This window comes from Serratia sp. SCBI (genome assembly GCF_000747565.1).
Classification (GTDB): domain Bacteria; phylum Pseudomonadota; class Gammaproteobacteria; order Enterobacterales; family Enterobacteriaceae; genus Serratia; species Serratia ureilytica.
Window position 1 is genome coordinate 570,025 of record NZ_CP003424.1, and the last position, 112,255, is coordinate 682,279.

At 62.4% G+C, this 112,255-nt stretch carries 106 protein-coding genes, 3 tRNA genes and 6 pseudogenes (2 of these 115 running past the window's edge); 70 read left to right on the forward strand and 45 right to left on the reverse strand.

Annotation, left to right across the window (positions count from 1 at the left end; all coding sequences use genetic code 11):
• From yjiA to SERRSCBI_RS02560, 3 genes are all read right to left on the reverse strand, one after another.
• Positions 1-210, reverse strand: partial view of a GTPase gene (yjiA, locus tag SERRSCBI_RS02550; RefSeq protein WP_042783602.1) — the 5' portion only. 744 nt of this gene lie to the left of the window's left edge; only the first 210 of its 954 coding nucleotides appear in the window; the start codon lies at positions 208-210; its stop codon lies beyond the left edge, outside the window.
• Between the two features lie 21 nt (positions 211-231).
• Positions 232-435 carry a YbdD/YjiX family protein gene (locus SERRSCBI_RS02555; RefSeq protein ID WP_004953088.1) on the reverse strand — a complete coding sequence of 68 codons (204 nt, stop codon included), beginning with the start codon at positions 433-435 and terminating at the stop codon, positions 232-234.
• 218 nt (positions 436-653) lie between these two features.
• Positions 654-2,834 carry a carbon starvation CstA family protein gene (locus SERRSCBI_RS02560; protein ID WP_042783603.1) on the reverse strand — a complete coding sequence of 727 codons (2,181 nt, stop codon included), beginning with the start codon at positions 2,832-2,834 and terminating at the stop codon, positions 654-656.
• Between the two features lie 435 nt (positions 2,835-3,269).
• Here SERRSCBI_RS02560 and sfnG point away from each other — a divergent pair, with 435 nt between their 5' ends.
• A complete protein-coding gene (gene sfnG / locus SERRSCBI_RS02565) occupies positions 3,270-4,364 on the forward strand; it encodes a dimethylsulfone monooxygenase SfnG (RefSeq protein ID WP_025305137.1) in 1,095 nt (364 codons plus the stop codon).
• A gap of 4 nt (positions 4,365-4,368) precedes the next feature.
• Here sfnG and SERRSCBI_RS25315 read toward each other — a convergent pair.
• The 9 genes and pseudogenes from SERRSCBI_RS25315 to SERRSCBI_RS02615 all read right to left on the reverse strand — a co-directional run bounded on the left by SERRSCBI_RS25315 (position 4,369) and on the right by SERRSCBI_RS02615 (position 14,087).
• Positions 4,369-5,252 (reverse strand): annotated as a pseudogene (locus SERRSCBI_RS25315) (LysR family transcriptional regulator).
• A 27-nt stretch (positions 5,253-5,279) separates the two neighbouring features.
• A complete protein-coding gene (locus SERRSCBI_RS02580; RefSeq protein ID WP_019453282.1) occupies positions 5,280-5,972 on the reverse strand; it encodes an MgtC/SapB family protein in 693 nt (230 codons plus the stop codon).
• A 111-nt stretch (positions 5,973-6,083) separates the two neighbouring features.
• Complete coding sequence (locus SERRSCBI_RS02585; protein WP_042783607.1) at positions 6,084-6,863, reverse strand: ABC transporter ATP-binding protein; 780 nt, start codon at positions 6,861-6,863, stop codon at positions 6,084-6,086.
• A gap of 585 nt (positions 6,864-7,448) precedes the next feature.
• Positions 7,449-8,529 (reverse strand): annotated as a pseudogene (locus SERRSCBI_RS02590) (porin).
• 31 nt (positions 8,530-8,560) lie between these two features.
• A complete protein-coding gene (locus SERRSCBI_RS02595) occupies positions 8,561-9,352 on the reverse strand; it encodes an ABC transporter ATP-binding protein (RefSeq protein ID WP_042783608.1) in 792 nt (263 codons plus the stop codon).
• Between the two features lie 15 nt (positions 9,353-9,367).
• Complete coding sequence (locus SERRSCBI_RS02600; protein ID WP_033641724.1) at positions 9,368-11,089, reverse strand: ABC transporter permease subunit; 1,722 nt, start codon at positions 11,087-11,089, stop codon at positions 9,368-9,370.
• Positions 11,090-11,571: 482 nt separating this feature from the next.
• Positions 11,572-12,261: a trehalose-6-phosphate synthase gene (locus SERRSCBI_RS02605; RefSeq protein WP_033651401.1), complete on the reverse strand. Its 690-nt coding sequence runs from the start codon at positions 12,259-12,261 to the stop codon at positions 11,572-11,574.
• A gap of 12 nt (positions 12,262-12,273) precedes the next feature.
• Positions 12,274-12,684: a GNAT family N-acetyltransferase gene (locus SERRSCBI_RS02610; RefSeq protein WP_042783609.1), complete on the reverse strand. Its 411-nt coding sequence runs from the start codon at positions 12,682-12,684 to the stop codon at positions 12,274-12,276.
• A 32-nt stretch (positions 12,685-12,716) separates the two neighbouring features.
• On the reverse strand, positions 12,717-14,087 hold the full coding sequence (locus SERRSCBI_RS02615) for a glutamine synthetase family protein (protein ID WP_033641727.1): 1,371 nt from the start codon (positions 14,085-14,087) through the stop codon (positions 12,717-12,719).
• Positions 14,088-14,323: 236 nt separating this feature from the next.
• Between SERRSCBI_RS02615 and SERRSCBI_RS02620 the strand changes: the two genes are divergently transcribed.
• Entirely contained in the window at positions 14,324-14,626 is a 303-nt protein-coding gene (locus tag SERRSCBI_RS02620) for a hypothetical protein (protein WP_042783610.1), read from the forward strand.
• Between the two features lie 11 nt (positions 14,627-14,637).
• On the opposite strand, the gene SERRSCBI_RS02625 is transcribed toward SERRSCBI_RS02620, so the two are convergent.
• The 3 genes from SERRSCBI_RS02625 to SERRSCBI_RS02630 are packed head-to-tail and all read right to left on the reverse strand — an operon-like array spanning position 14,638 to position 16,125.
• On the reverse strand, positions 14,638-15,039 hold the full coding sequence (locus SERRSCBI_RS02625) for a putative T6SS immunity periplasmic lipoprotein (RefSeq protein WP_033651398.1): 402 nt from the start codon (positions 15,037-15,039) through the stop codon (positions 14,638-14,640).
• Positions 15,036-15,236: a hypothetical protein gene (locus SERRSCBI_RS24880; protein WP_182073993.1), complete on the reverse strand. Its 201-nt coding sequence runs from the start codon at positions 15,234-15,236 to the stop codon at positions 15,036-15,038. Before SERRSCBI_RS24880 ends, SERRSCBI_RS02625 begins: the two co-directional genes overlap by 4 nt.
• Positions 15,208-16,125 (reverse strand): LysR family transcriptional regulator, encoded by a 918-nt coding sequence (locus SERRSCBI_RS02630; protein WP_042783612.1) that lies wholly within the window; start codon positions 16,123-16,125, stop codon positions 15,208-15,210. The genes SERRSCBI_RS24880 and SERRSCBI_RS02630 overlap by 29 nt, the downstream gene beginning before the upstream one ends.
• A gap of 169 nt (positions 16,126-16,294) precedes the next feature.
• Here SERRSCBI_RS02630 and SERRSCBI_RS02635 point away from each other — a divergent pair.
• From SERRSCBI_RS02635 to SERRSCBI_RS02665, 7 genes and pseudogenes are all read left to right on the forward strand, one after another.
• Positions 16,295-16,992, forward strand: a pseudogene (locus tag SERRSCBI_RS02635) (CoA transferase subunit A).
• An 11-nt stretch (positions 16,993-17,003) separates the two neighbouring features.
• Positions 17,004-17,657 carry a CoA transferase subunit B gene (locus SERRSCBI_RS02640; RefSeq protein WP_025305151.1) on the forward strand — a complete coding sequence of 218 codons (654 nt, stop codon included), beginning with the start codon at positions 17,004-17,006 and terminating at the stop codon, positions 17,655-17,657.
• Positions 17,658-17,671: 14 nt separating this feature from the next.
• Positions 17,672-18,856: an acetyl-CoA C-acetyltransferase gene (locus SERRSCBI_RS02645; protein ID WP_042785637.1), complete on the forward strand. Its 1,185-nt coding sequence runs from the start codon at positions 17,672-17,674 to the stop codon at positions 18,854-18,856.
• Positions 18,857-18,874: 18 nt separating this feature from the next.
• Positions 18,875-19,798: a 3-hydroxyacyl-CoA dehydrogenase family protein gene (locus SERRSCBI_RS02650; RefSeq protein WP_042783613.1), complete on the forward strand. Its 924-nt coding sequence runs from the start codon at positions 18,875-18,877 to the stop codon at positions 19,796-19,798.
• A 42-nt stretch (positions 19,799-19,840) separates the two neighbouring features.
• Positions 19,841-21,235: a GntP family permease gene (locus SERRSCBI_RS02655; RefSeq protein ID WP_198036339.1), complete on the forward strand. Its 1,395-nt coding sequence runs from the start codon at positions 19,841-19,843 to the stop codon at positions 21,233-21,235.
• Between the two features lie 12 nt (positions 21,236-21,247).
• Positions 21,248-22,018: a 3-hydroxybutyrate dehydrogenase gene (locus SERRSCBI_RS02660; RefSeq protein WP_042783615.1), complete on the forward strand. Its 771-nt coding sequence runs from the start codon at positions 21,248-21,250 to the stop codon at positions 22,016-22,018.
• Between the two features lie 371 nt (positions 22,019-22,389).
• A complete protein-coding gene (locus tag SERRSCBI_RS02665) occupies positions 22,390-23,526 on the forward strand; it encodes a porin (RefSeq protein WP_033636938.1) in 1,137 nt (378 codons plus the stop codon).
• A gap of 38 nt (positions 23,527-23,564) precedes the next feature.
• Here SERRSCBI_RS02665 and SERRSCBI_RS02670 read toward each other — a convergent pair whose 3' ends face one another.
• Positions 23,565-24,386, reverse strand: coding sequence for a helix-turn-helix transcriptional regulator (locus tag SERRSCBI_RS02670; protein ID WP_019453262.1), 822 nt, complete (start codon positions 24,384-24,386; stop codon positions 23,565-23,567).
• A 120-nt stretch (positions 24,387-24,506) separates the two neighbouring features.
• On the opposite strand from SERRSCBI_RS02670, the gene SERRSCBI_RS02675 reads away from it, so the two are divergent.
• The 3 genes and pseudogenes from SERRSCBI_RS02675 to SERRSCBI_RS02685 all read left to right on the forward strand — a co-directional run.
• On the forward strand, positions 24,507-24,884 hold the full coding sequence (locus SERRSCBI_RS02675) for a hypothetical protein (protein WP_042783616.1): 378 nt from the start codon (positions 24,507-24,509) through the stop codon (positions 24,882-24,884).
• Between the two features lie 10 nt (positions 24,885-24,894).
• Positions 24,895-25,770: a helix-turn-helix domain-containing protein gene (locus SERRSCBI_RS02680; protein ID WP_033641740.1), complete on the forward strand. Its 876-nt coding sequence runs from the start codon at positions 24,895-24,897 to the stop codon at positions 25,768-25,770.
• A gap of 232 nt (positions 25,771-26,002) precedes the next feature.
• Positions 26,003-26,920 (forward strand): annotated as a pseudogene (locus SERRSCBI_RS02685) (L,D-transpeptidase family protein); the annotation flags it as partial.
• Between the two features lie 174 nt (positions 26,921-27,094).
• Here SERRSCBI_RS02685 and SERRSCBI_RS02690 read toward each other — a convergent pair.
• On the reverse strand, positions 27,095-27,397 hold the full coding sequence (locus SERRSCBI_RS02690; protein ID WP_033651388.1) for a hypothetical protein: 303 nt from the start codon (positions 27,395-27,397) through the stop codon (positions 27,095-27,097).
• Between the two features lie 492 nt (positions 27,398-27,889).
• Between SERRSCBI_RS02690 and SERRSCBI_RS02695 the strand changes: the two genes are divergently transcribed.
• The 5 genes and pseudogenes from SERRSCBI_RS02695 (at position 27,890) to SERRSCBI_RS02715 (ending at position 33,263) form a co-directional block, all read left to right on the forward strand.
• Positions 27,890-28,297 carry a biopolymer transporter ExbD gene (locus SERRSCBI_RS02695; protein ID WP_021504179.1) on the forward strand — a complete coding sequence of 136 codons (408 nt, stop codon included), beginning with the start codon at positions 27,890-27,892 and terminating at the stop codon, positions 28,295-28,297.
• A 1-nt stretch (position 28,298) separates the two neighbouring features.
• Entirely contained in the window at positions 28,299-29,039 is a 741-nt protein-coding gene (locus SERRSCBI_RS02700; protein ID WP_042783618.1) for an energy transducer TonB, read from the forward strand.
• 39 nt (positions 29,040-29,078) lie between these two features.
• Positions 29,079-31,322, forward strand: a complete 2,244-nt coding sequence (locus SERRSCBI_RS02705; protein WP_033651386.1) for a TonB-dependent receptor — start codon at positions 29,079-29,081, stop codon at positions 31,320-31,322.
• Between the two features lie 46 nt (positions 31,323-31,368).
• Positions 31,369-32,019, forward strand: a complete 651-nt coding sequence (locus SERRSCBI_RS02710; protein ID WP_016929215.1) for a MotA/TolQ/ExbB proton channel family protein — start codon at positions 31,369-31,371, stop codon at positions 32,017-32,019.
• Positions 32,012-33,263: pseudogene (locus SERRSCBI_RS02715) on the forward strand (phospholipase D-like domain-containing protein). The gene SERRSCBI_RS02710 and the pseudogene SERRSCBI_RS02715 overlap by 8 nt, the downstream one beginning before the upstream one ends.
• 34 nt (positions 33,264-33,297) lie before the next feature.
• Here SERRSCBI_RS02715 and SERRSCBI_RS02720 read toward each other — a convergent pair.
• The 4 genes from SERRSCBI_RS02720 to SERRSCBI_RS02735 all read right to left on the reverse strand — a co-directional run bounded on the left by SERRSCBI_RS02720 (position 33,298) and on the right by SERRSCBI_RS02735 (position 38,771).
• Positions 33,298-34,407, reverse strand: a complete 1,110-nt coding sequence (locus tag SERRSCBI_RS02720) for a P1 family peptidase (RefSeq protein WP_042783619.1) — start codon at positions 34,405-34,407, stop codon at positions 33,298-33,300.
• Positions 34,408-34,409: 2 nt separating this feature from the next.
• Entirely contained in the window at positions 34,410-35,786 is a 1,377-nt protein-coding gene (locus SERRSCBI_RS02725) for an APC family permease (RefSeq protein ID WP_033641746.1), read from the reverse strand.
• 125 nt (positions 35,787-35,911) lie between these two features.
• Positions 35,912-37,420: a CoA-acylating methylmalonate-semialdehyde dehydrogenase gene (locus tag SERRSCBI_RS02730; RefSeq protein WP_042783620.1), complete on the reverse strand. Its 1,509-nt coding sequence runs from the start codon at positions 37,418-37,420 to the stop codon at positions 35,912-35,914.
• Between the two features lie 10 nt (positions 37,421-37,430).
• Positions 37,431-38,771, reverse strand: a complete 1,341-nt coding sequence (locus SERRSCBI_RS02735; protein WP_042783621.1) for an aspartate aminotransferase family protein — start codon at positions 38,769-38,771, stop codon at positions 37,431-37,433.
• A 178-nt stretch (positions 38,772-38,949) separates the two neighbouring features.
• Between SERRSCBI_RS02735 and SERRSCBI_RS02740 the strand changes: the two genes are divergently transcribed.
• Complete coding sequence (locus SERRSCBI_RS02740) at positions 38,950-39,837, forward strand: LysR family transcriptional regulator (protein ID WP_071883529.1); 888 nt, start codon at positions 38,950-38,952, stop codon at positions 39,835-39,837.
• A 135-nt stretch (positions 39,838-39,972) separates the two neighbouring features.
• On the opposite strand, the gene SERRSCBI_RS02745 is transcribed toward SERRSCBI_RS02740, so the two are convergent.
• Positions 39,973-41,100 carry an iron-containing alcohol dehydrogenase gene (locus SERRSCBI_RS02745; protein ID WP_042783623.1) on the reverse strand — a complete coding sequence of 376 codons (1,128 nt, stop codon included), beginning with the start codon at positions 41,098-41,100 and terminating at the stop codon, positions 39,973-39,975.
• Between the two features lie 229 nt (positions 41,101-41,329).
• Between SERRSCBI_RS02745 and SERRSCBI_RS02750 the strand changes: the two genes are divergently transcribed.
• The 3 genes from SERRSCBI_RS02750 (at position 41,330) to SERRSCBI_RS02760 (ending at position 43,875) form a co-directional block, all read left to right on the forward strand.
• Positions 41,330-42,088 carry a helix-turn-helix transcriptional regulator gene (locus SERRSCBI_RS02750; protein WP_042783624.1) on the forward strand — a complete coding sequence of 253 codons (759 nt, stop codon included), beginning with the start codon at positions 41,330-41,332 and terminating at the stop codon, positions 42,086-42,088.
• 101 nt (positions 42,089-42,189) lie between these two features.
• A complete protein-coding gene (locus tag SERRSCBI_RS02755; protein WP_033636959.1) occupies positions 42,190-43,491 on the forward strand; it encodes an FAD-binding oxidoreductase in 1,302 nt (433 codons plus the stop codon).
• Between the two features lie 18 nt (positions 43,492-43,509).
• Entirely contained in the window at positions 43,510-43,875 is a 366-nt protein-coding gene (locus SERRSCBI_RS02760; RefSeq protein WP_042783625.1) for a cupin domain-containing protein, read from the forward strand.
• Positions 43,876-43,913: 38 nt separating this feature from the next.
• Here SERRSCBI_RS02760 and SERRSCBI_RS02765 read toward each other — a convergent pair whose 3' ends face one another.
• From SERRSCBI_RS02765 to SERRSCBI_RS24630, 5 genes are all read right to left on the reverse strand, one after another.
• Positions 43,914-44,720, reverse strand: coding sequence for an alpha/beta hydrolase (locus SERRSCBI_RS02765; protein ID WP_042783626.1), 807 nt, complete (start codon positions 44,718-44,720; stop codon positions 43,914-43,916).
• A 95-nt stretch (positions 44,721-44,815) separates the two neighbouring features.
• Positions 44,816-45,928: a class II histone deacetylase gene (locus tag SERRSCBI_RS02770; protein WP_042783628.1), complete on the reverse strand. Its 1,113-nt coding sequence runs from the start codon at positions 45,926-45,928 to the stop codon at positions 44,816-44,818.
• The gene (locus tag SERRSCBI_RS02775; protein ID WP_042783629.1) at positions 45,925-47,112 is read right to left on the reverse strand and encodes an MFS transporter; all 1,188 of its coding nucleotides are present in this window, start codon (positions 47,110-47,112) and stop codon (positions 45,925-45,927) included. Before SERRSCBI_RS02775 ends, SERRSCBI_RS02770 begins: the two co-directional genes overlap by 4 nt.
• A gap of 139 nt (positions 47,113-47,251) precedes the next feature.
• Positions 47,252-47,899, reverse strand: coding sequence for a LuxR family transcriptional regulator (locus tag SERRSCBI_RS02780; protein WP_042783630.1), 648 nt, complete (start codon positions 47,897-47,899; stop codon positions 47,252-47,254).
• Between the two features lie 361 nt (positions 47,900-48,260).
• Positions 48,261-48,425 (reverse strand): hypothetical protein, encoded by a 165-nt coding sequence (locus tag SERRSCBI_RS24630; protein ID WP_156965085.1) that lies wholly within the window; start codon positions 48,423-48,425, stop codon positions 48,261-48,263.
• Between the two features lie 96 nt (positions 48,426-48,521).
• Here SERRSCBI_RS24630 and SERRSCBI_RS02785 point away from each other — a divergent pair, with 96 nt between their 5' ends.
• Genes SERRSCBI_RS02785 through SERRSCBI_RS02805 form a run of 5 tightly spaced genes read left to right on the forward strand, consistent with a single transcriptional unit; the run spans position 48,522 to position 52,959 of the window.
• Positions 48,522-50,015: an APC family permease gene (locus tag SERRSCBI_RS02785; RefSeq protein WP_042783631.1), complete on the forward strand. Its 1,494-nt coding sequence runs from the start codon at positions 48,522-48,524 to the stop codon at positions 50,013-50,015.
• The gene (locus SERRSCBI_RS02790; RefSeq protein WP_042783632.1) at positions 49,990-50,580 is read left to right on the forward strand and encodes a DUF3156 family protein; all 591 of its coding nucleotides are present in this window, start codon (positions 49,990-49,992) and stop codon (positions 50,578-50,580) included. Before SERRSCBI_RS02785 ends, SERRSCBI_RS02790 begins: the two co-directional genes overlap by 26 nt.
• Complete coding sequence (locus SERRSCBI_RS02795) at positions 50,573-51,355, forward strand: SDR family NAD(P)-dependent oxidoreductase (protein WP_033641761.1); 783 nt, start codon at positions 50,573-50,575, stop codon at positions 51,353-51,355. Before SERRSCBI_RS02790 ends, SERRSCBI_RS02795 begins: the two co-directional genes overlap by 8 nt.
• A 10-nt stretch (positions 51,356-51,365) precedes the next feature.
• Positions 51,366-52,163 carry a MoaF C-terminal domain-containing protein gene (locus tag SERRSCBI_RS02800; protein ID WP_042783635.1) on the forward strand — a complete coding sequence of 266 codons (798 nt, stop codon included), beginning with the start codon at positions 51,366-51,368 and terminating at the stop codon, positions 52,161-52,163.
• 4 nt (positions 52,164-52,167) lie between these two features.
• Positions 52,168-52,959, forward strand: a complete 792-nt coding sequence (locus SERRSCBI_RS02805) for an SDR family oxidoreductase (protein WP_042783636.1) — start codon at positions 52,168-52,170, stop codon at positions 52,957-52,959.
• 104 nt (positions 52,960-53,063) lie between these two features.
• Here the strand turns inward: SERRSCBI_RS02805 and hpaR are convergent, their stop codons facing one another.
• Positions 53,064-53,516, reverse strand: a complete 453-nt coding sequence (gene hpaR / locus SERRSCBI_RS02810) for a homoprotocatechuate degradation operon regulator HpaR (protein WP_042783637.1) — start codon at positions 53,514-53,516, stop codon at positions 53,064-53,066.
• Positions 53,517-53,845: 329 nt separating this feature from the next.
• Here hpaR and SERRSCBI_RS02815 point away from each other — a divergent pair, with 329 nt between their 5' ends.
• The 11 genes from SERRSCBI_RS02815 to hpaC all read left to right on the forward strand — a co-directional run bounded on the left by SERRSCBI_RS02815 (position 53,846) and on the right by hpaC (position 64,261).
• Entirely contained in the window at positions 53,846-54,478 is a 633-nt protein-coding gene (locus SERRSCBI_RS02815; protein ID WP_042783638.1) for a fumarylacetoacetate hydrolase family protein, read from the forward strand.
• Positions 54,475-55,239, forward strand: a complete 765-nt coding sequence (locus SERRSCBI_RS02820) for a fumarylacetoacetate hydrolase family protein (protein ID WP_016929192.1) — start codon at positions 54,475-54,477, stop codon at positions 55,237-55,239. The genes SERRSCBI_RS02815 and SERRSCBI_RS02820 overlap by 4 nt, the downstream gene beginning before the upstream one ends.
• Positions 55,236-56,690, forward strand: coding sequence for a 5-carboxymethyl-2-hydroxymuconate semialdehyde dehydrogenase (hpaE, locus tag SERRSCBI_RS02825; protein WP_033651367.1), 1,455 nt, complete (start codon positions 55,236-55,238; stop codon positions 56,688-56,690). Before SERRSCBI_RS02820 ends, hpaE begins: the two co-directional genes overlap by 4 nt.
• 50 nt (positions 56,691-56,740) lie before the next feature.
• A complete protein-coding gene (gene hpaD / locus SERRSCBI_RS02830) occupies positions 56,741-57,598 on the forward strand; it encodes a 3,4-dihydroxyphenylacetate 2,3-dioxygenase (protein ID WP_042783641.1) in 858 nt (285 codons plus the stop codon).
• Positions 57,599-57,607: 9 nt separating this feature from the next.
• A complete protein-coding gene (locus SERRSCBI_RS02835) occupies positions 57,608-57,994 on the forward strand; it encodes a 5-carboxymethyl-2-hydroxymuconate Delta-isomerase (RefSeq protein ID WP_004933172.1) in 387 nt (128 codons plus the stop codon).
• A 14-nt stretch (positions 57,995-58,008) separates the two neighbouring features.
• The gene (hpaH, locus tag SERRSCBI_RS02840) at positions 58,009-58,812 is read left to right on the forward strand and encodes a 2-oxo-hept-4-ene-1,7-dioate hydratase (protein WP_042783642.1); all 804 of its coding nucleotides are present in this window, start codon (positions 58,009-58,011) and stop codon (positions 58,810-58,812) included.
• A gap of 76 nt (positions 58,813-58,888) precedes the next feature.
• Complete coding sequence (hpaI, locus tag SERRSCBI_RS02845) at positions 58,889-59,683, forward strand: 4-hydroxy-2-oxoheptanedioate aldolase (RefSeq protein WP_033641769.1); 795 nt, start codon at positions 58,889-58,891, stop codon at positions 59,681-59,683.
• Between the two features lie 3 nt (positions 59,684-59,686).
• Complete coding sequence (hpaX, locus tag SERRSCBI_RS02850) at positions 59,687-61,057, forward strand: 4-hydroxyphenylacetate permease (RefSeq protein WP_021505400.1); 1,371 nt, start codon at positions 59,687-59,689, stop codon at positions 61,055-61,057.
• 34 nt (positions 61,058-61,091) lie between these two features.
• Positions 61,092-61,988, forward strand: coding sequence for a 4-hydroxyphenylacetate catabolism regulatory protein HpaA (gene hpaA / locus SERRSCBI_RS02855; RefSeq protein ID WP_004933161.1), 897 nt, complete (start codon positions 61,092-61,094; stop codon positions 61,986-61,988).
• A 178-nt stretch (positions 61,989-62,166) separates the two neighbouring features.
• Positions 62,167-63,729: a 4-hydroxyphenylacetate 3-monooxygenase, oxygenase component gene (gene hpaB / locus SERRSCBI_RS02860; protein ID WP_004933158.1), complete on the forward strand. Its 1,563-nt coding sequence runs from the start codon at positions 62,167-62,169 to the stop codon at positions 63,727-63,729.
• A gap of 16 nt (positions 63,730-63,745) precedes the next feature.
• Complete coding sequence (hpaC, locus tag SERRSCBI_RS02865; protein ID WP_016929186.1) at positions 63,746-64,261, forward strand: 4-hydroxyphenylacetate 3-monooxygenase, reductase component; 516 nt, start codon at positions 63,746-63,748, stop codon at positions 64,259-64,261.
• A gap of 36 nt (positions 64,262-64,297) precedes the next feature.
• Here the strand turns inward: hpaC and ampH are convergent, their stop codons facing one another.
• A complete protein-coding gene (gene ampH / locus SERRSCBI_RS02870) occupies positions 64,298-65,440 on the reverse strand; it encodes a D-alanyl-D-alanine-carboxypeptidase/endopeptidase AmpH (RefSeq protein WP_042783643.1) in 1,143 nt (380 codons plus the stop codon).
• A 125-nt stretch (positions 65,441-65,565) separates the two neighbouring features.
• Positions 65,566-66,324, reverse strand: coding sequence for a FadR/GntR family transcriptional regulator (locus SERRSCBI_RS02875; protein ID WP_033641770.1), 759 nt, complete (start codon positions 66,322-66,324; stop codon positions 65,566-65,568).
• A gap of 236 nt (positions 66,325-66,560) precedes the next feature.
• Here SERRSCBI_RS02875 and SERRSCBI_RS02880 point away from each other — a divergent pair, with 236 nt between their 5' ends.
• From SERRSCBI_RS02880 to fucP, 7 genes are read left to right on the forward strand one after another with little or no spacing between them, the layout of a single operon-like run.
• Entirely contained in the window at positions 66,561-67,301 is a 741-nt protein-coding gene (locus tag SERRSCBI_RS02880) for an SDR family oxidoreductase (protein WP_042783644.1), read from the forward strand.
• A 25-nt stretch (positions 67,302-67,326) separates the two neighbouring features.
• Positions 67,327-68,172, forward strand: a complete 846-nt coding sequence (locus SERRSCBI_RS02885) for a fumarylacetoacetate hydrolase family protein (RefSeq protein WP_042783645.1) — start codon at positions 67,327-67,329, stop codon at positions 68,170-68,172.
• Positions 68,173-68,186: 14 nt separating this feature from the next.
• A complete protein-coding gene (locus SERRSCBI_RS02890; protein WP_042783646.1) occupies positions 68,187-69,464 on the forward strand; it encodes an L-fuconate dehydratase in 1,278 nt (425 codons plus the stop codon).
• Positions 69,465-69,478: 14 nt separating this feature from the next.
• Entirely contained in the window at positions 69,479-70,342 is an 864-nt protein-coding gene (locus tag SERRSCBI_RS02895; RefSeq protein ID WP_042783647.1) for an amidohydrolase, read from the forward strand.
• Positions 70,320-71,096: an SDR family oxidoreductase gene (locus SERRSCBI_RS02900; protein ID WP_042783648.1), complete on the forward strand. Its 777-nt coding sequence runs from the start codon at positions 70,320-70,322 to the stop codon at positions 71,094-71,096. Before SERRSCBI_RS02895 ends, SERRSCBI_RS02900 begins: the two co-directional genes overlap by 23 nt.
• Entirely contained in the window at positions 71,093-71,452 is a 360-nt protein-coding gene (locus SERRSCBI_RS02905) for an L-rhamnose mutarotase (RefSeq protein ID WP_015376547.1), read from the forward strand. The genes SERRSCBI_RS02900 and SERRSCBI_RS02905 overlap by 4 nt, the downstream gene beginning before the upstream one ends.
• Before the next feature lie 40 nt (positions 71,453-71,492).
• A complete protein-coding gene (fucP, locus tag SERRSCBI_RS02910) occupies positions 71,493-72,722 on the forward strand; it encodes an L-fucose:H+ symporter permease (protein ID WP_042783649.1) in 1,230 nt (409 codons plus the stop codon).
• A 1-nt stretch (position 72,723) separates the two neighbouring features.
• Here the strand turns inward: fucP and SERRSCBI_RS02915 are convergent, their stop codons facing one another.
• On the reverse strand, positions 72,724-73,926 hold the full coding sequence (locus tag SERRSCBI_RS02915; RefSeq protein ID WP_042783650.1) for an MFS transporter: 1,203 nt from the start codon (positions 73,924-73,926) through the stop codon (positions 72,724-72,726).
• 108 nt (positions 73,927-74,034) lie between these two features.
• On the opposite strand from SERRSCBI_RS02915, the gene SERRSCBI_RS02920 reads away from it, so the two are divergent.
• On the forward strand, positions 74,035-74,946 hold the full coding sequence (locus SERRSCBI_RS02920) for a LysR family transcriptional regulator (RefSeq protein WP_033651358.1): 912 nt from the start codon (positions 74,035-74,037) through the stop codon (positions 74,944-74,946).
• 10 nt (positions 74,947-74,956) lie between these two features.
• Here SERRSCBI_RS02920 and SERRSCBI_RS02925 read toward each other — a convergent pair whose 3' ends face one another.
• On the reverse strand, positions 74,957-76,153 hold the full coding sequence (locus SERRSCBI_RS02925) for an MFS transporter (RefSeq protein ID WP_033651357.1): 1,197 nt from the start codon (positions 76,151-76,153) through the stop codon (positions 74,957-74,959).
• 136 nt (positions 76,154-76,289) lie between these two features.
• Between SERRSCBI_RS02925 and SERRSCBI_RS02930 the strand changes: the two genes are divergently transcribed.
• Entirely contained in the window at positions 76,290-76,886 is a 597-nt protein-coding gene (locus SERRSCBI_RS02930) for a TetR/AcrR family transcriptional regulator (protein ID WP_033641781.1), read from the forward strand.
• Positions 76,887-76,931: 45 nt separating this feature from the next.
• On the opposite strand, the gene SERRSCBI_RS02935 is transcribed toward SERRSCBI_RS02930, so the two are convergent.
• Positions 76,932-78,011: a GGDEF domain-containing protein gene (locus SERRSCBI_RS02935; protein WP_042783651.1), complete on the reverse strand. Its 1,080-nt coding sequence runs from the start codon at positions 78,009-78,011 to the stop codon at positions 76,932-76,934.
• Between the two features lie 260 nt (positions 78,012-78,271).
• Between SERRSCBI_RS02935 and SERRSCBI_RS02940 the strand changes: the two genes are divergently transcribed.
• Positions 78,272-78,556 (forward strand): DUF1435 domain-containing protein, encoded by a 285-nt coding sequence (locus SERRSCBI_RS02940; RefSeq protein ID WP_033641783.1) that lies wholly within the window; start codon positions 78,272-78,274, stop codon positions 78,554-78,556.
• 89 nt (positions 78,557-78,645) lie between these two features.
• On the opposite strand, the gene SERRSCBI_RS02945 is transcribed toward SERRSCBI_RS02940, so the two are convergent.
• The 4 genes from SERRSCBI_RS02945 to SERRSCBI_RS02960 form a co-directional block, all read right to left on the reverse strand.
• Positions 78,646-78,732, reverse strand: a tRNA-Leu gene (locus SERRSCBI_RS02945).
• Positions 78,733-78,774: 42 nt separating this feature from the next.
• A tRNA-Leu gene (locus SERRSCBI_RS02950) sits at positions 78,775-78,861 on the reverse strand.
• Between the two features lie 36 nt (positions 78,862-78,897).
• Positions 78,898-78,984: transfer RNA gene (locus SERRSCBI_RS02955), tRNA-Leu, on the reverse strand.
• Between the two features lie 72 nt (positions 78,985-79,056).
• Entirely contained in the window at positions 79,057-80,001 is a 945-nt protein-coding gene (locus SERRSCBI_RS02960; RefSeq protein ID WP_042783652.1) for a LysR family transcriptional regulator, read from the reverse strand.
• Between the two features lie 118 nt (positions 80,002-80,119).
• Between SERRSCBI_RS02960 and SERRSCBI_RS02965 the strand changes: the two genes are divergently transcribed.
• Entirely contained in the window at positions 80,120-81,112 is a 993-nt protein-coding gene (locus SERRSCBI_RS02965) for an aldo/keto reductase (RefSeq protein ID WP_042783653.1), read from the forward strand.
• A gap of 51 nt (positions 81,113-81,163) precedes the next feature.
• On the opposite strand, the gene rsmC is transcribed toward SERRSCBI_RS02965, so the two are convergent.
• Positions 81,164-82,204 carry a 16S rRNA (guanine(1207)-N(2))-methyltransferase RsmC gene (rsmC, locus tag SERRSCBI_RS02970; RefSeq protein WP_042783654.1) on the reverse strand — a complete coding sequence of 347 codons (1,041 nt, stop codon included), beginning with the start codon at positions 82,202-82,204 and terminating at the stop codon, positions 81,164-81,166.
• A 146-nt stretch (positions 82,205-82,350) separates the two neighbouring features.
• Between rsmC and SERRSCBI_RS02975 the strand changes: the two genes are divergently transcribed.
• The 13 genes from SERRSCBI_RS02975 (at position 82,351) to deoD (ending at position 94,850) form a co-directional block, all read left to right on the forward strand.
• Positions 82,351-82,788 (forward strand): DNA polymerase III subunit psi, encoded by a 438-nt coding sequence (locus tag SERRSCBI_RS02975; RefSeq protein WP_033641787.1) that lies wholly within the window; start codon positions 82,351-82,353, stop codon positions 82,786-82,788.
• Positions 82,733-83,176 carry a ribosomal protein S18-alanine N-acetyltransferase gene (gene rimI, locus SERRSCBI_RS02980; protein ID WP_033641788.1) on the forward strand — a complete coding sequence of 148 codons (444 nt, stop codon included), beginning with the start codon at positions 82,733-82,735 and terminating at the stop codon, positions 83,174-83,176. The genes SERRSCBI_RS02975 and rimI overlap by 56 nt, the downstream gene beginning before the upstream one ends.
• A 151-nt stretch (positions 83,177-83,327) precedes the next feature.
• Positions 83,328-84,917 (forward strand): peptide chain release factor 3, encoded by a 1,590-nt coding sequence (gene prfC / locus SERRSCBI_RS02985; RefSeq protein ID WP_033641789.1) that lies wholly within the window; start codon positions 83,328-83,330, stop codon positions 84,915-84,917.
• Positions 84,918-85,433: 516 nt separating this feature from the next.
• Positions 85,434-86,048 carry a molecular chaperone OsmY gene (gene osmY / locus SERRSCBI_RS02990; RefSeq protein WP_033641790.1) on the forward strand — a complete coding sequence of 205 codons (615 nt, stop codon included), beginning with the start codon at positions 85,434-85,436 and terminating at the stop codon, positions 86,046-86,048.
• Positions 86,049-86,209: 161 nt separating this feature from the next.
• Positions 86,210-86,371, forward strand: coding sequence for a DUF1328 domain-containing protein (locus SERRSCBI_RS23930; RefSeq protein ID WP_004933089.1), 162 nt, complete (start codon positions 86,210-86,212; stop codon positions 86,369-86,371).
• A 68-nt stretch (positions 86,372-86,439) separates the two neighbouring features.
• Positions 86,440-86,625, forward strand: coding sequence for a hypothetical protein (locus SERRSCBI_RS02995; RefSeq protein WP_004933086.1), 186 nt, complete (start codon positions 86,440-86,442; stop codon positions 86,623-86,625).
• A gap of 10 nt (positions 86,626-86,635) precedes the next feature.
• Positions 86,636-87,754 (forward strand): patatin family protein, encoded by a 1,119-nt coding sequence (locus tag SERRSCBI_RS03000; protein WP_033651706.1) that lies wholly within the window; start codon positions 86,636-86,638, stop codon positions 87,752-87,754.
• On the forward strand, positions 87,751-88,533 hold the full coding sequence (locus SERRSCBI_RS03005) for a TatD family hydrolase (protein ID WP_042783655.1): 783 nt from the start codon (positions 87,751-87,753) through the stop codon (positions 88,531-88,533). The genes SERRSCBI_RS03000 and SERRSCBI_RS03005 overlap by 4 nt, the downstream gene beginning before the upstream one ends.
• A gap of 183 nt (positions 88,534-88,716) precedes the next feature.
• A complete protein-coding gene (locus SERRSCBI_RS03010; RefSeq protein WP_004933076.1) occupies positions 88,717-89,994 on the forward strand; it encodes a NupC/NupG family nucleoside CNT transporter in 1,278 nt (425 codons plus the stop codon).
• Between the two features lie 370 nt (positions 89,995-90,364).
• Positions 90,365-91,144, forward strand: a complete 780-nt coding sequence (gene deoC / locus SERRSCBI_RS03015) for a deoxyribose-phosphate aldolase (RefSeq protein ID WP_042783656.1) — start codon at positions 90,365-90,367, stop codon at positions 91,142-91,144.
• A gap of 66 nt (positions 91,145-91,210) precedes the next feature.
• On the forward strand, positions 91,211-92,536 hold the full coding sequence (gene deoA / locus SERRSCBI_RS03020) for a thymidine phosphorylase (RefSeq protein WP_033641794.1): 1,326 nt from the start codon (positions 91,211-91,213) through the stop codon (positions 92,534-92,536).
• Positions 92,537-92,728: 192 nt separating this feature from the next.
• On the forward strand, positions 92,729-93,952 hold the full coding sequence (deoB, locus tag SERRSCBI_RS03025; RefSeq protein ID WP_042783657.1) for a phosphopentomutase: 1,224 nt from the start codon (positions 92,729-92,731) through the stop codon (positions 93,950-93,952).
• A 166-nt stretch (positions 93,953-94,118) separates the two neighbouring features.
• Complete coding sequence (deoD, locus tag SERRSCBI_RS03030; RefSeq protein WP_004933059.1) at positions 94,119-94,850, forward strand: purine-nucleoside phosphorylase; 732 nt, start codon at positions 94,119-94,121, stop codon at positions 94,848-94,850.
• 169 nt (positions 94,851-95,019) lie between these two features.
• Here deoD and SERRSCBI_RS03035 read toward each other — a convergent pair whose 3' ends face one another.
• Positions 95,020-95,703 (reverse strand): YtjB family periplasmic protein, encoded by a 684-nt coding sequence (locus SERRSCBI_RS03035; protein WP_033641796.1) that lies wholly within the window; start codon positions 95,701-95,703, stop codon positions 95,020-95,022.
• Between the two features lie 110 nt (positions 95,704-95,813).
• Between SERRSCBI_RS03035 and serB the strand changes: the two genes are divergently transcribed.
• From serB to SERRSCBI_RS03055, 4 genes and pseudogenes are all read left to right on the forward strand, one after another.
• Positions 95,814-96,791, forward strand: a complete 978-nt coding sequence (serB, locus tag SERRSCBI_RS03040; RefSeq protein WP_042783658.1) for a phosphoserine phosphatase — start codon at positions 95,814-95,816, stop codon at positions 96,789-96,791.
• Between the two features lie 19 nt (positions 96,792-96,810).
• Positions 96,811-98,196 carry a DNA repair protein RadA gene (gene radA, locus SERRSCBI_RS03045; protein WP_015376595.1) on the forward strand — a complete coding sequence of 462 codons (1,386 nt, stop codon included), beginning with the start codon at positions 96,811-96,813 and terminating at the stop codon, positions 98,194-98,196.
• Between the two features lie 58 nt (positions 98,197-98,254).
• Positions 98,255-99,530: pseudogene (nadR, locus tag SERRSCBI_RS03050) on the forward strand (multifunctional transcriptional regulator/nicotinamide-nucleotide adenylyltransferase/ribosylnicotinamide kinase NadR).
• Between the two features lie 133 nt (positions 99,531-99,663).
• Positions 99,664-101,097 (forward strand): glycosyltransferase family 39 protein, encoded by a 1,434-nt coding sequence (locus SERRSCBI_RS03055; protein WP_042783659.1) that lies wholly within the window; start codon positions 99,664-99,666, stop codon positions 101,095-101,097.
• A gap of 31 nt (positions 101,098-101,128) precedes the next feature.
• Here the strand turns inward: SERRSCBI_RS03055 and SERRSCBI_RS03060 are convergent, their stop codons facing one another.
• The gene (locus SERRSCBI_RS03060) at positions 101,129-102,130 is read right to left on the reverse strand and encodes a zinc-binding alcohol dehydrogenase family protein (protein ID WP_033641800.1); all 1,002 of its coding nucleotides are present in this window, start codon (positions 102,128-102,130) and stop codon (positions 101,129-101,131) included.
• Positions 102,131-102,227: 97 nt separating this feature from the next.
• Between SERRSCBI_RS03060 and SERRSCBI_RS03065 the strand changes: the two genes are divergently transcribed.
• On the forward strand, positions 102,228-103,139 hold the full coding sequence (locus tag SERRSCBI_RS03065) for a LysR family transcriptional regulator (RefSeq protein ID WP_033641801.1): 912 nt from the start codon (positions 102,228-102,230) through the stop codon (positions 103,137-103,139).
• Between the two features lie 106 nt (positions 103,140-103,245).
• Positions 103,246-104,151 carry an AraC family transcriptional regulator gene (locus tag SERRSCBI_RS03070; protein WP_042783660.1) on the forward strand — a complete coding sequence of 302 codons (906 nt, stop codon included), beginning with the start codon at positions 103,246-103,248 and terminating at the stop codon, positions 104,149-104,151.
• A 30-nt stretch (positions 104,152-104,181) separates the two neighbouring features.
• Here SERRSCBI_RS03070 and ettA read toward each other — a convergent pair whose 3' ends face one another.
• From ettA to SERRSCBI_RS03090, 4 genes are all read right to left on the reverse strand, one after another.
• The gene (gene ettA / locus SERRSCBI_RS03075; RefSeq protein ID WP_025159620.1) at positions 104,182-105,849 is read right to left on the reverse strand and encodes an energy-dependent translational throttle protein EttA; all 1,668 of its coding nucleotides are present in this window, start codon (positions 105,847-105,849) and stop codon (positions 104,182-104,184) included.
• A 142-nt stretch (positions 105,850-105,991) separates the two neighbouring features.
• Positions 105,992-106,489: an OmpA family protein gene (locus tag SERRSCBI_RS03080; protein WP_033641803.1), complete on the reverse strand. Its 498-nt coding sequence runs from the start codon at positions 106,487-106,489 to the stop codon at positions 105,992-105,994.
• A 38-nt stretch (positions 106,490-106,527) separates the two neighbouring features.
• Positions 106,528-107,775 (reverse strand): diguanylate cyclase domain-containing protein, encoded by a 1,248-nt coding sequence (locus SERRSCBI_RS03085; RefSeq protein ID WP_033641804.1) that lies wholly within the window; start codon positions 107,773-107,775, stop codon positions 106,528-106,530.
• On the reverse strand, positions 107,772-108,383 hold the full coding sequence (locus SERRSCBI_RS03090) for a YfiR family protein (RefSeq protein WP_033651698.1): 612 nt from the start codon (positions 108,381-108,383) through the stop codon (positions 107,772-107,774). Before SERRSCBI_RS03090 ends, SERRSCBI_RS03085 begins: the two co-directional genes overlap by 4 nt.
• 632 nt (positions 108,384-109,015) lie before the next feature.
• Here SERRSCBI_RS03090 and sltY point away from each other — a divergent pair.
• Both sltY and trpR read left to right on the forward strand, forming a co-directional pair.
• Positions 109,016-110,944, forward strand: a complete 1,929-nt coding sequence (sltY, locus tag SERRSCBI_RS03095; protein ID WP_042783661.1) for a murein transglycosylase — start codon at positions 109,016-109,018, stop codon at positions 110,942-110,944.
• Between the two features lie 54 nt (positions 110,945-110,998).
• Complete coding sequence (gene trpR, locus SERRSCBI_RS03100) at positions 110,999-111,328, forward strand: trp operon repressor (RefSeq protein ID WP_016929152.1); 330 nt, start codon at positions 110,999-111,001, stop codon at positions 111,326-111,328.
• 11 nt (positions 111,329-111,339) lie between these two features.
• On the opposite strand, the gene yjjX is transcribed toward trpR, so the two are convergent.
• On the reverse strand, positions 111,340-111,858 hold the full coding sequence (yjjX, locus tag SERRSCBI_RS03105) for an inosine/xanthosine triphosphatase (protein WP_033641807.1): 519 nt from the start codon (positions 111,856-111,858) through the stop codon (positions 111,340-111,342).
• Between the two features lie 101 nt (positions 111,859-111,959).
• Between yjjX and gpmB the strand changes: the two genes are divergently transcribed.
• Positions 111,960-112,255: the beginning of a 2,3-diphosphoglycerate-dependent phosphoglycerate mutase GpmB gene (gene gpmB, locus SERRSCBI_RS03110; RefSeq protein WP_025305227.1), read on the forward strand. 352 nt of this gene lie beyond the right edge of the window; only the first 296 of its 648 coding nucleotides appear in the window; it begins with the start codon at positions 111,960-111,962; its stop codon lies off the right edge, out of view.

Here is a 112,255-nt window from a genome sequence, read left to right on the forward strand (position 1 = left end):
GGACTTGCTGCAGCAGATGCAGCCGTTGCTCAGAGTGGTGATGCGGCTGGCGCGATCGCCGATCAGCGCGTCGTCGATCGGCACTTCGCCGAACTCATTCTCGATGACCGCGATTTTATAGCCGTGTTCGGCGTTCAGGATGTGGCGCAGCAGGGTGGTTTTGCCGGCGCCCAAAAAGCCGGTCAGGATGGTGACTGCGATGGGTTTCATACGGGTCCTTGTGACTGCGGGTTAACAGCAGCGCATGCCGCCTTTGCCGTCGCCGCCGTAGCGCGCTTGCTGGCGCTCGCGGAAAAATTCTTTATAGGTCATCACCGGCTTGTCCGGGTGGTTGTCTTTCATGTGCTGGACGTAGGTATCGTAGTCAGGCACGCCCACCAACATGCGCGCCGCCTGCCCGAGGTACTTCCCCGCCTGGCCGAGATTTCCGAACATAAGCCTTCTCCAACTTTACCCTGCATCACTACAGCGCTTGCTTTAGCCTGATATTAGGGGAAGCCGGGGGATGGGGTTCCCGCAGGGATGCCCCACCTCCGGGTCGCCCCGGGTATCTCGATTGCATCGCGCCGCACGGCTGGCACCTTGCGATACGCAGGCCGTGCGGCTTTGGGTACTACTTAACGTTTATTATGCAGGGTATCCGTTAAATCACATCAATGCTGGGTCGAAACTTTGACCTCCCCCTCAGTTACGCCGTCGGCGGGCGCGGCCTGCGGCTCCGGCACGTAAGGCGTTTCCTGGTCGGTGCGTTTCGGGTTCTTGTGCGCCGCCATCGCGGTTTTCACCCCGTAGAAGATGATGCTGTACACCACCAGCAGGAACAGAATGCTCAGCCCGGCGTTGGTGTAGTTGTTCACCACGATGTGGTTCATGTTGGCGATCTGCTGGGCGCTCAGCTCGGCGCCGCCCTCGGCGATCTTGCGTTTGTATTCGCCGGCCAGGAAGAAGAAGCCTTCCAGCTGCGGGTTATCGCTGAACAGCTTCAGGCCCAGCGCATAGGTGGTGCAGATCAGCAGCCACACCGCCGGCAGCACGGTCACCCAGATGTATTGCGCGCGCTTCATCTTAATCAGCACCACGGTGCCCAGCACCAGCGCCACGGCGGCCAGCATCTGGTTGGAGATGCCAAACAGCGGCCACAGGCTCTTCACGCCGCCGAGCGGATCCACCACGCCCTGATACAGCAGGTAGCCCCACAGCCCGACGCAGCCGGCGGTGCCGATGATGCCGGCCACCAGCGAGTCGGTTTTCTTCAGGAACGGCACGAAGTTGCCGAGCAGATCCTGCAGCATAAAGCGGCCGGAGCGGGTGCCGGCGTCCAGTGCGGTCAGGATGAACAGCGCCTCGAACAGAATGCCGAAGTGATACCAGAAGCCCATGTTGGCGCCCGGAATGATCTGGTGGAACACGTGGGCGATGCCCACCGCCAGCGTTGGCGCGCCGCCGGCGCGGTTCAGCACCGAAGGTTCGCCGATGTCGGTGGCGGTCTGCAGGATCTGTTCCGGGCTGATGACGAAGCCCCAGGAGCTGACCGCCGCCGCCGCGTGCACGGTCACGTCCTTCAGCGAAGCCATGATCATCGGCGCGTCTTCGGTGCCCAGGCGGTGCAGATCCGGCATGGTGATGCCCAGCGCCGCCGGCGGGGTGTTCATGGCGAAGTACAGGCCCGGCTCGATGATGGAAGCCGCCACCAGCGCCATGATGGCGACGAAGGACTCCATCAGCATCGCGCCGTAGCCGATAAAGCGCGCGTCGGTCTCATTGGCCAGCAGCTTCGGCGTGGTGCCGGAAGCGATCAGCGCGTGGAAGCCGGAGACCGCGCCGCAGGCGATGGTGATGAACAGGAACGGGAACAAGGTGCCTTTCCACACCGGGCCGGTGCCGTCGACGAACTGGGTCACCGCCGGCATTTTCAGCTCGGGGTTGAGGATCACGATGCCGATCGCCAGCCCGACGATCACGCCGATTTTCAGGAAGGTGGCCAGGTAGTCGCGCGGCGCCAGGATCAGCCACACCGGCAGCAGAGCGGAGACGAACGCGTAGCCGATCAGCGTGAAGGTGATGGTGGTGTCTTTAAAGGTCAGCGCCGGGCCCCAGTACGGGTCGTGCGCCACCACGCCGCCGAACCAGATGGCGGCCACCAGCAGCACGATGCCGATGATTGACACTTCACCCACGCGGCCGGGGCGCAGGTAGCGCATGTAGATGCCCATAAACAGCGCGATCGGCACGGTGGAGCAGACGGTGAACACGCCCCACGGGCTTTCCGCCAGCGCTTTCACCACGATCAGCGCCAGCACCGCCAGGATGATGATCATGATCAGGAAGCAGCCGAACAGCGCGATGGTGCCCGGTATCGGCCCCATCTCTTTTTTGATGATCTCACCGAGCGAGGCGCCGTTGCGGCGCGAGGAGATGAACAGCACCATAAAGTCCTGCACCGCCCCCGCCAGCACTACGCCGCCCAGCAGCCACAGCGTGCCGGGCAGGTAGCCGACCTGCGCGGCCAGCACCGGCCCCACCAGCGGCCCGGCGCCGGCGATGGCGGCGAAGTGGTGGCCGAACAGCACGTTCTTGTTGGTCGGCACGTAGTTGAGGCCGTCGTTGTTGACCACCGCCGGGGTGGCACGGCTGGCGTCCAGCTTCATCACCCTGGTGGCGATGTACAGGCTGTAGTAGCGGTAGGCCACCAGATACACCGCCACCGAAGCGACGACGATCCACAGCGCGCTGATGTGTTCGCCGCGGCGCAGCGCCACCACGCCGAGGCAGGCTGCGCCGAGTATCCCCAGCAGCATCCACGGAATGTGCTTTAAAATCCCCTCTCGTTTCATGAGGTATCCTTAATTCCAGTCTGCAAAATATGAATGAACTCATCCGCTTGTAAGAGATGTCAGAGTGGCGCGGTGAGCCGTAGCGTCTTTCCCGAGGTAAGGCGGGTTTAGGAACAGCTCATCATCGCCGGGGGTTAGGGGGAAGACAGGCGTATTTCGGTCAGCGGTCAGATCCGCCGGGTGAACGGTTGGATTGGCGGGGTGAGCGGTTTGTTGCATAACCAACAGCCGCCCGTCAGCCGCTGTTGCCAATGCAGCACCCGCCCGCACCCGTCGGCTTTAAACGCCCGGTTTTTCAGCCAGATGCCTTAACGTGGCGGTTGGCACGCATCCTGCTATCGGTTTTATAACCAAAACAAGGTTTTCAATATTTGGAAATCAATAATGGTTATATGCGCGCCGCATAACGGCGCCGACGGTCAGAGGGAGAGAAGCATGTCAGCAGCAAACCACTCGCAGCAGCCGATTCAGTTCGCCTACTGGGTGCCGAACGTTTCCGGCGGCCTGGTGATCAGCAATATCCCGCAGCGCACCGGTTGGGACATCGGTTATAACCGCAAGCTGGCGCAGATCGCCGAGCGCGCCGGTTTCGACTACGCGCTTACCCAGATCCGCTTCACCGCCGGTTACGGCGCGGAGAACCAGCACGAGTCGGTGTCGTTCTCACAGGCCCTGCTGGACGCCACCGAAAAGCTGAAAGTGATCGCCGCACTGCTGCCGGGGCCGTGGAACCCCACGCTGGCGGCCAAACAGATCGCCACCATCAGCCATCTTTCCAACGCGCGCATCGCGGTGAACATTGTCAGCGGCTGGTTCCGCGGCGAGTTCAAGGCCATCGGCGAGCCGTGGCTGGATCATGAGGAGCGCTACCTGCGCTCGGAAGAGTTTATCCGCTGCCTGCGCGGCATCTGGACTGAGCCCAGTTTCACCTTCGCCGGCGATTTCTACCGTTTCCGCGACTACTCGCTGAAGCCGAAGCCGCTGGCGCCGTTGCCGGAAATTTTCCAGGGCGGCAGCTCACGCGCGGCGCGCGACATGGCGGCGCGGGTCTCGGACTGGTATTTCACCAACGGCAACAGCGTGGAGGGCATTCGCCGGCAGGTGGAGGACATCCAGAGCAAGGCGCAGGCCAATCACCATCGGGTGAAGGTGGGGGTGAACGGTTTTGTCATCGCCCGCGAGAGCGAACAGGCGGCGCAGGCGGTGCTGCAGGAGATCATCGATCACGCCAACCCGGAGGCGGTGCAGGGCTTCGGGCACGAGGTGAAGAACGCCGGGGCGGCCTCGCCCGAGGGCGAGGGCAACTGGGCCAAGTCCACCTTCGAAGACTTGGTGCAGTATAACGACGGCTTTAAAACCAACCTGATCGGCACGCCGCAGCAGATCGCCGAGCGCATCATCGCGTTGAAAGACGCCGGGGTGGATCTGCTGTTGCTGGCGTTTCTGCACTTCCAGGAAGAGGTGGAGTACTTCGGCCGTGAAGTGATCCCGCTGGTGCGCGAACTGGAGCGCCAGCGGGCGGCGGCCTGAGCGTTCAACCCGTTTGCAGGGTTTGCAGCAGGTGGATAAAGGCGGCGCTGAGCGGCGGCGTGGCCGGCTCATGGCGGGTAAAGACATAAAAGCGCGCGCTGATGTCGATCCCCTGTGTCGGGATTTTCTGCAGGTGCAGCTGCGGGGCGTAGTGCGCGACGACCCGATCGCTCAGCAGCGCGATATAGCCCTGCTGCCTGACCAGGCACCAGGTCGCCAGAAAGGAGTCGGTCTCGACGATCTGGCCGTGCGGCGTGTAACGCTCGGCGATCTCGCGGATGGCGGCGTGCCCCACCGAGCAGGAGCGCGGTACCACCCATTTGGCTTCGGCCGGCGGCTGCCCGGCGGCGGTCAGGTCCCCCCTTGATAGAGCGAGAAGCGCTCGCTCTTCAGCGCCTGCATGGCCAGATCGGCGCCGCCCGCCGCGCCGTTCAGGCTGCTGACCGCCAAATCCAGCTCGCAGTTTCTCAGCCGGGCGAGCAGGCCTTCCGGGCCGTCTTCCACCACCGTCACCCGGGTATGCGGGTAGCGGCGGTTGAAGCCTTCGAGCACCTGGGGCAGGTAGCACAGCAGCGGATCGACGCTCATCCCCACCCGCAGGCGCTTCTCGCCGCCGGTGCTCATGCCGCGCAGCTCGTCAAACGCGCTGAGCAACTGATTGGTGGCGGCGTCTATCCGCCGGTAAAACAGCTCGCCGACCGCCGTCAGGCGCACGCCGCGGTTGCTGCGCTCCAGCAACCGCGCGCCGATGGACATTTCCAGCTCTTTGAGCACCCGGCTTAGCGTCGGTTGCGAGACGGCCAGTTTTTTCGCGGCATCGTGCAAACTTCCGCAGTGAACGATGTCTTTGAACATCGTCAGATGAGCCAGTTTTGGCATGGTTTTCATGGTGGATCTCCCTGGAAGTGAACGGCATTAGCCGGAGCCGGCGATGCGGCTGTAATAGGCCTGTTTCATCATGCTGTCGTTCAGCAGTTTATTGATGGTCTGGTCGAGCACCGGCGTGGTGACGGAGGCCGGCATCAGCGTGGCGGTGATCTCCACGTCGTCGTCGCCAAAGGGTTCGATATCCAGATGCGAGATAAAGCAGTTTTCTCCTTGCAGCACCTGTTTGAATTTGGCCAGCGCTTCACGCTGTTCATGCTCGAAGGCAATGACGCAAATCTGGTAGGTGGATTCGCCGTTAACGTCATTGAAGGGCTGTTTGTTGACCATATTGACCAGCGGGCGCAGCAGGGTGTTGGCGGCGAGCACGAACAGCGTGGCGGCCAGCGCATCGCCGTACAGGCCGCAGCCGGCGCAGGCGCCGACCGCCGCGGAGCCCCAGAGCGTGGCGGCGGTGTTCAGGCCGCGGATGTTCATCCCTTCTTTCATGATGGCCCCGGCGCCGAGAAAGCCGACGCCGGAGACCACGTAGGAGATGACGCGCACCGCGCCGCCGCTGCCGTCGATGGTCATGGCCAGGTGGACGAAGATCGCCGCGCTGGTGGCCACCAGCGTATTGGTGCGCAGCCCGGCGGTGCGCTGGCGGAATTGTCTTTCGTAGCCGATGGCGGCGCCCAGGACGGACGCGGTCAGCAGCGTCAGCAGTGTATGAATGAAATGCATGATAATAACTCGATGTATTATCCGCTTATCATGAGCCACCCGTGGCGGGGTGACTCTTGATAAACAGGTAGTTAAGTTGGCGGGATCCGTCCCGCCAGGCCAGGGCGGCGCTCAGTGCGCGGCGGCGATCTGCCGGCTGAGCGTCTCGCTGATTTTGTCCGTCAGCGGCTGCATCCCCTCGCGGGTGCGCGTCTCGCGGCGCTGCGCGATGTGATAGCAGCCGTCGAGGGTGCCGGCGCCCAGCAGGAGGATGCGATCAGACATCATCACCGCTTCCTCTACGCTGTGGGTCACCAGCACGATGGAGCGGGTTTTGATCTGGTGCGTGCTCCAGATGCGCAGCAGATCGCTGCGCAGGTGTTCGCCGGTATAGACGTCCAGCGCGGAAAACGGTTCGTCCAGCAACAGCAGCATCGGTTCTACCGCCAGCGCGCGCGCAAAGCCGACCCGCTGGCGCATGCCGCCGGAAAGCTCGCGCGGGTAGGCGTCGCGGTAGGGCGCGAGCCCGACCAGATTGAGCATTTTCAGCGTCTGGGTTTCGACCACCTGCGGCGGCAGATCCTGCGCCTGCAGCCCGAAGGCGATATTTTGGTAGACGTTCAGCCACGGGAAAATGGCGAAGGTCTGGAACACCATGTTGATCTGCGGATTCGGCCCCGAGACTTTTTTATCCCCCAGCATCACGGTGCCCAGATCCGGCGCGATCAGGCCGGAAAGTATGCGCAGCAGGGTGGATTTGCCCGAGCCGGACTGCCCCAAAATGCTGACGACCTCGTTATCGTAGAGGCGCAGGTTGATTTCATTCAGCACCAGGCGTTTTTCTTTACCGGTAGGCTGAACGCTTTTGCTGACGTTATTAACCGTCAGCAGCGTGGTTTTTTTTACCATCATGATGTTTCTCCACTCAATTAAAAATATGAGCATGGAAAAATGGCCGATAGTTATCGCCGCGCAGGGGTAAAATAAATGCGAGCGCAAATAAGCCTGAGCGTTATCGGACTGTTAATAAGCGTATGCTGGAAGGATTAGCCTGTCAGGCGCGCCGGAGCGGCGTGCGCGGAGGCCATGCGCTGAAGGGGTAAAGCGAAGGGATGTGGTAACTGACGCATATCCTGACACTTTCAGGATGCAATGGGATGACTATTGCTCCTGTGACCTCAGCGATTCCAACAATAAAATAAACAACCAACTGTCGCCGTCCATATCATTTCCCCGTTATTTTTCGTGTGGCCATAATACGCGTGATATTGCCTGTGATTCAATGTGGTTAGGCGGAATTATCGCGGCAAAATGTAATTTAATATGAATACGGGAAAGTTTTTCTTTATTTATTAAACGGAGCGTCAACGAAAATCATGAGAGTGAATATAGGCGCTATTTTATGGAAATATAAACCTGAATTAAACGAGAGAATAACAGGGCGGGCGCGAGACAAATAATGAACCGGCCGCAGCGCGCGCTGCGGCCGGTATCGGGTCAGAACTGATACATGATGCCGGTTTCGACAATGTCGTCGGCGCCGGCGCCGACGGCGTTCTGCCGTTGCAGCAGGTTGAGCTTGTACTCCACGTAGGTCGACATATTGGCGTTGAAGCTGTAGTTCAGCGCCAGATCCAGGTATTTGACCAGATCGGCGTCGCCAATGCCGGGCAGGTTACGGCCGCGCGTTTGCAGGTAGGCCACCGAGGGCGTGACGCCGGAATCGAAGTGATACTGCGCGACCGCCTCGACGGCGTCCGCGCGGGGGCGAAGCCGGCGTAGCGATCGCCGTCGACATAGGTCATGTTTTCGGTGCGCGCATAGCTGGCCGCCAGGTAGAGGTTGTCCAGATCGTATTTCAGCCCCAGCGTCCAGGCCCGGGCGCGATCGCCGTCAGCCAGGCCGAAGCGCTGCTGCGCCAGGGTGCGCGCAGAGTTGGCGTAGGCGGCGCCAAAGTTTAGCCCCGCGCCGGTGTCGTAGGTGGCGGAAAAGGCGTAGCCATCGCCGTTTTGCGTCTGAATATCCTTCGCCCGCAGAGCGTCGTCCCCCGATTCTTCCCCTGATATTGCAGGCCGAGATCCAGACCGTCCAACAGCCCGCCCAGGCTGCGGTTGTGGTAGGTCAGCAGGCCGTTGGCGCGGCCGGTCATAAAGTTGTCGGCCGCTTCGTAGCTGTCGTTGCCGAATTCGGGCAGCACGTCCGTCCAGCCGGCCACGTCATACAGCAGGCCGTAGTTGCGGCCGTAGTCCAGGCTGCCCCAGCGGCCGAACGCCAGCCCGGCGAAGCCCAGCCGGGTATAGCTATTGCCCGGCCCGGCGCTTTCCGGCTGATCGAGCCCCGCCTGATATTCCCATTGGCCATACCCTGTCAGCCCGTCGGCGATCTGCGTCTCGCCTTTGAAACCGAAACGGGTGTAGGAGCGATCGCCGTTATTGTCGGCATCGCTGCTGAAGTAATGCACCCCGTTCAGTTGACCGTACAGATCCAGTTTATTGCCGTCTTTATTGACGATTTCTGCCCCGGCGGCGGCCGCCGGCATCAGGATGACCAGCGCCATCAGTAAGCTTTTATGTTTCATTTCACTACCCTGAGTTAACGAAAATGCGGCCTTATCCGGCCGGTTGCGCCCGCGCGTTTTTTTTGTACAGGCAGCTGCGGATCCGATCGGTGAGGTGCCGCAGGCTGTCCCGGTTGCGCGCCGCGCGGGGAATATTGATGCTGAATTCGTCATCGATCCGTTTGCTGGTCGCGTCCAGGATCAGCACCCGATCGGACATCAGCACCGCCTCTTCGACGTCGTGCGTCACCATCACCATGGCGCGCGTGTGCAGCCGGTTGTCTCCCCACAGCGCCAGCAGATCGCTGCGCAGTTTTTGCGCGGTAAAGATATCGAGGGCGGAGAAGGGCTCGTCCAGCAGCAAGACATCGGGCTCTACCGCCAACGCCCGGGCGAAGCCCACCCGTTGGCGCATGCCGCCCGACAGCTCGCGCGGCCAGGCGTGCTCATAGCCGCTCAGCCCCACCAGGCGCAGCAGCGCCTCCAGCCGCTCGGCGATCGTCTGCGGCGGCAGCTTTTGCGCCAGCAGGCCGAAGGCGATGTTGTCGTACACCGTCAGCCAGGGGTAGAGCGCGTAGGATTGAAACACCATGCCGGCGTTGGCGCTCGGGCCGCAGACCGGTTTGCCCGCCAGGGTGAGCGTGCCGCTGTCCGGCGGGATCAGCCCGGCCAGCATGCGCAGCAGCGTGGACTTACCCGAACCGGATTGCCCCAGAATGGTGACGAACTCGCCGGCGTGCACGGTCAGCGACACGTCGCGCAGCACGGGGGTGGGGCGCTTGTTTTCGCCGATAAACGTCTTGTTCAATCGACGGGCGCTGATAATCACGTCTTGAGTCAGCATGTTGTTCCCCCTTGATCAGTCATATTTGAATTTGGTTTCCGCAATGCGATACAGCGGTTGCCAGACGAAGATGATGCACAGCGCCACCAGCGCGCACATCGCGGCGCAGCCCAGTGCGGACTCCGGGTTCTTGCCGGCGTCGGTGACGACGGAAATGAACGCGCCCAGCCCGGTGGCGCTGAGGGTGGTGCTGCCCCATTGGATCACTTCGGCGGCGATGGCGCTGTTCCAGGCGCCGCCGGCGGCGGAGATGATGCCGGTCACGATGTAGGGGAAGATCGCCGGCAGCATGTAGTAGCGCCACCAGCGGAAACGGCGCAGCCCGAAGGTTTCGCTGACCTCGGTGATCTGCGTCGGAATGGCGGAAACGCCGGCGATCACGTTGAACAACACGTACCACTGGGTGCCCAGCATGATCATCGGAATGGCCCACCAACCGAGATCCTGATGATAAATGGCGATGAAGGCGGCGATCAGCGGGTAGAAAATGTTGGGCGGAATGGCCGCCAGGATCTGGATGATCGGCTGGAAGATCTTCACCAGGCGCGGATTCAGGCCGATCCACACCCCCAGCGGCGTGAAGATCGCCACGCTGAGCAGCATGGCCGCGGCCACGCGCGCGGTGGTGAGCAGCATCCACTCCGGCAGCATGGCGAAGTACTGTTTGGGGAAGTATTCCCACAGCCGGTAACCGAACCAGACGCAGGCCAGCACCACGCCGAGATACCACAGGCTGCGCCACAGCCAATTGCCTTTGGCGGCGAGGCGAAACAGGCGGTGCAGGCCGAGGGCGTACCACAGCCGCGGCAGCTTGAACAGCCACAGATCAGCCAGCGCGCGCAGCGTGCGGCCGAGCGCCGCGCCGACGTGCGAAAAGGCCAGACTGTTGTAGAACCACGGATTGCCGAGCGCCCGATTGGCGGTAACGTCTTCGTATTTGAAGCGGGCGGTGTAACGCACCAGCGGGCGGAAAACCAGCTGATCGAGCAGCACGATGTTGGCGGCCAGCGCGACGATCGCATACAGGATCGCCGGCACGTTCTGCTGCGCCAGCGCTTCGGCGATATAGGAGCCGACGCCGGGCAGTTCGACCGAGCGATCGCCGACCGGAATGGCTTCGGAGGCCACCAGGGCGAACCAGGCGGCGGATTGCGACACCATGGCGTTCCACAGCAGGCCCGGCACCGAATAGATGAATTCCAGCCGCCAGAAACGTTGCCACGGGTTGTAATTGAAGCTGCGGGCGGCTTCGTCCAGCTCCTTGGGCACGATGCGCAGCGTCTGATACAGCGTCAGCATCATGTTCCAGGCCTGGCCGGTAAACACCGCGAAGATGGCGGTGCACTCCAGCCCCATCACGCTGTGTGGGTAGAGGTTGAGAAAGTACACGGTCGTGAAGGTCAGGAACCCCACCAGCGGCACCGACTCCATAAAGTTGACGAAGGGCAGGATCACCCGGCGCAGCGGCGCATAGCGCGCGGCCAGCACGGCGAACACCACAGAAAACAGCAGCGACCAGGCCATGCCGAGGAGAAAACGCATGCTGGTTCTGAGCGAATAATAAAGCAGGTTCCAGGCATCGAGACTAATGGCAGAGACGTTTTGTTCATTGAAGTCGCCGTGCATGTCGCCCCACGCGCGAATAAAAAAGGCAATGAAGAAAACGCCGATGGCGATAACGATAAAGTCATTTAAATAAGACTTTCTGAAAACAGATGTACCCCGGTTATTTTGCATAACGCAATACCTTATTTTTCCCATAAGAAATCCGTCGGCGCTCGGGTAATAGGCCCGGCGACATCAGATAAATACCGCCACAGCGGTTGAGACAAACGTTATTTTCGCAGCGAGGCGATGGGCGGGCAGGCAGAGCGGGAAAGGCCGTCAGAAGGGGAGCGGTTGCCGCATTCCGTATCTTTCAGAATGCAACGTGGATGGCATTACTGAAAGGTGCCCAATAGCATTAGCGTAAAACTAAAACTTTCATCGCCCATAGGGCCCTCCTCGGTTTAAATATGGCACGGAGAGGGTAATGTGTTTTGCTAATAAAAAGCAATTGGCGGCGCGCGGTTTTTACGGTTGATATGTAACAGGATGAATATTCATTTTTTAATCGCTATATTCAGAAAATAAAATAACCTATTTTGATGGCGGTAAATGCGGTGAAAATAAATCGCGGCGAAATAAAACGGCGCGCCTGAATACCGCGCGCCGTAACATTAATAAACCTGCCTGCCGTTGATGCCGGCGGGGAAAATGCCGGTGGCGAAAATATGCCCGTTGGCCTGGATCTGGTCGTCGGGCAGCATCTCCAGCGGAAACTCGGCCGCCAGGCAGTTGAGAAAGGCGTTGCGATCGTCGGTGGTGGTAAAGCCGATCAGATCGTAGAACAGCAGCGAAGCGATCAGCTGGCGATGTTCCGGGATGCGCCGCAGCAGCGCCGCCGACGGGAACGGCAGATGGAAAAAGAACGCGCAGTCGTTCAGCAGCCCCTGTTCCTTCAGCGCCTGGGCGCAGGGCAGCAGTTGGTAATCGTCGATGCAGACGATGTCGCCCGGGCACAGGTGTTCGCAGGCGATATCGGCGAAACGGCGATTCAGCTGCCGGTAGGCGCGGTAGTTTTCCGGCGTGAAGTGCGCCTTCTCCGGCTGGTTGTGGAACACCGGCCACAGGCCGTCGTGGTAGTAGCCCTGATAGTGGCGGCGGAACTCTTCGATCGACAGCGGGAAGGTCACCTGATCGTAACCGGCGTCTTGACGGCAGTGGATCGGGCGCTGCGCGAAATTCTGCACGTCGCCGTTCCAGCCGAGCCACAGCCCCGGTTCGGCGTCGGCCGCCAGCGTCCGGCCGGCGCAGGCCAGATCCTTGCCGTCGCACTGCTTGTTGGAAATCAGCACCAAACGAGACATGGGGTCTCCTTATCAGTGAAGGGCGCGCGGGGCGTGCGCCGCGCAGTCGGCGCGCCAGGGCGCTTGCAGCGCGGGCAGCGTGACGCGCAGGCCGCGCAACGCCGGATGCGCCAGGCAGCAGCGCGTCAGCCAGCTTCCCAGCCCGACGCCGCGGTATTCGGCGCTGACGAACAGTTCGCTCACCGAGGCGAAGGTGGCGTAATCGGTCACCATGCGGGCGAAGCCGAGCTGGTGGCGTTTGCGATACAGGCCGAAGCACAGGCCGTGGCGCGCCAGGCGCTCTGCCGCCGCCCGATCCGGCAGGCTGAGAAAACGCTGGATCGCGTCGATATCCAACAACTGCCGGTCGGTGCTGATATGAAAAACGCCTTTGCGCCAGCAGAGCAGCGGCTGTGCGGGCGCCCGTTGCGGTTGCATATTCATGATTATCCTTAAGTTAACGAATCAGTGGGCGGTTACAGCATCCAGCCGAGTTCGGCAGCGGTGACCTGTTCCTCGAAGCGGCGCAGTTCGGCGCTTTTGCAGGTGTGCCACAGGGTGCAGAACGCCGGGCCGAGCAGTTCGCGCAGCGGATCGCTGTGGCGGAACAGCGCCAGCGCCTCCTGCTGGCCGAGCGGCAAGGGCGCGGCGTTGTCGCTCTCGCAGCCGTTGGCGGCGGGCGGCAGCGGCAGCGGGTGTTCCAGCCCATGCAGCAGGCCGCCGAGCATCACCGCCAGCGCCAGATAGGGGTTGGCGTCGGCGCCGGCCAGGCGGTATTCGATGCGCTGGTTGGCGCTGTCGGCGCAGGGCAGGCGCAGCGCCACCGTGCGATTGTTGTGGCCCCAGGAGGCGCGCAGCGGCACGTGCATGCCGGGGCGGAAGCGGCGAAAGGCGTTGATGTTGGGCGCCAGGATCGCCATCGACGCCGGCATCAGCGCCAGCATGCCCGCCATCGCCTGCTGCATGTTGTCGCTCAGTTCGCCCGGCGCGCCGGTCAGCAGGTTCTCGCCGTGCTCGTTCTGCAGGCTGATGTGAAAATGCAGCCCGCTGCCGGCGGCATGGGCGCAGGGCTTGGCCATAAAGCAGGCGTGCTGGTGATGTTGCTCGGCAATCTGCCGCGTCAGGCGCTTCAGCGCCATGATCTGGTCGCAGGCTTCCAGCACGCGCCGGCTGTGATGCAGGTTCAGCTCGTACTGGCCGGAAGCGGCTTCGGCCACCACGCCGGTCAGCGGCAGGCTTTGCAGCCGCGCGTGCCGTTCGATGTCGCTCAGCAGCGCATGGTGGCGCTCGGGCGCATCCACCGCGAAGCTCTGCGTCGGGCAGGCTTCCGCCTCGGCGGGGCGCTGCGGATCCTGCAGGTAGAACTCCAGTTCGGCCGCCACCACCGGGAAGCAGTTGCGCTCGTGCAGGCGCTTCAGCACCCGTTGCAGCACCACACGCGGCTCCAGCTCGCAGGCGTCGCCGTCGGCGTTTTGCATCGTCAGCAGCAGCTGGGCGTGGCGTTCGGGATCGCGCGCGCAGGGGCGCAGCGTGCCGGGCACCGGCAGGCACAGCCGATCCGGCTCGCCCGCCCGTTGCCCCAGCCCGCTTTCTTCAATCACCCGGCCGTGCAGATCCAGGGCGTAGATCGACAGCGGGAAGTAGCAGCCTTTTTCCAGGCCAAAGGCTTCGGCGATCGGCAGGCGCTTGCCGCGCAGCTGGCCGTTCAGATCGTGCAGATAAATATCCAGCTGTTCGGTATCCGGATAGCGCTGCAGGTAGTGTTCCAGCTCTTTGCGGAAGGTGCGCGTCGGCGATGCGGGCAGCTCTGCCAGCAGAGGATTGAACCCGATAATATTAGAATGCATGGCGCGCTCCAGAACGAAGACCGGTCACGGCCAGAGGCAGGGATAAACGCATGAGACAACTCTCTTGTGAGGCCATAGCGGCGATGTGGAAAGGGTATCTGCGGCGGCAAAAACTGTCTGTAAAAACGCCGTAACGTTAACGGGGCGCGGAATAAAAATGCCGTAAAGAGCGCGGCGGGTTGGCCGGGGCGGCACGGTCTATACTGGCGAGACGGGCCGTAGAAGGAGAGATAACGATGAAGAGAATAGGGTTGCTTATCGCCGCGCTGGCCGCGTTCCACGCCACCGCGTCTTCCCCACAGGCGTGGGCCGAGAGCGAACGGGCGATGCGCGCCGCCTGCCTGAAAGCCAGCGGGCTAAAAAACGCCAGGGTGGAAGGGGAGATTATTCACTACGGTGATGACGTCGGCTATTCGGCGCTGTTTATCGGTGGGCGCTACCCGCAGCCGTTTATGAAAAACCAGCCGGGCAGGGAGCTGTGCTTATATCAGCGCGCCACGCAGAAGGCGGCGGTGCAGGCGGTGGAGGGGAATAAATAATCCCAGTCTCCTTACTGTAGCTGTATTTCTCCCTTGGGATTAATTATTAAGTTGAATTCTTTCATGTATTTACGCCTTTCCGTGTCGTTATTCATCGAGACGCCGAGCAAGACCGAGTATTCTCCCGCAGCCCAGTTTACCTGCGGATAAGTGGCGCATTGTCCCGGTTTCAGGTCGGGCAACGGAGTGACTTCTGGTGAGGCCCAGACGATATGCCATTGCTGTTGTTCCTGTCGTGAGACGATCACCCCCCGGTTTTGCAGGCTGTCACCGCTGCGAACGCTGTTGATAGGCACGGCAAAGCAAGGTTGGTTGTCTTTGAGCGAGACATCCAACGGATGGTACCAGGGCTGAGTGGATTGGCAGCCGTTCAGTAGCAGTGCGCACAGTAAAGAGAGATAAAGTTTTGTCATAGCAAGGTGTTCCGGTTCTTTGGATTGTTCAGGAAAGCTCGCAATACCCATTCATAACGTTTTTTGATGTCTGGCCCAATAATGCCGCTGTAGTTGGTGGCTACGTGGAAGCGATGGGCGGCACGCTGCGCCTGGACATTGAACTGCCGGGCGGCAAGCACGTCGGGTTTACGGTTTAAGCACAGGCTGCCCGCCACTCCCCGCCATCTCCCGTTCGATTACCGTCGCCAGCGCCTGCGCGGCGGAAGAGAGTTGGTGCTGCGCCAGGCGGATCAGGCCCACGCGCCGTTCGATGATCGGGCCGATCAGCGGCACGCAGACCGCCCCCAGCTCATCCATCTGTTGCTCGCACAGCGCCGGCACCGCGCTGGCGCCGAGGCCGTTGGCCACCATGCGCCCGACCGTCACCAACTGGTGACTCTCAAACGCCACCTCCAGCGTTCGCCCGCTGCGGGCCAGTTCCTGCTCCAGCAGCAGCCGCACCGCCGATGGCCGCTGCAGGGTGATGAAATCCAGCGTCAGCAGCTCCTTCCAGCTCACCTGAGCCTTGCGCGCCAGCGCCGAATCCTTCGGCACCACCGCCAGAAAGCGATCGCGGCACAGCGGGGTGAAGTGCAGGGTGTCGCTCGGCTCCGGCTCGAAGGCGATGCCCATCTCCACCCGGCCTTCGCGGATCATTTCAAACACCTGTTCGTTGATGACGTCGTGCACCGCCACGTTGATGCCGGCATAACGATCGCGAAACGCCTTAAGGATCGGCGGCAGCGGGTTGCCGGCGAACGACGGCATGGCGGCGATCGCCACCTTGCCCATCTGCAGGGTGAAGCGCTGACGCATCGCCTCTTCCGCGTTGTCCCAATCCGCCAGCAGCTGGCGCGCCATCGGGAAGAAGGTTTCTCCTTCCGGCGTCAGCGTCACCCGGCGGGTGGTGCGCAGCAGCAGCGGCCCGCCCAGCGCGTCTTCCAGCCCACGGATCGCCAGGCTGAGCGCCGGCTGAGAAATATTCAGCCGCTCGCTGGCCTGGGCGAAATTCAGAGTGTGAGCTACCGCTAAAAACGCGCGTAACTGTTTGATGCTCATTTTCATTTTGGTTGGCGTTAACTCTTTGTTAATTTTCGGTTAACGGGTGATTAATAAAAATTCTAAATGAATGCGGCATAAAAAACAAAATTAACAAATCATTTTTGTGACCTGAAGATGCCCTCACGTAAGCCAGGGCATTTCGCCCTGCGCCGCAACATGCAGGGGCAACGATATGGCAGGGCTCGACAAACGCGTCGGCAGCTACCAGGAAGCGCTGGCAGGCCTGACGGACAACATGACGGTGCTGGCGGGCGGCTTTGGCCTGTGCGGCATCCCGGAGAATCTGATCGAAGAGATCCGCCGGCGCGGCGTGCGCGGGTTGACGGTGGTTTCCAACAACTGCGGCATCGACGGGTTCGGCCTCGGGCGGCTGCTGGAAACCCATCAGATCCGCAAGGTGGTGGGATCTTACGTCGGCGAAAACGCGCTGTTCGAACAGCAGGCGCTCAGCGGCGAGCTGGAGGTGGATCTCACGCCGCAGGGCACGCTGGCGGAGAAGATCCGCGCCGGCGGCGCCGGCATCCCGGCATTCTTCACTGCCACCGGTTACGGCACGCCGATCGCCGAAGGCAAAGAGGTGCGCGAGTTCAACAGCCGCCCCTACATCATGGAAACCGCCATCACCGGCGATTTCGCCATCGTGAAAGGCTGGAAGGCCGATCACTTCGGCAACGTCATCTACCGCCACACCGCGCAGAACTTCAATCCGCTGATGGCGACCGCCGGGCGCATCACGGTGGTGGAAGTGGAAGAGATCGTCGCGCCGGGCGAGCTGGATCCGGCGGCGATCCACACCCCGGCATCTATGTCGATCGGCTGATCCAGGGCACCTTCGAAAAGCGTATCGAACAACGCACCCTGCGGGCATAAGGAGAATTCGCATGCTTACCCGTGAACAAATGGCGCAGCGCGTGGCGCAAGAGCTGAGGGACGGTTATTACGTCAACCTGGGCATCGGCATCCCGACGCTGGTGGCCAACTACGTGCCGGCGGGCATGGACGTGATGCTGCAGTCGGAAAACGGCCTGCTGGGGATGGGCGAGTTCCCGACCGAGCAGCAGCTGGACGCCGACATGATCAACGCCGGCAAGCAGACGGTCACCGCGCGCCTCGGCGCGTCGATCTTCGATTCGGCGCAGTCGTTCGCCATGATCCGCGGCGGCCATGTCGATCTGACCGTGCTGGGGGCGTTTGAAGTGGACGTCGAGGGCAACATCGCCTCGTGGATGATCCCCGGCAAGATGGTCAAGGGCATGGGCGGCGCGATGGATCTGGTGGCGGGGGCGGAGAACATCATCGTGGTGATGACCCACGCTGCGAAGGGCGGCGAGTCCAAACTGCTGCCGCGCTGCACGCTGCCCCTGACCGGCGCCAATTGCATCCGCAAGGTATTGACCGATCTGGCCTACCTGGAAATTGAAGACGGCGCTTTCGTGCTGCGCGAACGCGCGCCGGGCGTCAGCGTGGCGGAGATTGTCGCCAAAACCGCCGGCCGGCTGATCGTGCCGGAGCAAGTGCCGGAAATGCGTTTCTGAAACGGGAGGTGAATGTGCAACAACGTGAAGTGGTGATCGTGGCGGCGACGCGCACGCGGGTCGGCAGTTTTCACGGCGCGCTGGCGCCGCTGACGGCGGTGGAACTGGGCACGGCGGCGGTGCAGGGGCTGCTGGCGCAAAGCGGCGTGGCGCCGCAGCAGATCGATGAAGTGATCCTCGGCCAGGTGCTGACCGCCGGCTGCGGGCAGAATCCGGCGCGCCAGACCGCGCTGAACGCCGGGCTGCCGTTTACGACGCCGGCGCTGACCATCAACAAAGTGTGCGGCTCCGGGTTGAAGGCGGTGCATCTGGCGGTGCAGGCGATCCGCAGCGGTGACGCCGACGCGGTGATCGCCGGCGGCCAGGAGAGCATGAGCCGGTCGCCTTACCTGATGGCCGGCGCGCGCGCCGGTCTGCGCCTCGGTCACGCGCAGATGGTGGACAGCGTGATCCACGATGGCCTGTGGGACGCGTTCAACGACTATCACATGGGCATCACCGCCGAAAACCTGGCGGAGAAATACGCCATCAGCAGAGAAGAACAAGACAGGTTCGCGCTGCGTTCGCAGCAGAAGGCGCTGGCGGCGCAGCAGGCCGGGCGTTTCGCGCAGGAGATCACGCCGGTGACGGTGCCGCAGCCGAAGGGCGAAGCGCTGCGGGTAGAGCGCGACGAACAGCCGCGCGACACCAGCCTGGAGGCGCTGGCGCGGCTGCGCCCGGCGTTTCGCAAAGAGGGCACGGTGACCGCCGGCAACGCCTCGTCGCTCAACGACGGCGCCGCCGTGGTGCTGCTGATGAGCGCGGAAAAAGCCGCCGCGCTGCGTTTGCCGGTGCTGGCGCGCATCGCCGGTTACGCCTCGTTGGGCGTCGATCCGGCGATCATGGGCATCGGCCCGGCGCCGGCCGCGCGCCGCTGCCTGGAAAAAGCCGGTTGGCGGCTGGAGGAGGTCGATCTGATCGAAGCCAACGAAGCCTTCGCCGCGCAGGCGCTGGCGGTGGGCAAAGAACTGGGCTGGGAGGCGGAGCGGGTGAACGTCAACGGCGGAGCGATCGCGTTGGGGCATCCGATCGGCGCGTCCGGCTGCCGCATTTTGGTGTCGCTGCTGTACGAAATGCAGCGCCGCGAGGTGAACAAGGGGCTGGCGATGCTGTGCATCGGCGGCGGGCAGGGCGTGGCGCTGGCGGTAGAGCGCCCGTAAACAACCGAGGAAGGCACGATGCAGTCATCTGACTATGCGGTACTGGGCGCCGGGCTGATGGGGGTGGGCATCGCCACCCACTTTATTCGCCACGGCCATGAGGTGCTGCTGTATGAACCGGATCCGCAGCGCCGGGTGGAAGCGCCGGCGGTAGCGAGCGGCATTCTGGCTGAGCTGAGCGACGTCGGGCAGTTTGATCGCGACGAACGCGAAGCGGCGCTGGCGCGGCTGCGCGTGACCGGCGATCTGAACGCGGTAGCGCACGCCCGGCTGCTTATCGAGGCGATCCCGGAACGGCTCGAGCTGAAGCACGCGCTGTATGAGCAGTTGGAAGGGCTGATCGCTGACGACGCGGTGATTGCCAGCAACACCAGCGGCTTGCCGCCGGACGAGCTGGCGGCGCGCATGACCCATCCGCAGCGGCTGCTGATCGCCCACTTTTGGCACCCGCCGCACCTGATCCCGCTGGTGGAGATCGTGCCCGGCAGCGCCACCGAGCCGCGCCATCTGGCGGCGGTGCAGGCGCTGCTCGGCGAGATGGCGCTGGAGGCGGTGCTGCTGGAACGCGCCGCGCCGGGGTTTGTCGGCAACCGGCTGCAGTTTGCGGTGCTGCGTGAGGCGCTGCACATCGTCCACAGCGGCATCGCCAGCGCCGAGGTGGTGGATCAGGTGATGCGCGCCTCGCTGGGGCGGCGCTACGCCATGGTCGGCCCGCTGGAGGCCGCCGACATGACCGGGCTGGGGACGGTGGCGGACATCGCCCGCCACCTGTTCCCGGAACTGGCGACCGGCGACGAGATGATGGCGCTGGTGGAACAGCGGCTGCAGCGCGGCGATATCGGCCAGCGCAGCGGCCAGGGATTTTATCTTTGGGATGAAGCGCGCAGGGAACGCATTCAACGGCGACGGGTGCATCAGCTGCGCTTTGCGCTGAAACCGTAATTTCGCACGCCGTACCTGACAATAACAACGATAGCGAGGTGCCTGATGAGCGTTTTGATTGCCCTGGCAGCACTGGGATTACTGATGCTGGCCGCCTACCGCGGCTACAGCGTGATTTTGTTCGCCCCGATCGCCGCGCTGGGTGCGGTGCTGTTGACCGACCCCGGCGCGGTGGCGCCGACCTTCACCGGGCTGTTTATGGAGAAGATGGTTGGCTTCGTGAAGCTCTACTTCCCGGTGTTCCTGCTGGGGGCGGTGTTCGGCAAGCTGATCGAGCTGTCCGGCTTCTCCCGTTCGATCGTCGCGGCGGCGATCCGCATTCTCGGCCGACGCCACGCCATTCCGGTGATCGTGCTGGTGTGCGCGCTGTTGACCTACGGCGGGGTGTCGCTGTTCGTGGTGGCGTTCGCGGTTTATCCGTTCGCCGCCGAGCTGTTCCGCCAGAGCGGCATCCCCAAGCGGCTGATCCCGGCCACCGTGGCGCTCGGCGCCTTTTCCTTCACCATGGACGCCTTGCCCGGCACGCCGCAGATCCAAAACATCATCCCGACCAGCTTCTTCGGCACCAACGCCTGGGCCGCGCCTTGGCTGGGGCTGATCGGCTCGCTGTTCATCATCGCGGTCGGTTTGCTGTATCTTGAACGCCAGCGGCGCAAGGCGCAGCTGAAGGGGGAGGGTTACGGCACCGATCTGCTGAACGAGCCGGAAACCCCGGACGACATCAACCTGCCGAACCCGCTGATCGCCATCCTGCCGCTGATTTTGGTCGGGGTATTCAACCTTGGCTTCACCCATTGGATCCCGCAGTGGTACGGCGCCAGCCACGAGCTGACGCTGCCGGGGCTGGCCAAGCCGATCACCACCGATGTGGCGAAGATCACCGCCATCTGGGCGGTGGAAGCGGCGCTGGTGTCGGGGATTCTGCTGGTGGTGGCGTTCGGCTTTGGCAATATTCGCGGGCGGCTGGCGGAAGGCAGCAAGACGGCGGTCGGCGGCGCAATTCTGGCGGCGATGAACACCGCCTCCGAATACGGCTTCGGCGCGGTGATCGCCGCGCTGCCGGGCTTTTTGGTGCTGTCGCAGGCGCTGTCGGCGATCCCCAATCCGCTGCTGAACGAAGCGATCAGCGTCACCCTGCTGGCCGGCATCACCGGCTCGGCCTCCGGCGGCATGAGCATCGCGCTGGCGGCGATGGCCGATAACTTCGTGGCCGCCGCCCATGCGGCGCACATTCCGTTGGAGGTGCTGCACCGGGTGGCCTCGATGGCCAGCGGCGGCATGGACACCTTGCCGCACAACGGCGCGGTGATCACCCTGCTGGCGATCACCGGCCTTAGCCACCGGCAGGCCTATGGCGGCATCTTCGCCATCACCCTGATCAAGAGCGCCGCGGTGCTGTTCGTGATCGGCGTGTTCTACCTGACCGGCATTGTTTAAAGGAGCGATACCATGAGTGTACAAGGCAAGACCGCGCTGGTGACCGGCTCGACCAGCGGCATCGGCCTCGGGATAGCGTCCGTGCTGGCCGCCGCCGGCGTGCGTGTGATCCTCAACGGCTTTGGCGATGTGGAAGCGGCGAAGGCGCAGGTTGCCCGGCTGGGCACCGCGCCGGGGTATCACGGCGCCGATCTCGGCGATGCGGCCCAGATAGCGGACATGATGCACTATGCCGAGCGTGAGTTCGGCGGCGTGGACATTCTGGTGAACAACGCCGGCATTCAGCACGTGGCGCCGCTGGATCAGTTCCCGGTGGAGAAATGGAACGCCATTCTCGCCATCAACCTGTCGGCGGTGTTCCACACCTGCCGATTGGCGCTGCCGGGTATGCGCGAGCGCAACTGGGGGCGCATCATCAACGTGGCGTCGGTGCACGGGCTGGTGGCGTCGAAAGACAAATCGGCTTATGTGGCGGCCAAGCACGGCGTGGTGGGGCTGACCAAGACGCTGGCGCTGGAAACCGCCCGCACGCCCGTGACCTGCAACGCCATCTGCCCCGGCTGGGTGCTGACGCCGCTGGTGCAACAGCAGATCGACAAGCGCATTGCCGCCGGCATCGATCCGCAGCGGGCGCGCGATGAGCTGCTGGCGGAGAAGCAGCCGTCGCAAGCGTTCGTCACGCCGGAGCAACTCGGCGAGCTGGCGCTGTTCCTGTGCAGCGATGCGGCGGCGCAGGTGCGCGGCGCCGCCTGGAACATGGACGGCGGCTGGCTGGCGCAGTAGTGAGGGCATTTTCCCGGAGCGCGCAATGCGCTCCGTCGTTATTTCCCGCCATTAATTAATTCCCTCGCGTGACGGTTTACCTGCGGCAATAATATTTATTTGTTATTTGCTATTTTTATTCCCAGATAATCACGCCGGGTTATTTTGGGTAAAAGATGCGGATTGGTTTATTTCGTGCTGCGGTTATTACATTATTTTTCTCCGTGTTACAGGTGAACACGTTTCTGCTGAAAATAAGCCCAACCTGAAATAATGGCAGATTATGACGTGAATTTTTATATCTTGCGTGCGCTGTTGACATCGGGTAATTATTTCCGCGTGGCTTAAGACCACCGTGTTTATAACAATAATTTTTTCGGGCAGGGGTAATAATGAGAAAGAATACAACGCCAATATTCATTGGCGGCGTCTTGCTGTCGGCGTTATCCGCCGGCGCACAGGCCGAGATCACCATTCTGGATAAAAACCCGCAGAGCAATGTGTTGCTGGCGCCGCTCAGTTTAAAGGTGGGCGGCAGCATTCGCCCCGAGTGGATCTTCAATAACGGCCCGGAACCGGGCTATGACAAAAACGGTCACGACGGCGGCACGCGTTTTCGCTTCAGCGGCGACTATGCGCTGACGCAGGACACCTCGATCATCGGCTATTACGAATGGGGCGTCGATCTGGCGCACGCGCTCAGCTGGGACGGGCACTACAATGAGGACGGCAAACGCGACTATCAGCGCCAGCTGTACGCCGGTTTCAAGGACGATCGTTACGGCACCCTGACCTATGGCCACCAGTACGGCATCTATTATTCCGTGGTCGGCATCAAAAGCGACGTCTGGGATAACGACGGCCACGCGGGCGGCACCGGCATCGGTATTTCCGGCGATTATGACGGCGGCAATAAACCGAAAAACAGCATCAAATACACCAATGATTTCGGGCCGGTAACGCTGTACGCCAACTATTTATTGCCGGAAGACGATCTGCACACCGCGGATAACCTGATTTACCGCCGCAAGGGCGGTGGCGGGCTGGGCTTCGATTATAAGGTGACGAAGGATTTCACCTTCAGCGCCGCCTACAGTTATACCGACGCGAAGATCAAAGATAATCTGTACAACGAAAAGGATTATCACCAGCAGCTGTCCGGCACCGCGTTGACCTGGCAGCCAAACAACTGGTACATCGTCGGCACCGCCAGCTACTACAAAGACTATGTGCCAAGCACCCGCCAGCGCACGCTGTCGCACTTCTTCGCCGGTGACGGCTACGGGCTGGAAGGCTTCGTCGGTTACACCTTCAATATCGACAAGCCATTCCTCAAATCGATCCAGCCTTACGTGGCGGCGGACTCGCTGCGGCTGAAAGGTGACGAGGCGTATCACGCCAACCACGTTTACCTCGGCGCGGGCACCACCATCGGTTACGGACTGTCGGTGTATGTGGAGCGCACGCTGGCCAACAGCAGCGACAACGAGCCGGACTCCACCTGGATTACGGTGTTCTACGATTTCTGATTCTCATCTGCTTCAAGCCGGCGCCTGCGCCGGCTTTTTCACATGGTAATTGCGCCGCCCAGGGTCTCTCCAGAGGCGTTTCGCTCCGCCAGGTAGCGCGCCGGCGGTTTGCCTACCGCCTTTCTGAACATGGTGACGAAGCCGCTGGCGCTCTCGTAGCCCAGATCCAGCGCCACCGTCTGTACGCTCTCGCCCTGCGTCAGGCGCTGCAGCGCCAGCATCACGTGCAGCTGGCGCCGCCAGTGGCCGAAACTCATGCCCATCTGCTGTTGCAAGGTGCGGCTGAGGGAGCGCTCGCTCATGCCGATGCGCTGCGCCCACTGCCCGAGGGTGGATTTGTCCGCCGGGCTGCTCAGCATGCCTTCGGTCAACTGCCGAATGCGTGCGTCGTCGGACACCGGCAGATGCAGGTTCTCGATCGGCGCGGCCGCCAGCTGGTCCAGCAATACCGCCGTCAGGCGCCCCTCGGCGCCCTGTTCGTCGTAGAGCGGCTCGAAGGTGCTGGCCTGCAGCAGCAGCTCGCGCAGCAGCGGCGAGACCGACAGCGTGCAGCAGTTCTGCGGCAGACCGGCGGCGGCATGTTGATCGACGAACAGGCAGTAGGCCTCGGTGGAGCCGGCGCCCTGAGCGTTGTGCAACACGTTGCCCGGCATCCACAGCGCGCACTGCGGCGGCACCAGCCACAGCCCGTTTTCCACTTCGCAGCGGATCATGCCGCGTACCGTGTAGATCAGCTGCGCCTTCTGATGGCGGTGCGGCTCGACTTCCCAGTCCTGCTCAAGGGTCGAACCTTGCAGGGCAAACAGCGGGCGCGGCACCTGATCGATATCCAGACAGTGGCGGGGGATCTGTACTTTCATGAGAACAATTCTCAATTTGGCGGAATTGAAAAGTATTATGTCCTGATTGCGCAATGTGGTCTAGCGCCGGTGCCGATAAAGTAAGCGCCAGTCCTAAACCATTTCCTGAGGAAACTGATTATGTCATTGGATACCGCCGATTTTCCGCTGGTATGGATGCGCCAAAACGGGCGCGATACCCAGGCCGAACTGGCCGAATTCAGCGCGCTGCTGGCGCGCGCCGAGCCTTTCGTCCTGATGACCGATCGCAGAGTCGGCGATGAAGGTGAAGAGCACGATCGCGACGCCCGCACTCAGGTAGCGCTGTGGAAGCGCGATAACCGCGCGGCGCTGAAGCGGTGGGCGAAAGGCATGATCATGCTGGAACCGGACGACGCCAAACGCGCGGCGGCGGAAGCATTCGCCGAATACGGCGCCAAATTCTGGGGCTATCCGGTACTGGTGGCCGCCGATGAAGCCGCAGGCCGGATGTTGGCGCTGACATTACTGAGCAAATAAGGGGAACACCATGCACCAGCAACAGGTGATTGAGCAGCTGCTGGCCTGGATCGAGCAGAGCCTGGATCAGCCGCTGACGCTGGACGACATCGCCGCCAGGTCCGGCTATTCCAAGTGGCATTTGCAGCGGATGTTCAAGCAGCACACCGGCCATATCCTCGGCACTTACGCCCGCCGCAGAAGGTTGACCGCCGCCGCGCGCGAACTGCGCCTGACCGGCACCAGCGTGGCCTGTATCGCCGATACGTACCAGTTCGATTCGCAGCAGACCTTCACCCGCTGCTTCCGCAAGCAGTTTGGTCTGCCGCCGGCCAGCTATCGTCGCAGCCAGGATTGGTCGAGCTACGGTCTGCAGCCGCCGCTGCGGCTGACCGAAGCGCCGCTGCCGCAGGCCGATATCGTGACGCTGCCCGCCATGCAGCTGGTGGGCAACACGCAACGCCGCAGCTTTACGCTGGGGCAGTTGGCGGCTTCCAAATGCGAGCTGCGTCGCCATGCCTGGCGGCAACTGCTGCGGCCGCAGACGCTGCCTGAGGTGATGTATGGCCTTACCAGCCTGGAGATCGACCGGCAGCGTCGGGGCTGCCCGCGCATGGCGTATACCGCCGCTTTGCCGGACGAAGGGGCGGTGGGGGAACGGGTGACCATCGAACAGGGGGAATACGCCCGTTTCACCTATCAGGGGCAGGCGGAAGGGTTACAAAACTTTATTGTCCGGCTGTATGACACCGCCATGCCGCAGATGAACGCCATCCGCCGGCCAGGGCAGGATATTGAGCGGTTCTACCCGGCGCAGGAGGGCAGTTGCCCGCTTGGCGGCGCGGCGATCCGTTGTGAATATCTGATCCCCATTCGGCGGGCGGAGGCGCTGGCCGCCGCCAGTTAGGCGGCGGTTCTCGCAGAAAATCGCCTTCGTGGCGCGTCAGGTTACAAAAAATTGCGATATTACATCGGTAATGGTTCACACTTTGATTGATGTGCACATATAATGCGCATCCGGTCAAATCCCCCTGGTTTTTCAGGCCGCAGCGCCGTTGGCTGCCGGCTGAAATTCAACGGGGCAAAGTGGCCGTAGAAACCAATACCCATAATCGCCAGTGGCCTTGACCAACACGAAGATGAAAATGAGCATTCGCGCGTTATTAACCCTGTTTACGGCACTGGTTGCATTCAGCCAGGCTGCCTTCGCCGTCGTCTACCCGCTGCCGCCAAAAGACAGCCGTTTGGTGGGCGAAAATATCCAAATCACCGTACCGGAAGACAGCAAACTGCCGCTGGAGAGCTTCGCCGCCCAGTATCAGATGGGGCTGAGCAACATGCTGGAGGCCAACCCGGGCGTGGATCCGTTCCTGCCGAAGGCCGGCAGCACCCTGACCATCCCGCAACAGCTGATCCTGCCGGACGCGCCGCGTGAAGGCATCATCATCAACAGCGCCGAAATGCGTCTGTACTACTACCCGAAAGGTTCCAACACCGTCGTGGTGTTGCCGATCGGCATCGGCCAGCTGGGTAAAGACACCCCGCTGAACTGGACCACCACCGTGCAGCGCAAGAAAGACGGCCCAACCTGGACGCCGACCGCCAAAATGCGCGCCGAATACGCGGCTGACGGCGAGATCCTGCCTGCGGTGTTCCCGGCCGGCCCGGATAACCCGATGGGGCTGTATGCGCTGTATGTTGGCCGCCTGTATGCCATTCACGGCACCAACGCCAACTTCGGCATCGGCCTGCGCGTGAGCCACGGCTGCGTGCGTCTGCGCGCCGACGACATCAAGTACCTGTTCCAGAACGTGCCGGTCGGCACCCGCGTGCAGTTCATCAACGAACCGATGAAGGCCACCGTCGAACCGGACGGCTCGCGCTACGTGGAAGTGCACAACCCGCTGTCGGCCAACGAAGAGCAGCTGCAATCCAAGGATCCGGTGCCGCTGACCATTTCCGCGCCGGTCGGCAAAGTGCTGATGGACGCCGGCGTCAACCAGAGCGAAGTGGACGCGGCGATCAAGGCCCGTTCCGGTATGCCGGTGAAAGTGAACTGATCGCCTCGGGCTTCAGTGACAATACCAAGAAGACGCCTGTGGGCGTCTTTTTTTATGAACCGAAGTGCTGTCAGGATATTTGCGCCGGCGCGTCTCCGGGATTAACGGTTTTTTTATTCCCCGCGCGTCAAAAATAAAATAGCCGCCGCGCCGGCGGCCATTTTATTTCTATTACAGGCTGCCGCCGACCGAGGTCGAGGTGGAGCCGATCGTCTCGCGGAAATGTTTCGCGTAGTCGGCCACTTCCTGCTGCGTATGCGTCAGGCCATAAAGACCCAGCCCCACACCGCCTGCAACGCCGCCGATGAGGGTGCCGACCAATTGGCCGACCGCACCGGCAATAAAGCCGCCTGCGCCTGCGGATTTGCCTGCAATCAGCGCGCCGGTCATGGCGCCGTCCAACAGCCCATCCCAGGCCGCGTTCAGATCGCCACCGCTAACGTACTGTTCTTCATATTGACTAAGTACTTTCATATACAATCCTTATAAATAAAAGGGTGACTTAGTGGGTTTAATTAAATTCTAAAATAACGCCGTAGCGCTATTTCACTTTAAAAATATAACAGCTGATATTTGATTGGCAATATTCTATTCAATGAAGGGTATTATTTGGTTAAATATAGGCGCATTCATTTTTGGCGAGTGTTTTAAAGAGGGGGATTGGGAATGTTCTTGGGAAAAATAGCAGATATCGCTGGAAGGTGAGAGGCAAAACCGCTGCCGCTTGGCGCAGCTTGTCACTATTTTCACATTTATTGTCTCGTCATCCGCGCGGCGTTAGGTCCACATTGCAATTATTCCGATAAAAACTATCGCTAATTAATGGGTTATATAGCCCTTGCCGTCGTCAGTCATTGAAAAAATTCTCGCAAAAAATTCGCACTGTGAAAATAAGATCACACAAGCGTAACAAAAGGTAAACAAACCCCTCCTATATTGGCTGCTTCGCTTTTGTGAGGGAGTGTCATGCGTAACTGGAACGAACCGAAAAAGAACAAAGCGCACATCGAACTGATCCCGATGATCGACGTGATGATGTTTTTATTGGTGTTTTTCGTCTTGATCAGCCTGAACGTCATTCCGGCGCTCGGGTTGAAAACGCAGCTGCCGTCCGCCGGCAGCGCGCAACAGCTGAAACCGCAGAAGAAAGCGATTATCACGCTGGGGGCCGACGAACAGCTGCAGCTGGATGGCCAGCCGATCGCGCTCGACGCGTTGGTCACGACGCTCAAGCAACAGCAGCAGGCCAACCAGACCACCACCATCATCGTCAACAGCGACAAAGGCGTGGCGGTCGAGCGGCTGGTGGCGGTCATGGATAACCTGCGCCAGGGCGGTTTCTTCTCCGTCTCCATCGCGACACGGAAGCTGTGACATGTATCTGCTCTATCGCTCACGTCATCTTTTCAGCTGGTTGCCGGCGCTGATTGTCGCCGGCTGCCTGCTGTTCGCCAGCCAGCAGGCGGCGCTGAAGATCCAGCCGCGCTACGACGAAACCGCCATCGAACTGGCGCTGGTGGAGCCTGAACCGGCACCTGAACCTCAACCGCAAACGCCGCCGGACCCCCAGCCCGAACCGCCGCCGCCCGAGCCGGAGCCGATCCCCGAACCGGTGGTGCCGGCGCCGGAACCGATCGTGGAAGCCAAGCCGGTGCCGAAACCGAAGCCCAAACCCAAGCCGGTGAAAGAGAAAGCCAAACCGGTGGAAAAGCCTAAACCGACGCCGGCGCCCGCCGCGCCGCGCGCGCTGGTCAGTAAACCGGCGGCGCAACCCGCACCGGCCGCCCCGGCGGCGCCGAAGGTGAATGCGCAGGCGATTGAAAACGGCTATCTGCTGGCCTTGCGCCGCGAACTGGAACAGCGCAAGCGCTACCCGACCGGCCGTCAGGCCTCCCTCGAGCGCCCGCAGGGCAACGTCGAGGTGTGGCTGGAGGTCGATCGCAGCGGGCGGGTGGTCTCTTCCGGCATCGCCAACAAAGCCGCCAGCATGCTGCTGAATCGCGCGGCGATGAGCAGCCTGCAAAGCATCAGTTCAGTGAAGCCATTCCCGAGCGACGCGTTCGCCGGGCAAACAACCAAAAGATTTACCGCGACGTTCAATTATCAGGCGCCTTAGCGCAAGGGTTAATCGTTTGATTTTTAAGGGATGCACACCATGAAATCGTTCAATCGTTCTGGGATCTATCTGGCGGTGATGTCGGCGATGCTGCCGGGCGCCGCGCTGGCGGCCGACGGCACCGACGTCGGCACCATCAGCGTCAAGGGGCAGTCGCTCGGCGGCGGCATGATGGTGCAGGACGACAGCGCCAAGGCGCGCTCCACCGTCACCAAAGAGGCGATGGATAAAATGCCGTCGGCGGCCAACGCCATCGACAAGCTGAAGTTCACGCCGGGCCTCAACGTCAACAGCAATGACGCCAGCGGCCTGAGCGGCGTAGACTACACCATGCGCGGCATGAACTCGGATCAGATCGGCCTGTCGATGGACGGCATCCCGATCAACGACTCCGGCAACTACGCGGTATACCCGAACCTGCTGGGCGATGCGGAGAACCTGGAAGAGGTGTTTGTCACCCAGGGCTCTTCCGAAGCGGACGGCCCGCATATCGGCTCCAGCGGCGGCAACATCGGCCTGGTAACGCGCCGCCCGGCGAAAGACTTCGGCGGTTTCGTCAAGCAAACGCTGGGCAGCAACAGCCTGAGCAAAACCTTCGCCCGCCTGGACACCGGCGAGTACAACGGCTTCAGCAACTGGCTCTCCTATTCGCACACCGAGGCGAAGAAGTGGCGCGGCGAGGGGCGGCTGTACTCCGACAAGTTCGAGATGAACTCGCTGTACGAAGACGGCAACGGCAACAGCAGCAATCTGGTGATGAAGTACAACCGCCAGAACAACACCAACTACAACACCCTGAGCAAGGCGCAGTTCCAAAACGACGGCCGCGACACCGACTATGCCACCACGCCGGAGTACAACAGCCGCGGACAGTTGAACAAGTATTACAAGCTCGAGCGCAACCCGTTCGAGAACTTCACGCTGTCGTTCACCCAGAAGCTGCAGCTGCGCGACAACCTGTCGCTGACCCTGCAACCGTATTACTACTGGGGCAACGGCGGCAGCTTCAACGGTCAAACCGCGTCGGTATTGTCCAGCACGTCGGACAGGGCAGGGCAGTACGATCTCAGCAACCTGAAATCCAACACCTACTACCGCCCGTCGTGGACGCAGACCTGGCGGCCGGGCATCACCACCAAGCTGAAGTGGGACATCAACGATCAGCACAGTCTGGATATCGGTTACTGGTATGAGCGCGCGCGCCAGCTGCAGACCCAGCCGTTCATCAGCATCAAGGGCGACGGCAACCCGTCGCAGATTTGGGGGCCGCCGGGCGGTTCCGATCAGGTGAAGGACGCCAACGGCAACACCGTTCAGGGGCGCAACCAGTACACTATCACCCCGGCGCAGAAGGTGTGGCTGCAGGATACCTGGTTCGCCACGCCGGACTGGACCTTCGTCGGCGGCCTGGCCTATCAGTACGTGGAACGTAAAGGGGACAATCGCGGCAGCCTGTACAACGCGCCGGAGAAACGCAAAGCCACCTATCATGAATTCCTGCCGAACTTCAGCGCCAGCTATAAGGTGAACCAGGAAAACCAGGTGTTCTACAACCTGACGCGCAACATGCGCACGCCGCCGAACTACGTGCTGTACAACGTCGGCGACTCGCTCAGCACCAAGCCGGAGCTGAGCTGGAACCACGAGCTGGGCTGGCGCTTCCAACAGGAAGACATGCTGCTGAGCGCCACGCTGTTCTACATGCGCTACAGCGATCGCCAGATCTCCACCACCAACGCGGCCGGCGACTACGAGATGATGAACATCGGCAACGTGGAGAACAAAGGGCTGGAGCTGGAGTGGAGCGGCCAACTGCCGCATAACTTCAACTACTACACCTCCTATACCTATACCCAATCGAAGCAGAAGAGCGACATCGTCAGCAACGGCGGGTTGCCGCTGCCGACCTCCGGCAAAGAGGTGCCGAACGTGCCGAAAAACCTGCTGAACATGACGCTGGGTTATGACGACGGCCTGTACTACGGCAGCGTCAGCGGCAAGTACGTCAGCGCGTTCTATGGCGATCTGACCAACGACGAGAAGATCGGCGGGCGCACGGTGTTCGATCTGGCGGCGGGGGTGCATCTGCCGGTGGACAAGAAAATCGTCAAAAGCGCCGCGCTGCGTTTTGGCATCAGCAACCTGTTTGACAAGGAATACCTGACCTCGGTGCGCACCACCACCTTCAACGCGGCGCCCTACGGCGGCGTGAAGGCCAGCACCCCGTATTACAACGTCGGCGAAGAACGCACCTTCAGCGTCTCGCTGGAAGCCACCTTTTAACTGAATGCCCCGCCGTCTGCCCGGCGGCGGGGAAGAGGAACCCTGTATGGACGCCAATCTGTTGCACGACATTATTTTTTACGTGATGTACGCCGCGCTGGCGATCGCGCTGGTGATCATCATCGAACGCACGCTGTACTTCGCCTACACCCAGCGTCAGGCGCGCCGGCTGGAGCAGGCGCTGACGCCGGAGGTACGCCGAGCGGCCGATCTGCCCGACGCGCTGACGCAGCGCAACAGCCTGCCGATGGCGGTGATCGCGCCGGTGCTGGCGCAGAAACACCGCGCCGGCGACCGTGAGGCGATCGGCGATCTGATCGACGCCCAGTACCTGCTGAGCAAGCCGCCGATGGCGCGCGGCCTGTGGCTGCTGGAAACCGTGGTCACCGCCGCGCCGTTGCTGGGGCTACTGGGCACGGTGATGGGGATCATCGAAACCTTCAAGGCGCTGGCCGCCTCGGGGGTGTCCGAGCCGAGTCTGGTGTCGGCCGGCATGGGCACCGCGCTGTACGCCACCGGGCTGGGCATCGCCATCGCGCTGCTGTGCCTGGTGGCCAACAATTTCCTGCAGAGCCGCATGGAGCGCATCAACGAACTGCTGAAGGTGCTGCTGATCCGCGCCGGTCAACCGGCCAGCCGTCCGGAGAGCGGCAGCGGCGAACAATGGGTTGACAGCGGAGCGCCGCGCTATGCCTAATGGCCATCCAGTACGGCGGCCGAGAGGCCGCCTTTATACGGCATTGTGGAGCGGTTGTTTGTTGATGTTGAGCCAGAGCGCTGCGGCGCGTTTTGCTATTCCCGGTTACGAGCTGGTGTACACCGCGCCGGTGGAAACCGCGCTGCAGGCCGACGACCTGCGCAACACCGCCGAGGTATGGCGCGAGATGTTCGACGCGGCGAAAACCCGCATCGATCTGGGGCAGTTCTACGTGGCGAATCAGGACGGTTCGCTGCTGGACGGCGTGCTGCAGCACCTGAAGTCGGCCGGCGAACGCGGGGTGAAAATCCGCTTTTTTGCTGGAAGAGAAGGGCATTCGCCTCTCCACCGCCGAGACGCTGGAACGGCTGAAGGCGATCCCCAATCTGGAGCTGCGCATCATCCCATACCAGAAGCTGAGCGGCGGCATTCTGCATGCCAAGTATCTGCTGGTGGACGGCGAGCAGGCGTTCGTCGGCAGCCAGAACTTCGACTGGCGCGCGCTGGAACACATTCACGAAACCGGGCTGCGCATCAGCGACGCCAGGGTGGTAGGGCAGATCCAGGCGATCTTCGAACAGGACTGGCGGGCGCAGGCGCTGCTGGCGCAGGATAAGCCGGTGCCGACGCTGCCCGATTCGCCGCCGACGGCGCAGCCGCAGGGCAACTATCTGGTGGCCAGCCCGCGCGCCTACAACCCGGCGGGCGTGCTCGATTCGCAGGCCGAGCTGCCGCGTCTGCTGGCTGACGCCAAACGGCGGGTGCGGGTGCAGGTAATGGATTACGCGCCGCTGTCGTTCGGCCCGGAGCGCAGTCGCCCCTTCTATGCGGTCATCGACAACGCGCTGCGCGGCGCGGCGGCGCGCGGCGTGCAGATCGAGTTGATGGTAGCCAACTGGAACACCAAAAAGCCGGATATCGCCTGGCTGAAGAGCCTGGCGCTGGTGCCGAACGTGCAGATCAAGGTGGTGACCATTCCGCCGGCCAGCAGCGGCTTCATCCCGTTTGCCCGGGTGATCCACAGCAAGCTGATGACCATCGACGATGAGATTGCCTGGGTGGGCACCAGCAACTGGACCGGCGGCTATCTGGACAACTCGCGCAATCTGGAGCTGGTGCTGCACAGCACGGCGATGAGCGGGCGGTTGGACAGGCTGTACCAACAGCTGTGGGACAGCGTCTACGCCGAGCCGTTGAAGCTGGATTACGATTACCCGACGCCCAAACCGGGCGGCGAATCCTGACGGTCAGGACGCGTTAACCCACGCTCCGCGTTGTTTACCGCCGCCATCCGGCCTTCTCCAGCGCCGTCACCAGCTGTTCGGCGCTCAACCCTTCCGCCCGATGGCCGTTGCCGCTGACGGTATTGGCCGCCAGCAACGCATTGACGATCGCCTCTTCCACCGCTTCCGCCGCCGCGGCGAACAGCGCCGAAATGTAGTCGTTGTTCACCATGCGCAGCGGTGTGGTGAAATCGCCTTTATTGGCGTAGTCGGCGGGCGGCAGGCCGTCGTTGCCGGTGGCGAAGGCGATAAAGATATCGCCGCTCGAATCCTCGGTGCCGCCGCCGGTGCGGGCGATGCCGATGCTGGCGCGCTGCGCCAGCCGCGCGCACTGGTGCGGCAGCAGCGGCGCGTCGGTCGCCAGCGCCACCACAATGGAGCCCATGCCGGGATGCGGCAACTGAGGCGTGAACGGCGAGGGGATATGCCCCAGGTGGCGGCCCACCGGGTAACCGCCGACCAGCAGCGACTCGCGCTTGCCGTGGTTGGCCTGCACGATGGCGCCCACCGTCCAGCCGCCTTGATCGGCGGGCAAGCGGCGCGATGCGGTGCCGCTGCCGCCCTTGAATTCATGACAGATCATGCCGCTGCCGCCGCCGACCACGCCTTCCTGCGGCAAGCCGCCTCTGGCCGCCTGCTGCGCCTGGCGCACGTGCTCGGCCTTGACGTGAAAGCCGTTGATGTCGTTGAGCAGGCCATCGAAGGTTTCCATCACCACCGGCATATTCCAGTACACCGCGTTGTCGCTCGCGGGCAGCGTTTCACGCTCCAGCGCGATCAGCGCATCGCGCACTACCCCCACGCTGTGGGTGTTGGTGAAGGCGATCGGGCTGGTCAACAGGCCCGCTTCTCGCACCCATTCCAGGCCGGTGGCGTCGCCGTTGCCGTTCAGCACGTGCACGCCGGCGAAGCAGGGCGCGTGGCGAGCGGAGCCGGGGCGCGGTTCGATTACCGTCACGCCGGTGCGCACGCTGCGCCCGTCCGCCAAATCGGCATGAAGGCTGGCATGGCCGACGCGCACGCCGGGCACGTCGGTGATGGCGTTCAGCGGGCCGGGCGTGCCCTGACCGATGGTGATGCCCAGATCCTGAGCGCGCTGCGTCATGGTTATTCTCCTTCTATTGAGGGGGTGGCGAGGGGCGCCGTCTGGCGGCCGCGCAAGTGGTTCAGCGCCAGCCCGAAGCCGATGATGCCGGCAATGATAATAAAGTCTTTCAGGCTGCTGGCGATCAAAATCGTCCACAGCACGTACAGGCAGCACAGCAGCGCCGCCGCCACCGGCAGCGGCCACAGCGGCATCAGGTACGGGTGATGGAAGTGGCGGCGACGGCGGCTGATCAGCGCCGCCACCGCCATGATGATGTACACCAGCAGCAGCAGGATCACGGTGAATGAGGTCAGCGATTCGAGGTCGGAGCAAAACGCCAGCAGCGCCGAGGGGACGCCGAACAGCAGGGTGGCGATCCAGGGGGTGCCGAAGCGCGGGTGGATGATTTTCAGCGCGCGGTTGAACGTCGGCAGCCAGAAGCCGTCGCGCCCGCTGGCGAACATCATGCGGCTGAACTGCGCCACGATGGCGATGATGGCGTTGAATACCGACAGATAGATCGCGCCGCTCACCACCCGCGCCAGCGTCGGGCCGCCGAGCTGGGTGACCACATACCCGACCGGATCGGCCTGTTTGGCCATCTCCGCCAGCGACGGCGAGCCGATCAGCAGGGCGGTGAACGGCACCAGTTCCACCAGCACCACGATGACCAGCGTCAGCATGATCGCGACCGCCATCGGTTTGCCCTGCTCGCGCATATCTTCCGCCATGTACACCGCCGCGCCGTAGCCGTTGTAGGAGAACAGCGCGACCCCGACCATGGCGACGATCAGCGGCAGCGAAACCGGCGCCAGGCTGCCCTGCGCGTCCAGCATCACCGGCGCGGTGAGGATCTCCGCGCTTTGATGCGGATGGCTGAAACCGAGCCAGGCGATCAGCGCCAGCACCGCCACTTCCACCACCAGAAAGGCGCCGGTCAGCAGGGCGTTGGCCTTGATGTTGAAAATGGCGCAGGCGCCGCCGATCAGCACGGTGATCATGCCGGCGGTGGAGGCGTCGAATGAGGTGCCCAACGCGGTATTCAGATAGGGCACGGCGCCGGTGGCCAGCACCGCCGGCACGAACAGCGCGGCGCTGAGAATAAACAGATAGGTCTGCAACCCGCACAGGGTGCCGAACAGGCGTTTGATGATGCTGTATTCGCCGCCGGCGCTGGGGTGCGCGGCGCCGAGCTCGGCATAGCACAGCGCGATGGTGGCGGCGACGCAGGCGGCGATCAGAAACGACAGAAAGGCGCCGCTGCCGGCGCTGGCGATCGCCAGCGGCGCGATGACGAAGATCGAGCTGGCCGGCGTCACGCCGGAAGCGGTAATCATCACCACGTCGAGGACGCTGAGATTGCCTTTGAAAGTGTGTTCAGGGGCGGACTCTTTCATGGTTAACGACTCCATTAACGTGTGAGTGAGTAATTGTTTTGCTGCACAGGCTGTACGCAGAAATCAAATGGAGCGCGCTAAATGCCGGGGAGCGTTGCTCCCCGGAAGTTTATTGTTCTTATGTGTTACCCCTGCCCCGACGGGAAGCTGAAGCTGGCGCGGCGGGCATCACCGGAGGCCGGCCAGCGCTGGGTAATGGTCTTGCGTTTGGTGTAGAACCTGACCGCGTCCGGGCCGTAGGCGTGCAGATCGCCGAACAGCGAGCGCTTCCAGCCGCCGAACGAGTGGTAGGCCACCGGCACCGGCAGCGCCACGTTGATCCCCACCATGCCGACCTGAATGCGGCTGGAGAAGTGGCGCGCCGCTTCGCCGTCACGGGTAAACAGACAGGTGCCGTTGCCGTATTCATGGGCGTCGATCAAGGCCATCGCCTCCTGCAGCGACGCCGCGCGCACCACGCCGAGCACCGGGCCGAAGATCTCCTCCTGATAGATGCGCATGCCGGGCGTCACGCGGTCGAACAGCGTCGGGCCGAGGAAATACCCCTGGCTGGGGCGGCCGTCGGCGTCCGTCACGCGCAGTTCGCGGCCGTCCACCAGCAGCTCGGCGCCTTCGGCCACGCCCTGATCGATGTAGCCTTTCACCTTCTGATAATGCTGTTGAGTCACCAGCGGCCCCATGTCGTTGCGGTTGTCGCTGCCGGGGCCGACGCGCATGGCGGCCATCTGTTGCCGCAGCCCGGCGATCAGCGCGTCGGCGGTGCCGTCGCCCACCGCCACCACCAGCGGGATGGCCATGCAGCGCTGGCCGCAGGAGCCGAACGCCGCGCCCATCAGCGCGCCGACCGCGCCGGGGATATCGGCGTCCGGCAGCACCACCGCGTGGTTTTTGGCGCCGCCCAGCGCCTGCACCCGTTTGTTTTGGCCGCAGCCGGTGTGATAGATGTGTTCCGCGACCGGCGTCGAACCGACGAAGCTTATCGCCTTCACGCGTCCGTCATGCAGCAGCGTCTCTACCGCTTCGCGATCGCCGTTGACCACGTTGAGCACCCCCGGCGGCAGCCCGGCCTCCGCCGCCAGCCGCGCGATATACAGCGCGGCTGAAGGGACGCGCTCGGAAGGTTTCAGCACGAAAGTATTGCCGCAGGCGACCGCCATCGGCCACATCCACAGCGGCACCATCGCCGGGAAGTTGAACGGGGTGATGCCCGCCACCACCCCGAGCGGTTGAAACTCGCTCCAGCTGTCGATGCCCGGGCCTGCCTCTTTGCTGTGTTCGCCTTTCAGCAGTTCCGGCACATAGCCGGCGTATTCGATATTCTCGATGCCGCGCTGCAGTTCGCCCAGGGCGTCGCTGAGCACTTTGCCGTGCTCGGCGGTGATCAGTTGGCAGATGGCATCGGCGTGCTGCTCCAGCAGATCCTTGAGCTTCATCATGATGCGCGCGCGCTTCAGCGGCGGCGTGTCGCGCCAGGCGGGATAAGCCTGCTCGGCGGCGGCGATGGCGCGCTCCACCGTGGCGCGATCGGCCAGCAGCACCTCCTGCGCCGATTGGCCGGTGGCCGGGTCGTAAACCGGCTGGCTGCGTTCGCCGCCGGCGGCGGGTTCGCCGTTGATCCAATGGGTAATGGTCATGGTTCGCTCCTTATTCGGTGGCGTTGAGGGCATCGCCGACGGCGTTGATCAGCGCATCGATCTGCGCTTCGCTGCTGATGAACGGCGGCGCCAGTTGCAGGGTGTCGCCGCCGTAGCGCACGTAAAACCCGCTTTCCCAGCAGCGCATCGCCGCTTCGAAGGGCCGCCGCGCCGGTTCGCCGGGCCGCGCCGCCAGCGTGATGCCGGCCGCCAGGCCGATATTGCGAATGTCGGCGACGTGTTTGGCCCCCTGCAGGCTGTGCACCGCGCGCTCGAAGTAGGGCGCCAGCGCCTGTACGCGCTCCACCATTTGTTCGCGCTGCAGGATGTCCAGCGTCGCCAGCGCCACCGCGCAGCTGACCGGATGGGCGGAGTAGGTGTAACCGTGCGGGAATTCGAGCTGGTAGTCCGGCTCGCCGCCGTTCATGAAGGTTTGGTAGATCTCCGGCCGCACCACCACGGCGCCCATCGGCTGCGCGCCGTTGGTCACCTGTTTGGCGATGTTCATGATGTCCGGCGTGACGCCGAACGCCTCGGCGCCGGTCATCGCGCCGCAGCGGCCGAAGGCGGTGATCACTTCGTCGAAGATCAGCAGAATGTCATGCTGGGTACAGATCTCGCGCAGGCGCTGCAGATAGCCGACCGGCGGCACGATCACCCCGGCGGAGCCGGAGAACGGTTCGACGATCACCGCGGCGATCGTCGAGGCGTCGCGCAGCGCGATGATGCGGTTGAGCTCTTCCGCCAGCTCCGCCCCCTGTTGCGGCATGCCGCGCGAAAAGGCGTTGCCGGCCAGCAGGGTGTGCGGCAGATGGTCCGCCTCGGCGCCGGCGCCGAACGTCTTGCGGTTGCCGGCGATGCCGCCGACCGAGATGCCGCCGAAGTTAACGCCGTGATAGCCCTTTTCCCGGCCGATAAAGCAGGTTTTGCCCGCCTGGCCTTTGGCGCGCCAGTAAGCGCGCGCCATTTTCAGCGAGGTGTCCGCCGCTTCCGAGCCGGAGCCGGTGAAGAACACGTAATCCAGCCCCGCCGGCGTCAGCGCCTTGATTTTGTTGGCCAGCTCGAACGACAGCGGGTGGCCGAACTGAAACGCCGGCGAGTAATCCAGCGTCGCCAACTGGCGCTGGGCGGCGTCGGTGATTTCCTGCCGGCCGTGCCCCAATCCGCAGCACCACAATCCGGACAGGCCGTCGAAAATCTTTCTGCCGTCGTGGCTGGTGTAATACGCCCCTGCGGCCTGAGTAATGATGCGCGGCTGCGCTTTAAAATTGCGGTTGCCGGTAAAAGGCATCCAATGGGCTTCTAACCCTTCGGCATCGAGACGATTAAGCGAATAATTTTCAGCGGCCATGTTTTCCTCCGGGCAGGAAAATAAGTGCGATTAATTAAATAAAATGAGTTGTTAACGAATTGTTGTGCGAAATTGACTATGTACCGCTTGTTCTCTACTGTGAATAATCATATGTCGAAACTTACTTAAGGTTTTATGCAAGTAAAAAAAGCGCGCGTTGCTGGGACAATTGTCGGATATGGATCTGCGTTTGCTGCGGGTATTCAAGGCCGTGGTCGACTGCGGCGGCATGAGCGCCGCCGAACTGGAGCTGAATATCAGCCTGTCGACCATCAGCAAGCACATCAAGGATCTGGAGCAGCGGCTGGGCCTGACGCTGTGCCAGCGCGGGCGCGAGGGCTTTGCGGTCACCGACGAGGGGCTGATTATCTACCAGGAAACCGTCAACCTGCTGGCGGCCACCGAGGCGTTCCGGCGCGGGGTGGACGAGGTGCACCAGCGCATGGGCGGGCAGCTGCACGTGGCGATATTCGACCATACGGTCAGCAATCCGCAGGCGCAGATCGGCCGGGCGATCGCGTTATTCAGCGAGCGCGCGCCGGAAGTTTCTTTGCAAATGTACGTGGAGCCGATTAATACCATTGAACGTGGCGTTATTGACGGGCAATTTCAGGTTGGCGTTATTCCCATGCACCGCAGCGCGGAAAGTTTATCTTATCATTCGTTATTCAGTGAGAGGATGTTCTTATATTGCGGCGCGCAGCATGAATTATTTTCCGCCCGCCATGAAACATTAAATTGGGATCTGCTGCACAATTATGCTTTCGCCGGATTGGGCTACCATTCGCCGAATATGGAACTGAGCCTGCAGCAGCATTTGCATCGCAAGGCGACGGGGTTCGCGCAAGAGTCGATCGCCACGCTGATCCTGTCCGGCAAATACGTCGGCTTTTTGCCGGATCACTACGCGGCGTTTTTTGTGGCGCAGAACCTGATGCGGGCGATTAAACCGGCGCTGTTCCGCTATCACTGCGAGTACTCCAGCGTGCTGCGCCGCTCGCCGGTGCCGCAACGGGTGGTGAAGCTGTTCCATGAGTGCCTGCTGGCGGCCCACGGAACAGCGTGACGCTTACTGCTCTTTCTTCTTGCCGAAGATTCTGATCAGCGCGCCGACCAGGATGCCGACCGCGATGCCGGCGAAGATCCAGCCGATGATGCCCATTTCCTTAACTCCTGCTAGTGCGTTGATCTGATTATATAATCATTCGACGCGAAACGCCTCTTCGATCATCCGTTGCCGCTGCGCCGGCGCATAGTCGATCCAGGAATTCTTGCTGTTGGATTTCTCGAGCGCCACCGCCAGCTCCTGGCCGGAAATCGGCAAATCGTCCTGCCAGAACGGCGCGATGGCGTGGCGGGTGATGAAATCGCTCAGGTAGCTCTCCGGGCTGCCCTGCCAGTGCGGGTACAGTCTGGCGGCCAGCTCGGCCATCAGCGCGCGCTGCTGCGGCTGTTCGCTGGTTTCCAACAGGGCGAGGAACGGCAGCAGCAGGCGACCGCAGACCTGCCCGTGGTGGTAGTCGCGCAGCGCGCCGATCTCGCCGGCGATGCCGTGAATGACTCCCAGCCCGGCGGCGCTCAGCGTCAGTCCGCCGAGGTAGGAAGCCTGCATGATCGCCTCGCGCGCCGCGTCGCTGCGGTTAAGCGCCGGCCAGGCGGCGAGGAAGTGGCGGATGCCGCTCAGCGACATATCGCGCGTCATGGCGCCGGCGGTTTTCGACAGATAGGCCTCGAACAGGTGGGTGAAGGCGTCGATGGCGCAGTAGGCCAGCACCTTTTCCGGGGCGCCCGCCAGCAGCTGCGGATCGAGAATGGCGGTGTGCGGCACGAAGTTGTTATGACGCAGCGAGGCTTTCACCTTGCTGACCTGGGTATCGGTGATCACCGCGTTCTGCGTCACCTCGCTGCCGGTGCCGGCGGTGGTGGGAATGGCGATCAGCGGCAGGGTGGCGCCGCTGATTTTGCTGTCGCCCACCTTTTCCATATAGCGCAGCGTTGGCAGCGGGTGCTCAACCAGCGCGGAGAACGCCTTGGCGGCGTCCAGGACGCTGCCGCCGCCGATGGCCACCACGCGCCGCGCCTGGCCGCGCCAGCGCGCCACCCAGGCGTCTATTTCCTGCGGCGACGCCTCGTGGCTGACGATCTCAGTGCCGATAAGCAGCGGCGTCAGCGATTCGCGCAGGCCGGCGTACACCGGGCCCTTGAGAACAGATCGGCAGCTGAACAGCAGCGTCGGCTGCGGATCGGCAAGCAGCAGCGGCGGCAGTTGCTGGATGCTGCCGTGGCCGAACCAGGTCTGGCGGTTGGCGATGATGTGGCTGACGGACATGAGGTCTCCTTGACGACGTTGCAGAGCGCGATGCCACAGCATAAGCCAGCGGGCGCGGAGCGGCCACCGCTTTCCCCGCTGCGGCAACTTGTGAGTTGTTTAACATGTAAACGATCGCGTTCTTGCATTTCGGCGCGCCGGATGCTTTTTTTAACAGTACTGGCCGCCATGCGGCTAACCCCATCCGAAATCGGTAGATTGTTAATGTATTAATAATGGCGAGGCGGGTATGGAAATTCAGGTTGAACGCTTGTCTGCGGTGATCGATGCGGTGGCCAGCCCGCGCTTTTATCCCAGCCTGTTGAATTGGCTGGAGGGGTTTTTCGCCTTCGACAACGCCATCGTCTATGCCTTCGAACGCGGCCGGCCGCCGCGCTGCCTGATCAAAACCGAGCGGGAAAACAGCGATGCGGTCAACCAGATCTACCAACAGGGTGCCTACCTGCAGGATCCGTTTTACCGTGCGCTGAACGACGGCGGCGAAGGTGAGGTGCTCACGCTGCGCCAGCTGGCGCCCTGCGGGTTTTATCACAGCGACTATTACCGCAATTTTTATCGCAAGACCGGCTGGCATGACGAGGCCGGCGTGCTGCTGCAGCTGACGCCGGAGCGCGGGCTGGGGGTATTCTTCGGCTCGGCGCGCCGCACGGTGGCGGTGCGCTACCCGCAGCGGGCGGATCTGCGCAGCGCGCTGACGCTGGTGAAAAGCGTGGCGCGGCTGCACGGCGAAGTGGTGGCGGCACCGGCCGAGGCCGACACGATGAACGACGACGGTGGGCAGGCGCGTTATCTGCTGACGCCGCGCGAGCGGGAGATCGTCGATTTGATCCTCGCCGGCTGCGGTTCGCAGCAGATTGCCGACCGGCTGTTCATCAGCCTCGGCACGGTAAAAAATCACCGCAAGAACATTTACGGCAAGCTGAACATCGGCTCGCAGGCCGAACTTTTCAGCCTGCTGCTGGCCGCCCCGCAGCGGCGCAGCGCGTGAATGTTAATTTTTTGTAGCAAATGTCCCTAAGGGGACATAGCGAACGATTCCACGGCTCCCGATAATCCGATGTCATGGCATAGGCAATCGGGAGTGCGGCAGTGAACAACGAAATCGAGTCCTTAACCTACTACGCGGCGACCAAAAAATACGATCTGCGCTTCCCGACGCTGGAAGAGGATCTGGACGTTGACGTGGTGATCATCGGCGGCGGCTTCTCCGGCATCAACACCGCGCTGGAGCTGGCGGAGAAGGGCATCACCAACATTGCCATTCTCGAAGGCCGCTATCTGGGTTACGGCGGCACCGGGCGCAACGGCGGCCAGGTGATGGCCGGTATCGGCCACGATCTGGAGAAGATCAAGCGCCACGTTGGCCCGGCCGGGCTGGAAACCATCTTCAAAATCAGCAACCTCGGCGCCGGCATTATCCGCGAGCGCATCAAGAAATATGACATCGACGCCGACTTCTGCTTCGGCTACGGCTATCTCGGCAGCAACGCACGCCAGGAGAAGACCCTGCGCGGCTGGCTGAAGGAGTTCAAGGCGGTAGCGCCGCAGGAGGAGATTGAGCTCTACACCGGGGCGGAGGTGAAGCAGGTGGTGGGCTCCGACGCCTACACCTGCGCGCTGAAACACATGGGCGGCGGCCACGTGCATTCGCTTAACCTGTTGCTGGGCGAGGCCAAGGCGCTGAGCGGCTACGGGGTGAAAATCTTTGAGAACAGCAGCGTGCTCAACGTGGAGTATGGCCCGCGCATCACGGTGCGTACCGCCATGGGCTCGGTGCGTGCCAACAAGATGCTGTGGGCCTGCAACGGCTTCCTCAACGGCATGGAGCCGCAGATCTACCGCAAGACCATCAATACCTACGCCTTCCAGCTGGCCACCGAGCCGCTGTCTGACGATCTGATCCGCCAGATCAGCCCGATCCGCGGCGCCTATAGCGACATTCGCCCGGTGATCGACTATTACCGGGTGACCAACGAAAACCGGCTGCTGTTCGGCAGCGCCACCCGCCTGATCGAATATTTCCCGTCGGATCTCAAGGCCTGGAACCGCAACCTGATGCTGAAGGTGTTCCCGTACCTGAAAGACGTGAAGATCGATCTGGCCTGGGGCGGCCCGCTGTGCTGCAGCGCCAACCTGTTCCCGCAGATCGGCACGCTGCCGGATCGCGACAACGTATTTTACGTGCAGGGCTACTCCGGCTTCGGCGTGACGCCGAGCCACATCGTGTGCAAGGTGCTGGCGGAGGGCATGAGCGAAGGGTCCGATCGGTACGATCTGATGAGCTCGATCCCGCACGTCAACATCTTCGGCAAGGACAAGCTGCGGCGGGTGATGACCACCGCCGGTAAGGTTTGGCACCAGACATCCGGCTACTGGAAAGGCCGCCGTTAACCCTCAGAGGAGAATCACATGAAACCGTTACTGCTTAAACAATCGCTGCCTGAACTGCTGGAGATCGGCAGCGTCAGCAACCTGGGCGCCACGGTGATCGCCGGCACGCCAAACGTCGGCGTGGCCAGCATCTTCGGCGAGCCGACCGACAACCTGAACTGCGGCGTGTTCAGCTGCACCCGCGGCAGCTTCGTGATGGAGTATCCGTTCGCCGAGCACGCCACGGTGTGGGAAGGCAGCGCCACCCTGACCAACGAACGCACCGGCGAGTCGGTGCAGTATCAGGCCGGCGACTCCTGGTTCGTCGAGAAGGGCACCCCGGTGCGCTGGGACATCACCTCGGATCGCTTCGTCAAACACTACCTCGCCATCGTCGAGGGCTGACGCTTTTATGCCCCCTCAGCATGCTGAGGGGGAACGCCTTAGCCCAGCGCCCGCGCAATAAAATCGGTCACCCGCTTGAGGATCTGATCCTTATTGGTTTCGTTAAAGCTCTCGTGCCGCCCACCTGCATTGATCAGCTGTTCGAAGTCGTCGCCCCGCAGACGGTCGAGCGCGGTTTGCGTTTCACTCATCAGCACCAGCCGATCGTCGTCGCCGTGGATCCACAGCGTGGGCAGCGCGCCGAAGCCCGGCCCGGCGTTGATGGCGGCGAGCATCCGCTGCATGGCGCGCAGGGTGGGGCGCTTGAACGGCCCGTGCCACACCAGCGGATCCTCCTGATAGGCCGCGCCGACCGCCGGATCGCGCGCCAGGGTGGCGGTATCCAGCGGCGAGTCGGGGATCGTCGGCAGTTCGGCCAGATCGGAAATCGCCGTTCTGTCGCCGAGCAGCGGGCCGGACAGCACCAGCGCGCGCACTTCCTCGCCATGGCGCTGCACGTAGCGGGTGGCAATCATGCCGCCCATCGAGTGGCCGATCACCACCAGCGGCAAGGTGGGATATTGCTGCCGGAAATGGTTGACCACGCGCTGCACGTCGTCGACCACGGCGTCATAATCTTCGATCAGCACGCGTTCGCCCTGCGACAGGCCGTGGCCGAGATGGTCGGGGCCGAACACCCGCGCGCCCTGCGCCTGCAGCGTGCGCGCCACGTATTGATAGCGGCCGAGGTGCTCGCCGTAGCCGTGCACCAGCAACGCCAGATAGCGCGGCTTGTCGTTTCCCCAGTCGTGCACGGCGATGTCGCCGTGACGGCCTTTGATAAAGCTGACGGTTTGTTCGGACATGTTATTGTTCTCATGGTGGTAGGGTTGCCCTTCAGCGTAGCGGCTGGCGGCGAGGTTGTCAGGGGCGCCGGGTGCGGCGCCCGCAGAGAGGGGGGTTACAGGCCGAACTGGCGTGCCAACGCGTCGAGCGCTTCACGCTGGAAGCGGTTGAACGCGTCGCGCGGCTGCTGTTGCTGGATGAACGCCAGCAGCGGATCCTGCACTTCCGTGCGCACGCCGCTCAGCTGTTCCATCACCGCCAGCCCGCAGAACGGCACGTAGGATTCGGCGTAGCCGCCTTCATGCACCATCACCAGTTTGCCGCCGCACAGCCGGTCGGCGGCCTCCTGCACCAGCGCGGTCATGGCGCGGAAGCTGTCGCTGTGCAACTGCATGCGCGCCAGCGGATCGAGCGCGTTGGCGTCGTAACCGCAGGCGACGATGATCATCTCCGGCTCGAATTTTTCCAGCGCCGGGATGATGATGCGCCGCATGGCGTGCAGGTAGCCGTCATCGCCGGCGCCGGCCAGCATCGGCACGTTAACGTTGCAGCCCGCCCCGGCGCCTTCGCCGCGGTCCCGTTCGCCGGAATAGCCCGCCGGGAAGCAGCCGTCCTGATGCAGCGACAGCGTCAGCACGTCGCCGCGCCGCCAATAGATGTGCTGGGTGCCGTTGCCGTGGTGCACGTCCCAGTCGAGCACCGCCACTTTTCCGAGGCCGTAACGGGCCTTGGCGCGCTCGATGGCGATCGGGATATTGGCCAGGAAGCAGAAGCCCATCGATTGATCCGGCAGGCAGTGGTGGCCCGGCGGGCGCGACAGCGCATAGGCATTATCCAGCTCGCCTTGCAACACCGCCTCCACCGCCGCGCAGGCCAACCCGGCGGAGAGTTTGGCGATTTCATAGCTGCCCGGCCCCAGCGGCGCCTCTTCCCCCAGCAGGCCGCCGCCGCTGTCGCTCACCTGTTTGAAGCGCTGCAGATAGTGGGCGGGGTGGATGCGCAGCAGGTCTTCTTCCGTCGCTGGTTCGGCGCTCAGCAGGGTGAGCCGGCGCGACAGGCCGGACACGTCCATCAGGTTCTTCATGCGCCGTTTGGTTTCCGGCGATTCGGCATGGCCGGCGCCCGAGGGCGGTTGCACCCAGCCGCCGACCGGCAGGGTGGTGGCGTGCAGGCCGGTGCTGTGCCAGAAACAGCGTTCATCAAACAAGAAACCGGTTGTTCTTTTCACCTTTCTCCTCCTGTTATACGGCGCGGTGCGCGCGGTGAAGCCAGCGAAATCAACAGCAGCGACAGCAGCGCGCAGCCCAGCGCGCCAAACAGCAAGGCGTTGAAACCGCCGGAAGATTCGATCAGAGAGCCGGCCAGCGTCGGACCGATGGCCATGCCGCCGCCGATCACCAGGTTGATGCCGTTCATCAGCTTGCCGTCGTTATCCAACCCGGCGACCCGCGCCAGAATGAACGGCAGCACGAAGGTCCAGGTGAATTTGAACAGCAGGGCCGCCAGGGCGAAGCGCAGTAGCAGGGGTTGACCCACCAGCAGCGCCACGCTGGCCAGCAGCAGGGCGTATCCCAGCGCGATCGGGTGCCCGCCGCCGAAGCGCGCGCCGATCAGCGCCGCGGCCCCCGCGCCGACGATGCCGAGCAAGGTGGCGACGGCCAGCACCTGGCCGCTGTGGGCCGGCGACAGCCCGGCGCCGGCGGCGATGCCGCCGATAAAGGTCCAGACCGCGCTCAGGCTGATGTAAAAGGTCAGCACCGCCAGCACGGCGCACAGCTTGCGCGCCAGCGAGGCGGCGGGGCCGCTGCGGGCGGTGCGGGCGGCGGTGAAACCGTTGGGGAACGCCGGGATGAGCGGCAGGCAGCACAGCATGATGGCGGCCAAAATCAGGTAGACCGCCATCAGGCCGAAGTGCGCAAACAGCGGTGGCAGCACCAGCAGCCCGACCGCACCCAGCACCAGCTGGCCGAGCACCCAGAAGGCATAGACGCGGCTGGGATTGGCGGTGCCGGCAGCGCAGGTGATGCACAGGATCATCAGGGTGCCGCCCGCCAGCGAGGCGATGAAGCGCAGCGGCAGCAGCAAGGTAAAATCTTGCACCAGCGCCGAAGCCAGGTTGCCGGCGATAAACACCAGCGCCGACAGCGTAGCGACCCGCCGCCAGTTGATGCGCCCGATCCACCACCACGCCGGCAGCGTGGCCAGGCTCATGGCGCCGAGTTCGGTGGAGAACAGGTGGCCGATCTGCGCCGGGCCGAGCTGCCACTGAGTCGCGAGCTGGGCGGCCACGGCGGGGGCGGTCATCAGAATGCCCGGCGCGATGGCGGCGAAGACGATAATGGCGGTCAACAGCCGCGGCGGGCAGGGGAGCGCCGTGCCGACGGCGGGCGCGGAAACCGAATCACTGGACATAAACCTTTTCCCCGAGCGTTGAGTGACGATGAAATATCCCGCCCGGCCCGATTGCGGGCAGGGGGAGGCCGCGCCATAAATGGCGAATATGTTTTGGCGTTATTTTCCGGCCGTCGGCAGCGGCGGCCGTTATCGGGCGTTAACCGTGGGCGAGAAAGCCGCCGGCGACCAGCTCGGTGCGGTTCACCACGTCGGTTTTGGCGAAAATATTGCGCATATGGGTTTTCACCGTAGACAGCGAAATGCCCAGCTTCAGGGCGATGCGCTTATTGCTGGCGCCTTCGCGCACCAGGTTGACGATCTCTTGCTCTTTGGCGGTCAACAGCTGCGCCTCGCTGTCGGGCAGCAGATCGCGCGTCGCCAGCTCGATCAGCGGCAGCACCGCGCGCAGGCGGCCGCGCTCCACTTCGGTAAACGGCGTATCGCGGATCAGCGACACCCCGGCGACGATGCGTTTGCGTTGGCGAATGAAAATTTCCGTCATGTCGCGCATGTCGTTCGGCAGCATAAAGTCGTGGTAATAGCGGCGGTTGTCGGCGATCGCCGCCGGGCTCATGCCGACCATGGTGATGTCCTGGCGATGGAAATTGGCCGGCTGCAGCGGGTCTATCTGTTGGAAGTGGTTCAGGTACTGCTGATGCGTTTTATCGGGCATGCCGTGCAGGATGTAGTGATCTGGCCGCAGGTCGCGATCGACCAGATAAAACACCCCGGCAGACACCGGGATCAGGTGCGTAATAGTCGCCAAACAACTGTTGATAAAGGCATCGGATGCTGTGCTGTGCATGATTCGTGTTCCTCCCTTTATCGTTCAATCTGGAGAATGTTGGCGGTCAATATATGAACGATACAAGCATAGTTGTAGCAATTTGGCAACACAATAAAAACATATTAACAACGTGAGGCCGATTGCAATAAAACACATAAATAACAAGATGACACTGCGTTAATCAGGGCTTTTCAGTTCGGATTTATCGCGATTTTCATTAATAGGTTAATGAAATAATTCGCCGCTTTTCCCGCTGAATTTACAGCGCTTTTCACTGCTTGCCTGGGCGAAGCCCTCGCCGCCCTGCGCGTGCTACAACCGGCGCGACCGTCGCCGCCCCTCGTTCTTAAGAACGATAGCCAGGCTTTTCCACCGCTTCCTACACTGCGAATTGAAGATAGCGCCAGGCGGCGCCAAACGTATAAGACGAAAAAATGATGACCTTGCTTGGGCTGAGCCGATCCGCTTCATGCTGAGTGAGCGCGCCGCCGTGAGCGCGGCCGCAGGTTGAAACCGTCTCGTCCTTAAGGACGATAGTCAGCATTTTCCTTTCCTCTCTATAGTGAGATGACCGCCGCTGGCGGTGAAAAACCTGCAAGCACCTGCATGCATCAGGCCAAAACTATAAGAGGAAATAACCATGAACCTGTCGTCGCGGTTGCACGCCCACCTGGCTCGAGGCAAGGTCGGCTTTCCCACCACCCTGGCCAGTTCGGTCGGGGTGATCATGGCCAGCCCGGTGATCCTGACCGTCACCAGCGGCTTTGGCATCGGCGGCGACACCTTCGCGCTGGCGATGCTGATCGCTTTCGTCATGATGCAGGCGCAGCTCACCACCTTCTCCGAAGCGGCGGCGCTGCTGCCGACCTCCGGTTCCGTTTACGACTATATTTCCTGCGGCATGGGGCGCTTTTTCGCCATCACCGGCGCGCTGTCGGCCTACCTGATCGTGCATATCTTCGCCGGCACCGCCGAGACCATTCTCTCCGGCATTATGGCGCTGGTGAACTTCGAACACCTCAACACCCTGATGGAAAGCCACAACGCCTCCTGGATGGTCGGCGTCGGGCTGGTTGTCGTGTTCGGCATGCTCAACGCGTTCGGCATCGAGGCCTTCGGCAAGGCGGAGATCGTGCTGACCTTCGCCATGTGGAGCACGCTGGTGATTTTTGGCATCGTCGGGCTGCTGTCGCCGCATGCGGTGCCGCTCGAAGGCTGGTTCGGCAGCACGTTGAACCTGAACGATCCCTTCGCGGTGTTCAGCCTGATCGGCATGGCGATGTTCATGTTCGTCGGCTGCGAGCTGGTGACGCCGATGGCGCCGGAGATCAAACGCTGCGATCGGGTGATCCCGCGCGCGATGGCGCTCGGGCTGTGCGGCGTGGCGGTATGCATGGCGCTGTACGGCGCGGCGCTCAGCCACCAGGTGGAAAACGTGGTGATCGACGCCGCCAGCGGCACGCGTCTGCTGGAAACGCCGATGGCCATCCCGGCGTTCGCCGGCCAGGTGATGGGCCAGTTCGGCAAATACTGGCTGGGCGTCGGCCTGCTGCTGGCGGGCGCGGCAACCATCAACACGCTGATGGCGGCGGTGCCGCGCATTCTGTACGGCATGGCGCTGGACGGCGCGCTGCCGCGCATGTTCGCTTATCTGCACCCGCGCTTTAAGACGCCGGTGGTCGGCATTCTGGTGGCGGTCCTGATCCCCTGCGTACATGCCTTCGCCATTCAGGGCAACCTCGACAAGATCATTCCGCTGGTGCTGGCGGCGGTGTGCGCCTGGGGCGTGGCCTACCTGCTGGTGACCTGCTCGGTGGTGCTGCTGCGCCTGCGCCGCCCCGATCTGCCGCGCGCCTATAAATCGCCGTGGTTCCCGCTGCCGCAGATCGTCTCCAGCGTCGGCATCGTGCTGGCCATCGTTTACATCACGCCGCCGGGGATGAATCCGCGCGACGTCTACATTCCCTTCGGCTGGATGATCGGCCTGACCGCCGCCTATGCGCTGTTCTGGACGCTGTGCGTGCAGAAAGTGAATCCGTTCAAGCCGGTGCCGGTCGAGCGGGTGCTGGAGAACGCGTTCGCCAAGGGCGAAAACGAGGAGGCGCAGTTTGATCGGCTTACTTCCCTCACTTAATCGCGCCTGGCGGCGAGCGCCGTCGGGCTATCGGCCGGGCGCCGCGCTGGACCGTCTGGCGCGCAACCTGGAACCCTACGCGTGCGAACGCCTGGCGCCGAGCCTGCTGCGGCTGACGCTGCCGCAGGGGCCGCAGATCGAGGTCAGCGAACAGGTGCAGGGGCTGTTTATGGCGCATATCGTCAGCCACCGCTTTCGGTTGCAGGGCACGTGCACAGCGCAGCCTCCGCTGACGCTGGACGTGGTGACCGGCGGCTGGCTGCGGCGGCGCGGAGTGCGCTATCTGCTGCGCCAGCGCCATGCGGCCGCGCAGCGGCTGTTGGACGGCCTGCTGCGCTACCCGCAGATCGGCGAGACGCTGGCGCAGCTGGATTTTCGCCGCGTGCGGCTGACGGTGAACGACGGGCGCTGGCAGGCGGATATCGAGCATTTCGCCGCCTCGGAGGTGGTCAGCCGCGTGCCGGCCGGCCGCCGCTATCTGCGGCTGGATGCCGAACAGCGGCGGTTGCTGTTGAGCAGCCTGCTGATGATCGGCCAACTGATGGAGAAGCTGAATCATGAATAGAGTGGTTGTGATTACCGGCGGCGGCACCGGCGTTGGCGCCGCCTGCGCCCGTTTGCTGGCGGCGCAGGGCGATCGGGTGTTCATCATCGGCCGCCGCCCGGAACCGTTGGCGGCGCTGGCGCAAGAGATCGGCGCGCAGGCGCTGGTGGGCGACGCCGCCAGCGGCGAGAGCTGGGCCCACACGCTGCTGCCGGCGATTCTGCGCGACGCCGGGCGCATCGACTGCCTGATCGGCAGCGCCGGCGGCATGGGCTTCAAGCGCATTACCGAGATGAGCGACGCGCAGTGGCAAGGGGCGATGGACAGCAACCTCAACAGCGCTTTCGCCAGCGCGCGCGCCTGCCTGCCGGAGCTGATTAAAAGCGGCGGCAACCTGCTGTTCGTGGCCTCTATCGCTTCGCTGGCCGCCGGGCCGGAGGTCTGCGGCTACGTCACCGCCAAGCACGCGCTGATCGGCCTGATGCGCTCCATCGCCCGCGACTATGGCCCGCTGGGCGTGCGCGCCAACGCGGTGTGCCCGGGCTGGGTGACCACGCCGATGGCGGACGAAGAGATGCAGCTGTTGATGGACGCCCATCAGATTTCGCTGGAACAGGCTTACCAGATGGTCTGCCGCGACGTGCCGCTGCGCCGGCCGGCCAGCGCCGAGGAGATCGCCCGCGTCTGCCGTTTCCTCTGCTCCAGCGAAGCTTCAATCATTACCGGCGCGGCGCTGGTGGCCGACGGCGGCTCCACCATTGTCGATGTGCCGACCCTGGCTTTCACTTCCCTGTAAGGAGCATTCCATGAGTTCAGAAGCGGTATTCATTCAGGTTGGCGCGCTGGCGGAAGGCTTTGCGCCGCACAGCAATACGCTGGAACGCCAGCACGGCCTGGCGGGCACCACGCTGACGCTGCGTTTCAGCGACGGCGCGACGCAGCGCTGTCGGTTTACCGATGCGCAGACGCTGGAGTGGGGGGAGCGGCGCGGTATCGCCTATCGCGCCACCAGCATTCACCCCGGCGTGCTGTTCATCGATTTTCTCGATCCCGCCCGCGCCAACGCCAGCATTACGCTGGTATGCGACCGCAATCAGGGCAACTTCACTGCGGTATACGGCCAGCTGCCGGACGAAGCGCAGGCGCGGCTCGACGCCTTTAGCCGGGTGGAGCAGGGGCTGCCGCTGACCGCGGTCGAGGCCGAATTCCGCTTCGGCACGCTGGATGACGCCGACGTGGCGCCGCCGGGCTTTACCGATGAGCTGATCGGCATGCGCAACATGTACACCTACAGCCCGACCGAACGGTACGAGCACATCTACCTGAACGACAACTTCTACGCCTGGCAGTGTCTGGACGGGGTGGAGAAGGGGCTGGCGGACGTCGATCGCTGCCACTACGTGAAGGTGGCGGAGCAGCTTTATCTGTTCGTCTGGCGCGAGAAGATCATTCCGACGCTGGGCGTGGTGATGATCGATCTGCAGGGCATGCGCACCGACGGCAAGATCCTCGGTTATCAGGGCAGCGATTTCAGCGCGCTGAGCAACTTTGCGGTCGGTGCCCACGCGCAGGTGCTCAACACCACGCGCCACCCGCGAGGATAGGGCGATGAGCGCAACCTATGCGGCCGAGGCCTTCGCCGGGCAGGCGGTGCTGGTGACCGGCGGCGCGCAGGGCATTGGGCTGGCGATCGTCAGCGCCTTTGCCCGGCTTGGCGCCGAGGTGACGATCGCGGACGTGCAGCTGCCGCAGGCGCAGGCGGCGGCGCAAACGCTGCGGGGCGAAGGGGTGAAAGTGCAGGCGCTGGCCTGCGATCTGGCCGAGCCGGGGCAGATTGCCGAGTTGGTGGCGGCGGTGGGCGAGCGGCACCAACGGCTGGACGTGGTGATCCACAACGCCGCCTATTTTCCGCTGACGCCGTTTACCGCCATCGACGCGGCCCTGTTGCAACGCACGCTGAGCGTCAATCTGATGGCGCCGTTCTTTCTGGCGCAGGCGGCGCTGCCGTGGATGCGCCGCGCCGGCGGCGGCAGCCTGCTGGTGACCTCGTCGGTGACCGGCCCGCGGGTGGCGTATCCGGGGCTGGCGCATTACGCCGCCTCCAAGGCCGGGGTAAACGGCTTTATTCGCGCGGCGGCGCTGGAGTTGGCGGCGGAGAACATTCGCGTCAACGGCGTGGAGCCGGGGATGATCCGCACGCCGGCGATGGCCAACCTGGGCGACGCGCAGGTGAATCAGGCGATCGCCGCCGCGGTGCCGCTCGGGCGGCTGGGGGAACCGGAAGACATCGCCGCGGCGATGGTGTTTCTCGCCTCGCCGGCGGCGGCCTACATCACCGGCCAGACGCTGGTGGTGGACGGCGGCGCGCTGTTGCCGGAAACGAATACTCTGCTTACTTGACGCAGCCACGTACCCCAGTCGCTTACTTGAGTAAGCGACTGGGGATTTACGCCTTGGCCGCCTGGCTGCAACGCCAATTAATGTGAGAATTCCGGTTGGTTAAATCACTTCTTGGCGGGATGCGCGGTGACGTTGGCTGGCAGGCTGTCGCCCAGGGTGATCAGCTCGTCCAGCAACGTCATCAGCTGGTCCATTTTTTGCCGCGAGAAAGCGGCTTCAATCTCGGCGTAGCCTTGTTCCACCTGATGGCGCGCTACTTCATACAGCTCCTGACCCTGCTGGGTCAGAGACACGTACAGCTTGCGCTGATCGTTGACCGGTTTAAGGCGGAAGATCAGCTTATCGCGCTCCATGCGCGACAGAATGCCGGTCAGGCTGGGACGCAGGATGCAGGTTTCCGCCGCCAGTTCGTGGAATTCGATCGAACGGCTGTTGGCCAGCACGCGGATGATGCGCCACTGCTGCTCGGTGAGATTGTGGCTTTTCAGGATCGGGCGGAAGAACCCCATGGCGGTTTCACGCGCCTGCAGCAGGGCGATGGTTAACGATTCATGCATAAGTTTGGCCTTAGCTATCAAGGTGTTCGTTGTTACGGCGCTCGTTATGGGGGCGCCTGCCCCGCAAAGCCCGATTTTGTTAATAACTTAATAGTAGCCAAAGTTACCCGTAGGGATAAAGCAAAAATGCGAGGCGCAGCTAAAAATGGCGTGAAAAATGGTTAATGCATTGAATAATCACGCTAATGTTCGTAATTTGTGAATATTTTGTTATCACGATCACAAATCACTCCAAGCGCGTTGCGTAAAAGCTGCACAGCGTATAAAAGTAATCATTAATATATTAATGAATGCCGGTTGTCATGTTTTTTGCCATTGGAGGAGTTCGCATGAAAGGCACCGTATTTTCCGTTGCGCTGAACCACCGCAGCCAACTGGACGCCTGGGATCAGGCGTGTCACCAGCAGCCGTATCAAACCCCGCCCAAAACCCCGGTGTGGTTTATCAAACCGCGCAATACCCACCTCGCCAACGGCGGGGCGATCCCGTTTCCGGCCGGTGAAACCGTGCAGAGCGGCGGCACGCTGGCGGTGATCATCGGCGACACCGCGCGCAAGGTGCCGGCGGCGCAGGTGAGCCGTTATCTGGCCGGTTACGCGCTGGCCAACGACGTCAGCCTGCCGGAGAGCAGCTTCTATCGCCCGGCGATCAAGGCCAAATGCCGCGACGGCTTCTGCCCGCTGGGGGAGATGGGGCAGTTGGAGAACGCCGATCGGCTGGAGATCGTCACCGAGATCAACGGCGTGGAGCAGGATCGCTGGTCCACCGCCGATCTGGTGCGCGCGGTACCGGAGCTGATCGCCGCCATCAGCGATTTCATCACCCTGCAGCCGGGCGATGCGGTGCTGATAGGCACCCCGCACCAGCGGGTGGCGATCAAACCGGGGGATGAGGTGACGGTGCGCGCCGCCGGCCTGCCCACGTTGACCAACCGCGTCACCCAGGCAGGAGCCGCATCATGAAACATGCCCGTATTCGCCATCATGGCCAGATCGTCAACGTTCAGGTAGATGACCAGCTGCGCGTCACGCTGCCGAACGGCGAGGTGCTGCAGGAGCGTGAAGTGGAATGGCTGCCGCCGGCGCAGGGCACGGTGTTCGCCCTGGGACTGAACTATGCCGACCACGCCAGCGAGCTGGAATTTAAAGCGCCGGAAGAGCCGCTGGTGTTCCTCAAGGCGCCGAACACCCTGACCGGCCACCGTCAGGTGTCGGTGCGTCCGGCCGGCGTGGAGTACATGCATTACGAAGCCGAGCTGGTGGCGGTGATCGGCAAGACCGCGCGCAACGTCAGTCGCGAGCGCGCCATGGAGTATGTGGCGGGTTACACCCTGTGCAACGACTACGCCATCCGCGACTACCTGGAGAACTACTACCGGCCGAATCTGCGGGTGAAGAGCCGCGACACCCTGACGCCGATCGGGCCGTATATCGTCGATCGCGACGACGTCGCCGATCCGCATCGGCTGGCGCTCAGCACCTACGTCAACGGTGAGCTGCGCCAGCGCGGCAGCACCGCCGACATGATTTTCGACATTCCGTTCCTGATCGCCTACCTGAGCGAATTCATGACGCTGCAGCCGGGCGACATGATCGCCACCGGCACGCCGAAAGGGCTGGCCGACGTGCAGCCGGGCGACGAAGTGGTGGTGGAGATCGAAGGCATCGGCCGTTTGGTTAACCACATTATCAGTGAAAAAGATTACGAGGAGAGCCTGCGATGAAAACCATCAACCACTGGATCAACGGTAAGAACGTCGCCAGCAAAGAGTATTTCACCACCACCAACCCGGCGAACGGCGAGGTGCTGGCGGAAGTGGCCTCCGGCGGCCAGCTGGAGATAGACCAGGCGGTGGCCGCGGCGAAAGAGGCGTTCCCCAAGTGGGCGAATACGCCGATGAAAGAGCGCGCGCGCCTGATGCGCCGTTTGGGTGAACTGATCGACCAGAACGTGCCGCAGATCGCCGAAATGGAAACCGCCGATACCGGTCTGCCGATCCATCAGACCAAAAACGTGCTGATCCCGCGCGCCTCGCACAACTTCGAATTCTTCGCCGAGGTGTGCCAGCAGATGAACGGCAAGACCTACCCGGTGGACGACAAGATGCTCAACTACACGCTGGTGCAGCCGGTGGGGGTATGCGCGCTGGTATCGCCGTGGAACGTGCCGTTCATGACCGCCACCTGGAAAACCGCGCCTTGCCTGGCGCTGGGCAACACGGCGGTGCTGAAGATGTCCGAACTGTCGCCGCTGACCGCCGATCGCCTGGGCGAGCTGGCGCTGGAAGCCGGCATTCCGGCCGGGGTGCTGAACGTGGTGCAGGGCTACGGCGCCACCGCCGGCGACGCATTGGTGCGCCATAAAGACGTGCGCGCGGTCTCCTTCACCGGCGGCACCGCCACCGGCCGGCGCATCATCGAAAGCGCCGGGCTGAAGAAATTCTCCATGGAGCTCGGCGGCAAGTCGCCGGTGCTGATCTTTGAAGACGCCGACATTGAGCGGGCGCTCGACGCCGCGCTGTTCACCATCTTCTCGATCAACGGCGAACGCTGCACCGCCGGTTCGCGCATCTTCATTCAGGAGAGTATCTACCCGGAATTCGTCAAACGTTTCGCCGAGCGCGCCAACCGTCTGCGCGTCGGCGATCCGCAAGATCCCAACACCCAGGTGGGCGCGTTGATCAGCCCGCAGCACTGGGAAAAAGTCTCCGGCTATATCCGCCTCGGGGTGGAGGAAGGGGCGACCCTGTTGGCCGGCGGCCCGGATAAACCGGCCGGCTTGAGCCACGGCAACTTCCTGCGCCCGACGGTGTTGGCGGATGTCGACAACCGGATGCGCGTGGCGCAGGAGGAGATCTTCGGGCCGGTGGCCTGCCTGCTGCCGTTCAAATCAGAAGAAGACGGCCTGCGCATGGCCAACGACGTGGAGTACGGCCTGGCGTCGTACATCTGGACGCAGGATGTGAGCAAGGTTCTGCGCCTGGCCCGCGGCATCGAAGCGGGCATGGTTTTCGTCAACACCCAAAACGTACGCGATCTGCGCCAACCGTTCGGCGGCGTGAAAGCCTCCGGCACCGGCCGCGAAGGCGGGGAATACAGCTTCGAAGTGTTCGCCGAGATGAAGAACGTGTGCATTTCCATGGGTGATCACCCGATCCCACGCTGGGGCGTTTAATCAGGCCCCGGCATCGTTCACGGAATCATTTTTGTTTCATGTGAGGACTTATGGGTAAGTTAGCGTTAGCCGCCAAGATTACACATGTGCCATCGATGTATCTGTCGGAAATCCCTGGGAAAAACTTTGGCTGCCGGCAGGCGGCCATCGACGGCCATAAAGAGATCGGCGCGCGTTGCCGCGAGATGGGCGTCGACACCATCGTGGTGTTCGACACCCACTGGCTGGTGAACAGCGCCTATCACATCAACTGCAGCGCGCATTTCTCCGGCGTGTACACCAGCAACGAGCTGCCGCATTTCATCCGCGACATGACTTACGACTACGACGGCAACCCGGAGCTGGGCCAACTGATCGCCGATGAGGCCTGCAAGCGGGGCGTACGCGCCAAGGCGCACGACATCCCGAGCCTGAAGCTGGAATACGGCACGCTGGTGCCGATGCGTTACATGAACGCCGACAAGCATTTCAAGGTGGTGTCGATCTCGGCGTTTTGCACCGTGCATGACTTCGCCGACAGCCGCCGGCTGGGCGAGGCGCTCAAAAGCGCCATCGAGAAATACGACGGCACCGTGGCGGTGCTGGCCAGCGGCTCGCTGTCGCACCGCTTTATCGACGATCAGCGCGCCGAAGAGGGCATGAACAGCTACACCCGTCAGTTCGACCAGCAAATGGACGAACGGGTGGTCAAGCTCTGGGAAGAGGGGCGCTTTCGCGAGTTCTGCGAAATGCTGCCGGAGTATGCCGATTATTGCTACGGCGAAGGCAACATGCACGACACCGTGATGCTGCTGGGCCTGCTCGGCTGGGACAAATACGACGGCAAGGTGGAGTTCATCACCCCGCTGTTCGCCAGTTCCGGCACCGGGCAGGTCAACGCCGTGTTCCCTTTGCCCGCTGAAGCCTGAGGTGTGTGAATGCCCCATTTTTACGCTGAATGTACCGACAACATCCGCCGCGAGGCGGATTTGCCTACCCTGTTCGCCAAGGTTAACGAGGCGCTGGCGGCGACCGGCATCTTCCCGCTGGCCGGCGTGCGCAGCCGGGCCATCTGGCTCGATACCTGGCAGATGGCCGACGGCAAGCAGGATTACGCCTTCGTGCACATGACGTTGAAAATCGGCCACGGCCGCAGTCTGGAAAGCCGTCAGCAGGTGGGCGAGATGCTGTTTGCGCTGATCAAGGAACACTTCGCCGCGCTGATGGCGCAGCGTTACCTGGCGCTCTCTTTCACCATGGAAGAGCTGGATCCGGTGCTGAATTACAAACAGAACAATGTCCACGCGCTGTTCAATAAAGCGTGAATAAGGGGTCGTAAATGCTGGATAAAGAGCAGGTTAACCGCGCCGTGCAGCGCCTGCATCAGGCGGAAAAGAGTCGTGAGCAGATCCGCGCGCTGTCGCTCGATCATCCCGAGATCACCATTGAAGACGCCTATGCCATTCAGCGGCAGTGGGTGGAGCTGAAGATCGCCGAGGGGCGCGCGCTCAAAGGCCACAAGATCGGCCTGACCTCGCGCGCCATGCAGGTCAGCTCGCAGATCACCGAGCCGGACTACGGCGCGCTGCTGGACGACATGTTCTTCAACGACGGCAGCGACATTCCGATCGATCGCTTCATCGTGCCGCGGGTGGAGGTGGAGCTGGCGTTCGTGCTGGCCAAGCCGCTGCGCGGGCCGAACTGCACGCTGTTCGACGTCTACAACGCCACCGACTACGTCATTCCGGCGCTGGAGATCATCGACGCGCGCAGCCACAACGTCGATCCCGAGACGCAGCGGCCGCGCAAGGTGTTCGACACCATCTCCGACAACGCCGCCAACGCCGGGGTGGTGATGGGTGGGCGGCCGATCAAGCCGGATGCGCTGGATCTGCGTTGGATCTCTGCGCTGCTGTACCGCAACGGCGTGATTGAAGAGTCCGGCGTGGCGGCGGCGGTGCTCAATCATCCGGCTAACGGCGTGGCCTGGCTGGCCAACAAGCTGGCGCCGTATGAGGTGGAGCTGGAAGCGGGGCAGGTGATCCTCGGCGGTTCTTTCACCCGGCCGGTGCCGGCGCGGCGCGGCGATACTTTCCACGTCGATTACGGCCCGATGGGCTGCATCAGCTGCCGCTTCGTCTAATAAGCAGGCTCGGCGAACCGAGCCGCAATAACCGGGCGGGGGCCACGCGCCGCGCCCGCTTGTCAGGGAGAATGCGATGTTAACCAACCACTTCAAGCGAGCGCTGCAGGAAAAACGCCCGCAGATCGGGCTGTGGCTCGGGCTGTGCAGCAGCTACAGCGCCGAACTGTTGGCCGGCGCCGGTTTCGACTGGCTGCTGATCGACGGCGAACATGCGCCCAACAACGTGCAGACGGTGCTGGGGCAGCTGCAGGCGGTCGCCCCTTACCCGAGTCAGCCGGTGGTGCGGCCGCCGTGGAACGATGCGGTGATCATCAAGCAGTTGCTGGACGTCGGCGCGCAAACCTTATTGATCCCGATGATTCAGAACGCCGAACAGGCGCGCGACGCGGTGCGCGCCACGCGCTATCCGCCGCATGGCGTGCGCGGCGTCGGCAGCGCCCTGGCGCGCGCCTCGCGCTGGAACCGAGTGCCCGATTACCTGCAGCAGGCCGACGAGCAGATGTGCGTGCTGGTGCAGATTGAAACCCGCGAGGCGGTGAAAAACCTGGAGGCGATCCTGCAGGTGGAAGGGGTGGACGGCGTGTTTATCGGCCCGGCGGATCTCAGCGCCGACATGGGCTTCGCCGGTAATCCGCAGCATCCGGAGGTGCAGCGCACCATCGATGACGCCATTGCGCGCATCCGCGCTGCCGGCAAGGCGCCGGGCATTTTGATGGCCAACAAGGCGCTGGCGCAGCGCTATCTGGAAGCCGGCGCGCTGTTCGTCGCGGTAGGAGTGGATACCACCCTGCTGGCGCGGGCGGCGGAAGCCCTGGCGAACGAGTTCAAACAGGGCGGGGCGCAAGCGCCTTCATCGGGAGTCTACTGAACCATGAACCACGTCGATTCGCTGCCGCCGGCCAACCCGGCGCAGCAACATAAAGCGTTAACCGCCGCCGAGCAATCGGTGATTAAAAAGTTGTTTCGGCGCCTGATTATTTTCCTGTTCGTGTTGTTTGTTTTCTCTTTCCTCGACCGCATCAACATCGGCTTCGCCGGGCTGACGATGGGCAAGGATCTCGGCCTCAGCTCGACCATGTTCGGGCTGGCGGCGACGCTGTTCTATGCCACCTACGTGATCTTCGGCATTCCGAGCAACATGATGCTGAGCCGGGTCGGCGCGCGGCGCTGGATCGCCACCATCATGGTGCTGTGGGGCATCGCTTCCACCTGCACGATGTTCGCCACCGGGCCGACCAGCCTGTATGTGCTGCGCATGATCGTCGGCATCACCGAGGCCGGCTTCCTGCCGGGCATTCTGGTGTACCTCACCTACTGGTTCCCGGCGTTTTACCGCGCCCGGGCTAACGCCTTGTTCATGATCGCCATGCCGGTGACCATGGCGATCGGTTCGCTGGTCTCCGGCTATATTCTGGCGCTGGACGGGGTGATGAACCTGAAGGGCTGGCAGTGGCTGTTCCTGCTGGAAGGGATCCCGTCGGTGCTGTTGGGCGTGGTGGTGTGGTTCTACCTCGACGACACCCCGGCCAAGGCCAAGTGGCTGACCGACGAGGAAAAAGCCAGCCTGAAAGCGATGATGGAGGCCGACAAGCTGCAGCTGGTGCAACCCAACGGGCCGAGCAGCCACCGCGCGCTGCAGCAGCGCAGCCTGTGGCGCGAGATCTTCACGCCGATCGTGCTGATGTACACGCTGGCCTATTTCTGCCTGACCAACACCCTGAGCGCGATCAATATCTGGACGCCGCAGATCCTGCAGAGCTTCAACCAGGGCAGCAGCAACGTGACGATCGGCATTCTGGCGGCGATCCCGCAGATCTGCACCATCGCCGGCATGGTGTGGTGGAGCAAACGATCCGACAGGCTGCAGGAGCGTAAGCATCACACCGCGCTGCCGTATCTGTTCGCCGCCGCCGGCTGGCTATTGGCTTCCGCCACCGATCACAGCCTGATCCAACTGCTGGGGATCGTGATGGCGTCGGTCGGTTCCTTTACCGCCATGGCGATCTTCTGGACCACGCCGGATCAGTCGATCAGCCTGGAAGCGCGGGCGGTGGGGATCGCGGTGATCAACGCCACCGGCAATATCGGATCGGCGCTCAGCCCGCTGTTGATCGGCTGGTTCAAGGACATGACCGGCAGCTTCAACTCCGGGCTGTATTTCGTCTCGGCGCTGTTGATCGTCGGCGCCGTGCTGGTGTGGCGCATCCCGATGAAGGATTCGCGCCCGAGAGCGACGCCTTGATACGCAGATAGGCAGGATTGCAGGAGGTAATGAGGTGCGGAAAAGTACCGGTTTTATCGCCAACATCGATATTTGCAAAGAGTATGACGCGCGCTACGCCGCCGACGAGGTGCACTACGAAACCTTCGCCGGGCTGGCGGCGTTCTTCGGCCGCGACATGCAGGTGCACTGGCACGACTGCTTCTTCCAGGTGCATTTTCTGGAGACCGGCAAGATAGAGCTGCAGCTCGACGATCAGCACTATTCGGTGCAGGCGCCGCTGTTCATCCTCACGCCGCCGTCGGTGCCGCATGCGTTCTTCACCGAACCGGACAGCGACGGCCACGTGCTGACGGTGCGTCAGGAGCTGATTTGGCCGCTGCTGGAGCGCCTGTATCCCGGCAGCAATCTGGCGCTGGACATGCCGGGCATCTGCCTGTCGCTGGCCGATGCGCCGCAGGAGCTGACGGCGCTCAGCCACTATTGGGCGCTGATCCGCCGCGAGTTCGCGCAGAACCTGGCCGGGCGCGAACAGACGCTGGCGCTGTTGGCGCAGGCGGTGTTCACGCTGCTGCTGCGCAACACCGCGCTGGAAGACAGCGCCAACAGCGGCGTGCGCGGCGAACTGCAGCTGTTTCAACGCTTCAACAAGATGGTGGACGAGCGTTTCCGCGAGCATCTGCCGGTGCCGGAGTATGCGCAGGCGTTGGGCGTGACCGAATCGCGGCTCAACGACCTGTGTCGGCGCTTCGCCAACCGGCCGCCCAAGCGGCTGATCTTCGATCGATTGCTGCGCGAGGCTAAGCGCATGCTGCTGTTCAGCGCCTGCACGGTGCATGAAACCGCCTACAGCCTCGGCTTCAAGGATCCGGCCTATTTCGCCCGTTTTTTCAATCGGCTGGAAGGCTGTTCCCCTTCAACCTACCGCGCGGCGCAACACGCCCTTTCGTAACCGCGATCACAGTTTGCCGCGAAAGCGGCAAACTGACCTGAAAAGTACCGGCGATTGCCGCAAAAGTCTCTTCTCGAAACCGGCTTTGGCAGCTTCAATTAAGCAACCAAAAGAAAACATTATTTTAACAAATGGCCGACTCCACGGCCTGAAAAATGCCGATTACGAGGAAGACCCGATGAAACCAGAAGACTTTCGTGCCGACAGCAAGCGTCCGTTCACCGGCGCCGAGTACCTGAAAAGTTTGCAGGACAGCCGCGAAATCTACATTTACGGCGAACGCGTAAAAGACGTCACCACCCACCCGGCGTTCCGCAATGCGGCGGCCTCGGTCGGCCAGCTGTACGACGCGCTGCACGATCCGGCCAGCCAGGATCGCCTGTGCTGGAATACCGACACCGGCAACGGCGGTTACACCCACAAGTTCTTCCGCTATGCCCGCAGCCCGGAAGAGATGCGCCAGCAGCGTGACGCCATCGCCGACTGGTCGCGCCAAAGCTACGGTTGGATGGGGCGCACGCCGGATTATAAGGCGGCCTTCGGCTGCGCGCTGGGCGCTTATCCGGAGTTCTACGGCCAGTTCGCCGACAACGCGCGCCACTGGTACAAACGCATTCAGGAAACCGGGCTCTATTTCAACCACGCTATCGTCAACCCGCCGATCGATCGTCATAAGCCGGTCAACGAGGTGAAGGACGTCTACATTCAGGTGGAGAAAGAAACCGACGCTGGCATCATCGTCAGCGGCGCCAAAGTGGTGGCTACCAACTCGGCGTTGACCCACTACAACTTCATCGGTTTCGGTTCGGCGCAGGTGATGGGCGATAATCCTGACTTTGCGCTGATGTTCGTGGCGCCGATGGATGCCGAAGGGGTGAAGCTGATTTCGCGCGCCTCCTACGAGCTGGTGGCCGGCGCCACCGGTTCGCCGTTCGACTACCCGCTGACCAGCCGCTTCGACGAGAACGACGCGATCCTGATCATGGATCATGTGCTGATCCCGTGGGAAAACGTGCTGATCTACCGCGATTTCGACCGCTGTCGCCGCTGGAGCACCCAGGGCGGTTTCGCCCGGCTGTTCCCGCTGCAGGCCTGCGTGCGTCTGGCGGTGAAGATGGATTTCATCACCGCGCTGCTGCAAAAGAGCCTCTCGTGCACCGGCGTGCTGGAGTTCCGCGGCGTGCAGGCCGATCTGGGTGAAGTGGTGGCCTGGCGCAACCTGTTCTGGTCGCTGAGCGACGCGATGTGCGCCGAAGCCACGCAATGGGAAAACGGCGCTTACCTGCCGGATTCCGCCGCGCTGCAAACCTACCGCGTGATGGCGCCGATGGCCTACACCAAGGTGAAACACATCATCGAGAAGAACGTCACCAGCGGCCTGATCTATCTGCCGTCCAGCGTGCGCGACATGAACAACCCGGAGATCGACAAGTACCTGGCGCGCTACGTGCGCGGATCGGACGGCATGGATCACGTCGAGCGCATCAAGATCCTCAAACTGATGTGGGATGCGATCGGCAGCGAGTTCGGCGGGCGCCACGAGCTGTATGAGATCAACTACGCCGGCAGCCAGGATGAGATCCGCCTGCAGTGCCTGCGCCATGCGCAGGGATCTGGCAACATGGATCGCATGATGCAGATGGTCGACAAGTGCCTGGCCGATTACGATCAGCACGGCTGGAAGGTGCCGCACCTGCGGAACAATGACGATATTAATCAGTTGGATAATCTGCTGAAGTAATTCAGGAGGAGGTTGTATGTCTCAGGAAAATGAACAGCGGCTGCGCTTTCGCGACGCCATGGCCAGCTTGTCGGCGGCGGTGAATATTGTCACCACCGACGGCCCGGCGGGGCGCTGCGGCATCACCGCCACGGCGGTGTGTTCGGTGACCGATACGCCGCCGACGCTGCTGGTGTGCATCAACCGCAACAGCGCGATGAACCCGGTGTTTCAGGAAAACCGCAGGCTGTGCGTCAACGTGCTTAACCACGAGCAGGAGCTGATGGCGCGCCACTTCGCCGGCATGACCGGCGTCAGCATGGAAGATCGTTTCCGGCTGGAAGAGTGGCAGCTCGGCGCGCTGGGGCAGCCGGTGCTGCGCAATACCCTGGCCAGCCTGGAAGGGGAGATCGAGCAGATCCAGAGCATCGGCACCCACCAGATGTACCTGGTGCAGATCAAGCAGATCGCGCTGAGCGAAGCGGGCAACGGCCTGATCTACTTCAAGCGCAACTTCCATCCTGTGATTCATCAGATGGCGGTGCCGGCCTGACGACGCCTGGGGGCGCAGCCAGCTGCGCCCCCCATCTCAACTCTTGTTGGCCGCCAGATCGCTCACCAGGCGGTTGACCGGATCGCTCATGTTGGTGAACTTGCTCAGCTCCGAACGGGTCACCACCACGAACACCCCGACGTTTTTCGCCGGGATCATCGCCATATAGGTGATGAATCCGCCGCCGCCGCCGGTCTTCTGAATGATGCCCGGCAGCCCGTCCTTCGGCGCCATATACACCCAGCCCAATCCCAATGCATCCGCTTGCCCCGGCACGTCCATGCCCTTCAGCGACACCAGATCGTGGCGCTGGAAGTACATGGTTTGCTCGCTGGCGGCGGTGGCTTTGCGCGGGCCGCTGGCGCTGGAGGAGAGGAACTGCTGCATCCAGCGCTGCATGTCGCGCGGGGTGGAGTAGACGCCGCCGCTGCCGGCCGCGGCGGTGGTGTCGCGACAGGCGCTTGGGCCGGCCGCCGCCACCATCAGGCGCGAGCATTGTTCAGGGCTCGGCGTCAGCGTGGTGTCGACCATGCCGAGCGGTGCGGTGATTTTCTCTTTCAGCAGCGCGTTGTAAGGTTTGCCCGCGGCGCGCGACAGCGCGTCGGCCAGCAGATCATACGCCAGGTTGGAGTAGGCGGCGTGCACGCCCGGCGGCGTCGTGATGTTGGCATGCGCCAGCCACTGCCAGCGCTGGGCCTTGGTCGGCCAGGTGAACACCGGCGTTTTCGGCGGCTTCTTGCCCGGCTGCTCGCGCGGCAGCGCGCTGGTGTGGGTCGCCAGGTTCAATAAGGTGATCGGCTGGCCGGCGTTGTAAGCCGGCACATAGGCGCCCTTGGGGGCGTATTTGCGCAGCGGGTCGGTCAGCTTGACCTGGCCTTCCGCCGCCATCTTCACCATCACTTCGCTGGTCATCAGCTTGGTGATCGAGGCGATGCGAATCAGCGAATCCGGGCGCGGGCGCAGGTTGTTGCCGGGCTTGGTGTCGCCGAAGCTGCGGTTAACCACCTGATTGCCGTCGATCACCACCAGCGCCATGCCGGTGGCGCCGCTGTTGTAGAAAATATGTTCGGCATACTGGTTGACGATTTGCGAAGCCAGCTGCGGGGGCGCGGCCTGCACGGCCAGCGGCGCGGCGCACAGGCCCAGCGCCAGCAATAAAGCGGAGACAGAGTTCTTCAACGGTCGTTATCCATTTAACAATGCAGCGGGAAAGGGCGTTATTCGTCGCCCAGTGTAATGCCCCCAGGCCCCTGCTGCATGTAGAAAAAAGAGCGGTGGCGATAAAAATTTTTAACCGCCGCGGCCTATTGCGCGCGGGCGAAAATGGCGATCACTTCGTCCAGGTGCGCCTTCATCGCCTTGCGGGCGCCGCGCACGTCGCGCGCTTCAATTGCCGCCAGGATCGCCCGGTGTTCCAGCTCGGAACGGTGCGGCATGTCGTCCGGCGTATAGTGGCGCTGCAGCACGCGGAACATGCTGCCGTAACGGTGGCCGAGCAGGTGCCCGATGATGAACGCATAGGCCGGGTTGCCGCTGGCCTGGGCGATGCGGATGTGGAACAGCCGATCGCCGGGGTGGGTGGCGGAGCCGGCCCGGTTATCGCGGCAGTTCTGCTCATAGGCGGCGCGGATGCCCGCCAGCTCTTCGTCGGTGGCGTGGCGCGCGGCCAGTGCGGCGGTCTCCGGTTCGATCAACAGGCGGGTTTGCAGCAGTGAAAACGGCGGCAGCTCGGCGTTGAAATCCAGCTCGATATTCAGTTCGTCGTCGATTTCCGCCCACTGGTTGCGGCCGGCCTGGGCCATGACCGGTTCTTGCGACGCCGGCGGCGGCGTTTGCGAACGCACGATCACCCCGTTGCCCACCTTGACGTCCACCAGGCCAATCACTTCCAACGCGATCAGCGCCTCGCGCACCGACGCGCGGCTGACCTGCAACTGCTGGGCAAGATCGCGCTCCGAGGGCAGGCGGCTGCCCGGCGGAAATTCGTTGTTCTCGATAAGACGTTTGAGCTGGTCAGCTATCTGTCTGTAAATCCTTGGGTTTTCCAGTCGGGTAATCGGCATTTTTGACCTTTGACGATTCGGCGTTCAGTGATTTGGCGCACAATTATGCGACAAGGCGCTTGAGTAATCGTTATTCAAGTGTAAAAAAATGGTTAATTGAAATGCGGTTTCAAGGCTGTTTTTATTAACTTCTTCCCCCAACGATAACGCGTAAAGCGTCTTTTGTCATGTTAGAGGCCTGACCTTTAACCGCCTTTAGTGGCCTGACCATTAGATCTTTAGGCCGAGGAGTCAAGATGGATTTAACCGGGAAACGCGTACTGATCACCGCCGCCGGGCAAGGGATCGGATTCACCACCGCCAGGCTGTTCGCCGCCGCCGGTGCCGACGTGATCGCCAGCGACATCAACCTCGAGCGCCTGCAGGGTTGCGCCGGGATCCGCGCGCTGGCGCTGAACGTCACCGATCCGGCCGCCATCGCGGCGGCGGCGGAAGCGATCGGCCCGATCGACGTGTTGTTCAACTGCGCCGGCGTGGTGCACAGCGGATCGATCCTCGATTGCAGCGAGGATCAGTGGGCGTTCGCGCTCGATCTCAACGTGACCGCAATGTTCCGCATGATCCGCGCCTTCCTGCCGGGCATGTTGGCGCGCGGCAAAGGCTCGATCATCAACATGTCCTCGGTGGCCTCGAGCGTGAAAGGGGTGCCGAACCGCTTCGCCTACGGTGCCAGCAAGGCGGCGGTGATTGGCCTGACGCGCTCGGTGGCGGCGGATTACGTCACCCAGGGCATCCGCTGCAACGCCATCTGCCCCGGCACGGTGGAATCGCCGTCGCTGCGTCAGCGCATCGCTGAGCAGGCGCGCGAGCAGGAGCGTAGCGAGCAAGAGGTGTATCAGGCGTTCGTCGCCCGCCAGCCGATCGGGCGCATCGGCACCACCGAGGAAATTGCCCAGTTGGCGCTGTATCTGGCCTCCGACGCCAGTTCGTACACCACCGGCACGGTGCAGATCATCGACGGCGGCTGGAGCAACTGAGCCGCCATTTTTGAGAGAGGAACACATGAAACTTTTACGTTATGGGGAACCCGGGCAAGAGCGCCCCGGCATGTTGGATGCGCAGGGCCGCCTGCGCGATCTGTCGCAGCATATCGCCGACGTGGGCGGCGCCGCGTTATCGCCGGCGTCGCTCGCCAAACTGCGTGCGCTGGACAGCGCCGCGTTGCCGCTGGTCGAGGGGCAGCCGCGCCTCGGCGCCTGCGTCGGCGGCATCGGCAAGTTCATCTGCATCGGCCTGAACTACGCCGATCACGCGGCGGAAACCGGCGCGGCCATTCCTGAAGAACCGGTGGTGTTCAACAAATGGACCAGCGCGGTGGTCGGCCCCTACGACCGGGTGGAGATCCCGCGCGGCTCGCAGAAAACCGATTGGGAAGTGGAGTTGGGCGTGGTGATCGGCCTGGGCGGGCGCTACATCAGCGAAGCGGACGCGATGCGCCACGTCGCCGGTTATTGCGTGATCAACGACGTCTCAGAACGCGAATATCAAATTGAGCGCGGCGGCACCTGGGACAAGGGCAAAGGCTGCGACACCTTCGGGCCGATCGGCCCCTGGCTGGTGACCGCCGACGAAATCGCCGATCCGCACAGCCTGAACCTGTGGCTGGAGGTGGACGGCAAGCGCTATCAGGACGGCAACACCAGCACCATGATCTTCCGCATTCCGCAAATCGTCAGCTACCTCAGCCGCTTTATGAGCCTGCAGCCGGGCGACGTGATCTCCACCGGTACGCCGCCGGGCGTCGGCATGGGGCAGAAACCGCAGCCCGTCTATCTGCGGGCGGGCCAGACGATGCGTCTGGGCATCGAAGGGCTGGGCGAACAGCGCCAGCAAACCGTACAGGCTTAACCGGGAGCGCCGCCATGACCACCATTACCGCACTGCGGGTTGAAGACATTCGTTTCCCCACCTCGTTGGGGCTGGACGGATCCGACGCCATGAATCCGGATCCCGACTATTCCGCCGCCTACGTGATCCTGGAGACCGATCGCGCGGATCTCAGCGGCCACGGACTGACGTTCACCATCGGCCGCGGCAACGAGATCTGCTGCGCGGCGATCCGCGCGCTGGAGCATCAGATCGTCGGTGAGCGGCTGGAGACGATCGCCGCCGACATGGGCGCCTTCTGGCGGCGCTTCACCAGCGACAGCCAGCTGCGCTGGATCGGGCCGGACAAAGGCGCCATTCACCTGGCGACCGGCGCGGTGGTCAATGCGGTGTGGGATCTGTGGGCCAAATCGGTCGGCAAGCCGGTATGGCGGCTGGTGGCGGAGATGACGCCGGAGGAACTGGTGCGCTGCATCGACTTCCGTTACATCACCGACTGCATCACGCCGCAGGAAGCGCTGGCGCTGCTGAAACAGCGGGCCGAGGGCAAAGAACGGCGCCTGGAGCGACTGCTGCAGCAAGGGTACCCCTGTTACACCACCTCCGCCGGCTGGCTGGGTTACCCGGATGACAAGCTGCGCCGCCTGTGCCAGGAAGCGGTCGACGCCGGTTTCTCCTACCTGAAGCTGAAGGTCGGGCGCGATCTGGAAGACGACATTCGCCGGGTGCGCATCGCCCGTGAGGTGATCGGCCCGGATCGCCGGCTGATGATCGACGCCAACCAGGTGTGGGAGGTGGGCGAAGCCATTCCGTGGGTGAAACATCTGGCGTTCGCCAACCCCTGGTTTATCGAAGAGCCGACCAGCCCGGACGACGTGGAAGGGCATCGCCGCATCCGCGAAGGGGTGGCGCCGGTCAAGGTGGCCACCGGTGAGATGTGCCAGAACCGCATCATGTTCAAGCAGTTCATCATGCGCGGCGCGGTGGACGTGGTGCAGATCGACGCCTGCCGTCTCGGCGGCGTCAACGAAGTGCTGGCGGTGATGCTGATGGCGGCCAAATACCAGCTGCCGGTCTGCCCACATGCCGGCGGCGTCGGGCTGTGCGAATACGTGCAGCACCTGTCGATGATCGACTACCTGTGCATCGCCGGCACCCACGAAGGCCGGGTGATCGAGTACGTCGATCATTTGCATGAACACTTTGTCGATCCCTGTGTGATCAAGGGCGCGGCCTACATGCCGCCGAGCCGTCCCGGTTACTCGATCGAGATGCATCCGTCGTCGATCGAGCAGTATCGGTTCCGCGGGTGAGGCGGGAGGATCGCATGCCGCGCATCGACGCTCACCAGCACTACTGGCGCTACCACCCGCAGCACTACCCGTGGATCGACGAGCGGATGCGCGTGCTGCGACAGGATTTCGATCCGCCCCGGCTGCGGCCGCTGTTGCAGGAACACGGCTTCGACGGCGCGCTGGCGGTGCAGGCGCGCCCCAGCGAGGACGAGACGCTGGCCCTGCTGGCGCTGGCTGAGCAGAGCGAGGGCGTATGCGGCGTGGTGGGCTGGTTGGATATCACCGCGCCGCAGCTGGCGCAGCGTCTGGAGGCCTGGCGGCCTTACAGCGCGCTGCGCGGGGTGCGCCATCAGGTGCAGGACGAAGCGGATCCAGCGGCCTGGCTGGCGCGGCCGGAGGTGGATCGCGGCATGCAAACGCTGCAGCGCGCCGGGTATGTGTATGAGATCCTGGTGACGCACCGGGATCTGGCGGCCGCGGCGGCGTTTGCCGGCCGCCACGACCAACACTGGCTGGTGCTGGATCACCTCGGCAAGCCGGACATCGCGCGCGGCGCGCGGCACTGGGCGCAGCAAATCCGGCCGTTGGCGGCGCTGCCGCACGTGGCCTGCAAGCTCTCGGGGCTGATCACAGAGGCGCCGGGTGGCCGGTGGCGCGCGGAAGAACTGCTGCCGTTCTTCGATGCCGCGCTGGAGGCGTTCGGCCCGCAGCGGCTGATGTTCGGCTCCGACTGGCCGGTGTGCCTGCTGGCCGGCGACTACCGCCAGGTGGTGCAACTGTGCGAACGGGCGCTGTCGACGCTGGGGGCCGCCGAGCAGGCGGCGATTTGGGGCGACACCGCACGGCGAATTTACGGGTTAACGGAGTCTGGTTATGGATCTGTATCTGCAAGATAAGGTGGTGCTGGTCACCGGCGGCGGTGCCGGCATCGGCGCGGCGATTGCTCATGTGCTGGCCGAAGAGGGGGCGATCCCGGTGCTGGTCACCAACGCCGCGCCGGAGACGGCGCTGCTGGCCGATTTACAGCGGTTGCAGCCGCGCACCGGAGTGATCCTCACCGAATTGTGCGACGAGGCGGCCTGCCGCCGGGCGGTCAGCCAGACGCTGGCGACCTTCGGCCGCATTGACGGGCTGGTGAACAACGCCGGGGTCAACGACGGCGTCGGGTTGGAGGCGGGGCGCGAAGCGTTCGTCGGCTCGCTGGAAAAGAATCTGGTGCATTACTACCTGATGGCGCACCTGTGCCAGGCGGCGCTGCGGGAGAGCCGGGGCGCCATCGTCAACATCGCCTCCAAGACCGCACTCAGCGGGCAGGGGGGCACCAGCGGCTACACCGCCGCCAAGGGCGCGGTGCTGGCGCTGACGCGCGAATGGGCGGTGTCGCTGCGCCATGATGGGGTGCGGGTGAACGCGGTGGTGCCGGCGGAGGTGATCACCCCGCAGTACCAGCGCTGGCTCAACACCTTCGCCGAGCCGCAGCGGCAGATGGAGAAGATCACCGCGCGCATTCCGCTCGGGCAGCGCATGACCACGCCGCAGGAGATCGCCGATACCGTGGCGTTTCTGCTGTCGTCGCGGTCATCACACACCACTGGACAGTGGCTGTCGGTGGACGGCGGCTACCTGCATCTCGATCGGGCGCTGACGTGAGCGGCGCGGCGGCAGGGCGGCGCCGTTTCTGCCAGGCGCTCGATCTGATTGACTCACCGGCGCTGATTGCGGAGTACCAGCAGCATCATCAGCGCATTTGGCCGGGCATCGCCGCGCATTTGCGCGAGCACGGCATTCTGGACATGGAGATTTACCGGTTAGGCACCCGGCTGTTCATGATCGTGGAGGTCAGCGCCGATTTCGACGCCGCGCGTTTTGACGCCGCCAGCCTGAACAACCCCGAAGTGCAGCGATGGGAAGCGCTGATGTGGCACTACCAGGCCGCCACCCCCTGGACGCCGCAGGGCGAAAAATGGGTAGAAATGGCGCGGATTTTCTCTCTGCAACAGCAATAACGCCAACATCATCATCGCCAGACGATACGAGGGTATCACCATGCTTGCTGAAAAAAGTGCGGCCTCCGCGCAGCCGGGCGTCCCCGTGACCGCCAATCTGCGCTGGGCCTTTATCCTGGTCACCAGCCTGTTCTTCATGTGGGGGCTGTCCTATGGCCTGCTGGACGTATTAAACAAACATTTTCAGGAGACGCTGCACGTCACCAAGGCGCAGTCGGGGCTGCTGCAGGCGGCGTACTTCGGCGCCTATTTCCTGGTGGCGCTGCCCGCCGGTTATTTCATGGATCGCAAGGGCTATAAGGCGGGCATTCTGGTCGGGCTGTGCCTGTACGCACTGGGCGCGCTGCTGTTCGTGCCGGCGGCGTCGGCCAACAGCTTCGCCGTATTCCTGTTCGCGCTGTTCGTTATCGCCAGCGGCCTGGGCTGCCTGGAAACGGCGGCCAACCCGTACGCCACGGTGTTGGGCGACGCGCAGGGCGCCGAACGGCGGCTCAACCTGGCCCAGTCGTTCAACGGCCTCGGGCAGTTTATCGGCCCGCTGATCGGCGGCACGCTGTTCTTCTCCGCCGGCCAGTCCGTCGGCGGCGGCGATCAGAGCGCGGTGAAGATGACCTATGTGGCGATCGCCGCGCTGGTGCTGCTGATCGCGCTGTTGTTCAGCCGCACCCGGCTGCCGGCGATCCGCGAAGAGGAAAAACCGGTGCACGGCGTGATAGCGCAGGGGTTGTGGCAGCATCCGCATTTCGTCGGCGGGGTCATCACGCAGTTTTTCTACGTGGCGGCGCAGGTGGGCGTGGGGGCGTTCTTCATCAACTACGCCACCGAGCACTGGCGCGAGGTGTCTAACCAGAGCGCCTCTTACCTGCTGTCGATCGCCATGATCTGCTTTATGGTCGGACGTTTCTTCAGCACCTGGCTGATGGGACGGGTCAAACCGGCGACGCTGCTGGCGGTCTATGCGCTGATCAACATTGCGCTGTGCGGTGTGGTAATGCTGAGCGTCGACGGCGTCTCGGTGGTGGCGCTGATCGCGGTGTTCTTCTTTATGTCGATCATGTTCCCGACCATTTTCGCCCTGGGGGTGAAAAATCTGGGCAAGCACACCAAGCGCGCCAGCTCGTTCATGATCATGGCGATCGTCGGCGGCGCCATCATGCCTTACTTTATGGGGGCGCTGGCCGACCGTTACAGCACCGCGCTCTCTTATCTGCTGCCGCTGCTGTGTTTCGCGGTGGTGTTGGTTTACGGCCTGCGGCAGCGCCGCGCCTGACTCACCCCGGCGGCGAATCGGCTTTCGCCGCCGTTTTCGGCCTCTGCCGCCGGGTCCCCATCAGGATGGCCAACGCCAGCAGCAGCACCAGGCTGGACAGCGCGCCGTTTATCGTCAGGCCGCCGGCATCCACCACCAGCCCGCCCACCAGCGAACCGCAGGAAATCGCCAGGTTAAACAGCGCGATATACAGTGAAGAGGCGACCTCGGCCGCATCGGGCGCCGCCTTGAGCATCCACGCCATCAGCGCAACGGAAACGCCGCCGTAGGCGATGCCCCACAGCAGCAGGAAGGCGCCGCCGCTCAGCGGCGTGTGGCCCAGCAGCGGCAGCAGCAGGACGGCGAGCGCCAGCCCGAGGGCGATCAGCGCCAGGGTGCGGCGCAGTCGTTTGGCGGCGGCCTGGCCGGCGATAAAATTCCCGACGAGGCCGGCGATGCCGTAGGCGAACAGCAGCGGCCCCACCCAGCGGCTCTCGATGCCGGAGACCGTCTGCAGCAGCGGACGGACAAAGGTGTAAGCCATAAAGTGGCCGGCGACCAGCAGAAACGTCAGCAGCAGCCCGGTCAGCAGCCGGCGATTCGCGCGTTGCGCGGTGAACGACCGCCAGCCGATCGCCTGCGTGACCGGCAGCGGCGGCAGCACGCACACCAGCAGGAGCAGGGTCAGCGCCGCCAGAACGGCGACCGCCAGAAACGCCATGCGCCAGCCCAGCGCTTCGCCGAGGAATACCCCGAGCGGCACGCCGAATACCGAGGCCGCCGCTACGCCGCCGAAGATGATGGACAGCGCCAATCCGACGGAGGCCGGCGGCACCAGGCGTTCCGCCAGCCCGCCGGCGATGGCCCAGATACCGCCGATGCAAAAGCCCAGCAGGATGCGCGCAGCGAACAGCAGCGCCAGGGAGGTGGCGGCGGCGGCCAGCAGGTTAGCGGCTGTCAGCAGCAGCAGAAAGCCCGCCAGCAGGTTGCGGCGGTCCGTGCGCCGGGCGCCCAGCACCACCAGCGGGGCGAACAGCGCGGCGAACAGGGCCGGCAGGGAAATCAGCAGCCCGGCGCGGCCGATCGATGCGTTCAGGGTGTTGACGATCGGGGTCAGCAGCCCGACGGGCAGCATTTCTGCGGTGACGACGGTAAAGGTGGACAGGCCGACCGCGAAGGTCGCCAGCCACGCTTTTGCGCCGCCGTCGGCGTGTAAGGCACTCATAATGACTCTCCCAACAGATGACGAACCTCAGTGTATCCGCGCCAAAATGGCTGATAAACTGGCCTGAATGCGCAACATTGGGGACAAAGCGTGGCTAATTTACCGTCTATGCCGTTGGATAACCTGACCGACCTGCTGGTATTCATTCGCGTCGCCGACGCCTGCAGCTTCACGCTGGCGGCCGAGAGACTGGGCATCTCCCGATCGGCGGCGGGCAAATGCGTGAACCGATTGGAGGCGCGATTGGCGACCCGGCTGCTGCAACGCACCACGCGCAGCGTCAGCCTGACCGAAGACGGCGCGGTGTTTTACGAATATGCGCAGCGCATCCTGTCGCAGGCCGAAGAGGCGGAAACGGCGCTCAATACGCGGCGGCAAACCCCGCGCGGGCGGCTGCGGCTGGATGTGCCGGTCTCGTTGGGGCGGTTGCATATTTTGCCGATTCTGCGGGAATTTTTGGCGCAGTGGCCGGAGGTGGACGCCGACGTCAGCTTCTCCGACGATTACAGCGATTTGGTGCGCGACGGTATCGATGTGGCGATCCGCGTCGGCGGCAGCGACGACAGTCGGCTGGTGCGGCGGGTGCTCGCGCCGCACCGCCTGATCACCTGCGCGGCGCCGGACTATCTGGCGCGCTACGGCACGCCTGCGACACCGGAGGCGCTGGGCGATCACGAGACGCTGGTCTTCAGCCACCAGGGATTGCCGGCGCCCTGGCGCTATCGGGTTAACGGCCAACTGCACGAACAGCCGGTGCGCGGCCGGATGCGTTTCAACAACGTCGAGGCATTGCGGGATGCAGCCGTCGCCGGGGCCGGTCTGTGTCAGGTAGGGGCGTTTCTGGTCGGTGAACAGATGGCGGCCGGCACGCTGGTGCCGGTGCTGGAACGCTATTGTCGCCCGGGGCCGCCGATCTGCGCCGTCTATCCCAGCCGACGCCATCTCTCCCCCAAAGTGAAACTGTTTCTGGCGGCGATCGAACGGCGCTGGCAGGGCAAGGCGATTTGGGAAACCGTTTAGCGCAGGCGGTTCACGCCGCTTTCAAGGCCAGCGTTCGCCGCATTAGGCGATAGCCGCCGGCCGCCACCAGCAGTACGACCAGGCCGGCCGTGAGCGTGACGCCAAAGCCGGCCGTTATCCCCGCAGCGTCGATCGCCAGGCCCGCCAGGGCTGCGCCGAACGCCACGCCTATCCCCAGACCGGTGACCATCCAGGTCAATCCCTCCGTCAGCCTGGCGGGGGGCACGATGTTTTCAACCAGCCCCATGGCAATGATCATGGTCGGCGCGAAAAACAGTCCGGCGACAAACATCGCCGCCGCCAGCGTCAAGACATTGTGCACCCACAGCAGCGGCAGGGTAGTGAATGCGGTGGCGAACGCCGCGTATAAGAACAGGCGGGGCAAGGGGACGGGGATCTTCATTGCGCCGAAAATCAGCCCGGCGAGGCAGGAGCCAAACGCGTAAACCGACAGCACGATGCTGGCGGCGGCCGGCTGGCCTTGCTGCTCGGCGAAGGCCACGCTGATGACGTCCACGGTGCCGACAATGGTGCCCAGGGCGATCAGCGCCAGCACCAGAATTTGCATTGACGGCATAGCCAGGATGGCGCGCTGCCGCTCGCTGTTGTGGGTGTAAACCGGGGGCTGTGTGCTTTTTTGCAAGGCGAATGCCGTGACGCCCGCCACCAGAAGCAGCGCGGCCACCAGAGGGCCGGCTTCTGGGAAAAGTGAAACGCTGAGCCCCACGGCGATCGGCGGGCCGATGATAAAGGCGACTTCGTCCAACACCGACTCGAATGAAAATGCCGTGTGCAGCTGCGGCGTGCCGCGATAAATTTCGCTCCAGCGAGCTCTGACCATCGCGGAGATGCTGGGCATGCCGCCCGCGAGCGCGGCGAAGACGAACAGCGCCCAATTCGGTGCCTGGTAGCGAGTGCAAATCAGCAGCAGCAAGAGGGCGATCGCGCTGGTCCCGGTGGCATACGGCAGCACTCGGCGTTGGCCGAAGCGATCCGCTGCGCGCGCGATCTGCGGCGCGAGCAGCGCCATGGAAAAGGCGAACGTCGCCGCCACCGCGCCCGCTAACCAATAGGAGCCGCGTACCTGCGAGAGCATGGTAATGATGCCGATGCCGGTCATCGAGACCGGCAGGCGCGCGATTAGCCCGGCAGAGGAAAACGCCTTGCTGCCCGGGGCGGTGAACAGTTTGAAATAAGGATTTGCCATAAAATGGGCTCCGGAATGTTGCGGCTCGGTATTCGCTCAATGTCCATCATTGACATACGCCACGTATGTTACGTTAATTGACATACATGGCGTATGTCAATTATAACGTCATCAATAACGAGGCGGGAGTGAACCCATGGCACGTAAAGCGCGTACCGAAATGATTGAAGAAACCCGACAAAAGCTGGTGGCGGCGGCCCGTCTGCAATTCGGCAACGTGGGGTATGCCGAAACGGTGATGGATGATCTCACCGCCCAGGCCGGCCTGACGCGCGGCGCGCTCTATCACCATTTTGGCGATAAAAAGGGGCTGTTCCTGGCGGTGGTGCAGGCGATAGACGCGGAGATGGATGCGCATCTGGCTGAGATAACCGCGAGTACTGCGGATGACTGGGAGGCTTTTGCGGCGCGTTGCCGCAGTTATCTGATCATGATGACGGAGCCGCAAGCGCAACGCATTCTGTTGCGTGATTCACCTTCGGTGCTGGGAGCTGAATATCTGCGGGCCAGCAAGCTGGCGTGCATCAGCTGGATGACGGGCGCATTGGAGGTATTGATGGCGCAGCGGCGTATCGCTATCGCCGAGCCGGAAGCGCTGGCGCATTTAATCAACGGCGGCCTGATGGATGCCGCGCTGTGGGTCGCCCATCATCCGGAAAAAGACGTGGGGCTGGAACAAGCCTTGGCCAGTTTGAACCTGTTGCTGAACGGGCTGCGTTCCACCGCCGTATAGCCGTATAAGTGTTGATGTCAGCCGCCGCGCCGTTACCACGGCGGCTTAAGAGTGAACGGCAGCGGGCTCGACGTTTTGCGCCAGCTGAATATTGTTGCGTCCGCTGTGCTTCGCCAGATAGAGCGCGGCGTCGGCTGCGCCTATCGCCGATTCGATGTCCAGTTTTTCCAGCGCGGAGATGCCGGCGCTGAGCGTCAGCGTGCCGCTGTGCTGCGGACTGGCGCCGTGCGGGATGTTCAGCTCCGCCACCCGCTGGCGCACCCGTTCGGCCAGTTGCGCAGCGTAGCCTTCGTGCACGTTGGTCAGCAACACCAAAAATTCTTCCCCGCCGTAACGCACCACGATGTCGCGCGAACGCACCGCATCGCGGATGGCGACCGCCACCTGCACCAACGCCCGATCGCCCATGGCGTGGCCGTAGCTGTCGTTATAGACCTTGAAGTGGTCGATATCCAGCAACAGCACGTAATGATGGCCGGTTTGCGGTTCCAGCAGCATCGTGATCTTATTCTCCAGCCCACGCCGGTTATAAAGGCCGGTCAGAGGATCGATCATGCTCAAATTATTGAATTTATCGCGCTCGTTATACAGGTTGGCCACCAGCGCGTGAGTAAAGATTTCACTGCGTTTCAACATCAGGTGGTGGATGGAGAAAGCGATAATAGGTAATAGCGTGGTGAATAATATCCGCAGGGTATTATGCATGCCGTCTAAAGCCAGGATCACCATTGCGGAAGGCACGGCGTGTAAACAAAAGGCGGTAAAGTTGTCCGTCAGGGAAATAGCGCTGATAAAAAAGATGCTAAACAAACTAATTAATAAAAAATCTTGGTTATTCGGTAGGCAATATTGACTTTTAACGTAAATATGTGCGGCCCAGAGCAGGCCGAGCACGCCGGCGAACAGGTTGAGTTTGCACAAGTATTTGCGTGGCGTTTGCAGGGAAAATAGCGCCGCTACCAGACAAAATAGCGGTATACATAATAAAGGTAGGGTAAATGCGGGTGTATCCCTAAAAGGGAACAATAATGTAAATACGGAAGAGGCGGCATTCATTATCAGAAAAAGAAATAATGCCAGGCGCTGCTTGCTGTTCAGTAATTCCTGATAAGAACGGGCGTTCATACGGAGGTCACTCTTTGCAAAGTCGTTCTGTCGAATAATTAAGGTTGAGAAGCATTCCTTTGGCGCGAATATCCACTTGAATTGCATGGTTGAGGATTGTGATTATTATCATGCAAACAGGACTAGGAATTTTCTTATGTCAAATTATCATTTTTTCATGCTGGTGTCATCTGGGTTTGGTCTGCGCAGTGAAAATGATGCGGCGGCCAAAAAAGTGTTATATGATATTGGTTATCATTATCACTTGAAGGGGGGTTGTCATGCTCACCGCCATGATTGCCGCGTGCGGACTGTGGGGCGTCAGTTGGTGCCTCGGGGATCGCCTGGCCAGCGCCTGGGGCGTTTTGCTGCCTTGTGCGCTGATGCCGCTGCTGGCCTTGATCGACCTGGATATGGTGCAGTTGCGCACCCTGATCGTGATAGCGATGTTGGCCACGCTGGTCATGTTGTTCAACAGCCGGCTGCGCCACTATCTGCTGCTGCCTTCCTGTATGGCGCTGGCGGGCGGCCTGGCGGCTGTCAGCCTGAACTTCAGCTTCGGGTGAAACGCCGGAAACGGCAAAACCACGCTTAAGCGTGTGATTCATCAGTGCGTTGGGATTTTTTCGAGGATACTGCCGGAGAGATCATCAATTGGTGCGAAGAGAGGGACTTGAACCCTCACGTCCGTAAGGACACTAACACCTGAAGCTAGCGCGTCTACCAATTCCGCCACCTTCGCACAGTCGATGTTGTTGCTTTGATTTATATTACGTCGCCAGCGTGGTGCGAAGAGAGGGACTTGAACCCTCACGTCCGTAAGAACACTAACACCTGAAGCTAGCGCGTCTACCAATTCCGCCACCTTCGCATCGATGCTGAGTGCAATATAAATCATGTGGTTATTTGGTGCGAAGAGAGGGACTTGAACCCTCACGTCCGTAAGGACACTAACACCTGAAGCTAGCGCGTCTACCAATTCCGCCACCTTCGCGTACCAGAAACATTACCGGAGTAACGTTACCACGGAGGCGAATTCTAGAGATTTTGGCGGACACGTCAACAGTTATTTCCCCGCTTTGCGGGCGTTTGCTGGAAAAACAGCCATATCGCCGCTTTTCTGCTGGTCAAACAGCCAAATCAGCCAATCAATCAACACTCTGACCCGCGGCGCCAGGAAACGGCCGGGCGGATACATGATGTAAATCGGCATCGGCGGAGGCGGCGTTTCCGCCAGCACTTCCACCAGTTCGCCCTGTTCCAGCCAAGGGGCAAGCGAATAGCGCGCCGCCTGTATCAATCCCATGCCGGCGCGCGCGCCGGCGATATAGGCGTCGGCGCCGCTGACGCTCAGCCGGGCGGGCAGTTCGCGCAGTTCCAGCTTGCCGCCGCGGCAAAACTCCAGTGGGTAATCGCGGTTGTTGGCCAGCGAAAAATACCCCACCGCGCGGTGCGGCGCCAGGCTATCGATGTCGAGCGGCGTGCCGTGGGCCTGCAGGTAAGCGGGGGAAGCGCAGGTGACCTGCGGCAGCTGGGCGATGCGCCGCGCCACCAGGCTGTCGTCTTCGGTTTCCCAGGCGCGCAGCACGCAGTCCACGCCTTCGCGCAGCAGATCGACGTGGGTGTCGTTGGCGCCCAGCGCCAGCGTGATGTCGGGATAGCGCCGGTAGAAGTCGTCCAGCGCCGGAATGACGACCTCGCGCGCCAGCGAATGGGGCATATCGATGCGCACTTTGCCGGACGGCTGCAGCTTATGGTGGCTGAACAGCGTGTCCGCCTCCTCCAGCGCGCCCAGCAACTGCACGCAGCGTTGATAGTAGAGACTGCCTTCGCTGGTCACCTGCACCTGGCGGGTGGTGCGGATCAGCAGGCGCACGCCCAGCCGCTGTTCCAGCCGTTTCAGCGCGTTGCTGACCGTGGCGCGCGGCAGCTGCAGGCGTTCGGCCGCCCGGCTGAAGCTGCCCAGTTCGACGATGCGGGTAAAAATGCGCATGGCTTGAACCTGATCCATTACCACTCCGTATTGTTGGTGATTTTTGAACAGTGATGTGCAATCTGCATTATTTATCTTTTTCGCGTAAACAACCAGACTTTGCTGCGTTATCCATTCACCGCATGAGGGCAGCACAATGCAACAACGTAAACTCGGTTCCCACGGTCCCGTCGTCTCCGCCCTGGGGTTGGGATGCATGGGCATGAGCGACTTCTACTCCACCGGCGCCGATCGGCAGGAAGCCATCGCCACGCTGCACCGGGCGCTGGAGCTGGGCGTTACGCTGCTCGACACCGCCGACATGTATGGCCCGCACACCAACGAAGAGCTGGTGGGGGAAGCGATCAAAGGCAAGCGGCAACAGGTGTTCCTGGCCACCAAGTTCGGCATCCTGCGCGATCCGGCGGATCCTTCGGCACGCGGCGTCAGCAGCCGGCCCGAGTATATCCGGCGCTCCGTCGAGGGCAGCCTGCGGCGCTTGGGCGTGGAGGAGATCGATCTTTATTATCAGCACCGGGTCGATCCGCAGGTGCCGATCGAGGACGTCGTGGGCACGATGGCGGATCTGATCCGGGAAGGCAAGATCCGCCACATCGGCCTGAGCGAGGCGTCGGTCGCCACGCTGGAGCGGGCGCACAAGGTGCATCCGATCACCGCGCTGCAGACCGAATATTCGCTGTGGACGCGCGACGCCGAGCAGGGCGTGCTGGCGGCCTGCGAGCGCCTGGGCATCGGCTTTGTGCCCTACAGCCCGTTAGGGCGCGGTTTCCTCACCGGCGCTATCCAGCGGCCGGAGGATCTGGCCGAGGACGACTTCCGCCGCAGCAACCCGCGCTTCCAGGGGGAAAACTTCAGCCGCAATCTGGCGCTGGTGGAGAAGGTGAGCGAGTTGGCGGCGCAGAAGGGCGTTAAACCTTCGCAGCTGGCGCTGGCCTGGGTGTTGGCGCAGGGGGAACACATCGTGCCGATCCCCGGCACCAAACGCCGTCGTTACCTGGAAGAGAACGTCGCGGCGGCGGAGATAACGCTGAGCGCGGCTGAGCTGGCGGCGATTGAAGCGGTGTTCCCGCTGAGCGCGGCGGCCGGCGAACGCTACGGCGCGGAGTCGATGACCTACATCAACGGTTAAAAAAAAGCGCGGCCTGCAGGCCGCGCTCTGTCGTTTTCCGCCAACGGCGAATTATTTCTTCTTCGGCGCGCGCGGCGGACGGCCGACGGTCGCCTGGTACACCTTGAAGCGGCCGTTCTGCGCCAGCACTTCGTGGCTGCCGAAGGTGGCGTCCAGAATGTCCGGGTATGGCAGGAAGGCGTTGGCGACAATGCGCAGTTGGCCACCGATCGGCAGGTGCTTCACCGCGCCGCGGATCAGGGTTTCGGCGGCGGTCAGGCTGGTCTGCAGCCCGTCGTGGAACGGCGGGTTGGAGATGATCATGTCGAAACGGCCGGTGATGTCGGAGTAAACGTTGCTGACGATCACTTCCCCTTCGATGCCGTTGGCGGCCAGCGTCGCGCGGCTGGATTCCACCGCGGCGGCGTTGACGTCGCTGAGGGTCAATTTGACTTTCGGCGACAGCTTGGACATTACCGAGGCCATGACGCCGGCGCCGCAGCCGATGTCCAGCACCTTGCCTTTCATGTGTTTTTCCAGCGTCGACAGCAGCAGCGAGCTGCCGACGTCCAGACCGTCGCGGCTGAACACGCCCGGCAGCGTTTTCACTTCCAGATCGTGCAGCTGATAGCTGCCCCACCAGTCGTTCAGGTCGAACTCGGTCTGCGCGTCCAGGCGGCCGTGATACAGGCCGCAGCGGCGCGCGCTGTCGATTTTCACCAGCGTGACGTGGCCTTCCAGCGTTGGCTCGGCGCTGCGCACGCCGCTGCGGTTTTCACCGACCACGAACACGTCCGCGCCCACCGGCAGCAGCGCCAGGATGTTGCACAGCTGGAATTGCGCTTCCTGCTTGCTCTTCGGCCAGTAGTAAACCAGCGTGTCGCAGTCGGCGACGAAAGCGGGATCGACGGTCAAACCGAACTGCACGTTATCGCCCATCGTCCGGTTCAGTAACTGCCAGTGATGGTATTGCTGAGTGTGGACGCGCACGTCCGCGGCCTCGAATTGGGCCGGCAGGCTGTCCTGCAGGTCGCCGGCAAACAGCACGCGGCGTTCGATAAATTCATCACTGTGGCGCAGCATGACTTCACTGGCGGGGGTTAATGCAGACATCAGATATTGGCTCCTGGAAATGAGACCGGGGATTATAGAGCTTTGTGGCGATATGTTCGACGGGTTTGTTGGCGCGGGCTGCGCGGGTTTGTTAGCATAGCGCGGCGCATGGCAGGCATGGCGCACCACAACGGGTAGGAATCGGCATGGCATCAAAACGCGACTGGCTGTTACAACAACTGGGTATTACGCAGTGGACATTGCGCCGCCCGGGCGTGTTGCAGGGCGAAGTGGCGGTCAGTCTGCCGCCCGAGACGCGCCTGCTGGTGGTGGCGCAGACGCAGCCGGCGCCCGACGATCCGCTGTTTTGCGACGTGCTGCGCAGCCTGGGGCTGACGCCGGCGCAAACCTACAGCCTGACGCCGGAACAGGTGGCGATGCTGCCTGAAGAGACCGCATGCAACAGTTGGCGGCTGGGCGTGACGGAACCGCTCGCGGTCGCCGGCGCGCAGCTACACAGCCCGGCGTTGGCCGAGCTTTCCCAAGACGCGGGGGCCAAACGCGCCCTCTGGCAGCAGATTTGTCATCATGAACACGATTTCTACCCTGACGGCGGCCGACCTGGCCACGGCCTTCAACATTGAGCAAGCCAGCCACGCTTTCCCCTGGACGGAAACCACCTTTGCCAGCAATCAGGGCGATCGCTACCTTAACCTGAAGCTGAGCGCCGATGGGGAGATGGCGGGGTTCGCCATCACGCAGATCGTGCTGGACGAAGCCACGCTGTTCAACATCGCCATTCATCCGCAGCACCAGCGCCGGGGCTTTGGCCGCCTGTTGCTCAACGCGTTGATCGAACAGCTGGAGAGCCGCGGCGTGGTTACGCTGTGGCTGGAAGTCCGTGCCTCCAACCAGGCGGCGATCGCGCTGTATGAAGATCTTGGTTTCAACGAAGTCACCGTGCGCCGCAATTATTACCCGAGCGCCCACGGCCGCGAAGACGCGATCGTGATGGCGTTGCCGCTGGGGTAATCAGCCCGGCCGGAAAAAGCATTGATTGTCACCGGTTGGCAAATCGGCGAAAATGCCCGGCTGTTATCTTTTATTCACCGCTTTGCCCGGCGCCGCGATCGGCGCGTTCTGATGATGTCGCAGGGCGGACTAACCGTAGAACCTGAAAACCATGTCTCCTAGTGAATTTGCCCGCGAAGTCTCCAAAAGAAGAACTTTCGCCATCATCTCGCACCCCGATGCCGGTAAAACCACCATTACCGAAAAAGTGCTGCTGTTCGGACAGGCGATCCAGACCGCCGGTACGGTAAAAGGCCGCGGCTCCAGCCAGCACGCCAAATCCGACTGGATGGAAATGGAAAAGCAGCGTGGGATCTCGATCACCACCTCGGTGATGCAGTTCCCGTATCGCGACAGCCTGGTCAACCTGCTGGATACCCCGGGGCACGAGGACTTCTCCGAAGATACGTATCGCACCCTGACCGCCGTGGACTGCTGTCTGATGGTGATCGACGCCGCCAAGGGCGTTGAGGATCGCACCCGCAAGCTGATGGAAGTCACCCGTCTGCGCGACACGCCGATCCTGACCTTCATGAACAAGCTGGACCGCGACATCCGCGATCCGATGGAAGTGATGGACGAAGTCGAGCGCGAACTGAAAATCGCCTGTTCGCCTATCACCTGGCCGATCGGCTGCGGCAAGCTGTTTAAAGGCGTTTACCACCTGTACAAGGATGAAACCTACCTGTACCAGACCGGTAAAGGCCACACCATTCAGGAAGTGCGCATCGTCAAAGGCCTGAACAACCCGGAGCTGGATGTCGCCGTAGGCGAAGATCTGGCGGCGCAGCTGCGCGATGAGCTGGAGCTGGTGCAGGGCGCTTCCCACGAGTTCGATCAGGCGGCGTTCCTGAGCGGCGAGCTGACCCCGGTGTTCTTCGGTACCGCACTCGGCAACTTCGGCGTGGATCATATGCTGGACGGCCTGGTGGCCTGGGCGCCGGCGCCGATGCCGCGCAAAACCGACACCCGTGAAGTGACGGCGGCGGAAGAGAAATTCACCGGCTTTGTGTTCAAGATCCAGGCCAACATGGATCCGAAGCACCGCGACCGCGTGGCCTTTATGCGCGTGGTGTCCGGCCGTTACGAGAAGGGCATGAAGCTGCGTCAGGTGCGCACCGGCAAAGACGTGGTGATCTCCGACGCGCTGACCTTTATGGCCGGCGACCGTTCGCACGTGGAAGAAGCCTATCCGGGCGACATCATCGGTCTGCACAACCATGGCACCATCCAGATCGGCGATACCTTCACTCAGGGTGAAGACATGAAGTTCACCGGCATCCCGAACTTCGCGCCTGAACTGTTCCGCCGCATTCGCCTGCGCGATCCGCTGAAGCAGAAACAGCTGCTGAAGGGGCTGGTGCAGCTGTCGGAAGAGGGCGCGGTGCAGGTGTTCCGCCCGATCGCCAACAACGATTTGATCGTCGGCGCGGTCGGCGTGCTGCAGTTCGACGTGGTCGTGGCGCGTTTGAAGAGCGAGTACAACGTGGAAGCGCTGTATGAGTCGGTCAACGTGTCGACGGCGCGCTGGGTCGAGTGCGACGACGTGAAGAAGTTCGAAGAGTTCAAGCGCAAGAACGAGATCAACCTGGCGTTGGACGGTGGGGACAACCTGTCCTACATCGCGCCGACCATGGTGAACCTCAACCTGACGCAGGAACGCTATCCTGACGTGACCTTCCGCAAGACCCGCGAACACTGATACATCGGCAGGGCGCCCGGTGCGCCCTGCCAATTCCCCGTATTCTCACTCCGCTAATTAATAAATCTTCCTCATATTTTATCCTGCGAATCGATGTCGCCCAGGCGAGATGCGATTGGCCTGCGTTTTCCGCCGCATGGTCTATCTTTAACGAGATGTCCGCACATTGCTTGAGAGTAAATCACTGTAATACGCTGATTGTTTGGTGAGTTATTCTGATGTGTTGCCGATAGGAGACAGTCTGTTTCCTTAAATATCAATGAGATGACTGTTTTACCGTTTCGTGACACTTAGTCTGTCGTCAATAGGTGACAGTTTTTTGATTAAAAATCCGACTCAACGCTTTTTTTGTTTGATTTTTAAGGAGTTTATGGAGTTGGCACGGCGGTTGCAATATTCCTGTCGTGAACGCTTAATCGTATAGCGATGATGAAGTATTTACCGAGAGTCCGCGTGAAGGCGGCTGAAGGGTTCCGGCGCTCTGGCGCTGGGGCCCCCAACAAAAGGAAGAGATCGATGAAAAAGACCAAATTTGCACACTCGCTGATGGCTGTTGTTTTGGGTTCTGCTTTGGTGAGCGGCACTGCGCTGGCCGAAGACAGTCTGCTCAACAAGGCGTCTAACGCCGCGGACAGTGCCGGTGCCAAAATCGATAGCTCCATGAAAAAAGTTGACGGTTACATGGATGACAGCGCGATAACGGCTAAAGTTAAAAGTGCATTGGTGGACGATAAGAGCATCAAAAGCACTGACATTTCGGTGAAAACCGAAAAAGGCACCGTGATCCTGAGCGGGTTTGTCGGCAGCCAGGCGCAGGCAGAGCATGCGGTTGCGGTTGCAGGCAAGGTGGAAGGCGTCAAAACCGTCAGCGACAAGCTGCACGTGAAAGATGAAGCCAACCAGTCGATCAAATCGTATGCCGGCGACACCGCCACCACCAGCGAGCTGAAAGCCAAGCTGCTGGCCGATGACATCGTGCCGTCGCGCAACGTGAAAGTGGAAACCACCGATGGCGTGGTGCAGCTTTCCGGTGAAGTGAAAACGCAGGCGCAGTCTGAGCGTGCCGAAAGCATCGCCAAGGCTATCGACGGCGTGAAAAGCGTGAAAAACGACCTGGTGGTCAAGCAGTAATCCCGCCAGGCGCCCGTAACAAGTAACAACAAGCCGCATCTGTCGGGCCGTCAAGGCGGCCCGACGTGTACCACCAAAAAAAGAAACTGATTTGCCGTCGATGTCCCGTTGTCGGGGCGGTAGACGGCAGCGAATTTTTTCACAATGGTAAGGAGAAGCTTATGTTTCGTTGGGGCATTATCTTTTTAGTCATCGCGCTTATCGCTGCGGCACTGGGGTTCGGTTCGCTGGCGGGCACCGCCGCCTGGGCCGCCAAAGTCGTGTTCGTTGTCGGCATCATCCTGTTCCTGGTCAGTCTGTTCACCGGCCGTCGGCGCCCTTAGCCGGCCGGCATTTTCCTGCAAACTGTAACAAAGCTTAATTCCTTTTCTCACGTCGGGGAGGGCCGGCCATGAACAGCGACATCATCGTCGGGCGCTGGAAACAGCTGAAAGGTCAGGTATGGCAGGCTTGGGCCGAATGGTCCGGCAGCGATGGTGCCTGGTTGGCTGGCAGCAATGATTTCCTCGTCGGCGTGCTGCAAGAGGATTACGGAAGAGAGCGAGACGCGGTATCCTCGGAGAAAACGTCTCACTGAGGATGCCAAGTTGGGATACAGAATACCCATCACGCTCGGCAATATAGAACCGCTGGCGTCTAAACCTTTTCGACCAGGAAAAATGGCGTTGGTCTGCGAAGGCGGCGGCCAGCGCGGCATTTTCACCGCCGGCGTGCTGGACGAGTTTCAGCGCGCGGGCTTTAACCCTTTCGATCTGCTGATCGGCACATCGGCCGGCGCTCAGAATCTGTCTGCCTATATCTGCGGGCAGATGGGCTACGCGCGCCGGGTGATCACCCGTTACACCACTTCGGCACAGTTCTTCAATCCGCTGCGCTTCGTGCGCGGCGGGCATCTGATCGATCTCGATTGGCTGGTTGATACGGCGGCGGCGCAGATGCCGCTGGCGATGGACGTGGCGGAACAGCATTTTACCGACGGGCGCGAATTCCTGCTGTGCGCCTGCCGCAGCGACGATTTCGAGCCGACCTATCTGCCGGCGCAGCGCGAACGCTGGCTGCCGGCCATCAAGGCGTCCAGCGCCATTCCCGGCTTCTACCGTCAGGGCGTGGAGTTGGACGGCGTCAGCTATCAGGACGGCGGCATCAGCGATGCGATCCCGGTGGAAGAGGCCTATCGCCGCGGCGCCGACACCATCGTGGTGATCCGCACCGTGCCTTCGCAAATGTACTACACCCCACAGTGGATGAAGCGCATGGAGCATTGGCTGAGCGACAGCAGCCTGCAGCAGATGGTGCGCATCCTGCAGCATCACGAGCAAAGCTATCACCGCATCCAGCGCTTTATCGAAAAGCCGCCGGGCAAGCTGCGCATCTTCGAGATCTTCCCGCCGAAGCCGCTGGCCAGCAATGCGCTGGGCAGCCGATTGGGGGCGCTCAATCAGGATTATCACCTGGGGCGCCGCTGCGGCCGCTACTTCCTGGCCACCGTCGGCCAGTGGATGGCGCAGCAGGAGCCCGACGGCATGAAGGTGCGAAAAGCGTTGTCGCGCCGCCTGATCCAGCCGGAGAACGTCAGAATGCCTTCGCCGATCGTGACCGACATCGCCATGCCCACCGAGCGGGCGGCGCAGCCGGAGGCCGCGGTGGCGGCGCCGAAAATCATCCTGCCGGGCGATCTGCCGCCGGGTGAAGGGGGCGCGCTGTGAGTTACGCCTTTACCGACACCCACTGCCATTTCGATTTCCCGCCCTTTACCGGGCATGAGGCCGAGAGCCTGGCGCGGGCGGCAAGCGCCGGCGTAAAGCGCATCATCGTCCCGACGGTCACCGCCGATCGCTTCGCGCGGGTGTTGCGGCTGGCGCAGGAGCATGCGCCGTTGTTCGCCGCACTGGGGCTGCACCCGCTGTATATCGCGCAGCATCATGAGCCGCAGTTGGAACAGTTGGCGGCGCTGCTGGCCGAACGGCCGCACAAGCTGGTGGCGGTGGGGGAGATCGGGCTCGATCTGTATATGGATAACCCACAGTTCGAGCGGCAGCAAAGCGTGCTGCTGGCCCAACTGAAGCTGGCGAAACAGCATGACCTGCCGGTGATCCTGCATTCGCGCCGCACCCACGACCAGCTGGCCGCCGCGCTGCGGCGCATGCAGCTGCCGCGCCGCGGCGTGGTGCACGGCTTTGCCGGCAGCTTGTCGCAGGCGCAGGCGTTTATCCGCCTCGGCTATTACATCGGCGTGGGCGGCACCATCACCTATGAGCGGGCGCAGAAAACGCGCGCCGTGATGGCGCAACTGCCGCTTGAGGCGCTGCTGCTGGAGACCGATGCGCCGGACATGCCGCTGGCCGGCTATCAGGGGCAGCCGAACCGCCCCGAGCGCGCCGCCGAGGTGTTTCACGCGCTGTGCGAACTGCGGCCGGAACCGTCCGACGTGATAGCCGCCCACCTGCAACGCAATACCCAAGCGCTGTTCGCCATGCCGAATTGAGGTCTGCATAACGTGACTTGTGTCATGTTATAAGATTTTCATTTGCGTCTCGTTGTATACATTTGTGACATAAATCGGTGCGAGGGTGACCTCGCTCAGTATAATCCCCCCGAAACTCTCCAATAGCAGACCTCTCTTCATGAGCAGGGATGTATTTTATTTTTTGCAACAGGGAAACTTTGCATGCAACTCATCATGAGTCTGGTCGGGATGGCGGTGCTGATCGCCATTGCGGTGCTGCTCTCCAGCAACCGTCGGGCCATCAAACTGCGCACCGTGGTGTGGGCGTTCATCATTCAGGTCGGTATCGGCGCGCTGGTGCTGTACGTGCCGCTGGGCCGCAGCATCCTCGGCAGTATGTCTAACGGCGTGGCAAACGTTATCGCTTACGGCAATCAGGGCATTTCGTTCATCTTCGGCGGGCTGGTGTCCGACAAGATGTTCGAGGTGTTCGGCGGCGGCGGCTTCGTGTTCGCGCTGCGCGTCCTGCCGGTGATCGTGTTCTTCTCCTCGCTGATTGCGGTGCTGTACTACCTCGGCATCATGCAGTTGGTGATCCGCGTGCTGGGCGGCGGCCTGCACAAGCTGCTGGGCACCTCGCGCACCGAATCGCTGTCGGCGACCGCCAACATTTTCGTCGGCCAGACCGAAGCGCCGCTGGTGGTGCGTCCGTATATCGCCACCATGAGCCAGTCAGAACTGTTCGCCGTGATGTGCGGCGGCCTGGCTTCGGTGGCCGGTTCGGTGCTGGCGGGATACGCGCAGATGGGCGTGCCGCTGGAATACCTGATCGCCGCGTCCTTCATGGCCGCGCCGGGCGGGCTGCTGTTCGCCAAGCTGATGGTGCCTGAAACCGAGCAGACCCACGATAAAGACGATGCGATGAAACTGATCGCCGAAGAGGATCGTCCTGCCAACGTGATCGATGCGGCGGCTTCCGGCGCGGCTTCCGGCATGCAGCTGGCGCTGAACGTCGGCGCGATGCTGCTGGCGTTTATCGCGCTGATCGCCTTGCTCAACGGCATTCTCGGCGGCATCGGCGGCTGGTTCGATTACCCGCAGCTGTCGCTCGAGCTGATCCTCGGCTGGGTGTTCTCGCCGATCGCCTTCCTGATTGGCGTGCCGTGGAGTGAAGCGATGACCGCCGGTTCGTTTATCGGCCAGAAGATCATCGTCAATGAGTTTGTCGCCTATATGAACTTCGGCGCCTATCTGCGTCCGGACGATGTGGTGGCGGCGGAAGGCCTGCAGGTGCTGTCAACGCACACCAAGGCGATCATCTCCTTTGCGCTGTGCGGTTTTGCCAACCTCTCCTCGGTGGCGATCCTGCTGGGCGGTTTGGGCAGCATGGCACCCAACCGTCGCCATGACATCGCGCGTTTCGGTCTGAAGGCCGTGGCGGCGGGCACGCTGTCCAACCTGATGAGTGCCACCATCGCCGGTTTCTTCCTGGCGCTGTAAGCCCTCGCTGAGCCCGCGTCGGCGCGACCGATCGCGGGACTCCGCCTATACTCTAAGCAACGCGGGTGTTCGCCGCACCCGCGATCTTCAGCCGCTTCTTTAGCGAATTTGTGAACGATATCGCGTTATTTTGTGATGTTCTTCACATATAATTCCGGTCTGTTACAGTGCTATTTCATATAGTGTGACGATGAACGCGAATCGCCCCCGGCATTCGTGTTCAAATAGCTATTACTGGCCGGCCGCAAGGCGGGTGGCCATGTGCGGTGAGAAGGATCTCAGTTGCCGCCGCGGGAACGCCGTTCCCCTGCGCTATCTTCATGGAACCAAGTCCGCTCGCCAACACCCAGGTACTCAGTTGGAGAGTTTTATGACCGAATTAACCGCAGCAGCGCAACGTGCGCTGAACTTGATGGATTTAACCACGCTGAACGATGATGACACCGACGAGAAAGTGATCGCCCTCTGTCATCAGGCCAACAGCCCGGCCGGCCACACGGCGGCCATCTGCATCTACCCGCGTTTTATCCCGGTGGCGCGTAAGGCGCTGCGCGAGCAAGGCACGCCGGACATCCGTATCGCCACCGTGACCAACTTCCCGCATGGCAACGACGATATCGACATCGCGCTGGCGGAAACCCGCGCGGCCATCGCCTATGGGGCGGATGAAGTGGACGTCGTGTTCCCATACCGCGCGCTGATCGCCGGCAACGAACAGGTCGGTTTCGAGCTGGTGAAACAGTGCAAACAGGCTTGCCAGGCGGCCAACGTGCTGCTGAAAGTGATCATCGAAACCGGTGAGCTGAAGCAGGCCGATCTGATCCGCAAGGCGTCCGAGATCGCCATCAAGGCCGGCGCCGACTTTATCAAGACCTCCACCGGCAAGGTGCCGGTCAACGCCACCCTGGAGAGCGCCGAGCTGATGATGTCAGTGATCCGCGATATGGGCGTGGCGAAGACGGTGGGCTTCAAACCGGCCGGCGGCGTGCGCACCGCGGAAGACGCGCTGCATTATCTGCAACTTGCCGATCGTATTCTGGGCGAAGGGTGGGCCGACGCGCGGCATTTCCGCTTTGGCGCTTCCAGCCTGCTGGCCAGCTTGCTGGCCGCGCTGGGCCACCAAACCCAGACCGCCGGCGGCGGCTACTGATCGATATCGTTGGCGGGCGCCAGGCGCGCCCGTCTGCACCGACTCTCGGCGACACAGGGGGATGCCTTGTTCCTGGCTCAAGAAATTATTCGTAAAAAACGCGACGGCCAGCCGTTAAGCGAAGCGGAAATCCGCTTTTTCATCAACGGCATTCGCGACAATGTGGTGTCGGAAGGGCAGATCGCCGCGCTGGCGATGACCATTTATTTCCATGACATGAGCATGCCGGAGCGCGTGGCGCTCACCATGGCGATGCGCGATTCCGGCACCGTGCTGGACTGGAAGAGTTTGGCGCTGAACGGCCCGATCGTCGACAAGCACTCGACCGGCGGCGTGGGCGACGTGACTTCGCTGATGCTCGGCCCGATGGTGGCGGCCTGCGGCGGCTATGTGCCGATGATCTCCGGCCGCGGCCTGGGGCATACCGGCGGCACGTTGGACAAACTGGAAGCCATTCCGGGCTTCAATATTTTCCCGGACGATAACGCCTTCCGCAAAATCATTCAGGACGTCGGCGTGGCGATCATCGGCCAGACCAGCTCGCTGGCGCCGGCGGACAAGCGTTTTTACGCCACCCGCGATATCACCGCCACCGTGGATTCTATCCCGCTGATCACCGCCTCCATTCTGGCCAAGAAGCTGGCGGAAGGGTTGGATGCGCTGGTGATGGACGTGAAGGTCGGCTCCGGCGCCTTTATGCCGACCTATGCCCTGTCGCAAGATTTGGCGCAGGCGATCGTCGGCGTGGCCAACGGCGCGGGCTGCAAGACCACCGCGCTGCTGACCGACATGAATCAGGTGCTGGCTTCCAGCGCCGGCAACGCGGTGGAAGTGCGCGAAGCGGTGCGCTTCCTGACCGGCGAATACCGCAACCCGCGCCTGCTGGAAGTGACGCTGGCGCTGAGCGTAGAGATGCTGTTGTCCGGCGGCCTGGCGCAAGATGAGGCCGACGCGCGCGCCAAGCTGCAGGCGGTGCTGGATAACGGCAAGGCGGCGGAGGTGTTTGGCCGCATGGTGGCGGCGCAGCAGGGTCCGATAGACTTCGTCGAACGCTACGATAGCTATCTGCCGGCGGCAACGCTGAGCAAGCCGGTGTATGCTGAAAAGCCGGGCATCATCAGCGCCATGGATACCCGTGCGCTGGGCATGGCGGTGGTGTCGTTGGGCGGCGGCCGCCGTCGGGCGAGCGACGCCATCGATTACAGCGTCGGCCTGACCGAGATGGCGCGCCTGGGCGATACGGCGGATTCCCAGCAGCCGCTGGCGATGATCCACGCCAACGATGAAGAGAGCTGGCAGCAGGCGGCCGATGCGGTGCGCAGCGCAATGACGCTGAGCGATAAGGCGCCGGAAGCGACGCCGGTGGTGTATAAGCGCATCACTCAAGCGTGATGACCCTCGTCTTTCAAGCCGTAGCGTTGTTGGCTGCACGCGTGCACCCCAGTCACTTACTTGAGTAAGCTCCTGGGATACACGCGCTAGCCGCCTAGCTACAACTTGAAATCCATTGGGTATAAATTTAGAGAATAAGGGCGATTGCAGTTTTGCGGTCGCAATAGCGTGAGAACACGCAGGAGAGCACAGATGAAACGCACATTTATTATGGTATTGGACTCCTTCGGCATCGGCGCCAGCGAAGACGCCGAACGTTTTGGCGATCAGGGTTCCGACACCCTGGGCCACATCGCCGAGGTTTGCGCGCGCGGTGAGGCCAACGTGGGCCGTCAGGGCCCGCTGACGCTGCCTAACCTGAGCCGTCTGGGCCTCGGCAAAGCGGCGGAAGAGTCGACCGGCAACTTCCCGCAGGGGCTGGATCGCAACGCCGACATCATCGGCGCCTACGGCTACGCCAGCGAGCTATCTTCCGGTAAAGACACGCCGTCTGGCCACTGGGAAATCGCCGGCGTGCCGGTGCTGTTCGACTGGGGCTACTTCAAGGACGAGCACAACAGCTTCCCGCAGGCGCTGCTGGATAAGCTGGTGGAGCGCGCCAATCTGCCGGGCTACCTGGGCAACTGCCACTCATCCGGCACCGTGATCCTCGATCAGCTGGGTGAAGAGCACATGAAAACCGGCAAGCCGATTTTCTACACCTCCGCCGACTCGGTATTCCAGATCGCCTGTCACGAAGAGACCTTCGGCCTGGAGCGCCTGTATGAGCTGTGCGAAATCGCGCGTGAAGAGCTGACCGAAGGCGGTTACAACATCGGCCGCGTGATCGCGCGTCCGTTCGTCGGCGACAAGCCGGGCCACTTCCAGCGCACCGGCAATCGCCACGATCTGGCGGTAGAGCCGCCGGCGCCGACCGTGCTGAAAAAGCTGGTGGACGAGAAGGGCGGCGAAGTGGTGTCGATCGGTAAAATCGCCGACATCTATGCCAACGTCGGCATCACCAAGAAGGTGAAGGCGACCGGCATCGACGCGCTGTTCGACGCGACCCTGATCGAAATGGAAAAGGCCGGCGACAACACCATCGTGTTCACCAACTTCGTGGACTTCGACTCCTCCTACGGTCACCGTCGCGACGTGGCGGGCTACGCCGCCGCGCTGGAGCTGTTCGACCGCCGCCTGCCGGAACTGCTGAAGCTGGTGAAAGACGAAGACATCATCATCTTCACCGCCGACCACGGCTGCGATCCGACCTGGAGCGGCACCGACCACACCCGCGAGCACATTCCGGTGCTGGTTTACGGCCCGAAAGTGAAACCGGGTTCACTGGGCCACCGCGAGACCTTCGCCGACATCGGCCAGACCGTCGCCAGTTACTTTGGCCTGTCGCCGATGGATTACGGTAAGACCCTGTTCTAAGCCCTGTCTTTCAAGCCGCAGCGTTGTTAGCTTCACGCGTGAACCCCAGTCGCTTACTCAAGTAAGCTCCTGGGGATTCACCCGCCAGCTGCCTGGCTGCAACTCGAAATTCAAGGCTTGGATGTTTGACGTTTTTATTAAATAAGATTTCTAAAGGAAGAAAATTATGGCTACGCCGCACATTAATGCTGAGATGGGTGATTTCGCTGACGTAGTACTGATGCCGGGCGACCCGCTGCGCGCAAAATACATCGCCGAAACCTTCCTGGAAGGCGCGGTGGAAGTGAACAACGTGCGCGGCATGTTGGGCTTCACCGGCACCTACAAAGGCCGCCGCATCTCCGTAATGGGCCACGGCATGGGCATTCCGTCCTGCTCCATCTACGCGCGCGAGCTGATCGCCGAATTCGGCGTGAAGAAGATCATTCGCGTGGGGTCCTGCGGCGCGGTGCGTGACGATATCAAACTGCGCGACGTGGTGATCGGCATGGGCGCGTGCACCGACTCCAAGGTGAACCGTCTGCGCTTCAAGGACAACGACTACGCGGCGATCGCCGACTTCGACATGGTGCGCAACGCGGTCGACGCGGCGGCGGCGCAGGGCATCCCGGCGCGCGTGGGCAATATCTTCTCCGCCGATCTGTTCTACACCCCGGATCCGGATATGTTCCAGGTGATGAAGAAGTACGGCATCCTGGGCGTGGAAATGGAAGCGGCCGGCATCTACGGCGTGGCGGCGGAGCTGTACGAAGAGTTCGGCTGTAAGGCGCTGACCATCTGCACCGTGTCCGACCACATCCTGCGTCACGAAGCGACCACGGCGGCGGAACGCCAGACCACCTTTAACGAAATGATCGTTATCGCGCTGGAATCCGTGCTGCTGGGCGACAAAGCGTAATACCGCGGCGGGCGTCGTCATGGCGCCCGCCCGTCAATCTATTCACTCCGCATGGCCGTTTTTGGCTAACGCTTTACCTTTCAATTGGATGTGGATCCCGTTGTTACGGACAATCTATTCAGCGAAAGGACAAGAAAACGGCACGAACGCATTCAACGCCTGGCCTGAATTACCCCTGCTTAGGCGCTTCCTGTTTTTTCTCCGGCGCATCGTCTTCATCGTCTTCCACCGTATTGCCTTCTTCCAGTGGTGTGTTGGCGGTCAACAGGTAGGGCGACTGCTGCCAGCGGCTGCGGCGGTGTTGCAGCAGGGTACGCGCCAGAATGATGCCGATCGCCAGCGCCAGCAGGATCATCAGGCGCAGCAGGTTGGTGGTGTTGTCCACCTGTTTGGATTCGGTCGCCAGCACGTGGGTGTCGAGGGTGATGCGGATAAAGCCGATCGGGCCGTCTTTGCCCTGAATGGATTCGACCAACTGGTGGTTGAAGTAGCTGCCGGCGCGTTTGCCGTCGAGCGACAGGCGATCGCGTATACTTATCTGTTCCCCGGCGTGGGAGACCAGCGTGCCGTCCAATTGATACACGCTGACGTCGAGAATGCGGCTGTGATCGGTGAGCTGCTTGAGGATGGCGTCGATGCGCGGATTGTTGCCGTCGTCGTCCAGCAGCGGCGCCAGGCTGTAGGCGACCTGTTTGGTCAGCGTTTGCGCCAGCTCTTCCACCTGCTCGGATCGCGCCATTTGGTGACTCAGGCTAAAATAAGAGGCGCCCTGCATCAGCAGCACCAGCAAAGCCAGGCAAATCAGGATAATAGCGGTGCGGTGCAGGCGAAATTTCAGTTTAGCGCGAGCCATGCAGGTTCCTTGGGCATCGGGGACACTTTATGTTGCCAGAACCGCTGGCGATAGGATAGCTTGATGCGTCGTTTTATCATGCAGCGTTTTTGTCCATTCAGGAGTCAATGATGTCAAACAGTCTGACCTATTGCGATCTTCCGGCGGAGATCTCTCAATGGCCGGGTCTTCCCCTTTCGCTCAGCGGCGACGAAGTGATGCCGCTGGACTACCGGGCGGGCAATACCGGGTGGCTGTTATATGGCAGGGCGCTGGACAAGGCGCGCATTACCCAATTCCAACGCAAGCTGGGCGCGGCGATGGTGATCGTCACCGCCTGGGGCGTGGACGACTATCAGGTGGTGCGGCTGGCGGGCACCTTGACGCCGCGCGCCAAGCTGCTGGCGGCGGAGAGCGGGCTGGATGTGGCGCCGCTCGGCAAAATCCCGCACCTGCGCACGCCGGGGCTGCTGGTGATGGACATGGATTCAACGGCGATCGAGATCGAGTGCATCGATGAGATCGCCAAGCTGGCGGGCGTCGGCGAGCAGGTGGCGGAAGTGACCGAACGCGCGATGCGCGGCGAGCTGGACTTTACCGCCAGCCTGCGCCAGCGCGTCGGTACGCTGAAAGGGGCCGACGCCAACATCCTTAAGCAGGTGCGCGACGAGCTGCCGCTGATGCCGGGGCTGACCAGCCTGGTGGGCAAGCTGCAGGCGATGGGCTGGCATGTGGCGATCGCCTCCGGCGGTTTCACCTACTACGCCGAATACCTGCGCAACCGGCTGCGGCTGGTGGCGGCGGCGGCCAACGAGCTGGAGATCCGCGACGGCAAACTGACCGGCGAAGTGCTGGGGCCGGTGGTGGACGCGCAGTTCAAAGCCGATACGCTGCTGCGGCTGGCGGAGAAGCTGGAGATCCCGTTGGCGCAAACCGTGGCCATCGGCGACGGCGCCAACGACTTGAAAATGATGCAGGCGGCGGGGCTGGGCATCGCCTACCACGCCAAACCGAAAGTGTATGAAAAAGCGCAGGTGGCGATCCGGCATGCGGATTTGATGGGCGTGCTGTGTATTCTCACCGGCAGCCTGAAACACGAAGTGCGATAACGAGAGATTGAGGTAAGACGTGGCAAAAGCGGCAAAACGGGCATTTGTGTGCAATGAGTGCGGGGCGGACTATCCGCGTTGGCAGGGGCAGTGCAGCGCCTGCCATGCCTGGAACACCATCACGGAAGTGCGTTTGGCCGCGTCGCCCGCTGCGGCGCGCAACGATCGCCTCAGCGGCTATGCCGGCGACGCCGGCGTCAGCAAAGTGCAGAAGCTGTCGGAAATCAGCCTTGAGGCGCTGCCGCGCTTCACCACCGGCTTTCTCGAGTTCGATCGCGTGCTGGGCGGCGGTGTGGTGCCCGGCAGCGCGATTCTGATCGGCGGCAACCCCGGCGCCGGCAAGAGCACCCTGTTGCTGCAGGTGCTGTGCAAACTGTCCGAACAGATGAAAACCCTGTACGTCACCGGCGAGGAATCGCTGCAGCAGGTAGCGATGCGCGCCCACCGTCTGGGACTGCCGACCGGCGGCCTGAACATGCTGTCGGAAACCAGCATCGAGCAGATCTGCCTGATAGCTGAGCAGGAACAGCCGAAGCTGATGGTGATCGACTCGATTCAGGTGATGCACATGGCGGACATTCAGTCTTCCCCGGGCAGCGTGGCGCAGGTGCGGGAAACCGCCGCCTATCTGACGCGCTTCGCCAAGACGCGCGGCGTGGCGATCGTGATGGTCGGCCACGTCACCAAAGACGGCTCGCTGGCCGGGCCGAAAGTGCTGGAACACTGTATCGACTGTTCGGTGCTGCTGGACGGCGACGCCGATTCCCGCTTTCGCACCCTGCGCAGCCACAAGAACCGCTTCGGCGCGGTCAACGAGCTGGGGGTGTTCGCCATGACCGAACAGGGGCTGCGCGAAGTGAGCAACCCTTCGGCTATCTTCCTCAGCCGCGGCGACGAAGTTACCTCCGGCAGTTCGGTGATGGTGGTGTGGGAAGGCACCCGGCCGCTGTTGGTGGAGATCCAGGCGCTGGTGGATCATTCGATGATGTCCAACCCGCGCCGCGTGGCGGTGGGGCTGGAGCAGAACCGGTTGGCGATCCTGCTGGCGGTGCTGCACCGGCACGGCGGGCTGCAGATGTCGGATCAGGACGTGTTCGTCAACGTGGTCGGCGGGGTGAAGGTCAGCGAGACCAGCGCCGATCTGGCGCTGCTGATGTCGCTGGTCTCAAGCCTGCGCGATCGGCCGCTGCCGAACGATTTGGTGGTGTTCGGCGAAGTGGGGCTGGCGGGGGAAATTCGCCCGGTGCCGAGCGGCCAGGAGCGGATCGCCGAAGCGGCCAAGCACGGCTTCAAGCGCGCCATCGTGCCGCACGGCAATATGCCGAAGAAGCCGCCGGCCAACATGCAGGTGTTCGGGGTCAAGAAGCTGGCGGACGCGCTGGACGTGCTGGAAGAGTTTTATTAATGTCGCCGACGGCGAGCAAGATATGCTATTTTGTTTAGCATACTAAACGGAGGTGGCCATGCCGCAATTTGATTACCTGAAGACGTCCATCAAGCAAAAAAGGCTGCACGTTGCAGCAGGTGGCGGATGCCAGCGGCATGACCAAGGGCTATCTGAGCCAGCTGTTGAACGACAAGATCAAAAGCCCGAGCGCGCAAAAGCTCGAGGCGCTGCACCGTTTTCTCGGGCTGGAGTTCCCGCGCAAAGAGGTCAAAGTCGGCGTGGTGTTTGGTAAATTTTACCCGCTGCACACCGGCCACATCTATCTGATCCAGCGCGCCTGCAGCCAGGTGGATGAGCTGCACGTTATCTTGTGCCACGACGAGCCGCGCGACCGTGAGCTGTTCGAGAACAGTTCGATGTCGCAACAGCCGACGGTCAGCGATCGCCTGCGCTGGCTGCTGCAGACCTTCAAGTACCAGAAAAACATCCATATCCACTCGTTCGACGAGCAGGGCATCGAACCGTACCCGCACGGCTGGAACGTGTGGAGCGACGGCATGAAGGCCTTTATGGAACAGAAAGGCATCGTGCCGAGCTTCATCTATTCCAGCGAAGCGCAGGATGCGCCGCGCTACCGCGAGCATCTGGGCATCGAAACCATTTTGGTCGATCCCGAACGGTCGTTCATGAACATCAGCGGCAATCAGATCCGTCAGGATCCGTTCCGTTATTGGGATTACATCCCGACCGAGGTGAAACCGTTCTTCGTGCGCACCGTGGCGATCCTCGGCGGCGAGTCGAGCGGCAAATCGACGCTGGTCAACAAGCTGGCCAACATCTTCAACACCACCAGCGCCTGGGAATATGGCCGCGATTACGTGTTCTCGCACCTGGGCGGCGACGAGATGGCGCTGCAGTACTCCGACTACGACAAAATTGCCCTCGGGCAGGCGCAATACGTGGATTTCGCGGTCAAGTACGCCAACAAGGTGGCGTTTATCGATACCGATTTCGTCACCACCCAGGCGTTTTGCAAAAAGTACGAAGGGCGTGAGCATCCCTTCGTGCAGGCGCTGATCGACGAATACCGCTTCGATCTGGTGATCCTGCTGGAAAACAACACGCCGTGGGTGGCGGACGGCCTGCGCAGTCTCGGCAGCACCGCCGATCGCCTGGCGTTCCAGCGCCTGCTGGAGGAGATGCTGCGCGCCAACAACATCGAGTACGTGCACGTTGAGTCCAGCGATTACGAAGAGCGCTTCCTGCGCTGTGTCGAGCTGGTGCAACAGCTGCTGGCGGCGGACGCCGGTCGGCTGGCGAATGCGCCCGCCCAGCGCCACGCCGCAGGCTGAGAAAAATTAGCGTAATGTGCGATCGCGCGGCAGAAACGGCCGCACGGACGCACATTTAAAGGCCTGTTTAAACATGGTTCATTCGGTAGCGACTACGTTAAGGTTTTCTTTACAATAACGCTCAGAAGAAGACATGTCTTATCGCTTACTCGCTCTCTGGTTGATCTGCTATGCCGCAGCCTGGACGCTGCTGACCGTTCATCTCGATCCTACCCTGCCTTACGACGCCGTCGAGGCGCTCAATTGGGGCCTCAACGGCGAGTGGGGCTCACCGAAAAATCCTTGGTTGGTCGGTGCGGCGATGCAGCCGGCGATCTGGCTGTCGTGGCTGCCGCTGAACGTTTACTGGTACGGCGGGCACTTCATCGCCATCGCCATCGGCATGTTGGGCGTCTGGCTGTTGGCGCGACGTCTGAGCGGCAGCACTTCGCTGGCCTGGATGGCGCTGCTGACGCTCAACCTGTCCGGCATCATCAATTTCGACATCATTCCCTACAACGACAACTACCTGTTGGTGATGCTGTGGCCGTGGATGGCGCTGTTCTTCCACATGGCGATTTCCCGTTCGGCCAACTGGTGGCCGGCCTTCGCGTTGGCCGCCGGTCTGGCGATGATGGCGAAGTATTCGACCTTCGCCTTCGTCTATTTCGCGGCGCTGTCGACGCTGTTCGTGCCGCAGATCCGTCGCTGCTATCGCCAACCGCAGTTCTATCTGGCGGTGGCGATCTGGCTGGCGCTGGTGTTGCCGAACGTATTCTGGCTATGGAACCACGACTTCGCCGCCTTTAAGTGGGTGGATTCGCAGATCAAGATGCAGCTCAATCTCGACATGCTGCAGTCGCTGCTACTGGTGTTCTATCCGTCGCTGGTGCTGTGGTGGATCCTGCGCCGCAGCGGGGCGGTGCTGGCCTGGCCGAAAGCCTTGCCGATGCGGGTGCTGCTGTGGATCTACCTGCTGCCGCTCGGCATCATCACCTTCTGGTTCTCCTTCAACGTCGGCGGCCGCTTGACCGAGTGGCTGCAGCCGTTCTTCATGCTGGCACCCGCGCTGCTGGTCGGCTGCGTGCGTCAGCCGCCGGTGCGTTCACTGCGGGCGGCGACTATTGGGCTGATGTGCGCGGCGCTGGCGGTCTATCTGGGGTATGCCGCGGTGATGCTGGGCAACGTGCGCAATGCCGGTCAGAAGATGGTGGGCATCAAGGCGTTCAGCGCCGGGGTGGAACAGCTGTGGCAGGAGCGGTATGGCGTCAGTCTGCGTTATGTCGGCGGCGAATACCTGTCGCAGTGGATGACGGTGTATGCCGGTTCCCGGCCGCAGATCATTACGCGCTGGTCCAATCATACGCGGCCGAACATCTACAACGTCAACATCAGCTATCCGCAGATTGCGCAGCATGGCGTCGCCTTGTTCGGTCGGTTGGGTGAAGACTGCGCGCACAGCGACTTCGGCGGCGAACTGGCCCACTGGCCGAAGATGCGCCTCGACTGGCTGCAGACGCTGACCTTCCGCGCCGATCCGCAGAGCGACGAGCAGGTGCTGTGCGTCGGCTTCGTTCGCCCGCAGTAACGGCGGCGCAGAACGCCGCCGCGATGCGAACTCAGTAAGCGATAACCAGCTTGCCTTGCATATGGCCGCCGAGCAGCTGTTGGTGCGCGGCGGTCAGCGTGTCTACCGACAGCCCGTGCAGGGTTTCGCTCAGCGTGGTGCTCAGCTTGCCGTCGTCCAGCAGTTGCGCCACCTGCTGCAGGATCCGGCCTTGCTGCGCGATGTCCGGGGTGGTGAACATGCTGCGGGTGAACATGAATTCCCAGTGCAGCGCGGCGCTTTTCAGCTTCAGCGCGTTTTGATCCAACGGCTGCGCGTTCTCGACGATGGTGCAGATATGGCCGAGCGGCGCGATCAGTTCGGCCATCGCCGGCCAGTGGCCGTCGGTATCGTTCAGACAGAGGATGTAATCCACCTGCTCGATGCCGTGTTGTGCCAGGTTGCCCTTCAAATCGCGGTAGTCCACCACCAGGTCGGCGCCCCGCTCGCGGCACCAGGCGGCGGATTCCGGCCTGGACGCTGTGGCGATCACTTTCACCTTGCTGCGCAGCGCGGCCAGCGGAATGGCCAGCGAGCCGACCCCGCCGGCGCCGCCGATGATCAGCAGCGTCTTGTGCTCGGGCGCATCCTGAATGTTCAGGTGCTCGAACAGCGCCTCCCAGGCGGTGAGGGCGGTGAGCGGCATGGCGGCGGACTCCGCCCAGTTCAGGCTGCGCGGTTTGTGCGCGGCGATGCGCGAGTCGATCAGTTGGTGGCTGCTGTTGCTGCCGGGCCGGGTGATGTCGCCGGCGTACCACACTTCATCGCCGGGCTTGAAGCCGCTGACGCCGCTGCCCACGTCCAGCACGACGCCGCTGGCGTCCCAGCCGAGGACGCGCGGCTGCTGCAGGCCGCTTTTCTGCAGACCGGCATGTACTTTGGTATCCACCGGGTTGACCGAGGCCGCTTTCACTTCCACCAGCAGATCGTACTGGCCGGGCACCGGCATCTCCGGTGAGATTTCGATGAAACCGGCGGGGTTCTGCGGGTCTACGGCAATGGCTTTTATCGACATGATTGTGCTCCTTTCAAATGATGTCCCCAGTGTAGACCCGCAGCAGTGGGGTGATAAGATGGACAATATCTAACTGAGTGTTCGTCAGAGGTGAACAATGGAGTTCAAACAGCTGCAGGACATGGCGCTGTTCGCGCTGGTGGCGGAGTGCGGCAGTTTCACCGCCGCCGCGCAGCGTGTCGGGTTGCCGAAGTCCAGCGTCAGTCAGCGCATTAGCCAGCTCGAACAGACGCTGGGGCTGCGTTTGCTCAACCGCACCACGCGCCAGCTGAACCTGACCTTCGCCGGCGAGCGCTATCTGGAACATTGCCAGGCGATGATGTCCGCCGCCGAGCGGGCCGATCTGGCGCTGCAGCGGCTGCGCGACAACCCGAGCGGCCGCCTGCGCATCTCGACGCCGGCCGGGTTGGGGGCAACCCTGGTGGCGCGGCTGGCGGCGGATTTTCAGCGCCAGTACCCGGACGTATCGCTGGAGGTGTCGGTATCCGACGCCATGGTGGATCTGGTGCAGGAAGGCTTCGACGCCGCGCTGCGCACCGGCAAGCCGCAGGATTCTTCGCTGATCGGCCGCCGCCTCGGGTATGCGCCGCGCTATCTGCTGGCTGCGCCGTCCTATCTGGCGCAGCACTCGCCGATCGAGCACCCGCAGCAGCTGCAGCAGCATCGCTGCATTGCCCACCGCGCCTGGACGGCCTGGAACCTGCGCTGCGGCGACGATTATTACCGCTGGCAGCTGCCGCTGGCGCACACCACCGACAATCTGCTGTATGCGCGCGAATGCGCTATCGCCGGCGCGGGGATCACGCTGCTGCCGGCGTTTCTCAGCCGCGAGGTGGTGGCGCAGAAGCTGTTGGTGGAGGTGTTGCCGGCCTGGCGCGCAGAAGGGAATGAACTGTATCTGGTCTACCCGAGCCGCAAGCTGAATTCCCCGGCGCTGGCCTGTTTCATCGATGTGGTATTGCAGCACCCGGCGTTTGACGACTACGCGCGCGAGCTGACGCGGGAGTAGGCCTGGCAGATGACGCCGACGCCTAATTTCTGTCGCCATCGTCCTAAACCTTTTGCTGGAGCATGGCGCGGGCTATGCTCATGAAAGGGGCTTAGGGGGAGAGGGTATGGATCCGTTATCGGAAGTGCTTGCGCCATTGAACAGCCAGAATGCGTTTTTAGGCGGCCTGAAGGCCGGCGGCGACTGGGCCGTTCATTTTCCTGCGCCGCAGAGCGGGAAATTCAACGCGGTGGTGCGCGGCGGCTGTTGGCTGGCGGCGGAAGGGTTGGCCGAACCGCTGCGGCTGGCGGCCGGCGACTGCTTGCTGCTGACCCGCAGCCTGCCGGTCACTGTCGGCAGCGATCTGTCGCTGCCGGCGCTCGATGCTGACGTACTTTATCTGCAGGCGAAAAATGGTGTGGCGAGCTGCGGCGAGGCGGAGGATTGCCTGTTTATCGGCGGGAGTTTTACCTTCGGTGAGGAAGTGGAGCGGTTGTTGGGGAGTTTACCGGTGTTGATGGTGATCCGAGGCGGCACCGAAGAGGCCGCCGTGTTGCAATGGGCGTTGCAGCGGCTGGCGGACGAGCTGTTAAAGCCTTCGCCGGGTAGCGCGCTGATGACGCATCACCTGGGGCAAATCATGTTGACCCAGGCGCTGCGGATTTACCTGACGGGGGAGGAGGGTGCGGCCTCCGGCTGGCTGCCCGCCTTGTTCGATCCGCGCATCGGCGCCGCGATGCAGGCAGTACACGCCGATCCAGCCCGTCGCTGGACGGTGGCGTCATTGGCCGATGCGGCGAGCGTTTCCCGTTCGACGTTGGCGCTGCGCTTCAAGCAGAAGGCGGGAATGGCGCCGCTTGAGTATGTGTCGCGTTGGCGCATGTTGCTGGCTGCGCGGGCGCTGCGTACCGGTGTTGAACCGGTATCCATCATCGCGCAACGTTTGGGGTACGATTCCGACAGCGCGTTCAGCCATGCTTTCAAGCGCGTGATGGCGTGCTCACCGCGCGATTATCGCCGGGCGCGGGCATAAAAAAAGGCGCCGCATGCGGCGCCTTGGGGATTACTTGGCGATCTTTTTGTACTTGATGCGGTGCGGCTCGAGCGCATCGGCGCCCAGCGTACGCTTCTTGTACTCTTCGTACTCGGTGAAGTTGCCTTCGAAGAATTCCACCTTGCCCTCGTCCTGGTAGTCCAGGATATGGGTGGCGATACGGTCGAGGAACCAACGGTCGTGCGAGATCACCATGGCGCAGCCAGGGAATTCCAGCAGGGCGTTTTCCAGCGCGCGCAGGGTTTCGATATCCAGGTCGTTGGTCGGTTCATCGAGCAGCAGCACGTTGCCGCCAACCTGCAGCAGCTTGGCCAGGTGCAGACGGCCACGCTCACCGCCGGACAGCTCGCCCACGCGTTTACCCTGATCGACGCCCTTGAAGTTGAAGCGGCCGACATAGGCGCGGCTCGGCATCTCGGTGTTGCCGATGCGCATGATGTCCTGCCCGCCGGAGACTTCTTCCCACACGGTTTTCGAACCGTCCATGCTGTCGCGGAACTGATCGACGGACGCCAGCTTGACGGTATCGCCCAGCACGATGCTGCCGGAATCAGGTTGCTCCTGACCGGACATCATGCGGAACAGCGTGGATTTACCCGCGCCGTTCGGGCCGATGATGCCGACGATCGCCCCTTTCGGCACCGAGAACGACAGGTCGTCGATCAGCAGGCGGTCGCCGTAAGACTTGCGCAGGTTGCTGACTTCGACCACTTTATCGCCCAGGCGCGCGCCAGGTGGAATGAACAGTTCGTTGGTTTCGTTACGTTTTTGGTATTCGGTGTTGTTCAGCTCTTCAAAGCGGGCCAGACGGGCCTTGCCTTTGGACTGGCGGCCTTTGGCGCCCTGGCGCACCCACTCCAGCTCTTTCTCGATCGACTTGCGACGAGCGGCTTCGGCGGACGCTTCCTGCGCCAGACGCGCGTCTTTCTGCTCCAGCCAGGACGAGTAGTTGCCTTCCCACGGAATGCCTTCGCCGCGGTCCAGTTCGAGGATCCAGCCGGCCACGTTATCCAGGAAGTATCGGTCGTGGGTGATCGCCACGACGGTGCCTTCGAAGTCGTGCAGGAAGCGTTCCAGCCAGGCCACGGACTCGGCGTCCAGGTGGTTGGTCGGTTCGTCCAGCAGCAGCATGTCCGGCTTTTCGAGCAGCAGGCGGCACAGCGCGACGCGGCGGCGTTCACCCCCGGACAGATGGGCGATTTTGGCGTCCCAGTCCGGCAGGCGCAGCGCATCGGCGGCGCGTTCCAGCTGCGCGTTGAGGTTGTGACCGTCGTGCGCCTGAATGATCTCTTCCAGGCGGCCCTGTTCGGCGGCCAGCTTGTCGAAGTCTGCGCCTTCTTCCGCGTACAGCGCGTACACTTCGTCCAGGCGTTTCAGCGCGCCGACCACTTCCGCCAGCGCTTCTTCCACCGACTCACGCACGGTGTGTTCGAGGTTAAGCTGCGGCTCCTGCGGCAGATAACCGATCTTGATGCCCGGCTGCGGGCGCGCTTCCCCTTCGATATCGGTATCGATGCCGGCCATGATGCGCAGCAGGGTGGACTTACCGGCGCCGTTCAGGCCCAGTACGCCGATTTTTGCCCCAGGGAAGAAGCTCAGGGAGATGTTTTTCAAAATATGACGCTTCGGCGGTACCACTTTGCCGACGCGGTGCATGGTATAGACGTATTGAGCCACGTTGCTCTAAGCCTCTCTATATCAGTATTTATAGGATGTCTGGCGGCATGAGTGTAGCCCGTTTCGATCTTGGATCCCAGACATCGCTCAGCGATCGCTAAGTATAACCGTTTATGCGCCGATAAAGGCGCATATTGGTGGCTTATGGCGTGACGACGATCGCGACGCGGCGGTTTTCCGCGCGGCCGCTGGAGGTGCGGTTGTCGGCGACGGGATCGCGCTTGCCCATGCCGCGGGTTTCGATGTTGGCGCGCGGAATACCGACGCTGGCCAGCAGATCGGCGACCGCATCGGCGCGGCGCAGGGAGAGCTGATCGTTATAGCTGTCTTCGCCGTAGTTGTCGGTATGGCCGTCCAGACGGAACTTGGTGATGCCGACGCTCAGCAGCGCGCGGCCCATCTTCTGCACCGTCTCGGTGCTTTCCGGGTTCAGCTTGCCGATGTTGTTGCCGAACAGCACTTTATCCGACAGGCCGAATTCCCAACCGTTGTCGGTCAGTTTGAAGCCCTGCGATTGCAGCAGCGCAACCTGCTCGGGCGTCAGGCCTTGCGGCTTGCTCTGGCAACCGGCGAGCGCCAGCAGGGCGACGAACGCCATCGTCAGCAGTGAAAAACGACCTTTAAACAGTTGCTGTATCATAGTCAAAATCCCTAGTTCAAGTGTTATAGCCGGGGCTCTTATTTATGTATAGCCAGCCGCCAGCCTCCGTTATAACGATGCTTTGCCTGATACATCGCATCGTCAGCTTCGTGCAAAAGACCCTGAGGCGTCGACGCGTGATCAGGGTACAGCGCAATGCCGATACTCAGAGAGGTAATGATCGTCTCGTCGTTCGGTAAAATAACCGGTTGCGTCATGCAATCGATGATGTTGTCGGCGATCTGCAAGACATCTTCCGTGCTGTGCACCGGCGCCAGCAGCACGGCGAATTCATCTCCTCCCAGGCGTGCGACCAGATCGGTTTCGCGCAGCTGCGCGCGAATGCGTCCGGCAATGGTGGTCAGCACCGCATCGCCCGCGGCGTGACCGTAACTGTCGTTCACTTCCTTGAAGCGATCGCCGTCGATAAACAGCACCGCCAATTTCGCCGGCGGCGCGATATCGCCCAGGGCGCGGCTCAGCCGGCCTTCGAAGAAGGCGCGGTTCGGCAAGCCGGTCAGGCTGTCGTGCGTCGCCCGGTGGGCCAGCGAGTCGTTTTCCTGCTTCAGATGGGCCTGCCAGGCCTCCAGTTCATCGAGCAAGCCATTGAAATCATTGCTGAGCTCATGCAGCTCGGCGATCGGCGCCGAGGGCACCCGCAGGCCGAAGGTGCGATCTCGCCGCACCGCATGCGCCACGTTGGCGATGTCGTCCAACGAACTGACGATGCCGACCAGCATGCGGCGCGACAACACCAGGGCGCACAGGGTACTGAGCACCATGCAGGCGATCATGCCGACCAGCCCGCGCAACAGGAAACGCAACAGGCTGCCGCCGTTGCCGCTCAGCCAGACCTGGCCGACCTGTTTGCCCTCGTGGGAGATAGGCAGGATGACCGGCTCGGGCAGCGCCCAGTGGGCGATAACCTGCTCCATGCCGTGCAGCGGGCCATCTTTGGGCCGATGCCAACTGACCAGCACGTCACCGGCGTTGTTCAGAATTTTGGCCTCCGACACCTCTTCTTTGGCGGCGATCAGCACCATCGCCTCGCGAATGTAGGGGCGATCGCCAAACACCACTGCCGCTTCAACCGTATAGCTGATGGAGCGCGCGATCAGGTGCAGGTTGTGGTTGGCATAGGCGCGCAGCGCGAACAGCGCCACCAGCGTCAGAAAGATGCCGGCGGTGCCGACGGCGATCAACGCCAGCCCAAGATGCACCCGCTGCAGCACCCGGCCCAACGTCGGGCGCGCATTGCCGGAACGGTTTCTACGCAACAGCCTCATAGCGGCGGCGCCTGTTTGCGCGCCAGCTGCAGCACGTTGGGGTGAACGCGCACGCCGCTGCGCGCCAGGGCGTCCAGGTTGACCTTGAAGCCGGCCTGGTCGCCGTTGATCTGCAGGCAAAATGCGCTGCCGGCGGAGCATTCGCTATCGTTCTCGCTGATGCTGAGAATGGAGTTGCCGGAAATGCGCTGCATGAAATTTTGTCTCTGCGCGGCGTTGATGTTCCCTAAATAGATGACATCGCAGCCGGTACTCAGCGTCGGGCTGTCGAACGGCACGCGTTCGGTTTTAATCGGACGCGGCGCGCTGAGCAGGATCGGATCGAACAGCCCCTCGGCATACTGGGTGGGTGCGGTCACGCACAACCGGATCGGATTGGGTTCACGTGACCAGCGGGCGTAGCTGATGATGCCTACCACCACGGTCGTCACGGCGTGCGTGCGCTGTTGATAGGGATCATCGGCGGCGCGCGCAGGCCCGGGCAACGTCAGCAGCGCCAACAAAACGATCAGCAACAGGCGGCCGATATTCAGGCGTGCGGCAAGGAAGCCCGGCACCGGGCTTTTTGCGCAACGCATCGTTATCGCGGTATTACTCGCCATCTTCACCCGCCATTCCGGCCTGATCCACCGCCCGCAGGCCGTGGCCCGACAAGTAAAAATCCGGCCCGCTTGAAGGGACAATCGTTTTGCTGAAAGCTGTCAGTCGCACTGCCTAATGAACACTATCTACCCATAATTGGCGCGGATTGTATTATAAGATGTCTTCGTTGGGCGCTTTATGTGCTGTTTTCTCGGAATTATCCTACTTATTTTTGATAGTATAAAAATGCCCTCTCGGGTTTGCCACCGCTTTTCTGCAAAGTTGGCGCGTTTGGCCAGCTGTCAGGCGATTTGCGCAACGTCGGCGCTATCTCTTAAATGCAATAATGTGATAACTAATAATTAGAAAGTATTTTACTTTTCCAATAAACGCCGTTGCGGCTAATAAAAATCCGGCCGGCGATAATATCCCGCCGCCCTGATTTGTCAGCCAAAGTAAACGTTTTTTACCTGGCTCCGATCATGGCGATACACTTCTTCTTCTACAGTATTGAATGGATGAGCGATTGCGCTGTCTATGGTAGATATCTGCGTCCGGGCCGTGCGCCCGGTTTTATTTTGTTCTGCGGCGCCGTGGCGCGGCGGTTACCGGGGAGCTGGGCGGCTCCCGCGGCACAATCAGTGAGGAAAGAGCGAGGATGGTCAAGGTGGACAAGCGACGGCTGTTGGCGATGGGGCTGTGCCTGACGGCGTTTTCGGGCGCGGCGCTGGCGGATTCTCTGGATGCGCAACGTCAGCGCTACCAGCAGATCAAGCAGGCGTGGGACGGCAATCAGATGGACGTGGTGGCGCAGCTGATGCCGACGCTGCGCGATTACCCGCTTTATCCTTATCTGGAATACCGCGAGCTGACTCAGGATCTGAGTCAGGCGGGGTTCTCCGAAGTGAACGACTTTATCAAACGCAACCCGACGCTGCCGCCGGCGAAATCGCTGGCGCCGCGCTTCGTCAATGAACTGGCGCGGCGCGAAGATTGGCGCACCCTGCTGGCCTTCAGCCCGCAGCCGCCCAAACCGGTGGCGGCGCGCTGCAACTATTACTACGCCAAATGGGCTACCGGCGACCAGCAGGCGGCCTGGAGCGGCGCCGACGAGCTGTGGCTGAATGGCAAAACGCTGCCGGGCGCCTGCGATCGGTTGTTCAGCGTCTGGCGCGGCGCAGGCAAGCAAACGCCGCTCGATATTCTGGCGCGCATGAAGCTGGCGCTGAAAGAGGGCAACAGCTCGCTGGTCAGCAACCTCTACAGCCAACTGCCGGCCGATTACCAAACCATGGGCAACGCTCTGGTGCGCTTGCAAAACGATCCGACCACCGTGGAAGCCTTCGCCCGCAGCGTAGGGCCGACCGACTTTACCCGTGCCGCCACCGGCATCGCTTTTGAACGCCTGGCGCGGCAGGATGTGGAAAACGCGCGGGCGATGATCCCGACGCTCGCACGGCTGCAGAAAATGAGCGACGACGAGCGGCTGGGGCTGGAAGAGGCGGTGGCCTGGCGCCTGATGGGCAGCGACGCTACCTATGAACAGGCGCAGTGGCGCGATCAGGTGATTCTGCGCAGCCGTTCGCCTTCGCTGCTGGAGCGCCGGGTGCGTATGGCGCTGGGCAACGGCGATCGGCAGGGCGTCGCGACCTGGCTGGCTCGCTTGCCGGAAGAATCGCGCAACAAGGATGAGTGGCGCTACTGGCGCGCCAGTCAGCTGATGGACGAAGGCAAACGCGCCGAAGGCGAAGAGATGTTGCGCAACCTGATGACCGAACGCGGCTTCTATCCGATGGTGGCGGCGCAGAAGCTGAACGCAACCTATCCGGTGATGGTGGCGGTGGCGGCCAAGCCGCGCGCGTCGCTGACCGACGGGCCGGAAGTGGCCCGAGTGCGCGAGCTGATGTACTGGAATATGGACAACCTGGCCCGCAGCGAGTGGGGTTCCTATGTCGCCAGCCGCAGCCGGCCTGAACAAGAGGCGCTGGCGCGTTACGCCTTTGAGCAAAAATGGGCCGATCTGAGCGTGCAGGCGACCATCGTCGGCAAGCTGTGGGATCATCTGGAAGAGCGTTTCCCGGTCGCCTGGCCGCAGGAGTTCCGCCGCGCCACCGATGACAAGGGGATCACCAGCAGCTATGCGATGGCGATCGCGCGTCAGGAGAGCGCCTGGAATCCGAAGGCGCAGTCGCCGGTCGGCGCCTCCGGCCTGATGCAGGTCATGCCGCGCACCGCGCAGCATACGGTGCAGATGTACAATATTCCCGGCTATGTCGGGCCGAGCCAATTGTTCGATCCGCAGACCAACATCACCATCGGCACCAGCTATCTGGAGTCGGTCTATCAGCAGTTCGGCCGCAACCGCATTCTGTCGAGCGCCGCTTATAACGCCGGCCCGTCGCGAGTGAACACCTGGCTGGGCAACAGCGCGGGGCGGATCGATCCGGTAGCGTTCATCGAAAGCATTCCGTTCTCGGAAACCCGCGGCTACGTCAAGAACGTGCTGGCTTACGATGCGTTTTACCGCTATCTGACGCACCGGCCGGCCAAGGTGCTGACCGACGCCGAGTGGCAGAGACGTTATTGATTTTGACGGCCGTATGGTATGCTGCTGTACTAGTTAAATAGTATGGTGGCTGCCATGACGCAATTATCGTTAAACGACCCCGCTCTTTCAGAACAAGGCAATGAGGATTGGCTGCGCTTCGTCGCGCTGCTGCAGAATTCGTTTGCGCAAGAACTGCATCAACCGCTGTTGCAATTGATGCTGACGCCGGACGAGCGCACCGCGCTGGGCACCCGGGTGCGGATCATTCAGGAACTGATGCGCGGCGAGATGAGCCAGCGCGAGCTGAAAAATGAACTGGGCGCGGGGATCGCCACCATCACCCGCGGTTCTAACAGCCTGAAAGCGGCTTCACCCGCGCTGAAACAGTGGCTTGAGCAGCAGTTGCTGCACGACGCGCCCTAGCAGACTCTGCGTTATTGCTGATAGATGGCGTTGTGGAACGGCACCAGCGCCAGCAGCAGCGCCTGATGATAAACGCTGGTGCGGCTCAGCCGGCCGTCGGTGAAGACGCCGATGGCGCCGCCCTGGCGCTTCACCTCGGCGTTGCCGGTGATCGTCGCCATTTCGCTGCCCAATTCGCGGCCTTCGCGAATACCTTGTAAGATGACTTCCGGCAGCATCAGGCTCGCCGAGCGGGATTCGCCGCGGATGGACGGGTTCTCGATGGTCATCCAGGCGAAGGTCATATTCTCTTCAATCCCGGCTTCCACGCCGACCCAAAAATCGGCCTCGGGCCTGACCTGGCGCGCTTCCATCACGCGTTGACGCGCACCGGTGCGCGTTTCGTGATTGCCTATCGGCTGCAGCGAAACGCCGCTGGCGACGTCGACGGGTTCAATGCGGTATTGGCCTGCGCCGAAGACGTCATCGAAGGCCAATTGAATAGCCTTGATCTTTGCCGGGTTGGTAGTTGCAGCGACAACATGGTACATAACGGGTTTGATATCCTTCTGGCCGATACGCCGGGCAGCGGCAAAAGCGCCGCCGGGCCGGGGATAAACGCAAATTTCACGCAGTATAACGGAAAACAAAAATGTTACAGGTATACCTCGTTCGCCACGGCGAAACGGAATGGAACGCGGCTCGCCGCATCCAGGGTCAGTCCGACAGCCCGTTAACCGCCATGGGGGAACACCAGGCCCGTCTGGTCGCCAGGCGCGTCAGCAAAGAAGGCATTACGCATATCATTACCAGCGACCTGGGGCGCACGCGCCGCACCGCGCAGATCATCGCCGAAGCCTGTGGCTGCGAAGTGATTGGCGATCCGCGTTTGCGTGAGCTGCACATGGGGGTTCTGGAAGAACGCCTGATCGACAGTTTGACGCCGCA

Coding starts and splice junctions, on each gene's coding strand:
- SERRSCBI_RS02555 (WP_004953088.1), bottom strand. CDS start 435: ATGTTCGGAAATCTCGGCCAGGCGGGGAAGTACCTCGGGCAGGCGGCG.
- SERRSCBI_RS02560 (WP_042783603.1), bottom strand. CDS start 2,834: ATGAAACGAGAGGGGATTTTAAAGCACATTCCGTGGATGCTGCTGGGG.
- sfnG (WP_025305137.1), top strand. CDS start 3,270: ATGTCAGCAGCAAACCACTCGCAGCAGCCGATTCAGTTCGCCTACTGG.
- SERRSCBI_RS02580 (WP_019453282.1), bottom strand. CDS start 5,972: ATGCATTTCATTCATACACTGCTGACGCTGCTGACCGCGTCCGTCCTG.
- SERRSCBI_RS02585 (WP_042783607.1), bottom strand. CDS start 6,863: ATGATGGTAAAAAAAACCACGCTGCTGACGGTTAATAACGTCAGCAAA.
- SERRSCBI_RS02595 (WP_042783608.1), bottom strand. CDS start 9,352: ATGCTGACTCAAGACGTGATTATCAGCGCCCGTCGATTGAACAAGACG.
- SERRSCBI_RS02600 (WP_033641724.1), bottom strand. CDS start 11,089: ATGCAAAATAACCGGGGTACATCTGTTTTCAGAAAGTCTTATTTAAAT.
- SERRSCBI_RS02605 (WP_033651401.1), bottom strand. CDS start 12,261: ATGTCTCGTTTGGTGCTGATTTCCAACAAGCAGTGCGACGGCAAGGAT.
- SERRSCBI_RS02610 (WP_042783609.1), bottom strand. CDS start 12,684: ATGAATATGCAACCGCAACGGGCGCCCGCACAGCCGCTGCTCTGCTGG.
- SERRSCBI_RS02615 (WP_033641727.1), bottom strand. CDS start 14,087: ATGCATTCTAATATTATCGGGTTCAATCCTCTGCTGGCAGAGCTGCCC.
- SERRSCBI_RS02620 (WP_042783610.1), top strand. CDS start 14,324: ATGAAGAGAATAGGGTTGCTTATCGCCGCGCTGGCCGCGTTCCACGCC.
- SERRSCBI_RS02625 (WP_033651398.1), bottom strand. CDS start 15,039: ATGACAAAACTTTATCTCTCTTTACTGTGCGCACTGCTACTGAACGGC.
- SERRSCBI_RS02630 (WP_042783612.1), bottom strand. CDS start 16,125: ATGAAAATGAGCATCAAACAGTTACGCGCGTTTTTAGCGGTAGCTCAC.
- SERRSCBI_RS02640 (WP_025305151.1), top strand. CDS start 17,004: ATGCTTACCCGTGAACAAATGGCGCAGCGCGTGGCGCAAGAGCTGAGG.
- SERRSCBI_RS02650 (WP_042783613.1), top strand. CDS start 18,875: ATGCAGTCATCTGACTATGCGGTACTGGGCGCCGGGCTGATGGGGGTG.
- SERRSCBI_RS02660 (WP_042783615.1), top strand. CDS start 21,248: ATGAGTGTACAAGGCAAGACCGCGCTGGTGACCGGCTCGACCAGCGGC.
- SERRSCBI_RS02665 (WP_033636938.1), top strand. CDS start 22,390: ATGAGAAAGAATACAACGCCAATATTCATTGGCGGCGTCTTGCTGTCG.
- SERRSCBI_RS02670 (WP_019453262.1), bottom strand. CDS start 24,386: ATGAAAGTACAGATCCCCCGCCACTGTCTGGATATCGATCAGGTGCCG.
- SERRSCBI_RS02675 (WP_042783616.1), top strand. CDS start 24,507: ATGTCATTGGATACCGCCGATTTTCCGCTGGTATGGATGCGCCAAAAC.
- SERRSCBI_RS02680 (WP_033641740.1), top strand. CDS start 24,895: ATGCACCAGCAACAGGTGATTGAGCAGCTGCTGGCCTGGATCGAGCAG.
- SERRSCBI_RS02690 (WP_033651388.1), bottom strand. CDS start 27,397: ATGAAAGTACTTAGTCAATATGAAGAACAGTACGTTAGCGGTGGCGAT.
- SERRSCBI_RS02695 (WP_021504179.1), top strand. CDS start 27,890: ATGCGTAACTGGAACGAACCGAAAAAGAACAAAGCGCACATCGAACTG.
- SERRSCBI_RS02700 (WP_042783618.1), top strand. CDS start 28,299: ATGTATCTGCTCTATCGCTCACGTCATCTTTTCAGCTGGTTGCCGGCG.
- SERRSCBI_RS02705 (WP_033651386.1), top strand. CDS start 29,079: ATGAAATCGTTCAATCGTTCTGGGATCTATCTGGCGGTGATGTCGGCG.
- SERRSCBI_RS02710 (WP_016929215.1), top strand. CDS start 31,369: ATGGACGCCAATCTGTTGCACGACATTATTTTTTACGTGATGTACGCC.
- SERRSCBI_RS02720 (WP_042783619.1), bottom strand. CDS start 34,407: ATGACGCAGCGCGCTCAGGATCTGGGCATCACCATCGGTCAGGGCACG.
- SERRSCBI_RS02725 (WP_033641746.1), bottom strand. CDS start 35,786: ATGAAAGAGTCCGCCCCTGAACACACTTTCAAAGGCAATCTCAGCGTC.
- SERRSCBI_RS02730 (WP_042783620.1), bottom strand. CDS start 37,420: ATGACCATTACCCATTGGATCAACGGCGAACCCGCCGCCGGCGGCGAA.
- SERRSCBI_RS02735 (WP_042783621.1), bottom strand. CDS start 38,771: ATGGCCGCTGAAAATTATTCGCTTAATCGTCTCGATGCCGAAGGGTTA.
- SERRSCBI_RS02740 (WP_071883529.1), top strand. CDS start 38,950: ATGGATCTGCGTTTGCTGCGGGTATTCAAGGCCGTGGTCGACTGCGGC.
- SERRSCBI_RS02745 (WP_042783623.1), bottom strand. CDS start 41,100: ATGTCCGTCAGCCACATCATCGCCAACCGCCAGACCTGGTTCGGCCAC.
- SERRSCBI_RS02750 (WP_042783624.1), top strand. CDS start 41,330: ATGGAAATTCAGGTTGAACGCTTGTCTGCGGTGATCGATGCGGTGGCC.
- SERRSCBI_RS02760 (WP_042783625.1), top strand. CDS start 43,510: ATGAAACCGTTACTGCTTAAACAATCGCTGCCTGAACTGCTGGAGATC.
- SERRSCBI_RS02765 (WP_042783626.1), bottom strand. CDS start 44,720: ATGTCCGAACAAACCGTCAGCTTTATCAAAGGCCGTCACGGCGACATC.
- SERRSCBI_RS02775 (WP_042783629.1), bottom strand. CDS start 47,112: ATGTCCAGTGATTCGGTTTCCGCGCCCGCCGTCGGCACGGCGCTCCCC.
- SERRSCBI_RS02780 (WP_042783630.1), bottom strand. CDS start 47,899: ATGCACAGCACAGCATCCGATGCCTTTATCAACAGTTGTTTGGCGACT.
- SERRSCBI_RS24630 (WP_156965085.1), bottom strand. CDS start 48,425: ATGCTGACTATCGTCCTTAAGGACGAGACGGTTTCAACCTGCGGCCGC.
- SERRSCBI_RS02785 (WP_042783631.1), top strand. CDS start 48,522: ATGAACCTGTCGTCGCGGTTGCACGCCCACCTGGCTCGAGGCAAGGTC.
- SERRSCBI_RS02795 (WP_033641761.1), top strand. CDS start 50,573: ATGAATAGAGTGGTTGTGATTACCGGCGGCGGCACCGGCGTTGGCGCC.
- SERRSCBI_RS02800 (WP_042783635.1), top strand. CDS start 51,366: ATGAGTTCAGAAGCGGTATTCATTCAGGTTGGCGCGCTGGCGGAAGGC.
- SERRSCBI_RS02805 (WP_042783636.1), top strand. CDS start 52,168: ATGAGCGCAACCTATGCGGCCGAGGCCTTCGCCGGGCAGGCGGTGCTG.
- hpaR (WP_042783637.1), bottom strand. CDS start 53,516: ATGCATGAATCGTTAACCATCGCCCTGCTGCAGGCGCGTGAAACCGCC.
- SERRSCBI_RS02815 (WP_042783638.1), top strand. CDS start 53,846: ATGAAAGGCACCGTATTTTCCGTTGCGCTGAACCACCGCAGCCAACTG.
- SERRSCBI_RS02820 (WP_016929192.1), top strand. CDS start 54,475: ATGAAACATGCCCGTATTCGCCATCATGGCCAGATCGTCAACGTTCAG.
- hpaE (WP_033651367.1), top strand. CDS start 55,236: ATGAAAACCATCAACCACTGGATCAACGGTAAGAACGTCGCCAGCAAA.
- hpaD (WP_042783641.1), top strand. CDS start 56,741: ATGGGTAAGTTAGCGTTAGCCGCCAAGATTACACATGTGCCATCGATG.
- SERRSCBI_RS02835 (WP_004933172.1), top strand. CDS start 57,608: ATGCCCCATTTTTACGCTGAATGTACCGACAACATCCGCCGCGAGGCG.
- hpaH (WP_042783642.1), top strand. CDS start 58,009: ATGCTGGATAAAGAGCAGGTTAACCGCGCCGTGCAGCGCCTGCATCAG.
- hpaI (WP_033641769.1), top strand. CDS start 58,889: ATGTTAACCAACCACTTCAAGCGAGCGCTGCAGGAAAAACGCCCGCAG.
- hpaX (WP_021505400.1), top strand. CDS start 59,687: ATGAACCACGTCGATTCGCTGCCGCCGGCCAACCCGGCGCAGCAACAT.
- hpaB (WP_004933158.1), top strand. CDS start 62,167: ATGAAACCAGAAGACTTTCGTGCCGACAGCAAGCGTCCGTTCACCGGC.
- hpaC (WP_016929186.1), top strand. CDS start 63,746: ATGTCTCAGGAAAATGAACAGCGGCTGCGCTTTCGCGACGCCATGGCC.
- SERRSCBI_RS02875 (WP_033641770.1), bottom strand. CDS start 66,324: ATGCCGATTACCCGACTGGAAAACCCAAGGATTTACAGACAGATAGCT.
- SERRSCBI_RS02880 (WP_042783644.1), top strand. CDS start 66,561: ATGGATTTAACCGGGAAACGCGTACTGATCACCGCCGCCGGGCAAGGG.
- SERRSCBI_RS02885 (WP_042783645.1), top strand. CDS start 67,327: ATGAAACTTTTACGTTATGGGGAACCCGGGCAAGAGCGCCCCGGCATG.
- SERRSCBI_RS02890 (WP_042783646.1), top strand. CDS start 68,187: ATGACCACCATTACCGCACTGCGGGTTGAAGACATTCGTTTCCCCACC.
- SERRSCBI_RS02895 (WP_042783647.1), top strand. CDS start 69,479: ATGCCGCGCATCGACGCTCACCAGCACTACTGGCGCTACCACCCGCAG.
- SERRSCBI_RS02900 (WP_042783648.1), top strand. CDS start 70,320: ATGGATCTGTATCTGCAAGATAAGGTGGTGCTGGTCACCGGCGGCGGT.
- fucP (WP_042783649.1), top strand. CDS start 71,493: ATGCTTGCTGAAAAAAGTGCGGCCTCCGCGCAGCCGGGCGTCCCCGTG.
- SERRSCBI_RS02915 (WP_042783650.1), bottom strand. CDS start 73,926: ATGAGTGCCTTACACGCCGACGGCGGCGCAAAAGCGTGGCTGGCGACC.
- SERRSCBI_RS02920 (WP_033651358.1), top strand. CDS start 74,035: ATGCCGTTGGATAACCTGACCGACCTGCTGGTATTCATTCGCGTCGCC.
- SERRSCBI_RS02925 (WP_033651357.1), bottom strand. CDS start 76,153: ATGGCAAATCCTTATTTCAAACTGTTCACCGCCCCGGGCAGCAAGGCG.
- SERRSCBI_RS02930 (WP_033641781.1), top strand. CDS start 76,290: ATGGCACGTAAAGCGCGTACCGAAATGATTGAAGAAACCCGACAAAAG.
- SERRSCBI_RS02935 (WP_042783651.1), bottom strand. CDS start 78,011: ATGAACGCCCGTTCTTATCAGGAATTACTGAACAGCAAGCAGCGCCTG.
- SERRSCBI_RS02940 (WP_033641783.1), top strand. CDS start 78,272: ATGCTCACCGCCATGATTGCCGCGTGCGGACTGTGGGGCGTCAGTTGG.
- SERRSCBI_RS02960 (WP_042783652.1), bottom strand. CDS start 80,001: ATGGATCAGGTTCAAGCCATGCGCATTTTTACCCGCATCGTCGAACTG.
- SERRSCBI_RS02965 (WP_042783653.1), top strand. CDS start 80,120: ATGCAACAACGTAAACTCGGTTCCCACGGTCCCGTCGTCTCCGCCCTG.
- rsmC (WP_042783654.1), bottom strand. CDS start 82,204: ATGTCTGCATTAACCCCCGCCAGTGAAGTCATGCTGCGCCACAGTGAT.
- SERRSCBI_RS02975 (WP_033641787.1), top strand. CDS start 82,351: ATGGCATCAAAACGCGACTGGCTGTTACAACAACTGGGTATTACGCAG.
- rimI (WP_033641788.1), top strand. CDS start 82,733: ATGAACACGATTTCTACCCTGACGGCGGCCGACCTGGCCACGGCCTTC.
- prfC (WP_033641789.1), top strand. CDS start 83,328: ATGTCTCCTAGTGAATTTGCCCGCGAAGTCTCCAAAAGAAGAACTTTC.
- osmY (WP_033641790.1), top strand. CDS start 85,434: ATGAAAAAGACCAAATTTGCACACTCGCTGATGGCTGTTGTTTTGGGT.
- SERRSCBI_RS23930 (WP_004933089.1), top strand. CDS start 86,210: ATGTTTCGTTGGGGCATTATCTTTTTAGTCATCGCGCTTATCGCTGCG.
- SERRSCBI_RS02995 (WP_004933086.1), top strand. CDS start 86,440: ATGAACAGCGACATCATCGTCGGGCGCTGGAAACAGCTGAAAGGTCAG.
- SERRSCBI_RS03010 (WP_004933076.1), top strand. CDS start 88,717: ATGCAACTCATCATGAGTCTGGTCGGGATGGCGGTGCTGATCGCCATT.
- deoC (WP_042783656.1), top strand. CDS start 90,365: ATGACCGAATTAACCGCAGCAGCGCAACGTGCGCTGAACTTGATGGAT.
- deoB (WP_042783657.1), top strand. CDS start 92,729: ATGAAACGCACATTTATTATGGTATTGGACTCCTTCGGCATCGGCGCC.
- deoD (WP_004933059.1), top strand. CDS start 94,119: ATGGCTACGCCGCACATTAATGCTGAGATGGGTGATTTCGCTGACGTA.
- SERRSCBI_RS03035 (WP_033641796.1), bottom strand. CDS start 95,703: ATGGCTCGCGCTAAACTGAAATTTCGCCTGCACCGCACCGCTATTATC.
- serB (WP_042783658.1), top strand. CDS start 95,814: ATGTCAAACAGTCTGACCTATTGCGATCTTCCGGCGGAGATCTCTCAA.
- SERRSCBI_RS03055 (WP_042783659.1), top strand. CDS start 99,664: ATGTCTTATCGCTTACTCGCTCTCTGGTTGATCTGCTATGCCGCAGCC.
- SERRSCBI_RS03060 (WP_033641800.1), bottom strand. CDS start 102,130: ATGTCGATAAAAGCCATTGCCGTAGACCCGCAGAACCCCGCCGGTTTC.
- SERRSCBI_RS03065 (WP_033641801.1), top strand. CDS start 102,228: ATGGAGTTCAAACAGCTGCAGGACATGGCGCTGTTCGCGCTGGTGGCG.
- SERRSCBI_RS03070 (WP_042783660.1), top strand. CDS start 103,246: ATGGATCCGTTATCGGAAGTGCTTGCGCCATTGAACAGCCAGAATGCG.
- SERRSCBI_RS03080 (WP_033641803.1), bottom strand. CDS start 106,489: ATGATACAGCAACTGTTTAAAGGTCGTTTTTCACTGCTGACGATGGCG.
- SERRSCBI_RS03085 (WP_033641804.1), bottom strand. CDS start 107,775: ATGAGGCTGTTGCGTAGAAACCGTTCCGGCAATGCGCGCCCGACGTTG.
- sltY (WP_042783661.1), top strand. CDS start 109,016: ATGGTCAAGGTGGACAAGCGACGGCTGTTGGCGATGGGGCTGTGCCTG.
- trpR (WP_016929152.1), top strand. CDS start 110,999: ATGACGCAATTATCGTTAAACGACCCCGCTCTTTCAGAACAAGGCAAT.
- yjjX (WP_033641807.1), bottom strand. CDS start 111,858: ATGTACCATGTTGTCGCTGCAACTACCAACCCGGCAAAGATCAAGGCT.